Consider the following 115,071-nt stretch of genomic DNA (forward strand, 5'->3'; position numbering starts at 1 on the left):
TGGTGTTTTGACCCTAACAAAACCGCTAACCGCTGCGTTTTTCGCCCAACCCCCAAACCACCCGCACATTTTTGGCGCGCCCCCGGCGCGCCACCGTGTTTTGGTGGGCGCGGGCCGCGCGCGGGCCGCGCTCCTACCAAAAGCCGAATCCGGCGCACGGGGAAAAGCCGACTCGGGCGTCGGGCTAAAGCCGTATCGGGCAAGCGGGGAGACGCCGGAACGGTGCAAACGCCGGGCAAAAAAAATCGCCCCTCTTTCGAGGGGCGATCGTCGTGTCGCTGAGAAGGGAGGGCGGTATCGCCCTCCCCCGGCTTTCGTCAGAAGAACGAAGCGCCGACCGTGACCATGAACGTGCGGTCCTGCAGCACCGAGTAGTACGGAGCCGAGGTGAACAGCGTGGTGCCGTTCGCGTCCTTGATCTTGTTGGGGTTGCTGGCGAGGAAGGCGCCGGCGTTGCTGGCATACGTGAGCGCCTGACGGTTGGTCAGGTTGTACACGTTGATCTTGATGAAGGGCTTGCGGAACGTGGTCGAGAAATCCGGGAAATCCCAGCCCGCGTTGAGGTTGAGCGTGGTGTAACCGCCGACTTTCTCGGTGTTCGACCAGTCACCCCAGATCGCGCCCTGGTACTTCGCGTTCAGCGCAGCCCAGAACGGGCCATTCTTGTAGTTCAGCGCGACGTAGGCCGCGTTGCGCGGAGCATTCAGCAGGGTCTTGCCCTTGGTGTAATAGATGCCGTCGCCCAGCGAGTCGAGGTTGTCTTCCATGCGCGACTGCAGGTAGGTGTAGTTGGCGTACACCGACCAGTTTTCGTCGAACTTGAAGCTACCCTCGAGGCTCATGCCGCGGTTGTGCACCTTGCCCAGCTGCGTGTAAACGCTGAGGCCGGTGACCTCGTCGTAGCCCGACACCTGCTTGTTGTTGAAGTTGGCCGCGAACGCGTCGACGCTGAGCGACGCGCGCTCGCCGTAGTAGCGCCAGCCGAGGTCGGCGCTGGTCGACGACTCCGGCTTGTTCGGCAACGCGCCGGCGTTGGCCGTGCCATAGCCGTACAGCGAGTTGCTCAGTACCGCGCCGTTGATCGGCGCACGGAAAGTCTTGCCGATGCCGAAATACAGCTGGTTCTCGTCGTTGAGCTGGTACTTGGCGCCCGCTGTCGGCGTCCACTTGTGGAACGTGTCCACCGGTGACGAACCGTAACCGACGTTGGTCGGGGTGACGGTGACCTTGCCGGCGGCATTGATCGCACCGGCCGAGCCGGGGAATTCCGCCACTTCGCCATCACGCTTGGACCAGATGTACGCCACGCTGCCGGTCAGGGTCAGCTTGTCGGTCGGGTTCCAGTTGTCGGTCACGAACGCCTTGGCGTTGGTGGTCGTCGTGTACTGGCTGTACGCCTTCTGCGTGCTTCCGTCCGGGTACTTGATGCGCGAGCCCTTCTCGGCCCACGTATCGATCGGCACGCCGGTGGCGTAGTCGACCGGGATGAAGACCTGACCCTGGCTCTGACGCGGACGCTCGGCCCACACGCCGTATTCCAGGCTGTTGCTGTCCGAGAGATCCTGATTGAACTTGGCGATGATGCCCGGACGGTAGGTCGTCGAGTAGCTGTACGAGTTGACCAGCTGCGTGCCGCTGATCTTGCCGTCGCCGTTGAGGTCGTACGGCACCGACTTGTAGTAGTTACCGGTGGCGAGCGGGTTCTCGGTGAACGTGGAGCCGGAACCGCCGCCGCCCAGGCCGTACTGGAAGTACGGGACCACGGACAGGCGCAGGTTGTCGGACAGGGTGAACTCACCGTCCAGGCTGGCCAGGTAGTTACGGAACGGGTTCTGGTGAAGCGCGTAGTAGTTGCTGCTGGTGCTGCCCGGCGTGTAGGTGCCGAGGTAGCTCTGCTTATAGTCAGCAGCGGCCTGTGCCTTGGTCAGCGACTCGTAGTTGGTCTTCACTTCGCGGTTGTACTGCACCGAGAAGGTCACCGAGTTCTTGTCGTCGATGCGCCAGACCGACTTCTCGTCGACCTTGGTCACCTTCGACTTACCGCGGCCGCGCCACAGGTTGGTCTCGTTGTCCGAGTACGACAACCAAGAACGCACCGGACCGATGTCACCGGTGTTCAGACGAATGAAGGTGCGGTGGTAGCTGTTGCTGCCGCCCGACTGTGCGACGTCCAGACCCGCCGTGTGCGACGGATCGACCGTCACCCACGCGATCGAGCCACCGGCCGCGCCCGAGATAGGGGTGCTGTTATCCGGAAAACCCTGCTGCACGGTCACGTCGCCCATGTTCTCGGCGTCGCCGTACTCCGAGGCGTAGATCTTGTAGTTGCCGCTGTCGTTGATCGGCGCACCGTTGACGGTGACGCCCACTTCGTCGAGGCCGAAGCCGCGGACCGAGGCGTTACCGTCGTTCAGACCGGTGTAGTCATCGGTGGACGACACGACGCCCGGGATCGAGTCGATGGCCTGGGTGAAGTTGACGCCGGGCGCCGCCTGAATGATGGCATCGCGGGAAACCGTGGACACGGCCTTCGGCGCGTCCTGGATCGACATCAGACCACCGCCGAGCGACAGCGAGTCGGCCTTCACCTGCACGGCTTCCATCGCCTGTGATGCGCGACGCGTAGCGTTGTCATTGGAGGTGTTGGACGTGCTGGTCGCCGTGGCGCGCTGGCTCTGCGTGCTGCTGGCCTGGGTGCTCTGGGCGTCCTGGGCCGAAGCGGCGCCGGTGGCCACAAGAAGGGTCAAGGCGATCGCGGCCGAGAGTGAGTTACGGGTCATCGCAGTTTCCTGAAAGAACGTGGTTTTGAGGGTGAAATCGTGAGTTCGCGCCGCACACCCCTCGTGCGCGTCGCGGCAGTCAAGCCAAAAGCTTTCCCTGACGAGCCTCTTACGAGGCCGTTATTTAATTTCCGCGTTTATGCAGTTAATACCCTGATCGTAAATAAGTTCGATTATTTCTCTTCGATATTTATTACGATCGCCGCAAGAAAAAACGTTTTGACCGGCCACAGCGAATTGCCCACTTCAATGAGCGGGACGAAAGGAAACGACCGGATTGGGGAGCCTTCAGAGCCGTTGCGCACCAAGCGCCACGACCGGAGCGCTAAGCCTCACCTTAGCCTCACATAATGACAGTTTAGCGATTATCTGACCTTTTTTTACAGATCGGGAATAGGCATTTTTCCAACGCGGCAAATCAGCGCGGCCATCACCCCGTAACCCCGGCTAACTATTACCCCGCGCCACCTTGTAGGAGCCAGCCCTGCTGGCGACAGCCAACGAAGCAAAGAAGCAGCCACAAAAAAACCGCCCAGTCTCCCAAGCGGTTCTCCAGGCGACGGTCGCAAGAGGACCCAGTCAGCCCTTCCCCAGATACCTCGACCGCTTCGCCGGCTTCAGCGACGCCAGATCCAGCATCACGAGTCCATCCACGCAACCGGCGAAGTCCGGGTCCTCACCGAAGGCGAGGAACTGCACGCCCGTCGGCTCCACCAGATCGACGTACTGACGGTAGAGCACCGGCAAGGTGACACCCAGGGCATCGAGGCGATGCTTGAGGCGGCCCAGGCCGCTCGCCGGATCCAGTCCCTCGAGCTCCGCGCGCACCGACTCGATAGTGGACTGCGGAATCACGAACGGCTGGCGGGCCGCCGCGAGCCCCTGCACACCGAAGAAATGCTGGTGGGCGGCAGCGATCCACTCACGCGCCTCGCGCGGCATGCTGACCGACATGCTCACCGGACCGAACAGGTAACGCACGTCGGCATGGCGCTGCAGGTACAGGCCGATGCCCTGCCACAGCTGATCCAGCGCACGTGAGCGCCAGTAAGCGGGAGCGATGAAGCTGCGGCCAAGCTCGAGGCCCTGCGCCAGACGCGACTCCAGCGCCGGGGAGTAATCGAACAGGCTCGACGTATAGAGCGAGGTCATGCCGCGCTCGGCGATCAGGCGACCGCCGTGACCGAAGCGATACGCACCGACGATGCGCAACGCCCTGGCGTCCCACAACACCAGGTGCTCGTAGTACGGATCGTAGGCATCGAGGTCACGGCGCTTGCCGGTGCCCTCGCCCACGCGACGGAAGGTGAGCTCACGCAGGCGCCCGATCTCGCGCAGCGCGTAACTGTCGGGCGAACCTTGCAGCAGCAGGATGCGTTTGCCATCCGCCAGCTCGGCCAGCAGTTCGGCCTTGTCCAGCTCCGCCGCGACGCGCTCGACGGGTTCGGGATGCGCCAGCGGGGTCTGCCCGCCGAAGACCAGATCGCGGCCGCGGCCGACACGGTAAACGTGGCGGCGCATGAGTTTGGCGGCCTGCTCGGCCGACCCACCACTGACCTGCTTGAGTTCATCGGCATCGACCAGCTTGCCGATGCGGAAGGTCACGCGCTGGTGGCCCGACGTGGCTTCGCGCGGAAGCATGGCGGTGCTCAGCGGCTTGGCCAGCATCGACAGGCCATAGAAAGCGACGGAGTTGCGCGCGGCGATGTGCACCGGCAGGACAGGCACGCCGGACTTCATCGCGATGCGCGCGAAGCCGTCGGACCACTTGCCATCACGGACGCCGGACGGACCGACACGCGACACTTCGCCGGCCGGGAACATGACCAGCACCTCACCCGCCTGGATGGCGCGGAAGACGTTGCGCATGCGTGACGCCGAGCCCTTGCCGAACACGTCGACCGGCAGCAGCAGCGGGCCCAGCTGCGGTACGGCAGCCAGGACGTCGTTGCCGAGAATACGAACGTCTCGGCGCACCGAGCCGATCATCTGCAGCAGCGCGATCGCGTCGACCATGCCCAGCGGGTGGTTGGCGACGACGATCAGCGGGCCTTCGACGGGAATGTTCTCGCGCTCTCGCTCGGTGATGCGACAGCTGACCCCGAGGTAGTCGAGGGTGCGTTCGCAGAAGTCGAAGCCCAGGGCGGCGCCGGCGTGATCCAGCGTCTTGTTGAAGCGGGTCTCGTGCGCCAGCTTTTCCAGCATGCCGACGAGCGGCTTGCGGATAAGCGGGTGCTGGGCCAGCCAGGGCAGACGTTCCTGGAGGGTCTGATCGATGCTCAGCATGACTTAGGCTCCCTTGACGTCGAACGGATGAAACCGAACGGGGCCGGTGCGCAGTCGTGGTTTCTCATAAGCCTTCGAACGTCCTCAGCTGCCCTCGTCAGGGCCATCGACGCATGCCCCGGACGGACCGCGCCCGTCCCGTGCATGCTCGCGGGCAATTATGACAGCAACCCTACCGCCGCGTACGTTCCTGCGACAATCGGCGGAAGGTCACACGGCAATGTGCAGGTAGGCGGACAGCCCGGTCAGGAACATCTGCACCGACAAGGCGATCAGCAGCATGCCCATCAGCCGCTCCAGCGCGGTCAGGACGCTCTCGCCCAGCCACTTGAACAGGAAGGTGGAGCTGAGCAGGATCACCGAGGTGGCGAGCCAGGCCAGGAACAGGGCGATGCCCCACTCCGCTGTACGGCCCGGCTGGGAATTGGTCAGCAACAACAGCGCCGCCATGGCCGACGGACCCGCGACACCGGGGATCGCCATCGGCACGATGAAGGGCTCACCTTCGCCCGGCTTGCCGAATACGCCACCTTCCACGGGCGGGAAGACCATGCGGATGCCGATCAGGAACAGCACGATACCGCCACCGATGCTCACCGACTCCTGGCGCAGCTGCAGCACTTTGAGGATGTACTGACCGCCCAACAGGAAGCCGATCAGCACGCCGAGGGCAATGAGCAGTTCGCGCACCATCACCTTGCGGCGGCGCTGGGGGGGCACATCCTTGAGCAGGGCCAGGAACAACGGGATGTTGCCCAGGGGGTCCATGATCAGGAAAAGCAGGATGCCCGCGGACAACGTCGTCATCTGCGCTTCCATGGGGTAACTCCTATAACGCGGTCAGTGGGTCGGGCGAAGATCGAGTACGGTGCCGCGGGTTTCCGCCCCGGCACCGGAAAGAAGGTAGACGATGGCCTCCGCCGACGCGGTCGGCATGGGCTTGTCGAGGGTGTTTTCGCCGAAGTACGCGGCGCGGCGCAGGGCCGTGCGCATCGGCGGCGGCAGCACCGCATGCACGCGCAGTGCGCCGCGCGCATTCTCCGCATGGAGCACCGACGCCATACGCTCGACCGCCGCCTTGGACACGCCGTAGCCGCCCCAATGGGCGCGGGAAAGCAGGTCCGGGTCGTCGAGCACGAAGACCACCGCACTGTCCCCGGCCTTGCCCAGCAGGGGCATGCAGGCCTGGGTCAGCGCGAACGGCGCCGAGACATTGACCTGCATCGCGCGCAGCCAGTCGTCCGGCTTGTGCATGGCGATCGGCGTCAGTTCGTTGAAGTGCGCGGCGGCATGCACGATGCCGTCCAGGCGACCGAATTCCTTCTCGACGCCGTCGGCCAGCGACGCGTAGTCAGCCGGCGTGGCGCTTTCGAGATCCAGCGGATGGATCACCGGCTCGGTACCGCCGAGCGCGACCAGCTCGTCATAAAGCTTCTCGAGCGCACGCACCTTGCGGCCCGTGATCACGACGGAGGCGCCAGCGCGGATCGCCGCCTTCGCCGTCTCGCCGCCAAGGCCGCCCGTGGCACCGGTGATCACCAGCACACGACCCGCGAGCAGGCCCGGCGCGGGAGACCAGTCGTCAGGAAGACGCGTTGACGGCAACGGACTCACGAATCGGCTCCGGCGACGTCGGCCGCCATGCGCTTGAGTTCACCGGCCGAATGCAGGTCTTCCACGATGTCGCAGCCGCCGATGAATTCGCCCAGCAGGAACAGCTGCGGGAAGGTCGGCCAGTTCGAGTAATGCGGCAGCCCCGCACGGATGCGCGGATCGGCCAGGACGTTGACCGGAAAGAAGACCGCGCCCGCGGCGTCGAGCGCTTTTACGGCGCGATCGGAGAAGCCGCAGGTAGGGAATTCCGGCGTGCCTTTCATGAAAAGCACGATCGGATGGGCCGCCACGATGGCCTTGATCTCGTCTACGACGTCCATAGGTCGGGTTTCATCATTAGAATGCGATTAGTTGCGTAGTGTAGCAGTGTGGGCCCCGCGCCCCTCGCCACGCCCTTTCCCCCCAGCCACCGCTAAGGAGTCCCGCTATGGCGTTCGAACTTCCCCCGCTCCCTTATGAAAAGAATGCCCTGGAGCCGCACATCTCCGCTGAAACGCTGGAGTTCCATTACGGCAAGCACCACCAGACCTATGTCACGAACCTCAACAACCTGACCAAGGGCACCGAGTTCGAAGGCAAGAGCCTGGAAGAGATCGTCAAGTCGTCCTCGGGCGGCATCTTCAACAACGCCGCCCAGGTGTGGAACCACACCTTCTACTGGAACTCGATGCGCGCCCCCGGCGGCGCCGAGCCGCCGGCCAAGCTCGCCGACGCGCTGACCAAGGCCTTCGGTGGCGTCGACAAGTTCAAGGAAGAGTTCGCCAAGCAGGCCGCCGGCAACTTCGGCTCGGGCTGGACCTGGCTGGTGCAGCGTCCGGATGGCTCGCTGGCCATCGTCAACACGTCCAACGCCGCCACCCCGATCACCGGCAGCGACAAGCCGCTGTTCACGGCGGACGTGTGGGAGCACGCCTATTACATCGATTATCGAAACGCGCGTCCGAAGTACCTGGAAGCGTTCTGGAATCTGGTGAACTGGGACTTCGCGGCCAAGAACCTCGCCTGAGGTTTATCTTGCTGCGATGAAAAGGCCAGGTCGTTCAGACCTGGCCTTTTTGTTTACCGGGTACGGCGCTCCGATGGTTCGGCTTTTGGGGCTCGGCTTGCGCCATTGCGCAACCGGTTAGCCGAGCAGCTCGACCGCCGGGGCCACCTGGCTCTCCCGTCCAAGGCCGACACCGACCTCGGCCAGCTTCGCCCGCAAGCTGCCGGCATCCGAAGCGCACAGCGTCGCATGGCCCACCTTGCGGCCCGGGCGAGCCTCTTTACCGTAGTCATGCCAATGGCCATCGGCCACGGAAAGCACCGGCGCCGGATCCGGCATGTCGCCGATCCAGTTCAGCATCGCACTCGCGCCGCGTACACCGGTGTCACCCAGCGGGAGGCCGAGCACCGCACGGATGTGGTTTTCGAACTGGCTCGTGTGCGCGCCTTCGATCGTCCAGTGGCCGGAGTTGTGCACGCGGGGCGCCATCTCGTTGCCAAGCAGGTCGCCGCCGCGGACGAACAGCTCCAGCGCGAAGACTCCCACGTAATCGAGCTTCTCGGCGATGGCGCGGGCATGCGCCGTGGCCGCCTGCTCCAGCTCGTCGGACGTACCCGGCGCGGGAGCGAGGCTCAGCGAGAGCACGCCGTCGACATGCCAGTTGCGCGTCAGCGGCCAGGCGCGGAACGAGCCATCGCGGCCACGCACCGCCACCACCGACAGCTCGCGATCGAACGGAACGAAGGCTTCCAGAATCAGCCCGTGCTTACCCGCCGCTTCACCCAGGGCGGCCCAGGCCGCGTCGATGTCGTCGGCCGTCTTCAGACGGAACTGGCCCTTGCCGTCGTAACCGAGCCGACGGGTCTTGAGAATGGCCGGGGCGCCGATACGGGCCACCGCGCGGACCAGGTCCTCTCGGGTGTCGACCGTTTCGAACTCGGGCGTGTCCAGGCCGGTCTCACGGAACAGCGTCTTCTCGCTGAGACGATCCTGCGCCACGGCGAGCGCACGCGGATTGGGGAAGACGTCGACCAGCCCGGCCAGACGCTCGGCGGCGGCGGCGGGAACGTTCTCGAAATCGAAGGTGACGACGTCGACCCGCCGGGCGAAATCAGCCAGCGCGGCGTCGTCGGACCAGTCGGCGACGATCAGTTCGGCCACCTGGCCGGCGCAGGCGTCGGACGTACCGTCGACCACCAGCGTGCGGATGCCGAGGGGTGCCGCGGCAAGGGTCAGCATGCGCGCCAGCTGCCCGCCGCCGAGGATGCCCACCGTGGGAAGCTTGCGGCTCACGAGCGCGGATCCGGGTTATCGAGGACGGTGCGGGTCTGATCGCTGCGGAACGTGTCGAGTGCCGTGGCGACGGACGGGTCGTGCAGCGCCAGGACCGAGGCGGCCAGCAGGGCGGCATTGGTCGCGCCGGCACGGCCGATCGCCAGGGTACCGACCGGGATACCGGCCGGCATCTGCGCGATCGAAAGCAGGGAATCCATACCGTTCAGCGCCTTGGACTGTACCGGCACCCCGAACACCGGCAGCGCGGTCTTGGCGGCGATCATGCCCGGCAGATGGGCGGCGCCACCGGCACCGGCGATGATCACCTGGATGCCACGGCCACGGGCCGCTTCGGCGTAGCTGAAAAGCAGGTCGGGGGTGCGGTGGGCGGAGACCACCTGGACCTCGTGGACGATGCCCAGACGGGACAGCGTGGCGGAGGCATGCTCCATCGTTTCCCAGTCCGATCGCGAGCCCATCACCACGCCCACGCGCGGCGCGCTCGCTTCGTTACCTTCGTTGGAAATCATGGCCCGGGCACCCAAAAGTCGCTATTGTAAGTGCATTCCCGATCTACAGGTTGGCCTCCGCGGCCGCTCTCATGGACAAGCGTCTCCTCGATATCCTCTGCTGCCCGGTCAGCAAGCGCCCCCTGCGTCCGCTGACGGCCGCCGAGCGCGACAACCTCAACGGCGCCATCCGCGCCGGCTCGGTCGACACCGTCGCCGGGGAAAAAGTGGCCGAGCCGCTGACCGAAGGCCTGATCACCACCGACGGCCAGCTCGTCTACCGGGTCGAGGACGGCATCCCCGTCATGCTCCCCGAAGCGGGTATCGGCACCCTCCAGTTGACGGGCTTTACTCCGGAATCCGGTCTCGCGCAGAATCCGTGACGTCCGTCACAATTTAAAGCATTCGTTCCCGCACAATGGCCCCTCAGGCGGGGGCCGTTGAATCCAGAGATGCGCGATGAGTAACGCGAGCGAGCCGTCCAATGTGATCGATCTCAGCCAGCGCCTGGATCCGCGCAGCGAGAGTGTGGGCGCGCTTCTGGTCACGGTGCGTGGCCTGGCGACCAAGCGGCTGCACGCGCTGGCCACCAACATGTTCGAGAACATCGACGACGCTCTGTTCGATCTGGCCGAAAAGGCCGAGAACAACGCCGCGCAGACCCAGTTCTTCGACGGCATGCGTGAAGTGCGCAAGAAGCGCGCCATCGTCGAGCGCACCTTCCTGGGTCAGGTCGCGCGGGATCTGGCCGATTTTTCCGCCGGGCGCACGCGCGCACCCGATGCCGACGCCCACGCCCGCCCCCTCGCCAATATCGAGCTCAGCCTCGTCGGCGAAAACGAACTCGAGGAATCCCTCGCGATCACCAGCATGATCGGCAAGAACGAGCAGCGCCTTGCGCGCGCCCTCTTTGCCGTCAATCAGCGCCTGTCGGTGATCTGCGGCGGCGCCCGGATGGACGACGCGTCCAACCCGGTAGGCCCCGCCTCGCTGGCCGCCGCGTTCCGCCAGGCCATGCGCGAGCTGATGGTCGAGGTCCGGGTCAAGCTGATCATCTATAAGCTGTTCGATCGGTACGTGCTCGCCGGCATCGACGAGCTCTACGACGACATCAATAACGAGCTCGCCGCCGCGGGCGTCCTGCCGCAGCTGCGCCACGAGATCGTCACCCGTCGCAGCGATGCGCCCGCCCCGACGGGCCCGGCCTCGTCGGTGGTGGCCGCTCCGCAGGCGGCCGCACCGGTGACGGATGCCGCCGCGGCGGAGTTCATGCAGTCGCTGCACGCCATGTTCTCGGCGCGTCGCGGTACCACGGCGGGCACCGAGGGCTTCGCCGGAGGCGCTTCGATGCCTACCGGTCCCCTGCCCAGCGCAGCCGAGCTGCTCGGTGCGCTGACCCTGCTGCAGAGCCAGATCGCCGGCATGCCCGGGACCGCCGTGCCGATGGCGAGCCAGGCCGACGTCACGCGTGACGTCGCCCAGCTGAAGGAACAGCTGCTCGCGCAGATCGGCCAGCTGCGCGGTCAGCAGACCGCACACGTGTCGGGCGTGGACGAAGACACCATCGACCTCGTCGGCATGCTTTTCGAGTTCATCCTCGAAGATCACAACCTGCCGGCCGAGATGCAGGTCATGCTCGCGCGTCTGCAGATCCCCTACCTCAAGGTCGCGCTGCTCGACCGCCGGATGTTCGCGCACAAGTCGCACCCGGCGCGTCAGTTGCTCGACGCCCTGGCCGATGCGGCCAAGGGCTGGTCCGCCGAAGCCGATCGCGACGGCCGCCTGTTCGACAAGATCAAATCCATCGTCGAGCGGCTGCTGCACGACTTCGACGACGACGTCGCCGTCTTCAACCGTCTCGCGGCCGAGCTACAGGACTTCCTCGACATCAGCCGCAAGCGCGCGGAACTCGCCGAGCAGCGTGTCGCCGAATCCACCCGCGGTCGCGAGAAGCTCGAGCACGCGCGCCGCCGCGCCGCCCAGGAAATCGTCGGCCGCGTCGACGGTGCCGCGCTGCCGCCCCTGATCTACGGCGTGCTGACGCGGGCGTGGGCCAACTACATCGTGCTCACCCTCCTGCGTCAGGGCGAAGAAGCCCAGGAATTCCGCGACTCGCTGCGCTTCATCGACGATTTCATCGCCAGCGCGCGTCCGGTCTACGACCTCAACGGCCGACGCGACCTTCGGGCCATTCTGCCGTCGATCGAACGCTCGCTGCGTCGCGGTCTCGCCGCCGTCGCCTTTCAGGAGGCCGACACCGAGCAACTGCTCGCCCAGCTGCACGCGTTCTATCGCCAGCAGCTCGGCGAGTCCGTGCCGGAGACGGAATCGGGCACGCTCGTCACCAGCGTGATGCCCTTGCCCGAGGCCATCCAGGCGATCGAAGAACCAACGGTCGAACCGGAGCCCGAGGACGAATCGCTCCCTGACGAAGCCTTCGACGAGCGCAATCTCGCTCAGGCCCGTGAACTGAAAGTCGGCCAGTGGCTCGAGTTCACCGCCGAAGACGGCAGCACCGATCGCGCGAAGCTTTCGTGGGTCAGCCCGATCAGCGGCCGCTATCTCTTCGTCAACCGTCGCGGTCTGAAGGTCGCCGATCACAGCCTGGGCGGTCTCGCGCAGGCCTTCGCCAACGGCCACGCGCGCGTACTGGATTCGTCGATGCTGTTCGACCGTGCGATGGACGCGATCGTCGAGCGGCTGCGTACGCCCGAGGCCTAAGCCAGGGCCTGATCCGACCCGCGCGGGTTACACCGCGCGCGGGTCAGTCTTGATAAGGTAGCGCCCTCTTCCACGGACGCATCCTTCCGATGACCTCCACCGCTTCGCCATCGCTGACCGACGCACTGCCGCCGGCGGCCGAGATCCTTGCCGATATCGATCGCGCCTTCGCCGAAGACATCGGCCCCGGCGACGCCACGGCCGACCTGCTCGATCCCAAGGCCACCGCCACGGCCGTCCTGACCTGTCGCGAGAATGCCGTGATCTGCGGCACCGCCTGGTTCGACGCCGCGTTCCGCAAGCTCGACCCGGATGTGCGCATCGAGTGGCTGGCCCACGACGGCGATCGCGTGACCGCCGGCTCGCCCATCTGCCGTCTCGCCGGGCAGGCACGTGCCCTGGTCACCGCCGAGCGGACGGCGCTCAACTTCCTGCAGCTGCTCTCGTCGACGGCGACGGTGACCTCGCGCTATGTCGACGCGCTGGCCGGCACGCCAACTCGTATCCTCGACACCCGCAAGACGCTGCCGGGCCTGCGTCGCGCGCAGAAGTACGCCGTTCGCTGTGGCGGCGGTACCAATCACCGCATCGGCCTGTTCGACGCGATGATGCTCAAGGAAAACCACATCATCGCGGCGGGCGGCATCCGGCCGGCGGTCAACGCGGCGCGCCTCATTCACCCCACGCTGCCGCTGATCGTCGAGGTGGAGACCATGGACGAGTTGGCGGAGGTGATCGCGGCAGGAGCCGATCGTGCGCTGCTCGACAACTTCACCCCGGCAATGCTGACCGAGGCTGTGGCGTATACCGCCGGACGGATTCCACTCGAGGTGTCGGGTAACGTGGAGCTGGACACGATTCACGCGATCGCGCGGACCGGCGTGGATTTCATCTCCAGCGGCGCGTTGACCAAGCATGTGCGGGCGATCGATCTGTCGCTGCGGCTGGATGTGAAGCATCCGGGGGACTGAGTTGGCGGAGCGCCCTGTCGTGCGCTCCTGCGGCAAGCTTCCCGCCCAGGGACTTGTAGACACGCGGAATCGGCCACACACTGACGCCATGGCATCTTTCAGCGACCTTTTCTGGCTTCTCGTCCTCGCAGGCGGTATCGCGAGCTGGTACCGACTGACGCGAGCCAGGGAAGTCGCCGTACGCGCCGCGACGGGGCTATGCAAACGCTACGGCCTGCAGCTGCTCGATCAGTCGGTCGGGCTGCGCGGCGTGCGGCTCCAGGGGGTCGATGGCGTCCGCCGCCTCGAGCGCTGCTACGGCTTTGAAGTAAGCATCGACGGCCAGTCGCGGCAGATGGCGCGTCTCTGGATGGCGGGGAGCGAGATCGCCAGCTATTCGCTGCCGGGAACCGATTCGCCCGAGCTGGAGACCGTGGTGGCTACCGATTCGATCGTGCATGGGGCGAACGTGATTTCGCTGGCGGATCGGCGGCGGTTGCACTGAGGGATACGGAATCGCCAGCAGGGCTGGCTCCTACCGGAGCTGGCCTGTCGCCCGGCACAAAAAACCCGCCTCCCGGCGGGTTTCTTTTATTTGACGACCCGAAGGTGCGGCGCGCCGCGCTTGGGCCGGTCATCGTCGCCACCGGTGGGCGGTGGGGCGTCGGTGTCGTCGACCGCGTCGATCGCCGTGGCCGGCGCGGTGTCGTTCTCGTCGACCGGGAACATCATGCCCTGGCCGTTCTCCTGCGCGTAAAGCGCCAATACGGCCTGCACGGGGATGACGATCTGCTGGCTGACGCCTGAGAAACGGGCCTGGAAGCCGATCCGGTCGTTGCCCAGATCCAGATTGGCCACCGCGCGCATGGCGAGGTTCAGCACCACCTGGCCGTTCTTCACGACGTGGGCGGGCACTTTGACGCCCGGCTGCCCGGCGTCGACGAGGACGTACGGGGTCAGACCGTTGTCGCTGATCCAGTCGTAGATGGCACGCAGCAGGTAAGGCCGATTGGAGGTCATGCCTGCGGTTTCATTGGTATCCATGACGACAGTTTAAGGGATACGCGGCGAAAGACGCTAACCGGGCAGGAAATTGAAGTCCGGGCGCATGTCGCGCTCTTCCGGGGTGAGACTGCGGGCGAATCCCTGGCTGTGGAATAGACGCTCGCCGTAGTCCACGATGGCCTTGCCTTCCTTGCCCAGGTCCACACCCAGGTGCGGCAGACGCCAGACCACGGGGGCGACGAGGCAGTCGATCAGGCTCATTTCCGGATTGAGGAAGAACCGCGAGGCACGGAACAGCGGTTCCGACAGCAACAGATGCTCGCGCAATCGCTTGCGCGCGCCCTCCGCCGCCTTGCCGCCCTCCCCGATCGTCTCGATCTCGGGCAGCCAGTCGTTCTCGATCCGCCACGTGGCCAGGCGCAGACGCGCCCGGGACAAGGGGTCGATCGGCATCAGCGGCGGATGCGGATAGCGTTCGTCGAGGTATTCGACCACGACCAGCGTGTCGTAAAGGGTCAGGTCCCGGTCGACGAGGGTCGGCAGCGTGCCATAGGGGTTGAGATCGAGCAGGTCGGGCGTGGGCTCGTCCGCCTTGAGGATGATCCGGTCATAGGCCACCCCCTTCGCGGCCAGGACCAGGCGCGTCCGGTGACAATGGATGTCGTCGGCGCTGGTGTACAGAGTCAGCGCCGCACGCGAACGAGCATTCTGGACCATGCATCGACCTCCCTAACTTAATGTTCTTCGTGAACGTCTTTCCAGTACTCGTGCTTCACCAGGTACAGGAGAAACGTGAGGCCAGCCAGGAAGAGGATCACCCAGACACCGACCGACTGGCGCTCAAGTGCGGCAGGCTCGGCCGTGTACTCGAGGAAGGTAGCGAGATCGCGCGTGGCGCCCCTGAATTCGTCCGGCGTCATGCGACCCGGACGTTGCAGCTCGAGCTTCTCGACCGTGGCTTCCTGTCCGGGCTTCGCCTCACCGTGCACCGCGACCTGCAGGCCCTGCAATTCCCACAGGGGATTGGGCATGGAGGCATTCGGGAACACCGTGTTGTTCCAGCCCACCGGGCGGCTTGGATCGAGGTAGAACGCGTTGAGGTAGTTGAAGATGAAGTCCACGCCCTTGGCGCGCGCCTCGAGCGAGAGATCCGGCGGCTCCTTGCCGAACCAGGCCTTGGCGCCGTCGGCAGGCATGTGCGAGAGCACCGGTTCGCCGAACTTCGCACCGGTGAAGTTGAGGTTGGACATCACCTCGTCTTCGGACAGGCCGAGGTCGGTCGCCAGGCGAGAATAGCGCACGTACTTCAGCGAGTGGCAGCCCACGCAGTAGTTGAAGAAGAGCCTGGCACCGCGCTGTAGCGCGGCCCTGTCGTTGACGTTGGTGCCGACGGACGGCAGGTCCTCGCCACCTTCGGCGGCAAGGACGGGCAGCGTGGCGACAAACAGACCCAGAGCAAGAGCGACTGAGAAAACATAGCGCTTAATCATGCATCGTCACCCGTTCCGGAACCGGCTTGGTCTTCTCGAAACCGAAGCGCGTGTAGACCCATACGAAGAGGAAGAAGCCGAAGTAACCCAGCGCCATCAGGCGACCGAAGGCGTTCTCCCACGTGGTGACGTCGGCATGCGGGAACCAGGCGGGAATCAGCTCCGCCGTGACGCCCGCACCCACCGCGCCCAGCGACAGGAAGGACACCACGAGCACGCCCAGGGCGATGCGGAAACCGAGGCCGCGGTAGCGCACGGAGCGCACCGCTCCCTTATCGATCCACGGCAGCAGCGCCAGCAGCAGGATCGAGCCGAACATGCCGATGACGCCCCAGATCGCCGTGCCGAAGAACGACGGAATCATGCGGAGGATCGCGTAGAACGGCGTGAAGTACCACGACGGTTTGATGTGGCTCGGCGTCACCAGGTTGTTGGCTGGCGTGAAGTTGTCATGCTCCAGGAACCAGCCACCGAAGGTCGGCGCGAAGAAGATGATGAACGCCGCGATGGTGAGGAAGAAGCCGACGCCGAAGAGGTCTTTCACCGTGTAATACGGATGGAACGGCACGGCATCCTTCGGCTTGTCGGCGTCCCAGCGATTGCCCTTCGGGCCATGCTTGACGTCGACGCCGTCCGGGTTGTTCGAACCCACCTCGTGCAGCGCGGCGAGGTGCAGCACCACCAGCAGCAGGAGCACCAGCGGCAGCGCGATGACGTGCAGCGCGAAGAAGCGATTCAACGTGGCGTCGGCGGGCAGGAAATCGCCCATGATCCATTCCACCAGCGACGAGCCGATATAAGGAATGGTGCCGAACAGCGAGATGATGACCTTCGCGCCCCAGAACGACATGTTGCCCCACGGCAGCACGTAGCCCATGAAGGCCTCGGCCATCAGCACGAGGAAGATCAGCATGCCCAGGATCCACACCAGCTCGCGCGGTCGCTTGAACGAGCCGTACATGATCCCGCGGAACATATGCAGGAACACCACCACGAAGAACAGCGACGCACCGGTGGAGTGCATGTAGCGGATGAGCCAGCCCCACTCCACGTCACGCATGATGTACTCGACCGAGTTGAACGCTTCGAGCGCACTCGTCTTGTAGTTCATGGTGAGGAAGATGCCGGTCACGATCTGGTTGACCAGGACCAGCATGGCGAGCGAACCGAAGTAGTACCAGAGATTGAAGTTCTTCGGCGCGTAGTACTCGGTCATGTGCTTGCGGAACGTCGGCGCCAGGTTCGGCGCGCGTTCGTTGACCCAATCGAAAAGGCTGGCCATCAGCTTTTGCCCTCCGGGTCGACACCGATCTGGATGTGCGAGTCATCCACGAAGTGATAAGGGGGCACCGGGAGGTTCTTCGGGGCGGGGACGCCGGCGAAGACGCGGCCCGACAAGTCATAGCGTGACTTATGGCAGGGGCAGTAGAAGCCGCCCTTCCAGTTCGCGTCGAACGGCTCGGGCTTGATGTCGGGCACGAAGTCCGGCACGCAGCCCAGGTGGGTGCACAGGCCGATGACGACCAGCCACTCGGGCTTGATGGAACGGTTCTCGTTGGTCGCGTACTTCGGCTGTTGGGCCGAATCGGACGACTGCGGGTCCAGCAGACGGGGCTCGAGGCCCTTCAGCTGGGCCAGCTGGTCCTTGCTGCGATTGACGACGAAGACCGGAAGGCTGCGCCAGGCGAAGGTGACCTTCTGGCCCGCCTCGATGGCACTGATGTCGACCGTAACAGGCGCTCCTGCTGCCTTTGCCCTTGCGCTTGGTTCCCACGACTTAATGAAGGGCACGATCGCCGCGACTACCCCGACTCCGCCAACGACCGCGGTCGTTGTGGTGAGGAAGCGACGGCGGCCGTGATCGACGAATTCGTTCGCCATCAGGCTCTCCGGAACTTATGCCATTGAGAATGCGGACCCCTATCGCCGGCTCGTATCGGAAATCGGCTTCCGCTAAATCGAGTCAGTGTAACGGCAGCACCAGCCACGTACAATAAACTGAACCTTCCCCCGTCCCCCATGACGGATGGGGCTGCCAAGTGCCCGCCAGGATGCGGAAAATTCGGCAAAACCGGACGACAGGACCCCTCGCTACTCCATGAACCACGCCGCTCGTACGCTTGCCTTCGTCGCCCGTTTCGTCGTGCTCGGCCTTGCCGTCGCCTTCGTCATCGGCCTGTTCTGGCCAGGCAGCGGCGCTTTTCTTCGTGAGCGTTTCACGCCGCCGGTCACCGAACACGAGCCTGCCGCGGTCGAGCCGGCCGCTCCCGGGGCGGGCACGGGTCCCGTGTCGTATGCCGATGCCGTGGCCAAGGCCGCGCCGTCGGTCGTCAACATCTATGCGAACAAGCTGGTGACCGAGCAGCCGCGCGAGCTCTACTCCGATCCCGTGTTGCAGCGCATCTTCAGCGTGCCCACCGGCCCGGCGCGTACGCGGCGTCAGCAGAACCTCGGCTCGGGCGTCATCGTCAGGGAAGATGGCTACGTCCTGACCAACAACCACGTGATCGCCAACGCCGACGACATCCAGCTGCTGCTCTACGACGGCCGGGTGGCCAAGGCCCGGGTCGTGGGCTCGGACGATGAGACGGACCTCGCGGTACTCAAGGTGGACGCGGGCAACCTGCCGGCGATCCACATGACCGACGCCGAGAGCCGTCCCCGGGTCGGCGACGTGGTGCTGGCCATCGGCAACCCCTTCGGCATCGGCCAGACGGTGACCATGGGCATCGTCAGTGCCATCGGTCGCCAGCTCAATCTGTCCAGCCTGGAAAACTTCATCCAGACCGACGCCGCGATCAACTTCGGCAACTCGGGCGGCGCGCTCGTCAATGCGCACGGCGAGCTCGTCGGCATCAATACGTCGCTGATCGGTCAGGCGGTCGGCGCCGAAGGCATCGGTTTCGCCATCCCCGTGCAGAGCGCACGCGAGGTATTGGACCAGATCATACAGACCGGCCACGTCGTGCGTGGCTGGATCGGTGCCGACTACGGCGCCGTCCCGGTTTCCGCCGACAGCGGCCTGCCTTCGGCGGCGCGCGGTGTCGTGGTCAACGACGTGTCCCCGGGCGGCCCCGCCGCCCTCGCGGGCATCCAGCAACGCGACGTGCTGCTGCGCATCGGCGATGAGGACATCCTCGACCCGTCGGATCTGCGCCGGCACGAGGCCTCGCTGAAGCCGGGCGATCCGGTGCAGGTCTCCGGGCTGCGCAACGGTGCGGCGTTCAACACGACCGTAACGCCGGCGCAGCGGCCGCCCACGGCACCGATGCAGGCGCTCCAGGGCGCGGCCCGGTAGGAGCGCGCCTTGCGCGCGATGTCTTTTCGCGGCGGGATGGGGGGGGGTAGCGGCTTCTGGGCTTCGTTGGCTTTTCGCGCGCGGGGCGCGCTCCTACCACGCGCCGGGCGCGCTCCTACAACGCGCCGGGCGCTTCTACAACGCGCGGGGCGCGCTGCTACATTCTGCTGTCGGCCAGGGGGACGCCGGTGCTGGGGCGGCTCTTCAACATGTCGCCGTAGCGCTTGCGCAGCACGCCGACGCGCTCGACATAGACCTGCGTTTCGTCATAAGGCGGCACGCCGTTGTACTTCTGCACCGCACCGGGTCCGGCGTTGTACGCCGCCGCGGCGAGGCGCTCGTTGCCATTGAAGGTCTTCAGCAACAGCGCGAGATAACGCGCCCCGCCGCGAATATTCTGATTGGCGTCGAAGGCATCCAGCACGCCCATGTCGCGCGCGGTACCCGGAATCAGCTGCATCAGCCCCTGCGCGCCGGCCACGGACAGCGCGCGCGGGTTGAACGCGCTCTCGGCGTGAATGACCGCGCGCAGCAGTGCCTCGTCCACGCTGAACTCGCTGCTCGCCGAGCGGATCGCGTCGCCGTACGCGACCAGATTCAGACCGACGTTGTTCCAGTCGACCTTCGAATGCACGTCGCAGGCGGCGCAGGTGGCGATATAGGTAAAGAGCATCTTGATGCTCGATCCCTGACCGCCGCCGCCCGGCGGAATATTGGTGTACTCGACGCCGCCGTCCGCCCGGGTGATCCGGTAGACCGCGCCACGCAAGACCCGCGAGCCCTGAGGTGCGGCAGGCGCAGCCGCCGCCGTTAAATCGGTGCTCGCCGACTCCTTATAGTCCCACTGCCCTTTTGGCGCGGTCACGGGAGGCAGGGCCAGCGGTTCGCGCTCGGTACCATCCGCTCCGCCGACCACGCCACCGGTCACGCCGGCCAGCGAAGGCACGGCGGCGGCGGGCGCCAGTACCACGGAGCCGATCACGCCTTTAAGCGACGGGGGGCCGGCGACCGGTTCGAAGACGGCCTTCTGCGGCGCGTTGGGCAAAGCGATGGGCCGCGCCGGACGCGAGGAGCCCGTGCTGCCGATGCGCTTGCAGTCCTTGTAGCCCGTGGTGCCGCCGGAGAAAACCGTCTCTCCCGTACTACCGATGCAACGGTAGAGCGCACCCGCCGACGCCGGCCCGGCCAGCAGTCCCAGCAGCAGGACGCAGGCGCCCGCGACCCTTCGCAGGGCCGTCCGGGAGGTCAGGAAACGGCGGGCGTGATGGCCGGCGCTTTCCCCTGGCGTCGCGTCGTCAACCATGGGCGCGAGTTTGCCCGAGCACCCCAGCGCTGCCAAGGGCCGCAAACGTGACGTTCTTCACGCAAGTCATTGATCCACGGCGGCCAACTGGCAACGGACCCGGGGGCAGAGTAAACTGCGCGGTTCGGAAACTCCCCACGAAACACGGTAACCCGGCCCATGAGCGGCAAGCTTTTCATCAAGACCCACGGCTGCCAGATGAACGAGTACGACTCGGCCAAGATGGCCGACGTGCTGGCGGCGTCCCATGGCCTGGAACTCACGCAGAACGAGGATGAGGCCGACGTCATCCTCGTCAACACGTGTTCCATCCGCGAAAAGGCGCAGGAGAAGGTCTTCAGCCAGCTCGGTCGCTGGAAGGCGCACAAGGCCAACGGCAAGCCCGTACTGATCGGAGTCGGCGGCTGCGTCGCCTCGCAGGAAGGCGACGCCATCCTCAAGCGCGCGCCGCACGTCGACCTCGTCTTCGGCCCGCAGACCCTGCACCGCCTGCCGCAGATGATCGAAGCCCAGCGCGCCACCGGCAAGTCGCAGGTCGACATCAGCTTCCCGGAAATCGAGAAGTTCGACCGCATGCCGGAACCCCGCGCCGAGGGCCCGACGGCCTTCGTCTCGATCATGGAAGGCTGCTCGAAGTACTGCTCGTATTGCGTGGTGCCTTACACGCGCGGCGAAGAGATCAGCCGGCCGTTCGACGATGTGATCGTCGAGGTGGCCCAGCTCGCCGAACAGGGCGTACGCGAGGTCAACCTGCTCGGCCAGAACGTCAACGCGTATCGTGGCCCGATGCACGACGGCGACGTCGCCGACCTGTCGGTGCTGATCCACGCCATCGCGCAGATCGACGGTATCGGCCGCATTCGTTTCACCACATCGCATCCGCTGGAGTTCTCGGACTCGCTGATCGAGGCCTACGCCAACGTGCCGCAGCTGGCCAACTATCTGCACCTCCCGGTGCAGGCGGGCTCGGACCGCATCCTCGCGGCCATGAAGCGCGGCTACACGGCGCTGGAATTCAAGCAGCGCATCCGCAAGCTGCGCGCGGTGCGACCGGATATCTGCGTGTCGTCGGACTTCATCGTCGGCTTCCCCGGCGAGACGGACGACGACTTCGAGAAGACGATGAAGCTGATCGACGATATCGGCTTCGACCAGAGCTTCTCGTTCGTGTTTTCGTCGCGACCCGGTACGCCGGCGGCAAACCTCGCCGACGAGACTCCGGCCGAGGTGAAGCACGCGCGTCTGAGCCGGCTGCAGGCGGCGATCAACGAGAACGCGCGCAAGATCAACGAGGCCATGGTAGGCACCGTGCAGCGGGTACTGGTCGAGAAGCCCAGCCGCCGCGATCCCAACGAACTCAGCGGACGGACGGAAAACATGCGCTATGTGAACTTCCCGGGACATCCGCGGATGATCGGCCAGTTCGTGGACGTCACGATCACCGAGGCGATGAGCAACTCGCTGCGTGGTCGGGTGCTGCTGGCGGACGAGGTTGCGGTCGCATGAATCCTGGTCTTTCGCAACGCGATTTTACCCTCGATCCCGAAGACAACACCCGCCTGGCGAACCTGTGTGGCCCGCTGGATGAACACGTGCGCCAGATCGAACTGCGCCTGGGCGTCGAGGTGGATCATCGCGGCGCTATCTTCCGTGTCATCGGTGACGAAGGCTCGGCCCGCGCGGGCGAGAAAGTCATCCGCGCGCTGTACGCCGCGACGGAAACCGAAGTGCTCAACGGTGCCGCGATCAATCTGCATCTGGCCGAATCGGGCATCGACGCGATCAACGACGAGTCGGCGGAGTCTTCGCAGGAAGTCGTCATCAAGGTCAAGCGCGGCGTCATCAAAGGCCGTGGCGCCAACCAGGCGCGCTACCTGCACGCCATCACCACGCACGACATCAACTTCGGCGTAGGTCCGGCCGGTACCGGCAAGACCTATCTGGCCGTGGCCAGCGCCATCGAGGCACTGGAAGCCAACCGCGTACAGCGCGTGCTGCTGGTGCGCCCCGCGGTCGAGGCCGGCGAAAAGCTCGGCTTTCTGCCCGGCGACCTCAGCCAGAAGATCGATCCCTACCTGCGCCCTCTGTATGACGCGCTGTACGAGATGGTCGGCTTCGAGAAGGTCGGCAAGCTGATCGAGCGCAACGTGATCGAGATCGCGCCGCTGGCGTATATGCGTGGCCGCACGCTCAACGATTCCTACGTCATCCTCGACGAAGCGCAGAACACCACCGTCGAACAGATGAAGATGTTCCTGACCCGTATCGGCTTCGGCTCGGTCGCGGTGATCACGGGCGACGTCTCCCAGGTCGACCTGCCCCGCCACATCCGCTCGGGTCTTCGTCACGCGGTCGAAGTGCTGCGCGGCGTGGACGGCATCAGCTTTACGTTCTTCACCTCGCGCGACGTGGTCCGCCATCCGCTGGTGGCCAAGATCGTCCGTGCTTACGAGGCGTTTGAAGACAAGCAGGACGCCGCGAAGTGAGCCAGCTGGACGTGGCCGTCGGCTATGCCACCGCGCGCAAGGGTGTGCCGGCGCCGGCCAGCTTCCGGCGCTGGGTCGAGGCGGCGTTGAAGGGCGCGCGCCGTCGCAAGGGCACCGAGCTATCGATCCGCATCGTCGATGCGGAGGAAGGCCAGTCACTGAACCTGCAGTACCGCGGCAAGGACTACGCCACCAACGTGCTGTCGTTCCCGGTCGAACTGCCGCCCGGCGTCGACCTGCCGCTGATCGGCGATCTGGTCATCTGCGCGCCCGTGGTGACGCGCGAGGCGGCCGAGCAGGGAAAGAAGGCGACGGATCACTGGGCGCACCTGACGGTGCACGGGACACTGCATCTGCTGGGGTACGACCACATCGACGAGGCCGAGGCCGAGACGATGGAAGCGCTGGAGACCCGCGTGCTGGCGGGTCTGGGAATTGCGGACCCCTACGAGACCGTGTAGAGACACGCCCTGAATCGTCACAGGAATTCCGTTAGACTGACCGTTCCGCTCATTTCGGGCAGAAACGCAAAGAGTGATGAACGAGGAACCTGGTAGTACCCATGGCCCGACTCACCGATCCTGGTGGGACCGTCTGGGCCATATGTTTTCCGGCGAGCCACGCAACCGCGACGAACTGATCGAGGAACTGCGTACCGCCCAGGCCAACGGCCTGCTTTCCAACGACACCCTGACCATGGTCGAGGGTGCCATCAAGGTGACCGAGCTCAGCGTCGACGATGTCATGGTGCCCCGCGCCCAGATCGTCAGCCTCGCCGCCGATGCCTCCCTCCCCGAGATCCTTTCCGCCGTCGTCGAGTCCGGGCACTCCCGCTTCCCCGTCCACGGTGAAGACAAGGACGAAGTGCTGGGCATCCTGCTGGCGAAAGACCTGCTGAAATACTACGGGCAGAGCGAAGGCGGCGATGTGCGCGCGCTGCTCCGTCCGGCCGTGCTCATTCCCGAATCGATGCGCCTGAACGTGCTCCTGGCGGAATTTCGCCTGACGCGCAATCACATGGCGCTGGTGGTGGACGAATACGGCGGCGTCGCCGGCCTGATCACGATCGAGGACGTTCTCGAGCAGATCGTCGGCGAGATCGACGACGAGCACGACGACGAGGAAGATCCGGTCCTGGTCCAGGCACTGGAAGAAGGCGGCTTCGCGGTGAGCGCCCTCACCCCCATCGCCGACTTCAACGAGATAGCGGGTGCACGGTTCTCCGATGAGGAGTTCGATACCATCGGCGGCATGATCACCTCGGAGTTCGGCCACCTCCCGGCGGCCGGCGAAGAAATCGCCATGGGCGACTTCCTCTTCCGGGTTACCGAAGCCGACGACCGTCGCGTCCAGCAGTTCCACGTCGCGCACGCCAACGGCGGCGCATGACGTCACCGCCGGCCGTATGGCCGGCGGCCCCTGACAGCCATGCCTGCGGGCAAGGATCCAAGCCCGACCATGCGCCACGCCCTGCTCTTCCTGCTCGCCCTCTGTGTCGTTCCCATGGCCCGCGCCGGCATCGTCGATGCACCGGCCTCGGATCTCGATATCTCCCTGATGACCTACGGGCCGGGCGACATCTACTGGGAACGGTTCGGGCACGACGCACTGGAGATCCGTGACCGCGTCAGCGGCGAAGCGATCGCATTCAACTACGGCGTATTCGACTTCGATCAGAAGGGCTTCATCCTCAACTTCGCGCGCGGCATCATGGCCTATCGCATGGATGCCGAGACCACGCAGTCCGATGTGGAGTTCTACGCAGGCGAAGGGCGCTATGTGCACCGCCAGCACCTGAGCCTGGATATCGCACAGAAAGACGCACTGCGCCGTTTCATGCTGTGGAACATCCGCCCGGAGAACGCGGGCTATCACTACGACTACTACACGGACAACTGCACGACACGCGTGCGCGACGCACTCGACACGGCGCTCGGCGGCGCGCTTGGCCGCCAGCTGGGCTCCTGGGGCGGCGCCATGACCTACCGCGAGCACACCGCCCGACTGATGAGCAACCAGACCTGGCTGATGCTCGGCATGGATCTTGGCCTCGGGCCTTACGCCGACCAGCCGATGACAGCATGGAAGGAAGCCTTCCTGCCCATGGTGCTCGAAGCCGAGCTGCGTCGCGTACGTATCGGTGATGGCGCAAAGGAACGCCCCCTTGTCGACGGCGAGGAAATCCTCGCGACGGGCCGACTGCTGCCGCCGCCATTCGAAGCCCCGGACCTCCGCTGGCCCCTGCTGATCGCAGGGCTGCTCCTCGCGATTCCACTGGCGCTACCCGCATTCACGCGGCATCGCGAGGCCCGGTTTACGTTCGTGATTGCCGGCACTTTGTTCAGCGTCTTCGCTGGCCTGGCCGGTCTGTTCATGATCGGACTGTGGGCCTTCACATTGCATCGCTCGGCCTGGGGCAATTTCAATCTGCTTGCCTACCAGCCGCTGGCGTTTCTGCTGATTCCCGGCATCTGGCGTCTGCGTCGCGCCGGTCGCCCGATGGGGCGTTTCAGCACACGCATCGCAGCAATCTCGTTTGCCGCCTGCATCATCGGCCTGCTGCTGCATCTGTGGCCTGATTTCCCGCAGCGCAACATGCCGTGGCTGCTTTTCGCACTGCCCTGCTGGGCCGCATTGTTCGCCACATTCGGCCGTCGCCACGACTGACCCTCCCTCTTTCGGGTAATTGACGCCACCGCGTCAAAGCACGCAAATAGACGGCTAATTCCAGACGAAGCCCAGGGCATGAACGCACCCTGACGAGGCTTCGCCGCACGCGGTTGTGCGACGCAGGTCACGGACATCCCCCTCCCTGACTCTGACGGCCGTCGGTCACCGATTTCGTGCATGGCGAAAACGCGAAGTCCATCGCAAGAACGCATTCCATTCGACACGGACGGCTGCGTATGGTCGGTCATGACTGTCAGGATGTCACACTTGCCCGTCACGCTCGGGCCAGGTTTACGCAACTGCGGGTGGACGATGTCATGACCTATGTATCCACGTATAAACCCCGGCACGGAAGGAATTTGCGTTAGCGATGACGTGACCCACTTCACGCATCGAATTGACTGACAAATAGCCGCAGCGCAACCCGAGGGTGCGTTTGCTTTCCCGCCACCTGCGCGCTTCCCCGACGCGTTTGACCAGCGGTATTCATGAATCTCAAACCGAGCGACCTGCCCCTACTCGTCTCTCTCGACATGCTGCTGGAGGAACGTAACGTCACCCGCGCGGCGTCGAAGCTTCACGTGAGCCAGCCTGCGCTTTCCGCGCAACTGGCGAGGCTTCGCCGCCTGTTCAACGATCCACTGCTCGTTCCGTCCGAAACGGGTCGCGGCATGGTGCCCACGCCCAAAGCCGAAGAAATGGCGGCGCCGCTGCGCGACGCGCTTTCACAACTCGGCACGCTGGCCGACCCCGGCGGCGCCTTCGATCCCGTGCGGGATGCGGCCACGTTTCGTATCGCCGGCTCGACCAGCGCCGTGGGGACCTTCGCGCTTCCCCTCATTCAGTCCTTTCAGGAAAAAGGCAACCGTGCCCTCAAGGTGGCGTTCCGCGCGGGATACGAAGACCAGGACGTGCTCGGCCTGTTCGAAAGCGGCGAGATCGACATCCTGCTCGTTCCGAACGAGGACGTACCCAGCTCGCTGAAAATGCGCCAGCTGATGGCCGACGAGTTCGTCATGGTGCAGCGTGCGGGGCACCCGCGTGGCACGCACCGTCTCTCCGTCGAGGAATACTGCTCGCTCAGCCACATGGTGGTTTCCTCCTCGGGCCGCCTCGAAGGTCTGCTGGACCAGCACCTGAAGCAACGGGGCCTGACGCGCGACGTCCTGGTCTCCGCATCCAACGGCGAAAGCATCGGGCCAATGCTCAATGCGACGGATCTCGTCTGCACGGTGCCGCAGAGCATGTTCGACTCGCTCGGCGCGGGTATCGAAGCATACGCATTGCCTTTCGACATCCCCGACACCGCGCTGGCGATGGCCTGGCACAGCCGGCTCGACAAGCAACCGGCCCACCGATGGCTACGCGAGGAACTCACGCGCATCAGCCGTGGACTGCATCCCACGCGGCATACGGGCGGCCAGATCTATCCCTTCCCTCCACTGGAGCATCTCCGTGACGGATACCACTGATCACCTGCTGGAACCGCTGGACGCCGAAGCGCCATGCGGCCCCAATCTCGAATACGACGCGGCCTTCCTCACGCTGGAAAGCCTGGCGGCACCCCGGCCGGAGCGCGCGATCGGCGACACCGTGAAGCAGGCCGAGGAACCCGACTGGCGCGACGTCGCGCGACAGGCCGAACAGGTTGCCGGGCGTACGCACGATCTGCGGGTCGCCGTTCACCTGGGCAACGCACGGCTGAAGACCGCCGGTGTCGTGGCCTGGGCGGCGAGCATCGGCCTCATCGCCGGGTTGCTTCAGCGCTACTGGGACGACGTGCACCCGCGCCTCGACGGCGACGATCCGACCGAGCGGATCAATGCGCTCGCGTCGCTCTCGGCGGTGGATGGCACCGCTGGCTATCTGCGCGGTACCCCACTCCTGCGCGCCGAACGCATCGGAGCATTCTCCCTGCGCGACCTGCGTCTGCTCAACGGAACGCTGAAGCCGGGCGACGCACCGACGGCGGACGACGGGGCGGTCTCGCAGGAGATCGTCGACGCCGTCGTGCAGCACGTCGACATCGCGGAACTGCTGGCGACGGACGCTGCGATTGCTGAGGCCGTCTCACAGGTACAGGCGATCGGACACGTGTTCGAGACGCGCACGCCAGGTGCCGGCCCCGACCTCGACACGCTCGAACGCGACCTGCGTGAGTTGCATCTGTTCCTGCGTGCACAGGTCGCGTCGCGTGCACCGGAAGCCCTTGCCAGCCAGGACGCGGAGGCCGCGGGAGAAGGCGACGCCATCCGTCCGGAGACGGAGCATGTCGCCGCACGCGGTCCCGTGCGCAACACCGACGACGTACTACGCATGCTCGAAGAGATCTGCGCGTGGTATGCGCGGCACGAGCCTTCGAGTCCCGTACCGCCTTTACTCCGCCGCGCCAGTCGCCTGGTGGGACTGAGTTTCGCGGAATTGCTGCGGACGCTCGCGCCGGGTGGCCTGTCCGAATTTCAGTCGCTGGCGGGGGACGACGAAAACCCGTGACGTGCGTGGACCCGGCGTCAGAACGGCGGAAACAGGAGCAGCCAGACGACCGCTCCAGCACCCACGACCGCCGCGCCCACCCACCAGGCCATGCCGCGCAGACTTCGCCGCGAACGCACCATCGCGCGGCGCGTCGGCATGTCGCGAGCCGCGCGGATGCTCAGGGACATCGCCGCGGCGGGACGGCGCAACGTGTGCGATGCCGTGCCCTCCTGCCGCAACGTCGCATTGAGCAGCGCACGGCGCCGACGACGATACTCAGGCGTATCGATACGCGCCGCACTGTGGGCGTCGTTGAGGTCGCTCAGCTCGCGATTGACGCTCCGCTCCCATGCCGTCATTTGATGTCCCTCACCAGCCGGAAGCCGACATCCCGTTCCGGCGAGCCGTTGCTCGGGCGCACGCTGGCGACGGAACAGACCGCCGGACCGCTTCGGAAACTGCCACCATGCACCACCAGCGCGTCGCCGCGGGTCACCCATTCCCAGACACTACCGGTCATATCGATCAGTCCCCATGGATTGACGATGCCCTTGCTGGTCAGTTCGTCGCTGCGCATCAGCCGTCCCAGGCCCGATGACGAAGCGCCGCAGTTGGATTCCTTCGCATCCCAGTTCTCGCCCGCCCGCGCGGCCAGCAGCCACTCGTCTTCGCTAGGAAGGCGATACACGTGCCCGCTGACCTGGGACAGCCACGCCGCATAGCGGCGGGCGAAGGCCGCGTCGATCGAGCGCGCGGGATCGGTCAGCGGGTTGTCCTTCTTGATCGCGCACGTCCGCGTGGCACGGCAGAACTGGTCGAGATCGGCGATGTGTACCTCGGTACGCATCATCGCGAACGGCTTGCGGCCACGAGGTACGACGACCATGGCCGGGCCGTGGGCGCCGGCGGAAAACGTGTCGAAACATTCGCGCCCGCTGCCTGCCAGCCCGCGCAGGGCGCACGGATCGGCGACCGGCGCCACCGTCCGCAGTTTCTTCACTACGTTGGCCAGCGAGCCGTCCGGAAGCGCTTTCGACGCGGCCATGGCCGCTTCCAGATCCTTAAGGCCTTCCGGATCCTCCTTGCCCACCGCTTCGACCCGCTTACGCAATCCGTCCTGATCCGCCGCCGTGACGGTCGGCGCTCTGGCAGCCGTCATCACCGCGAGCGCCAGCTGGTAGCGATTGTTCGCGGCGACCAGGTCGGCGCGCCCCGGAAGCTGGGTAACGCCCGCGGCGATACGATCGGCGGCTTCTTTCCAATGCCCGGCGGCGCAGGCGGCACGGGCCGCCCCCAGATAGGCGTGCGCCAGCAGATCGGCGGCTTCGTCGTTCACGCTTCCCGGGCCGTCCTGCGTCGCGCGGAGCTGGCGAAAGCTGTCGCTGGCCTTGTCGAGATCCCCTGCCGCGGAAGCGCGTCGCAGCGACTCCAGCCTCGACGCCTGCTCGGCGGCGCGGATATCAGGCGACGTGGGCGGTGGCGCAGCGGTCGACGCCGGTGCGACCGCGGCGAGTTTCAGTTTCAGCTCCGGGCTGGAAAGCAAGGGGCTCGCGGGATCGATGGCGCGGATCCTGGTCAGGATGGCCGGTACCGCGTCGTCACCGCTGCCGGTAAGCCGATTGGCCAGCATGGCCTGGCTCAGTGATGTATCCAGTCGATTGAGCGCGTCGTCGCGTTCGTGCGCCACCTCTTCGCGGCGACGGTCCAGACGCGGTGCGAAGGTCTTCAGTTCACCGCGCAGACGGAACGCTTCCTGGGCCCCCGCGTAGTCGTAGCGGCCATGCGCGGGATCCCAGTCGTTCGCCACCAGCCGGACGAGGAAACCGTCGATGGCGTCCGCACCGTCGACCACGACACGCCGACGCTCGTCGCCATCGAGCGCCGCCAGTGCGACGCGCGCATCGTCTTCGTTGTGGAAACCGTCCGCCTGACCGGGACCGAAACGTCGCAATGTGTCGACGACATGCTGCTGGTGGATCCGCATCGCGCCATACCAAGCGAAGCCCACCGCGACCACCGTGAGCAACAGCGCCCCGGCGAGCCACGGCGTCGCGCGTTCGCGCCAGCGGCGCTTGCGCAGGCCGGCCAGAAGGTCGCCGATGCCGCGCGTGCGCTTATCCGCCGTAAACGCCAGTCCATCGCAGAGCGCCTTGTACTGGCGCTTGTCCAGTCCCGGTACCGCGGGCGGACGACGCCCCGCGTTCATGGCTTCTTCCGCGCTTTCCTTGTCGAAAGGGTGGCGCCCGGTGAGCAGTTCGACCACGACACAGGCGAACGCATACACATCGTCGCCGGGCGTCGGCGACCTGCCCTGAAGCATCTCCAGGCTGGCGTATGCGGGGGTCATCGCACCCAGCGTGCCGGCATCGAAAACGGTGCGGTCGTCGGCCGCTTCGAGGCCGATCTGACCCGCGCGCGCGATGCCGAAGTCGAACACCTTGGCAACGCCGGATGGCGTGATCATCACGTTACCCGGCTTGAAATCCGAATGCACGATACCCGCCGCGTGCGCGCGGGACAGCGCTTCGCCCATACCGTCGATCAGGGGCCACGCCTGATCGAACGGCATACCATCACGCGCGCGCGAACGGATGACCGTGCGCAGGTCGTCGCCCTCGACGTACTCCATCGTCATGAAGACGTTACTGCCGTCCTTGTCGAAGTCGTACACACGGACGATGTGATCGTTGCCCAGATGCTGCGCACGGCGCGACTCGCGTTGCAAGGCGATCAGTGCGTCCGGATGCTTGCGGAATTCGTCGTTGAGCACCTTGATCGCGACATACGGATCGCGGTCGCGTGCTTCGACCTTGCGCTCGTCGCGCGCCAGATACACCACACCCATCCCGCCACGCCCGAGTTCGCGCTCCATGAGGAAGCGACCCTTGAGCAGGCTGCCGACGGCGATGCGCTCGCCTTCGGCCATGCCGGACATGCGGCGCCAGGTATCGCCGGTGCCCTGCGATGCGGATGCCGTCGTGGCCGCGGACGATGCCGCGCCGTCACCGGCCTGGGTATGCAGCGGCTTGAACACCGTCGCATCATCGTCATCGTCCGCACGGGGCGGTGTCGACGGCGACAGCGGCAGCACGCGGGTTTCGTCGTCGCCAGGAGGCTGCGTCATGGGTGCGACTCCTCGTAATCGTCCAGTCGTATCGCCACGGCGGACACATTGTCCCTGCCCGCGCGATTCAATGCCGTACCGACCAGCGCATCGATCAGACCGGCCGGGTCGGAATGACGCCGACAGTGCACCTCGATCTCCGCATCGGTCAGCTCCTTGTTGATGCCGTCCGAACAGAGCACGAAACACGTGCCCGGACGGCGCGGATGGACCACCCAGTCCACAAACAGGTGATCTTCCGCACCGACCGCGCGCGTCAGTGCACCGGCGTTTTTCTGCGCCGTCTGCGCGCCGAACCGTGTCTCGTCGGCGCGGTCGCCGTGCACGTGGTCGTGGGTTACCTGCCACAGACGTCCATCTTCAAACGCGTACGCGCGGCTGTCGCCGACCCAGCCGACCACCACCAGATCGCGCGTATGTACGAGCACCACCACCGTCGAGGCGACGGCGTCGACGCGCCTGTCGCTGGCCAGGGCGCGCAGACGCTGATTGATGCGCAGCAGTTCGTCTTCGACCGCGTCCATCGTGTCGGTCACGTCGTGCGCGGGAGGCAACGCGCGCAGCCGCTCGGTGATCAGCGAACTGGCGACGTCGCCGGCGCTGTGGCCGCCCAGTCCATCGGCGACGGCCCAGAGGCCACGTTCTTCGGCGACGAGGATCGCGTCCTCGTTGTGACGACGCACATGGCCGGTCTCCGTCCGGCCGGCGGATACATAGGGCATGCTCACGCGAAAGGCTCCAGGCGGTCGACGCCGAGCAGGCGCAGGTAATCGGGAACACCGGGAAGACCCGACATGGCGATGCCGTCACCGGGAACATCGTCCCGCCACCAGAGACTTCGCGCGTGGTCGGGCATGCGGGGCAGATCGTGCTGGCCCGCGACCGGCTCGGGAAGCATGGCGACCACCGCGTCGAAGATCGACACGCTGACCGCATCACGCGAGCGCTCCATCGCGGCGTCGAGCGCGTGGAACCAGGCGGGACGAGGCGGCCGCGGCCATCCGTTCTGTCCGCGCGGCACGGGGGCGCCGAGCATCAGCGGGAACGGCCGGTCGACGCGGTCGTGCGAAGACGCGATAACACCGGCCCACGCCAGCGGCCCGCATACGTGTGCGGCCAGAACGAATCGCCAGGATGGCGCCGCGCCGAAGCGGTCCTTCCAGCCCTCGCCCAGCGCCTCGGCGATACCGGCCAGTGCCGCCTGCATGGCGGTATCCCAGCGATCCACGAAGCCGACCGGCAGACGGCGCTGCACGAAATCTCCGGCGCAGGGCAGCTTGCCGTGGAAACCTACAAGTACCCGCGTCATGTCGGACACCGGAAGCGGCGCACGCTGGTGTCGCCGAACGGGTTGCGCAAGCTGGACGCCTCGATGTCGACGTTGGCCCGCACGCTGCCGAAGCCGAAGCTGGCACCGAAGCGGGTCTCCGTACGCCGCTGGAGCGACGCGGCATCGAGTGCGTGGAACCAGCCCCACTCGCCGGGGTACTCGAGGACCGGCAGCGGATTGCCGGCGGTGTCCCACGCGCTGACGCGCGTGCTCCCCGGCGTCGGTCCCGGCCAGCGCATCGCGACCGGCGCGCTGTCCTCGCCCGCCTTGTACTCGAATTTCTGGCCGTCGATCTCCACCAGCAGGCGACCGATACCGGCCGGCGGCGTTGTGATCGACAGCGTGAAGCCGACCTGTGGCGCGGGGCCGTCGCGGAAATACGCCTGCCGGATCGCGTCGGCGAGCTGCGCCTGCGCCAGCACGGCACCGCCGGAGCGGGCACCATCCGCGTCGCGGAACGTCCATGTGCCGCCACTGCTGTCGACCGCGCGCGAGAGCGTCTGCTTGAAGAAGGTGTCGAAGCGCCCCCCGTTACCGAACAGCTCGGCGAAGTTCTGCACCGGGATGTCGGATCGGCTCTCTGCCGTGAACGGATAGCGCCCTTGCACGAAGCGGGAGCAATCCCCGCCCGCCGCCTGACGGAACCCATCGGCGAGCGCGCCGTCGGCGCCTTTGCTCACCAGGTTCTGGCTCGAACCGACGAGACTGCCCAGCCACGTCGAGAGCGGCGGAGGCAACTGACCGGCCTCCTGCCGCGCCACCGCCAGAGCGGGGTCGGGTTGTCCGAAGGTGTCCACGCCCGGCCGCAGCGTCAGCAACGTCTTGCTCATCTGGTCCAGCACACCGAGCACGCGATCCACCGGCATGCTGCCCGGCGTGCCATCGGTCAGCTGATTGAGCGTGGCGAAATGATCGGCGATGGTCGCGTCGGGACGTTGAACGGTCGCGCGCTCGGCCGGTGCGCTGCCTTCGGCGATCACGCGCGCAATCTCGCTGCGACTCTTCACCCGGTCGACCACCCGGCGTTCGGCCACCGTCGCCACCTTGCCGCCGCCGTCCGGTGCGGCCTGGCGCAGCAGATCGCTGGTATTGTCGCGGACCAGCATCAGCAAGGCCTTCAGCGGCGACCCCGGCCCGGCCAGACGTGCCGCCACACCACTGGCTTCCTGTACGTTGGCCACCGGCTGCAACTGCAGGTCGCCGATGAGTTCGTCCCACGCACGGATGTAGTCGGCGACGTAAAGCGTCTGCACCTGAGCGACGAGCGAGGCACGACGCAGGGGATCCGCCGTCGTCGCACCGAACACCCAGTCATCCTTCACGAAACGATCCACCGCTTTCGCGATCCCGCCCTGCGTGCCCAGCGCGGCACTGCCGCCCTCCTGCACGAGGTTGGCGAACACGGGGCGCGTGTAGAGCGCCGGCAGCGGCCTTGCCAGGGGCGCACCGCTACGGCGACGAAATACATTGCCAAGCAGCCCGAGTGTGCGATCCAGGCGTACCGGCATGTCCTGACGCGTCTCACTGTCGAGCTTCAGACCGCCGTAGATCAGCGTCGCCAGGTCCGCCGCGCGCAACGAGGCACGCGCCGCTTCCACCAGCGCGGCGTCGACAGGCAAGCTGCGCAGCCCGTCGTGCCCGTCGAACAGCAGACGGAAGTGTCCTTCGAGCGCATCCGCCAGCCCGTCCTCATCCGGGAATACCTCACGCCAGCGCTCGCGTGCCAGCAACGACAGCGCTTCGCCATCGCGGTGCTCCGGCTGGCCCAGCATGAGGTAGCCCTTCAGCACGTAATAAAGCCGCTGGGGATCGCCCGCCGCATCGCGCAGGCCGTCACGGAACTGCAGCGCCAGCCCCGGTACGACGCTCGCATTGATCTCGCGCACGTGCGCGGCACGCACTTCGTCGAACAACGCGTCGCCCTGGAACAGGCCGAAGCGCATCGACCACGGCCGTTCCGTGCGTACCTGCGCCGCCACCTGTTCGGTGCGGCCAAGTGGATCGAGCCGCTGCAGCGCCTGCGCATCGTACTGACGCAACGACGACGGCACCGGCACGCGCGAGTCGTCCGGATAATCACGCAAGGCCTCGTCGACACGGGCGACAAAATCCGCGTTGCGCGCGGCGCTCGTGAACATGCCGATCAGCAAGCCGGCCGTCAGCACGGCAATCGCCGCGATGGCCCCCGCTTCGGCCAGGCGGCGACGGCGCAGCCGCTGCGGGTCCGACCCCGCGAAACCCGCCTCGGGAAGAATCACGTCGTTGAGCAGTCGTTCGACGAAGAAGGTACGCCGTGGCGAACGCGTGGTGCCCTGGACCGACGAACGGATACCGAACGAATGACCGACCACCGAAAGCACACGATCGATCGGCGTGCCCTCCTGGGTGCCGGACGTCAGGTACATGCCACGCAGCACGGGTGCACGCCCGTAGGCATGACTGCCGAAGATGGCGGCGGCCAGCGGCACGGCCAGTTCACGCAGGTGACGCAACTGTTGCGGGAAGGGAAGGATCCTCGCGCGACGGCGCACGTCACGTTCGGCGTGCATGCGTTCGATGGTCCCCGCATCGATGCGCTCCAGCAGCGCATCGAACTCGCCGCCGAGCAGCGACGAGGCACCGCCGTCGAGGCTGCGCTCCGGCGTGAACGTCACACCCCAGACCTGCGCGCGTCCCGCGGCGTCGAGCGTGTCGACCGCTTCGAGGAAACCGGCGACCAGATCGACCTTGGTGAAGACCAGATAGACCGGCAAGGTCACGCCCAGCCAGGTGCCCAGTTCGTCCAGACGCTCGCGCAGCGTGTCGGCGAGACGTTGCCGCCCCGCCACGTCCATCGTCAGGAGTTCGGTGACACTGACCGTGAGCAGTACGCCGTTGACCGGGCGACGACGACGGTACCGGCTTAGCAGACGCAGGAAATCGTGCCACGCCGGTGCATCCACGCCGGGATCGGAATCCTGTGTGGTGTAGCGGCCGGCGGTGTCGAGGAACACCGCCTGATCGGTGAACCACCAGTCGCACTGGCGTGTACCGCCGACGCCGGCCAGGGACTGCTTGCCCGCCGTGCTGGCCAGAGGAAAGTCGAGCCCGGAATGCTCGAGCAAGGTGCTCTTGCCGGAGCCCGGCGCACCGATCACGACGTACCACGGCAGGTCTTCCAGCTTGCCGCCACCCTCCCGACGCTTGCGCAGCACGGCAAGTGCGTCGAGAAAGCGCGCACGCAGACCGTCCCGCTCCGCCTGGATGCGGGCGTCGACGTCCTTGCGTCGCGCGTCGTCTTCGCCGGCCAGCGCATCGCCCATGCGCCGGTCGCGACGCCGCGCCAGCCATTGGCGCAGCAACACCACGCCGATCCAGACCGCCGCCACCGCGACGATCGCGATGACGCGTGCGGCCACGCTGGCGAGCGGCTGGCGATCGCCGATTCCCAGATAGGGTCCGCCGAAGGCGATCAACAGCGCGCAGAGGAGGATGCCGATCGCCGTGCGAAGCCACACGTGACGGAACATGTCGTTGAAACGTTTCATCCAGCCTCCGGAACGAACAGGATCTCGACCCGGCGATTGCGCGCGCGGTTGGCCGGCAGGTTCGCCGGCGTGGCGATCGGTTGCGAGGCGCCCGCCCCACTGGCCTCCACGCGTCGCGGATCGTCCAGCTGCTTCGTCAGCAGCGCACTGACGTTGCGTGCGCGTGCCGCGGAGAGTTCGAAGTTGTCCTTGAACCGCAGCGAGCGGATGGGCTGGTCGTCGGTATGCCCCACGACGATGACCCGGCCATGCACCTGGTTCAGCGCCCTGGCGACGCGCTCCAGCATCGCCGCGTGCGTGGGCGCCACATCGGCGCCTCCCGAGGGGAACATTTCCGAAGCGGCCAGGCGGATCGTCGCCTGGCCGTCCGGTTTCTCGTCGACGGAAAGCGCACCACTGCGCGCGTCATCGGCCAGCAACTGACGCAGGCTCACCGCCTGCGGCTTCGGTGGCGCGGCCGCCACGGGCAACGGCACACCACGCAGGCCGATCGCGGCGAGCTTCGCGCTGACCGGCTCGGTACGTCCGTTGAGCCGCGCATGCAGGTAGATCCACATCCCGCAAAGCAGACACACCGCCACCAGCGCGGCCATCCAGATGGGGATGCCACGCCGTGGCTTCAGTGGACGATCGACACCTTCCCAGCGCGGCGACAGCGCGACGGGCGTCGCCGCGCGATAAGCCATGATCCGCCGGTATACGTCTTCGCGGCGATCGGCGAGGCGCGCCACACCGCCGGGCTCGACGAGGTACTTGCCGCCGAAACCCAGGGCCAGGCACAGATACATCAGTTCCACCAGATCGGCATGCCGGACCATGTCCTGGCACAGCCGGTCGAGGATGGCGAAGAACTTCTCGCCGCCGTAGGTCTCACCGTGAAAGGTCACGAGCAAGGTCTGCCGGCTCCAGCCGGTCTGCTCCCCCCAGGGCGAATCGAGCACCGCCTCGTCGATCATCGTGCACAGCACATAGCGCGCGGCGACCGAGGTCTGCGCGTCGGCACCGGCGCGTGTGGCGATCTCTTCGAAACGCCGGATATAGGCGATGGCGCGATCCCTCAGCAGGCCGGGATCGGGCGCTTCCGCGCTGTTGCGCAGCTGCGCGGCCAGCAGCAGTAACGGATTGGCTGCACGAACGAGCGGATTTCCGCCCGCCGACGGCAGGTCCTGCACGCTGCGCGCAAGGTCACGCTCCGGCTCGCGCTCGCGTACCGGTGGGTGGGCTGGTACGTCCTGGCGCGCGGCACTGGCCCGTACCACGGTGGCGTCCGCGTCGCGTTTCGCGTTGCTCTCGTCGTAGTTCATCGGCTCACGTCCTCACGGCCCACAACTCGAGCTCCAGCCCCTCGAAACCGTTGCCGAAATGCAGGGCCACGCCGCCGGAGGTGCGCAGCGTCTTCCACATCGGCGAGGCCGTATCCAGTTCGAAATACTGGTAGCCCGCGTGATACGGAATCTGCCGCGGTGCCACGGCGAGCGACGCCACCGATACGCCGGGCAACTGCAGGTTGACCAGGTCGCGAATCTTTTCGACCGGCCCGATCTTCGACTGCGTGGGCAGACGCCGGCGCATGTCCGCAGCGGCGATATCGGCCTTCGCCGCCAGCACGAACGAGGCGCCATCGAGCAGTGTCGTGTCCGCCACCGTGCCCACCCACACGCCGTATTTGCGCTGTTGCAGCGGGACGGGCACGGCAGTCTGCTCGAGCACCGCGCTGAGGCTCAGTCGCAACGCGGCGATCACGGGCTCGAAGCTCTCGCGCAGGCGGTCGTGACGGTACGGAGGAAACGTCACGCTGCGTTTGCCCGGCGTGGTGAACGTAGCGAGTTCACCCGCCATGCCGAGCAGGAGGCGATACAGATCCTCCGGGTGCAGAAGCGGCGCCTCGGCGAGATGCGCGAGCTGCGGCTGGTAGCGGTTGACCACCTGCAGCATGAGGAAGTCCGTGAGTTCCGCCGTGCTCGCACGGTCCGCACCGCCGACACGCCCGGCAAGCGCTTCGCCACGCTGATGAAGCAGACCGAGCAATTCGGTCAGGAACAGGGTCAGACGCTCCGAGGCGCGACACGCGAGCGCGCTGGGCATGAAGCCGTCGTCGAGCACCACGCGCCGGTCGGCGCGACATTCGACCAGATGCGCCAGCGGCAGCTCGACCAGGCCTTCGCGCGCCTGCGCCGTGGCGACCACCCGCGTACTGAGGCCACCGACTTCGAGTACCACCGTCCCCGTCGTGCTGCCCGAGGCATCGACCACCTCGGCCTCACGCACGGCGAAACGGGCAAGCTGGCCCGGCGCCTGCGTATCGGGCCACAGGCTTTCGGCCTGTGCGGGCGAACGCAGCGGCAAGGTCAGGTAGATCACCTGGTCACGCCAGTTGGCGTCGATCTCCAGCGGCGGTGGCAACGGATCGCGGTCGGGCATCGAGAACGGCGTGCCGTCCGGAAACACGCCGCGTGCCCGACGGATGCCGAGCTTGCCGATCGCGAGCAGGTCGCGCTCGAGTTCCAGTTCGTCGAACCCCCACGGGTACGACCGCAGGGTGGCGGCCCGCAACTCCACGTAGCGTTCGGTGTAGCGATCCTGCTGTTGCATGTGCTGCGGGCGAAGGAACAGACCTTCGCTCCACACCACCTTGTTGAATGCGGTCATCGTCGGTTCCGGTCAGCGGTTGTCGCGCTTGGCGCGCACGAGCTGGTCTTCATAGGCGCGGGCGAATTCGTCACCGAACAGGCGACGGAAACGTTCTTCGGGGTCGGTGGCCAGCTTCTGGAAATGCGCGCGGTAGCGTTCCCACGGGCCGCTGGCCGGCGCAAAACCGAACCGGGAGCGGCGCGTGTCGCCCTCTTCGAAACGCGCCGGGTCGAACTGCGCGATCAGATCGTCGAAGGCGGCCCTCACGCCCGCGAGCAAGGCCACCTGGTGTTCGCGGATGTCGTCCATGGCGTCGACGATCGCCGCCTCTCCGGAGAGAAAGGCCTCGTTGGGCGCGGCGAGCACACGTGCCAGCGCTTCGGTGCCGGTGGGGGCGAACTTCAGCGGATTGTTCTCGCGTCGCTGAATCAGGGTCGCGGGGAGGCGGAACCCGTTCTTCAGTTCGGCGCGTGCGCGCAGAACGTCCATGACGCCGTCGAGGACGAGGGCGAAAAGGGGTTCGATGCCGGTGGTGGGGCTGGGTGGTGGCGGTGTTGGAGCGGGGGTGGATGTGACCGGATCGGCGGTGGGGTCGCGCGCGGGGCGCGCTCCTACAGGGGGGGCTGGGGGTTGGGCGGGTGCTGCTGCCATGGGCGCTTCGGGCGTCGCGACGTCGGGGGGCATCTGGAACAGGCTTCGGGTGCGGTCCCAGTGCTCGGGCAGCACGGGTGCCACGCGCGGTGGGTCCGCATCGACCGTGGGTGCATCGAAGCGGTCCGTCATCGGCGATGCATGGTTCCAGTGCCCGGAAGCCTCGACGGCGGCCGACGCATGATCCACCACGGGCATGACGGCCTGGAACCACGCCATCGGGTCCAGCGGTGCCGCGGCGGTCCCGGGAATCAGCGACGACCCGCCGTGGGCATCACCGGTGATCAGCGATGGCGCCGTGCCCAGCGGCAACGGCGAGTCGTGATATGCCGGCGACGTGTGCGGCACACGAAGCGTCTGCAGGCTGCGGTCGTGCTCGCGTCGCGCCGTCGCCTGCTCGTCGACGGTTGACTCCAGCGCCACGAGAATCTCGAAGGTGTCCAGTTGGAGGCGGTCGCCGTCGCCGAGCGAGACCGGCTCGCCACCGCGCAACGGCGCGCCGTTCAACAGCATGCCGTTGGTGCTGCGGTCCTCAATGAAATACAGCCCGTTGAGATGGCGGACGAAGGCGTGCTGACGGGAGACACCCTGCGCCTGCAAGACCCAATCGCAATGTTCGGCGCGGCCGATGCTCAGATCGTGAGCCTCGGCACGTACGGAGGTGCGCTCGGCGATGTCGCCCGCGTGGTCGCCCAGGATGGAGAGCACGAGGCTCGGTCCGGTGGAACGGTTCATGCGAAATCCTCCGGTGGTAGCAGCTCCATTGCCGAGCCGACGAACGCGCGGCAATGGACATCGAAATCGGGAGACGACGAAGCCAGGGTCAGCAGCGCGGCCGCCGCGACCACGGCCATCAGGGGTACGGCGACAGGCGCCACGTCCCTGCCCTCGCCATCGAGCAGGAAGCCCTCCGACCAGCCCGCAGTGGCCGCGATCAGCGCACCGGTCCCGACGTAGTGGCGGGCCGCCGCATAGGCCAGTGCGGCGCGGCGACGTGTCTCGCTGCGCTCATCGAGCCATGCCTGGGCCAGCGTTAGACCCTCACGCGCGGCGTCATCGGGCGCGCTGTCGCGCACGCACTGGCACAGCCATGGCACGACGTAGCCGCGGGGCATGAGGCGCATCGCGAGGCGGAGCGCGGCGGGAACGTCGCCATGCGCAAGCAGCGTCCGGACCGCGGCGCGCTCACTCATGTCGTCGCGCAGCAACGGGAGCAACGAGGGATCGAGACCCATCTCCCGCGCGGCGGTTCCGATCGTGAGCGACGGGCCGTTCATAGCAGCAGCGGCGGCATGCCTTTCAGCACGGCCGGTCCCAGCGTGGAAGAAAGCATCAGCGCGGCACCCGAGGTGACCGCGATCGCCGCGGTCGCATTGATCGTCACCGTGGCGCCGGCCGTCACCGAGACCGCCGCGCCGGACGTGAGGGACGTCGCGCCGCCGGACATCAGATTGATCGCCGCCATGGCGTTGACTCGCAGTGTGCTGCCGACGATCTGGATCTCGCCGGTCCGCTTCATCACGATGCGCGCCAGGCCGGTGACCAGTTCAATCTCTTCGCCCGCCTCGATACGCAGACGGCGACCGACCTTCAGCGTGTCGTCGCGACCGACCTCGTGCGAACGGTCGCGTTTCACTTCTTCGGTCTCGTCGCGATCGATCGTCGAGAAGTGGTCGTTCTCGGCCTCATGCCGCAGGTCGCGCTGCGCGTGAAACAGCAGTTCCTCGGCGCCCTTGCGATCCTCGAAGCGAATCTCGTTGGCCTCCCCCGCCGCCCCACGCAGACTCCGGCTGACCACGCCGCTGCGCGTCTTGTCCCCGGGCAGCGCGTAAGGCGGCATATGCTCCTGGTTGTACACGCTGCCCAGAAGCAACGGCCGGTCGGGGTCGCCTTCATGGAAGCCCACCACCACCTCCTGGCCGACACGCGGGATGAACTGCGCACCCCAGCGCTTGCCGGCCCAGCCCGACGCGACGCGGACCGGACACGACTGATCCGCCTTCGGCTTGGACGGCGCGTTCCAGAAGAAGGTGACCTGCACGCGCCCCTGGCTGTCGACCTCGATGTCCTCATCGGTCTGGCCATACACCACGGCGGTCTGTACGCCGGCAATGGAAGGGCGCGGCGTGACCTGCGCGGAACGAAACGGCTGGCGGCTGCGGATCACACGGAAATGGCAGGCGAACGGCGACTCATCCTTGTCCGGTTCGACACCGCCGCCCTGGTAATCGACCTCCACCAGACGCGTCGTGGCGCCGATCACGAGGTATTCCTGATTGGCCTGGGCCAGCGGAAAGTCCTTCAGGCGGAACAAGGCGCCCGTGGCCAGACCCACCGCATCCGTGAATCCCGACGAGGTCGCCTGCGGCACGCTCAGCGCATCGGCGCGCACCTGGGCGAATCGCTGGCCGTCGGCATTCTTCTGCGCGTAGCCCACGGAACCGTAGGGATAGTCGTAGATCTCCAGCCCCGAAACATTGTGAGTGTCGGCACTGTCGCTGACCTGCTCATTGGCCAGCAGCGAGAGTCGCGGTCGCTGGTAATCGTAGTCGTCCAGACGGACACGGGTGGGATTGACCGAACGGGCGGATGTCCAGTCGCTGATCGACGACTTCATCCGGTGGCCGCGCTCGGTAGGCGGTGCGTAAGGAATGGTTTCGAAGCCCGGCACCGTGGTATGCGCACCGAGCGCATCGGCGAGCACCATGGTGTGCGCGCCACTGGTGTGGGTGAAGAAATAATAGATGCCCTCCTGCTCCATCAGCCGGCTGATGAAGTCGAAGTAGCTCTCCCGGTACTGCACGCAGTACTCGCGGGCCGGGTAATTCGCACTGAGGCTCAGCCGCACGTCGCCATAGCCGAACTCCGAGAGCACGTCGCGGACGATCTGCGGTACCGTCTTGTTCTTGTAGATACGGCAGTCGGACGTGTTGCGCAGCAACCACGGCCTGGGCACCAGGGTGAACGTATATACCGCGTAGCGCACGTTATCGATGTTGATGAAGGCACCCTGCGCCGCTTCTGATACGATGCCGTTGAAGTAGCGCACGTAGCCCTGGGGCGTCGTCACCGTGACCGTCATCGACGTCCCCAGAAGCGCGCGCAGGTCCACGCCGGGATCCTTGCTGATCGCTTCCAGCTCCCAAGAAAACAGGCGGCCGAGCTCTTCCCCGGCCGTCATGTTGGCGAAGAGCAACGTCTTGCCCAGGCTGGACTTCAGCGTGATCGCGTGCGCCATGAATTCAGCCGCCTCCCTCGAAGAAGCCGAGGATCGGATTCAGCAAGTGGCGACGCACCGAGGTTTCGGCCTCGCGCTGGCTCGGCTTGATCCATTCCATGATCAGGCCGTCGGTGCTGTGCAGGTGATAGCCGGATTCCTCGATGTAACTCGAGCTCCAGTTCTTCAGGCCGGCGATGTGCACGGCACCCGCGTCGTACTGTGCCTGGTTGATCGGTGCCTTGCCGTCGGGGAACATCTGCAGAAAGTGCATCTTGTTGCAGATGCCGCTGTTCAGCGCGAGGGCGGCGATCATCGGCGTACCGAGCGCGTACCCGCGGAACCAGCGATTGAAGGCGATGGGATGCGTATGCAGCTGCTCGGTATCGCGGCTTTCCCACTTCTGCTGCGCTTCGGCGAAGAACTTGCGCAGGCGGTGGATCTCGAACAAGCGCCATGCGGTCTTGATCAGGATCTCGATGATGGAGCTGACCAGGTTGACCAGGGTGGACGCGCCGACCGAGGCAATCTGCATGCCCAGCTGCGCGCCGCTCTTGAGGGTCGCATAGAGGTCGCTGGCCACGGCCAGGTCGATCGCACGCTTGATGCCATCCACGATCGCGGTAGGCGTGCCCAGCAAGACCTGCGTTTTCTTACCCGTGGCCCAGACGCGATAACGCTCGAAGCTGGATTCGATGAGCTTGATCAGATTGGACGCCACCCCGAACGACCCGCCGATGGTGCCGGCGATCGCCTCCGACAGATAGCGCCCGGTGAGAAAGTCGCAAAGCTGCCGCAGGGCGGATCCCGCGTGCTCATCCCACACGCCAACCGTGAACTCCCACGCACGACGGAACTGCTCGTACAAGGCGTCGCTGGTCCGCTTGTCGTTGGGATTCAGCGACGGCTTGGGCGCACCCAGCAGGCGGCGCGCATCGACCGTGCGCATCTGCTCCATATCCATGATGCCCACATCGCGACTGCCGCTTGGCAACGTCCTGCGCGTCGCGCTTCCTTTCCGGGCGTCGTCGAGGCGTTCGGCGGCGCTGTCGAATCCGGGACGGACCACACCCATGCCGGTCTTCACGTTGCCGATGACTTCCTTGGCACCGTCGCTACCGACGTCGTTGCCGTAGTCAAGGCCTGCGCCAGCCATGTCCAGTACGCCGGTGGTGACGATCTTGAAATAATCCCTGTCGCATTCGAGCCGGCCGAACATGTACAGCAGGCCCAGACGCGTACTCACCAGGTCCGCCTGCATGAACGACGGCACGTTGAGCGCGGCATCGGTATCGCCGTCCTTGTTGAGCGCTGCGTTGAGTGACACGTACGGCAGACTGGCGGGGTCGTTGCGCTTCGCCTTCATCCACGCGTCGCCGGCGCCCTGCGCTTCACACCAGTTCCTGAAACCGCTTTTCAGGTAACGCAGGTTGTTTCCGCTGGGCGTGCGGATATAGGCGTCGACCAGAATATCCAGCGCGACCTGTCGCGGACTGCGGGGACGCAGCGTCTTCGAGGTCTGCTGCAACCATTGCTGATACGTGAAGGGCAGCTTGGGAAGACTGGGGTAGAGATCCGGCATGTCGGTTTCCTTGAAGTCAAGCGGCCGTGGCGGAGGTGTGCGTCGCTATCGTGTCGCGCGGGATGGGTGTGAGGAACATGACCTCGCGGGTGTCACCTCCCTTGACGTTCCACACGGCGATCGTCGTCGCGTCGTCGAGCGAACGGGCGTCCCGGTCGAGCAGGAGCTGAGGCCAGAACGACGTCTGCCGCTGCGCCATGCCGGGCACCGCTTCGCTCCAGGGCACCACGCGCAGATGGCTCGTGTCGATGCGGTAGATCTGCCGCCCGCCGGCGTAACCGCCACAGGCGACGTCGGGGTCGGTCGAAACGGCCGGACCCGGAATCCGGCTCGCAATGATCAGCCTGACCAGATCGACTGGCGTATGCACGGCAGTGGGACTGTCATTCTCGAGAGTGATCCGGCGCCTGCTGACGTCCTCGGCGAATGCGCAGTCTTTCAGCTGCTTCACACCCGTATAGAGCCGTATGAAATCGCGCGCCGCTTCCAGTTCCAGCGGCACCCGTGCCTCGAAGCCACGCGGCAGGTCCGTCAGTTGACGCGAGTCGCCGCGATAGACCACCCGTGGCGCGTCGCTCCCCCCTGCCGGGGCCACACTGGCCGGGGGCATGACGGGCGCGGGCCCCCCGGTCGCACCAGGGCCACCGACCGGTGCGGGGGTGCCTGCGCGCGGGGGCGGCGCAGCGGGTGTGACGGCCGCAGGCACAGCGGCCGGGGTGATCGCGGGGCGGATGGTCGCGTTCGTTACGGACGCCGGACCACCGACGGGCCGCGGCGCAAGCGCCGCCTTCTGGCAGTCGAGGCACCGGTGCCCGGTGCTCGCTGGACCCTGACAGAACCCGCGACCCGAAAGACAGGCTGTCATGCGGCCACCACCGTCGTTGCCAACGATGCGTCGGCGGCTGCGTCGGCCGTGGCTGCGTCGAATCTATAGACAAAACCGTCGTGCCCGGCGTCCACGACGACACGGCCCACAGGCTCGCCACCGATCGTGCGCATCAGCAGTTCGCGGCTGATTTCAGGCAGCATCGTGTTGGTCAGGATGGCGTCGATCATGCGGCCACCGCTCTCGCTTTCCGTGCAGCGACCGACGACCAGCGCGGTCGCCGCTTCCGTGCACTCGAAAGGCACGCGATAACGCTCCTCGACACGGCGTTTGATCCGCGCGACCTGCAACCGCACGATTTCCCCAAGCATGCGCCGACTCAGCGGGTAGTACGGCACGGCGACGAGGCGCCCCAGTAACGCGGGCGGGAACACGTCGAGCAACGGCGCGCGCAGGGCCGTGGCCATCGCCTCGACCTCCGGCACGCGCGAGGCGTCCGCGCAAAGGCGCTCGATCGTCTCCGTACCGGCATTGGTCGTAAGAAGAATCAGCGTATTGCGGAAGTCGATGCGGCGGCCTTCGCCGTCTTCCATCACGCCTTTATCGAACACCTGGAAGAACAGCTCGTGCACGTCCGGATGCGCCTTCTCGACTTCGTCGAGCAACACCACCGAATAGGGCCGGCGCCGTACCGCTTCCGTGAGCACGCCGCCTTCGCCGTAACCGACGTAGCCGGGAGGCGCGCCCTTGAGCGTGGAAACCGTGTGTGCCTCCTGAAACTCGCTCATGTTGATGGTGATCAGGTTGTGCTCGCCGCCGTAAAGGGTTTCAGCCAGCGCCAGCGCGGTTTCGGTCTTGCCGACACCGGAGGTTCCCGCCAGGAGGAACACGCCGATCGGCTTACCGGGATTGTCCAGGCCCGCGCGCGAGGTCTGCACGCGCCGGGCGATCATCTCCATGGCATGGTCCTGACCGATGACGCGCTGCCCCATCAGCGACGCGAGGTTCATCACGGTCTCGAGTTCGCTGCGGACCATGCGACCCACGGGGATGCCGGTCCAGTCGGCGACGACCGCCGCGACGGCCTGCTGGTCGACCGCCGGCAGGATCATGGGGTTCTCGCCTTGCCGTTCCGCCAGCGTCGCCTGCAGGGCGCGCAACTCGGCGAGGACCGCGTCACGTCCGTCGTCATCGACAACGATCGCTGCGGCTTCTTCCCGCGCCGCCCGTTCCAGCGGCGTACCGGTGCCTTCCACGGGTTCGCCCGTCCCACGCAGCCGGGCGCGCAGTGCCAGGATTTCCTCGACCAGCCGGCGTTCCTCGTGCCACGCCGCCTCGAGTCCCGTCTGCCGGGACGTCTCGGTCGACAGCGCGGCATCGACGGCCGCCTGCCGCTCCGTCACATCGATGCCCACCGCTCGCTCACGTCGGACGATCTCGCGCTCCACTTCCAGCGCCTCGATACGGCGGCGGCTATCGGCCACCCGCGCAGGAACCGCATGGTGACTCACGGCGACGCGGGCGCATACCGTGTCGAGCAGACTCACCGCCTTGTCGGGCAACTGGCGTGCGGGAATGTAACGGTGGGACAACCGGACCGCCGCCTCGATCGCCTCGTCCAGCACCTGCACACCGTGGTGCGTCTCCATCACGCCCGCCACCGTGCGCAGCATCAGCACCGCTTTCGCTTCATCCGGCTCACCGACCTGCACCGTCTGGAAGCGCCGGGTCAGTGCGGGATCCTTCTCGATGTGTTTCTTGTATTCCGCCCAGGTGGTGGCACCGATCGTGCGCAGGCTGCCACGCGCTAGCGCTGGCTTGAGCAGGTTGGCGGCATCGCCGGTACCCGCGGCGCCACCGGCACCGACCAGCGTATGCGCTTCGTCGATGAACAGAATCACCGGGGTCGCGGAAGCCTGCACCTCGTCGATGACCTGACGCAGTCGGCTTTCGAACTCGCCTTTCATGCTTGCACCGGCCTGCAGCAGGCCGACGTCGAGCACGCGCAGTTCCACCTCGCGCAATGACGGTGGCACGTCGCCCGCGACGATGCGCTGTGCGAAGCCTTCGACGACGGCCGTCTTGCCGACGCCAGCCTCGCCCACCAGCATCGGATTGTTCTGCCGGCGGCGCATGAGGATATCGACGACCTGGCGAATCTCGTCGTCACGACCGACGACCGGATCGATCCTGCCCTCGCGGGCCTGTGCCGTGAGATCGACGGTATAGCGCTTCAGCGCGTCGCGCTTTCCCATCGCCGCCGGCGCGGGTGTGTCGCCTGAATCGGCGGCGCCTTCGCCCATGCGAGACCCGTCGGTCGCGCCGAGACGCTCTTCCGGCGAGGCGGCGATCATCGCGGGAAGATCCTCGACCAGTCCCTCCACGCGGATCTTGGCGAACTCTTTGGAGATATCCATCAGCACGTGCCGCAGGCGCCGCGTACGCACGATGCCCGCCATGAGGTAGCCGGTGCGCACCTGGGCTTCGCCGAAGCTGAGCGTCGCGTAGACCCAGCCGCGTTCCACCGCTTCCTCGATGTCCGCCGACAGGTCGCTGACAGACGACGCGCCGCCCGGCAGCCGGTCCAGCGCTTCGGTGACATCACGCGCGAGACGCGACGGATCGATGCCGGCATGACGAATGAGACGATGAAGATCCGAATCCCCCAGTCCCAGGATCTGCTGCAGCCAGTGGACCAGCTCGACGTCGCGATGGCCGCGCAACCGGCAGGCCACGGTCGCGCTTTCGATGGTCTTGTAGGCCACGCTGTTGAGCTTTCCGAACAGGGCGGTACGACGAATGTCGGTCACGATGGTTTCCTCGATCGATTCGGCAGAGTCATGGGTTGCACGACGAGATCCCCGGCATCGCCGGGGCCGGCGAAGCGACCCATCCACGACGACATGCCGAGGCGACCCGCCCGCCCCATGTGAGTGAGCGGTACTTCTTCACGGCGCAGGACCAGTTGCGCGTCCCAGTCGACGGCGTCACCCGCGTAGAAGCGCAGCGCGGCGATCAGCTCGTCCAGCGCGTCGCCGCCCGGGAGGAAACGGCGGTAATCGGCGAAACGCATCGGCCCCAGGCGCAGGCGAATCCGGTGCTGCGCGTCACGCACCCGTTCGCCCAGCACGGCCGTGGTGCCCATACCGGCCATCGCGACGCCCATGCGCAGGCGACCCTCGTCCGGCAGCGTGAGCCACGCCACGGCGAACTCCTCCACGTGGACCGGCACCTCGAAGAACGCGCCGAGAAAGGCCGTAAGCCCTTCGGCATTGCGGGCCTGGCTGAGCACGCGGCCGGCCATATAGCGCTTGAAGCGATCCGGCAGAGCATCGCGTCCGGCCAGCGCCGGGCTGTCGATACCCACGAGCGCGCCGAGGAAATGCGCAAAGGCGTCCTCATCGGGACGATCCATCTGCACGGTCGGTTGCGCGTCCGCCCAGGCCCGATAGAACAGGCTCAGCATGCGGTGATGGAAGACGTCCGCGAAGGCGGTAAACGTACCGTCGCGTGCCACACGCTCGCGTTCCAGCGTGTATTCAGTCAGATGCAATGGCAGCGCGCCGTTGGGGCCCCACAGCCCCAGCATCAGGCTGTGAATACGCGGCGGGCGTCCGGCCGCGATTTCCACGCGGTCGATCGAACGGGGTGTGAAGTCGAGCGACGGGGTATGCGCCAGACGCACCCGATCGTCCGCCGGTCGCACGGAGCGACCCAGCCGCGGGCGGTCGGCGTGCACACACTCCACGCGGCGCAGCGCTTCGAACCAGTCGAACGACGACGGGTCACCGCGCAACGCTTCGAAGAGCGTCAGAGGATCGGGCGCGTGCCGGAGCGAGCCGTCCACCGGGCCACCTCGTTGCGTTCGTGGGTGTGCAGCACGGTCTCGGTGAACGAGTTCAGCGAGACGTACCGGGCGAAGAAGTGCTGCATGACCGACCCGAACAGGTAGGTACCCGTACCTTCGAAGGCGCGGTCCTCGCAGGTGAGCGTGATCTGGAGTCCGCGGCCATACGTCACCGGGCCGGGAATCGGCAGGCGACGCACGATCGGTGCCGAGCGTACGTCGCGCACGCCTTCGATCAAACGTCGTGAGGCGGCGTCGTACTCGTCGCTGTAGAGCAACAGCATCTCGCGCAGGGCGGCGGCGCCGTCACTGTGCTCAAGCAACGACAGATAGTTGAGCTGCAGATGACTGATGACCTTCCAGGCCGCCTGTCCTTCGGCCATCGCGGCGCGCGGACGCGTCGGCCCCGCGACACAACGGATCGACCGGACCGGCGCATCCGTATCGAGCAGAAAATCGGTCGCGCCCTTCCCCACCGGCATGTGCAGCGGCAGGTCGCGATTACTGCACAGCAGCCGCATGCCCAGCTGACGCAGGCTGCTCGCGTACGGCGCCTCGCGCCCATCCACCAGCGAAAGGAACACTTCGCCACCGACGTAGCTCGAACGCGGTCCGTCGCGGCGTTGCCGCTGCGAGGAAACGCGTGGTTCGCGCCTCAGCGTGTAGAACGCGGACGCCGGCTGGTGCCACGTGCGCGCGTTGCCGCCGTAAAACGGGAAAAACGTCTGCTCGGGATCCTGGCTGTCACCGAAGCCCTGTACATCCTCGACATCCACCACCTCGAAATCCATGGGGCGCGTTCGGTCGGCCAGCACGTGGTACTCCGCCGCCCCGTCACGCAGATGGATGCGATCCGAGCGGCGCGGAAAAAGGTTGATGGCCGGCGTGCAGTGCAGGCGCACGTAGGAGGCGTCCACCGCGTTGTCCAGTCTTGTGACCGCGCGATCCAGCCAGACGACGATGTCGAAGGTATGGCCCGTGGAGCGAGGCAGCGCCCGGCGCAGCCCCATGAACGCCGCGAACTGAAAGCGCTGCGGACAGGCGAAATATTCCTGCAGCAAGCGGTAACCGCTGAACGAACGGTCGCTCAGCGGCAGCAGGGCTTCGGCATCGCTGAAGCCGCGCGCTTCGATCTGCGACGGCTCGAGATGCCGGATGTGCTCGCCCGCCACAACGGAAAAACCGATGCCGTTGCCCAGGACCTGCTCGTGAAGCAGGCTCGCCAGATCGCCGGACCCCGCAAAGAACACGGGCAGTTCGTCGCATGACAAGGCATCCAGAGTCACCCCCGGGCTCAATGAGAAGCGCAGGCGCAGGGCCGCGCGGGGCTGTTTGCCCGCCGGAACGGCGAGGCCCGCCGCGGCGATGGCCGCGGGCGTCGAGAAGTAACGGGCGTCACTCAGCGAAAGCGGCAGCAGCGTGACCGGATGAGCCGTGCGGTATTCGCAGGCGGTGCGCTCGCCAAAGCCGATCTGGCTGCGCAGCGCGGTGCCACGTGGCACCCGATGCCCTTCGCCCGGCACGCTCTCGGTATGGTCCGGCGTCATCTCGACCACCGCCATCGAGGGCACCGGTGCCAGGTATTGCGGGTACAGCATGCGCAGCAAGTGCTGGGTAAACACCGGGTGCTGCGCGTCGAGTTTCATCTGCACGCGCGCGGAGAGAAACGCGAAGCCTTCGAGCAGACGTTCCACATAAGGGTCCGCACACTCCATCCCCTCCATGCCAAGGCGGCCGGCGATCTTGGGATAGGCGCTGGCAAACTCCGCACCCGTCTCGCGGACGTGCTGGAGTTCCTGGCTGTAGTAGCGGAGAAGTCGGGGGTCCATGATCTCAGCCGAGGCCGTCGAAAACACTGAAACGCGCAGTTTCCAGATCGACCTCGGTCTTCAGGTAAAGGTTGAGGGGCAACGGTTGCGCCCACATCGTCGACTCGATGCTGAAGGACAGCGTCAGGCGGTCCATCCGCGCGGTGTCGGCATGCACATCGACATGCAGCGTGGCCGGATCAAGCCGGGGCTCGAACGTGGCGATCGCGGCGCGGATGCGCTGGCGAAGTACCTCGATATCCATGCCCGCGATGGCCGCGCCGGTGAGATCCGGGATGCCGTAGTCGAGAACGGAAGCCTCGACGTACGGCAGTCCCGCCAGTTCCTCGGATGACCAATGCCGCGTGCAGTTGAACAGCCAGGCCAGGTCGCGCACCACGTACTCGCGAAGGCGTGCCGCGGTCATGACACGCTTCTCCCGGCTCTCCTGCGCGACGTGTGGCTCGTCGTCGCGCAGGCGATCCAGCAACGACGGCTGGAGACGCTCCTGGTTGGTCAGCTCGGCCATGCGGCGATCAGGCCTGACCCTTCACCTGCTGCATGTCGTACGTGAAGTCCTTGGTGCCGCCCGTCGCCTTGCCCTTGTCGTCCTGCGGCTGGAACGAGTATTTGAACTTGCCGAAGTGCAGCGTGACGTTCTCGGTCAGACGCTCGTCGCCGCCGCTACCACCGGTGGATACCGAAGTGATCATCACGCCTTCGGTGAGCTCGATGGTGACGAAGTCGGTCTGCTCACCCGTGGCGTTGGTGACGTACAGCGTGGCGCTGTCGACGCGCGCACCGGTGCACACCGCGTTGAGCAGCGCGTTGGAGCACGAGTCGACGTACTTGGTGATCACGATGTCCTGCACGTTGGCCTTACCGCCGGAGGCGTATCCCGCACCGGTGTGCAGGTTGCCGGCGTTGCTGGCGCCCCACGACCAGGCGATGATCGGCACCTGATCCTTATGCTTGGCGTGGTTGGACGCGCCCTCGATCTTGACCTGACCGGGGCCGAACTTGATGTGCATGTCGAATGCCATGAACGCTTTTCCTTGTGTGTCGCGTGAAGAGGGAGAGACTCAGGGTCAGCCGGTCTTGCCGGACGGCAGGCGTGCCACCAGACGCAGGGAGACGGTGAGGCCTTCCAGCTGGTAGTGCGGCTTGAGGTAGAACTTGGAGGTGTAGTAACCGGGGTTACCTTCCACTTCCTCGACCACTACCTGTGCCGCGGCGAGCGGCTTGCGCGCCTTGGTCTCTTCGTTGGAGTTGATCGGGTCGCCATCGACGTAGTTGAGGACCCAGCGGGTGAGCCAGTCCTGCATCTGCTCACGCGTGCTGAACGAACCGATCTTGTCCCGCACGATGCACTTCAGGTAATGCGCGAAGCGCGAGCAGGCGAACATGTACGGCAGGCGTGCGCTGAGCGCCGCGTTGGCCGTGGCATCCGGATCGTCGTACTCCTCCGGACGGGCCAGCGACTGCGCACCGATGAAGGCGGCCATGTCGGAGTTCTTGCGGTGCACGACGGGCATGAGGCCCATCTTGTCCAGCTCCGCCGAGCGACGATCGGTGATCGCGATCTCGGTCGGGCACTTCATGTCCACGCCGCCGTCGTCGGTCGGGAAGACGTGCGCCGGGAGGTTGTCCACCGTACCGCCCGATTCCACACCACGGATACGCGTGCACCAGCCGTACTGCTTGAACGAGCGGTTGATGTTCACACCCATCGCGTACGCGGCGTTCTGCCAAGTGTACTTCGACGAGTCGGCACCGCTGGTGTCTTCTTCGAAATCGAACTCTTCCACCGGGTCGGTCTTGGCGCCGTAGGGCAGACGCGACAGCGTGCGCGGCATGGTCAGCGCGACGTATTTCGCATCCTCACCGTCACGCAGCGAGCGCCAGGCGGCGTAGTCGGGCGTCGAGTAGATCTTGGCCAGATCGCGCGGGTTCGCGAGTTCGCCCCAGCTGTCCATACCGAGCAGGCCCGGCGCGGCGGCGGCGATGAACGGCGCATGCGACGCGGCGGCCACCTGGGCCATGCCGCGCAGCAGTTCGACGTCCTGCGGACCGTGGTCGAAGTAGTAATCGCCGATGAGGCAGCCATACGGCTCACCGCCCAGCTGACCGTATTCTTCTTCGTACACCTTCTTGAAGATCGGGCTCTGGTCCCACGCCGTGCCCTTGTACCGCTTGAGCGTACGACCGAGGTCGTTCTTTGAGAGGTTCATCACGCGGATCTTCAGTTGCGGATCCGTCTCGGTGTTGGTCACCAGGTGATGCAGGCCACGCCATGCCCCTTCCAGTTTCTGGAAGTCCGGGTGGTGAAGAATATGGTTGATCTGCTCGCTGAGCTTGCGGTCGATCTCGGCGATATACGCGTTGATCGTCTGCGTGACGTCGTCGGACACGATATCCGCGCGATCGAGCACCTGCTCGGCCAGCGTGCGCACGGCGGACTCCACCTCGGTACGAGCGCGCTCGCTCTTCGGGCGGAATTCCTTGGTAAGCAGTGCGGAGAAGTCGCTGCCTTCGGTCGTATCGACGAGGGCCTCGGCGGCCTGGGTCTGCGTGGTCGCCATCGGTCAGTCCTCCTTGGCGTCGTTAGTGGCCGGACGGTTCGCGGCAAGGGCCGCGAGCAACGCCGGATCCTGGATCGCCTGGGCGATCAGCCGCTCGGCTCCGAGCTTGCCGTCGAGGTAGGTGCCCAGGTTGGCCAGCTGCATCCGCGCCTCGAGCAGCTTCGCCAGCGGTTCGACGTTGCGCGCGATGGCGGCCGGCGAGAAGTCGTCGAGATGGCTGAAGCGCATCTCGATGGCCAGGTTGCCTTCGCCGGTCAGCGTGTTGGGCACATCGAAGGAAACGGTTGGACGCGTCGACTCGAGGCGGTCATTGAAGTTGTCGACGTCGATCTCGAGCGCCTTGCGCTCTTCCACCGGAGGCAGGTCGCCCGCGCTGGCACCCGACAGGTCGGTCATCACCCCCATGACGAAGGGAATGCTCACCTTCTTCTGGGCGCCATAAAGCTCGACGTCGTATTCGATCTGCACGCGCGGGGCGCGATTGCGCGCGATGAACTTCTGGCTGCTCGATTTGGCCATCGTGGTTTCCTACGGCTTCAATAGACGCAATGAATGAACATGACGGCTGTGTTTCATGCCATCAATCGAAGGGTCATTGTCGGCCAGCCCTGGATTTCGCTGAAATCGTTGCTCGTTATGGGTGGCATAAGCACAGGTGATGGCGCCGGACGGAACTTTTTGCACGCCTCACGGGGCGTTGAGCCGCAAGTCCCTGCGCTTTTTCGGCGGATCGCCGGGTCGCGATTGCCGCGTCACATCCGGCCCGGCATCATGCCCGCCATGGCTTCCGTCTCGATCCTTCCCGAATCCGCGCCCACCTATGTCCCCTCGGGCGGCATGGTGGTCAACTGCGTCGCTTACCGCACCGATGGCCGCCGTATCGGCGACATCAGCATCGAAGCCATCAGCGATGTCCTCAAGGAACCGGACACCTTCGTCTGGGTCGGACTGCACGAACCCGATGAAACCCTGCTGCTGAAGTTGCAGGAGGAATTCAACCTGCACGACCTCGCCATCGAGGACGCGCAGCTGGCTCACCAGCGCACCAAGATCGAGACGTACGGCGACTCGCTCTTTATCGTCGCGCAGACCGCGCAGCTGGTCGGTGGCAACATCGCCTTCGGTGAAACACAGATCTTCGTCGGGCAGAGGTACTTCGTGACGGTGCGCCATGGGGCGTCGCTGTCGTACGCACCGGCACGCCGCACGTGCGAGCAGTCGCCCGAGCTGCTGCGCATGGGCCCGAGCTACGCGCTGTATTCGGTGCTCGACTTCATCGTCGACAACTTCCTGCCGATCGTGCGCGACTTCCGGGAAGAGCTGCACGAGCTGGAAAACGACATCTTCGCCGAGACGTACAACCGGCAGACCATCAAGCGCCTGTACGACATGCAGCGCGAGCTGATGACGCTGAGGCTGGCGGTCGTACCTTTGCAGGACATCGTGGCGCAGCTGGTGCGTCTGCATCCGCACCTGATCCACGACGACCTGCGGGCGTACTTCCGCGATATCTACGATCACGTGTTCCGCGTGAACGAGTCGATTTCGGCCATGCGGGAAATGCTTGGGGCCGCCATCAGCGTCAACCTGGCGCTGGTGACCTTCGGTCAGAACGAGGTGATGAAAAAGCTCGCCGGCTGGGCGGCCATGCTCGCCGCGCCGACGCTGATCACCAGCTGGTACGGGATGAACTTCACGCACATGCCGGAGCTCGATAAGCCCTGGGCGTACCCCGCCATCACCTGTCTGGTCGCGTGCATCGTCGGCGGCATCTTCATCGCGCTGAAACGGAACAAGTGGTTCTGACCACACGCTTCACCCCCCTTCACCGACAGACCGTCCAGGGCATATCCGATCCAATGTCGCCCGTCCCAATGAAGGGACGCCCCCGACACGGATGCCATGCACCTCAAACCCAAACTCCTGGCCCTGGCCCTGCTCCCCTTGCCGGCCATGGCCGCCGACCTTCCTCCGGTCGATTTCCTCAAGGCCTATCTCGCGGAGCGCCACACGCCCGCTGAGGCCTACGATGCCGGCTTCAACGACGCTTACTGGAAAGAGCGCCTGCTCCGCCCGAGCCACCTGCCCTCACACGCTTATACCGAGCCGGCGGCCTTTGACGCCGCCCAGATCGATCCCGCGTTCTCCGCGGCCGCGGCACGGCTCGATCGCCCGGGCCGACCTCTGTACTGGCAGCAGGCGTGGGAGATCCTGCAATGGGACCTCGGCTTCACGAAGGCGCACCCCGAGCACGTGGGCCTGCCCCACGCCTTCCCCGGCTACGGGTCCGAACATTCGGCCCTGAGCGCGATCAAGGCGGGCGTCGAGTCGGACATTTTCAACCAGTCGCTCACGATCTTTGGCAACGCACACAGCACCTTTGCCGCCAAGTACGCCGTGGCGGCGCAGATCCTGCGCGAACGGATCGCCGCGACACCGGTCGACCAGCAGGAGGTCCGCAACATCGAGCCCGACGTGCTCGAACGCTTCATGGCCACCCCGGCTGGCGGCTCACTCGATACCTATGACGCGCAGTATCTCCGCGACGTCCTCGAGAGCGAAGTGAACCGACACACCGTCGCCCGGCCATCGTTTCGCGGCCTGCGCGAGATCGGTACGCCGTTCCGCATCGCGCGCGTCGCCGCCGCGTATCGCGACAATCAGTCGTACGTCGCCCCGCCCTGCACGGAGTCCTTCCGCTATCGCGAAGGCGTCGCGAGCCTCGATCCCACGCAGGGCCCGGTGTGCTTCGTCGACGCGAGCGACCGCGCGGTCTACGCCTGGTACAACGAGGAATTTCGCCGGCAGGCCGGCCTGGTCCGCGAACGCCAGCCGGAGAAGTCGCCGCTGGCGAACGTGCTCGCCCTCCTCGTCCCGTTCGGTATCGTGCTGGACGTCCTTGCCGCCGCGGAATTCGTCGAGACCCTGGCCGCGGAAGATCTCGCCGCCTCCGGTGAGATCGAAGAGGAGGAAGCCCTCGCGCTCGAGGAGCGCTCGTCCGGACTTCTCTGCCGCCGCTTCTGAACCTTCCATCATGGATGACTTACGTATGACATCGTTTCGCTCATTTCGCGCGGCTGCCGCCGTCGCCTTACTTCTTACCTCGTCCATCACCGTCGCGGGAACGGTGAAGTACATCGAAGTGACATCCCCCGAGGCGATGCTCGCCGCGAAGGAAAATCTGGTCAGCACGTTCAAGTACCACCTTCGCGGTGCGCAGCGCTACGCGGCGGCACACGGGCCGGCGACGACCACGGAGCGCGCCTACACCGGGTTCCGCATGGAATGGGCCAAGGCCACCGCGGCGCAGGTGAAGTACAGGTGGACCGACAGCACGGGGCGCCCACGCACGACGCTTTATCACGGACTGTCCGGGCGCGTGGCCGCGGCGGCCCTGCCGCGCGAGACGGGCGTACCGGTACCGAGCTTCGATATGCCGGACTGGGCCCAGTACTACTCCGATGTGAATCCGAACGTGTATGCGCGGATTCCCGACGGCGAGCACTCCATTCTCGAGGAGTCGATGGCAGGTGACTCGACAGCCCGTCTCGGACGTGGGTATGACGCGGAGATGCGCGCGTTGCGCACGATCGAGCGCGATATTCTGGCGGGAAACATTCCACGGGGCGGGGTTATCGCGGCGTGGGTGTCACAGCCGCCATGTCAGGCTTGCCGGAAGGCGTTTCAGATTTTCTCGGATGCTTATCACGTGAATATCCATGTGATTCATCTGCCGGCGTATGAGCCTGGAGCAACTGGGGATGTGCGGTTGTTTCAGATGACGAAGAACCGGATGTTGCGGGACTTTCATCTCCGGGTGGAGAACGAGCGGGCGGGGAAGATTGCGGATAATTTTTGTCCGCGGAGTTGACCCAGATTGCGCTCACTGAGGCCCGACTGTCAGTGAAGCGACGGAATTCCTGCGCTCGCCGACCTTGTGAAACATCGGAATCCCACGGGAGGCGAGCGTGCGATTCACCAGAAGAAGTAACGACTCCACGTCATCTATGGTGTCGAGAAACGATACGGCGGGAATCACTGCGTCCGGGCGGGTCCTGAAATGATAGGTGCGCACAATCCGCCCGTATCCCGAGTGGAAAAAATCAATCTCGGTCGCGTCGACCACACTGTCCCAAGCGACCCGCTTCCATGAAAATCGGCCAAAGCAACGGTCTATCGATTTACCGCTTATTCCAACATCGAGAACGGCGCGAAGTGTAACTAATGGGATCGAATCGATCACCAAAAGCGTAAGTGCAGCTGTAATACTTTCAGGCAGTCCAAAGCGCGACACTGAGTACGTCAGCATCCAGGCAGAAACGAGCAACACAATCGTAGTCGCTGCCAAGGCGTAGAACTTAGACCGCCCTCTTCCGTATCGATAAAGGGTTTCGTTAGTCATCAAAAGGCCATTGTGGGCCACGGGTACGTGTAGTTGGGCTGCGGAGTGGGAGACTAAGGATCCACAGCGAAGCTGAGATCTGAATTCTGCGGGAAAAGTCCGTGCTCGGAATTTGGATCCAAGAGACTAGCAACAATCCCCAACAACGCTGTCAAGCCTCCAAAAACGTTCTCACCAACCGCTGTAAGGCCAAGCGCTTCACCGCCCCCAGCGCCGACAAGAAACGCCTCCCCGCTAGCGAGTGGTGGCAGGGCTCCTAAAGCGGCTGCAAGGCCGTTGCCTTTCGTTAGCTGCTTACCGGAAAGCGCGTTTACAAGCATATTACCCGCCACACCGCCCGCTGCGCCAGCTGCAGAGCTGCCAGCCGCGCCAGCGCCGAATGCCGCACCACCCACAGAAATTGACTCAACGAGTGCACCGAGAGCATACGGAGCAAAAGCCCCCGTCAGAGCCCCAACCGCACCGCCAGCTATCGCCCCGCAGCGAGACCAAAAGTATCCTCACTGATGAACCGCCCTTCCGATGGTCGATAGTACCGTGACCGGTAGAATAAAAGATTCTCATCGTCCGCTTCACGACCAGTGAAGCCATAACGGTTTTCCAAAGGTGCCCCGAGGTCCGAGCTTTTACCGTACGCGTCGTACGCATAGCGTTTGACGACATTCGACTGGGTGTCCGTAAGCGAGATCGAGCCACCTAGCCCATCCACCAACAAAAACTGTGTATTCCCTGCTCAACCGCGGGAGAAGCGCTCGTCATCGCCAAACCCCGGAAGTATCGGGAACCTGACGCCTTCGATCGTCTCTTCAACCACATTTGTCCCGTCGTACATGTACGCCTCAGTTTATGAGCCGGGAGCGACCGGGGATGTGCGGTTGTTTCAGATGACGAAGAACCGGATGTTGCGGGACTTTCATCTGCGGGTGGAGAACGAACGGGCGGGGAAGATTGCGGATAATTTTTGTCCGCGGATGTGATTTTTGCGGGCCGGCCAGCGAAAGGCGTGGCCGGCCCGCATCGGTGTCTGAATCCTCTTGAAGCCGCCTCCAACCAGGCAGCTGACCGATGCTATCCCGTGCCGAGAGACACGGCCCATCAGCCGGACTACCTCGGGCTCAGTTCTCTGACAGGTCGCTCCGTCACTCGAGCAGCTGCGAACGAGAGTGTCATATGACCTGCCGGCCAGAACGTCACCCTGAATTCGCCGAGGGAGGCCGCCTCACCGGACAACCTCGCCGACGCCTCGAATACCCTCAGCTCATCGGCTGGCGCGACCATTTCCTTCACGCAAACGCCCTCCAGCTCCAGGATCAAACGACTGGCACCTGGGTACTCGGGCAGACCGTGAGTCGCCGCATTGACATCGGACACCTCGACGGATATCCGACCCTCGCCCAGGTCGCGCCACGATAAGAGACAGTCGTGAAGCAGCCCCTTCTTCTCCAAGTAATGCCCAAGCTCGTCAGCGTGCATGCGTTGTTATCCAATGAATATTCTCAATTCTTCCCGTCAGGGGAAAGAAGCGCGGAGATACCCCTTGCATAGTCATCCGACGAGGGATCGAGCCACAACTCACTCCCCTCGAACGGCGCGTATACGAATGCGCTTATGACTATCTTCCCGCCAATCAGCACAAACTCCCGGCGAGAGCCATGCTTCACGGCCTCCGATGTTAGTCGCGTCAACGCCGACCCATCGGACGAGGTCATCTCAACGACCACCACATCTGACTCAGAAAACTTGTCCCTTTCAACGCGAACCTTCTTCGGCACGATTGTGATAAGGGCGGATTTGTCTACACATTCTTTCGCCGAAGGACCGGCAAAGTAACGCGCATCCCAGGCATATAGCGCCTTCGCGGATAACGAGGTCTCTTCATCGCAGGCTAGTGCCACTTCAACTCGGTGTGTGTCAGAACTATCGTGTGACGTCGAAGCCGATTTCGCATGGATACAGTTTCCAGTGAGGGCGAGGGCAAAAAATGCAAGCGAAGCGATGATTTTAAGGTTTGAGTTCACGCTGCAAGGCCTTTCGCGTATGACCAGCTTATCGCTGAGCATGCGGTGCAGATAATGATGCGAGAAAAGAGATGGGTCGGCACAAGTTCCCCCCCGCCTTCAGCAACGGTGCAATCTTGGGTCCGAAATACTTTGACCCAAAGAACCAGAGTGACCAGCATCGCCGCGACCGCCAAATCGACTGACAGCGACATGGCGCCCTCAGTCCGGGCTACCTCTCGCTCGGCAAGATATACGGAAAATGCCTTGAACGGAACGGCGACCACGCGCACCGGATCCGGGCTCCGACCCGAGTTATCGCCCCCCGAGCCGAAGATGATCACTCGTATGACGAATGCGAAGACGGCTACATAAAGACATGTGTCTCGGAGCTTCAAAAGCATCGCGTTCTCGCTGCCGCTCAACGGAAAGGAAGAAAAGGATTGCACTGCCTGCGATTAGGTGACCTGAGAATCGGAATGACTCAGCGACGAGATCATCCAGTCGCGTGCAATGCAAAAGAAAAAAAGTCGAGCACGAGGCGAAACCCGAGAGCACCGCCTAAAGCGGGCATAGTCCCGTGCCCCGACATGTCATCGCCCTCCTGCGATTGCCGTGCTCGGGCTGATCTTTTCTCATTTCCCGTAGCGTGCTGAAATACTCGCTTCGTCTCTTACGACGTGCATATCAGTACTTCTGCAGTTCATCTTCGAGGAAACCGCGAAGCTCGCTGGCAGTAAGGATGGCTCCTGCATCATGTGGCGTATAGAAGATGCCGATCAGCATCCCGCTCTCTTCAAAGTCGGCCAGAAAGGATTCCATGAAGTCATCGAGATCGATCGCTTTGGGCGCACAGGATGCCCACTCACCCACGCAACACAACGCCGCGTAGTCTGCAAACGGCCAAAGCTGAAACACAGGCCGACCGTCGTTGAGCGCAGATAGCACCCAGCCTGCTTCGTCGATACCCCAAACCTGCTCGAAATCTGCCGCTCGCTTGATAAAATATCCAAGACGCTCATCCCGCGACAACGCGGAGACAGCGGAAACCTCCCTTTCGTTAAGAATCATATTCGAGTGCTACCTCCACGCGTCGCCGCCTGTGACGGGTAATGGCATCCGGTCCATTTCGTCCATTCCCGTGCCCAACACATTGCGCTTTAGAATCGGAATCTTCCGTTGCCTTATCTCCACTTCCATCAGAGCAACCAGCCGTTCGATGTCGTCGATGGCGCTCCATACGGTGACACCCCCGAAACGGCGCCGGTCACCGCATTTCAGGAAATAGAATTTTGCCTTACCGCTCGGCCATGAGAGCGGGGAGCAGTCGACCGAACTGATAGCTTCCCAAGAGACAAAGCGCCCTCGTATCCCTAGACAGGACCGCCCGATACCTTCTTTCGAAATCACCACGTCACGTAGTGGCAAGAACGTAAAAATGTTTGAAAAGGCAAAAAGCGGTAGTAAGACCTGGACGACGAACCAATGCTCCGAAAGGTCCTTCGGGGTCGAGTCGACGATCAGGAAGACCGTGAAAACGATCATACCCACACTCAGGACCGGGATGAGCCAGCGATGCACCACGAACTTGAAGACCTCAACGTCATTCATGAACGAAGGTCCGAGGGCTGCATCATGATCAAAGGCCTCGCACGACTCTAGTGCGCCCATCAACGGCGGAGGTGGATATGATCCAGTGCATCCCGGGACCAATGTACTCGTCTAAGGCTTCCACGATTACATACGTCTCCTTTGAACAAGCCATCGGTGGCCCGAAACTGAGTTTAGCCAGCGGAATATCTCGCTCTTTCTCAAATGCAAGACGCATGGGTTGAACTGCGGCTTCCGCCTCCTGACCTCGCAGCTGCCCGCAGCCGTCGCTATCGAATGGATGATCGGCGTGGATGGTTCCTACGGTGAGCACCTGCGATCGCGACTTAAGGTCGACGGGATGGGACGTGTATACCCGGTACCCATCACAGACCAAATCAACCAGATACGCACCGCCCGTCCCTTCCGCACTGAAGCGGACGTTGAAATTTCCTGATACAGGCCGTTCTGCGATGATCGCTCCCGGCCTGACAAGCTGCGCTACGCATTCGCTGCCCACGGAACCACTTTCAATACGACCGGAAACGCTCAGGTCGCTTGCAGATGCCTGCGCCGTCAGGGCCAGGCACGGCAAAGCGGCGAGCACCCGACACATACCTCCCTTCATCACCATGGCTATCCCCTACTCCATGCGCGCCCATGATGCATCAGATCCTGTCCCGCTCCCAGCACATCCGGACGTGTGCCTGAGCGGCGCACTGGATCCCCATGTGCAGCGATCAGGTGCTGCTATCAAGCCACGCTACCTGTAAGCAATAGCCAGATTATATGAGCCCTCCGGTAGCCCAGAACTCCAGGCACGCTTGTACCAGTAGCGAGCGCGCGCAATGCACAGAAAAAACATCAAGCAGGACGCGAAACCCGAGAGCACCGCGTAAAGCGCCCATCGTCCCGTGTCCCAATGTGTTATCCGCCTCATCCACATTCAATGGTACCTGTATATCTCACGACTGGAAGGCCGGATATTTATTGGGGGGCGGGTGGATTGAGGACAGGATCACTGGCCATCCTGGGAGCCTTCCCCCTCCGGGATATGTCAGCGGCATCAGCGAAATGCGCGAGAGAACGGAGCGCGAGGGCGTCCCATGCATTCCTTGCCGTGCCGGGACTGATCTTTTCAAGTTTTCCGTAGATTGCTGAAGCCCTCGCTTCGTCGCCTGAGCGTGAGGCAGCGTAGGCTGCGATCTCCAGGTCGTCCGTCTGGTAGGACAAGCCAGGCCCCTGTGTATAGTCCAGATGGGTCCACCCGATCAACGGAAAGTACCAGGGCCAGTTATCAGCCTCTGTGCCCTTCACTTTCAGCACCGCGCTGAAGGACCGGTCGACGCTCCGCCAATCCTGCTTATCGGCGGCCTCGCCGCCGTCGAGGCGGAGTTCGTATGCTTTGTAGACGTATTCCAGAGATGCCCAGTGACCGCTCGACAGACATGCGAGCGCAAGCATCGAAAATGCGCCAGAGCCGAAGGAGACAATGGCAGTCACTGCGAACCATACAGTTCTACGTTTCATTACCCGACCTCCGTCGGTCGATGCACCAATCGACGAGCCAAAGCACCACCGCTACGCCACCTGCGCACAGGCCGGCAATTAGAGCGTAGGTGATCATGTCCTGCTGCTGGCTCGTCACATAAATCATGCCCCCCCTTGCACGCTACCGGCACCCCATGGGACGCGTCGGGCACACGGGGAGCCCCGGGATAATAGACCGACGTGAGGTGGAGGTCGACAAATAGCAGAAGCAGGCAGATCGCTACGAACGCTCTTGCTAGCGCATCGAGTGTAGACCTCACCATATGCATTACTCACTCAGATCCATGCTCTGTAATCTGTGACCGGTGACGGCATCCGTTCCATCTCAACCATCCCGGTGTCCAGCGCATTGCGCTTGAGAATGGGAATCTTCCGCTGCTTGATCTCGACCTCGATCAGAGAGACAAGCCGCTCGACGTCATCGATCGCGCTCCACAGGGTAACGCCGCCGCGGCGTCGCTGACCCCCACACCTTAGGTGGTAGTACTTCACCTTTCCATCTGACGAAGGGAGCGGACAGCAGTCAACGGAACTGATGGCGTCCCACGGTAGAAAGCGCCCTCGCAATCCAAGAAAGGACCGTCCAATGCCTTCGGTCGAGATCACCACATCGCGACATATCATCGCCAGACACACATGGAAAATGACGGCGAAGGGGAAAAGCACCTGCACCAGAAACCAGTGTTCCGAGCGGTCTTTCGGGGTCAAGTCGACGATCGCGGCGACAAAAAAAACGATCACTCCCAGAGAAACTATCGGGAGTAGCCAACGCATGACCCCAAACTTGAACACTTCAACATTTTTCATGATCGTCTAGCTCTGACCCCAAATGCCGTTCCATGTGATGCGCACGTTCTCTGAATCTCACTCGCACCCATCGGTGCCATCGAACGATGCGACATGGACGACGGCCCTATTGGAATACGAAAGTCTGGGCGGTCCACAGTGAGGCATGCAACGATCACTACAGTTTTGGTGAGATGGCGAATCTTCACCGCCATGCTTCAGGCCCCTTGAGCGGCGGTGGCAATCTTTCGAGTTTTGTAAGTACTCCGGATTTCAAAGCCATAATCGGTATACCTCTCTGCGCGATTTCAGCATCCACAAAAGCAACCCAACGATCAATATCAGCGATGACGGTTCTTACTGTCACGGCCCCGAAGTCGCTCCCGCGCCTGGTTTGCAACTGGTAGGACTTTGCCCTTCCCTCCGGGCCCGTAAGAAAAAAACAGCGAACAGATACGATTTCTCCCCAAGGGACCAAACGGCCTGGCAGCCCAGGGAAGGCGCGTCCGATACCCTCTGTCGACACAACTACATCACGGTATGCAAGCGGTGGCCAAATGAACAGCAAAGCGCACATTGACAGGAACCACAAATGAATGCATCCATCGCCCTCGCGACACTGCTCGAACACACGCGTAGTTAGAAACCCAATAACGGCGAGCATGGACAGACTCATCAGCGGGACAAGCCAGCGTGCCGAACCGTACTTAAAGACGTCTACATTTCTCATATGCATCAAAAATACATGCTGCCGTAGGGAAAGTGATAACCACCGGGCGGGGGTTGAGTCCAGCAATCACCGAGTGGATCTGCGGCGCTAGCCACAGGACCGATAATTCGCGACGCTCTTCCGAGGGCACCGCCAGTGACTAACGAAGACTCCGCGACCTGCGTGGCGACTAACGCTTCACCGGAACGGCAAGGTGCGGCAAAACCGAACGCAGCGTCGCACCCGGCGCGCTTGTTAGCTGGTTTACCGGCGGTTACGTTCCCGGCCATAGTACTGACTTAGCCCGATGCTGCGACATACACGCCCGTAGCTAGCCCGCGAACCGAAGTCCCCACCATCGCTGCAACGGCCTCACCAACGACACCGGTCATGGCATCGCCACGAGCCGCACCCGCTGCCGGGCCAGCCAACGCACCGCAACCGCCGGTCACCGCACCGATAATGCTGCCTGCAAGCGCGCCTCGCCCACCACCAGAAAGGCCCCCTGCGACACCGCCGATGACGGCTCCAACGATGCACTGCGGGCAATGACCCGTGGGATCCATATAGTTAGTCGGAGATCCATCAACGTATTGGTATAGGTTTCGCTGGCCAGATGCGAAACCAATAGATTTCTCGCTTATGAATCGACCTTGTGACGGCCGATAATAGCGTGAGCGAAAATAGTATAAGTCGTCATCGTCCAACTCTCGACCGACAAAAGGAAAACGATTGTATTTCATAACCGACGTTCGCGTTGACCGGGCTGGTGGTGGCGCCGACGATCTTCAGAGCAAGCGTGTCGCCGCCCTGCGCCGAGAACGTGCCACGCACGCTCTGCGATGCCCCTTGAACCGAGAGTGTGGTGACCGCGTCCGTCACTTTCGTTGCGCTCTGGACACCGGCCGTGAAACTGGCGCTTCCCTGACCGACCGAGAACAGCACCAGGTACGTACCGGTGCCCGACAGGCTGGGTAAATGGATCGATGACTGGCCGCTGGAGTAGAACAGCCCCTGAAACAGCAACGCGTTTCCTGGTGCGTAAACGAATTATTTCAGCCCCGATGTCGGAATCGAGACATTCGAAGACTGCAACGTGACCCAGGGCTGGTGACCTGCCCCCAGCCGCCGTACCAGTGATCACAGTGAAAGTCCGGGGTTGAAGATTACTGTTGTTGTCGGATTGTGCGCGGTGATGGGCAGCGAATTACGATAGTGGGATGCGGCAACAGCTGCCATGGGGCCGAACCTCGTTGTAATCCCGACGCCAGCTTCCAATGACGTCACGCGCTTGGGTCAGCGACGTGAACCAGTGCTCATTTAGACACTCGTCGCGGAACTTGCCGTTGAAGCTTTCGATGTAGCCGTTCTGCGTAGGGCAGCCCGGTTCGATGAGGATGTGCTCGATGCCATGCTGCTGCGTCCTGGCGATGAAAGCGCGACTGGTGAATTCCGGCCCGTTGTCCGTTCGTACGGCGCGTGGATAGCCACGGAAGCAGGCAGCCTGATCGAGAAGCCGTACGACGTAGGCACCGCTGATACCATGATCCACGGCGATATCCACGCTCTCACGAGTGAAGTCATCGACTACAGTCAGACACTTGATCCGGCGCCCGTGGGCTAGTGCATCGAAGACAAAGCCCATGCTCCAGGTCTCGTTCAGCCGGCGTGATACGCGCAGCTTCTGGCGCTCGCCGACTGGACGCTTCGCCTTACGGCGACGGCGCACCGACAGCTTGGCCTCCTGTTACAGGCGATACACTTTCTTTTGGTTCACCGTCGGGAATTCCGGCTTCAAGAGGTCGTGCAGGCGGCGGTAACCGAAGCGGCGGCGTGCTTGCGCCAACTCGACCAGTCGCAGCGACAACGCCTGCGTGGCGGGCGTGGGTATCGGCTCATGACGGAAAGCATCGCGGGACAGCCCCGGAAGGCGGCAAGCCCGGCGCTCGCTGATCGGCGTCAACTCGCACATGCGCCGGATTGCCTCGCGCTTGCGTTGCGACGCTAGCGTTTTACCCCGAACCCGACCTTCAGAGCCTCGATGTCCAGATGGGCCTTTGCGAGCAGACGCTTAAGCCGACCGTTCTCGGACTCCAATTCCTTCAGTCGCTTGGCGTCCTCGGCCTCCATGCCGCCGTACTTGGCCCGCCAGGCGTAGAAGCTCGCGGGGCTGAAGCCATGCTGCCGGGCCAGCTCCGAGACCACCATTCCCACGTCGGCCTGCTTGATGAAGCCAATGATCTGCTCGGTGGTGAAACGACTCTTCTTCATGTTCGTCCTCGTGGTCGACGAACTTTACAGCTTCACGTGGTATGGCCCAGTGGGGGCAGGTCACAACTGCCATGACAACGCCGTTGCTGAGACGTTCTTTAGCCTGCTGAGGGAGGACCAAATTAAGGGCCGGATCTATCCCCGTCGCGCGGCCGCATCGTCGGATATATTTGACTACATCGAGATCTTCTGCAATCCAGTACGCCGACATGATTTGGCCGCCGATCTATCACCGGTAGAACGCGACCGGCATTCCGTGCAAACCGGCTACTGAGTGTCTATGAAAGTAGGGCGATCCAACGGCCATCATGACGCTTGTCATGGGTTCTTGCTAACGACGTGACGTGACGAGATTGTCCGGAACCCTCTCTAAAACTCATTCCCACGCCGCCGGTCCCTTTATCGGGGGTGGCAACCGCTCCAAGGTAACCAATTTATTAGCATGCCAAGCTGTCACGGGAATCGCGCGTCGCTCGACTTCCGCACTGACTTTCGCTATCAGTTCGTCGACGTCGTCAATCATCGTCATCAAACGTACCCCTCCGAAGATGGCGCGGTTGCCGACACGGAGATGGTATGTATTGACCGACTGGTCATTCCCAGACAGGACGCCGCAACGAACGCTGGTAACGCGTTCCCAGGGAATGAGACCCGTGCAAACTCCAAAAAAGGATCTTCCGATCCCTTTGGAAGAAATTACTACGTCTCGATAGGCGAGAAGAGGGCTGACCACACATACGGTGACTAAGGGGATACCCACGATGAAGAAAGGCAAGTCACCCGGTCGAAATTGCTGAGCTGCGCGGATGAATGCATAGGTCGCCATGCTGACTATGGCCAGCGAAACAAGCAGCACCAGCCACGCAAGCCTCCCATATTTGAATGTAGCACTGTCATCCATAGCTTAAAACCCGGTAGCTATTGAAAGCCCGCGCCGGAGAAATCCATCCCGGCCCAAGGGAAGTGGTTGTCGGGAGGCGGTGGGGCCTGAGGCTCAGGCGACGTCCCCCCGCCTTTAGTAGCGGTCCGATTTGAGTCCGGGGTTAATGTAACTGTTTCGCGTAAGCCGCGGGAGTCAACCCGCCGAGCGCCTTCTTCGGTCGTTCTTCGTTGTATTCCCGTCGCCAGCTTTCGATTTCGGCCCGGGCATGCAGCAGGCTGGGGAACCAGTGTTCGTTGAGGCATTCATCGCGAAGCCTTCCGTTGAACGATTCGATGTAGGCGTTCTGGTTCGGCTTGCCAGGCTCGATCAGGCGCAGCTGCACGCCGCGTTCGTGTGCCCACGCGACCATGGCCTTGCCGCAAAACTCCTTTCCGTTATCGCTGCGAATGATCTTCGGCAGGCCCCGTGTGACGGCCAGGCGGTCCATGACGCGCGTTACGCCGATACCTGAGATCGCCCGCTCGATCTCGATGGCGACTGCCTCATGCGTGGCGTCATCGACGATCGTCAGGCACTTCAGGACGCGCCCTTCGGCGGTGCGGTCGAAGACGAAATCGATGGACCAAACCTCGTTCGCCGCTGCGGGCCGGAGCAGTGGCTGCCTTTCGGCCGGGGGCACCTTTTTCCTTTTGCGTCGGCGCACCTGCAGGTTCGCCTCCTTGTACAGGCGCTCAACTCGCTTGTAGTTGACCATCTGACCGGCCTGGCGGAGTTTGAGGTAGATCATGCCGACGCCGTAGCGCTTTTGGCGATTCGCCAGCGCGCAGATCATCTCGCGCAGCTCGACGTTAGCGTCGCGCCGCGGTTGGTATCGGTAAGCGCTTGCGCTTATGCCGGCGATCGCTAGTGACCGACGCTCACTCAGTTCTCGGCCGATCAGATAGCGCACCAGCTCGCGCCGGTCCGGTGCGCTCACCATTTTTTTCGCAGCGCTTCCTTGATGACCTCGTTTTCCAGGAGCTGCTCGGCCAGCAGCTTCTTAAGTCGGCCGTTCTCCGACTCCAGATCCTTCAGCCGCTTGGCTTCGGGCACGCTCATGCCGCCGAACTTGCTTCGCCAAAGGTAGTACGACGCCTCGCTGAAGCCGTGCTTGCGGCACAGGTCCTTGACCGGCATGCCCGCCTCGGCTTCACGCAGGAAGCCAATGATCTGCTCTTCGGTAAAACGCTTCTTCACGTCCAATCTCCTTCTCGTGGGGGATTGAACTCGAAACCGGGGCGCTACTCAAATTTGGGGGGACGTCGCATCGACGACGACCCACCCCGTCCGCCCCGACGTCAGCCGGACCTCGGCCCACCAGGCATACACGGGCCGCGAGATCACCTTCAGCTGCTTGCTGAAAGGTGGATCGCCGAAGGCGTCCTCCGGCAGGTCGATCTGATCCGAATAGACTTCACCGCGATACCAGAAGCGATCGCAGGCTTCCCCCACGGGGTACAGCGTCACCGCCAGGCACCAGATCAAGCAGAGGTGCGTCTCCGCCCTTCTTGTAGCCCAGCTTCACCGGGGCCACGACGCGGGTCACACCGGGCACCGTCGTTACCACTGTCCCACGCATCGCCTGCACAACCTCCCCTCGCCGCACCATACCCGATGACGCGGCTGTGTCAGAGGGGGCTTTGCGCGTGACAGTGTCGGTTCGGGCAATCCATCGGCCGTACGTGCAGCATTCCGCGGTACACGCACCAGCCTCTTCGTAAGGCACGTGCTCCTTATCTGCATGTTGGGCCCGAAGACAACATTTAGCGCCCCTACGGACGCCTCGCGCCCCTCCGTGTCGATCGGCGGGTGTCGCCGGTAGTTTGGCGACCAGTTCGAGAGCTCACAGGGAACACTCGTAACCGCCCGTACGCAGTCTTGCAAACGAAAATTCCAGTCACGGATTTTGGCGTATACGTAGAATTTACTGCTTGCCCAGTTCACGTCATCCCCGCCACGAAGCACGGCACGTGCTTTTCTTTGCTGTACCCACCAAAGCGATGAATGACGTAGCAGTGCATATATCCGTATCAACGATCGCGGGACCAGATGATCACAGTCAGTACACATGCCACTGCGGCAAAGCTTACCGCGACCATCGTAGGTCCATCATTCCATCTTTCTTGAGACTCGCTCAGGTACACAGTGTAACTTTTAAAAGGGACCGCAATACTGTGAACAGCATCTTGAGTGCGAGGTGCGGTCTGCAAGATGCTCCCATATATCAGCTTTCCGACAACGAAGGACGATGCCGCGATTCCACCGGCAACATCCCTCCATCTTGCAAGGCTCACCATAAGTGCCCCACATCGCCTAGGGTGGTATCGGTCTGACCTACAGATCCCGAGGCTCCTATACCGGCACCGATGGTTACCCCTGCGCCCACCACGGGCTGCCCATGCTCGCCCGGCCCCCAGAAAGCGTCGCCGGTTGCATCAGGCCCCCATCCACCTCCAAGACTAGCGTTATTGAACTTGCCCCCTAGAGCGCAAATCGTATCGCCGTCGGATACCGCCGTCTGCACGCCAGCCGACGCGCCCGGCGTACCCAGCGCTCCACCAAGCCCATCGTATGAGAACGCGGCAACGTTTCCATGCCCGTCGATGGCTGCGCCCATACCAAGCGTGCCAGAAACTCCGACCCCAAAGAAAGTTACCGAGTAACTGACCTGAAATCCGATCTGAAGAGTCCAGAGGCCCAAGGGATCGATGTTATTGATCGGATCCTGAAGGACATATCCGTACAAGTTAGGTCCTGCAGCTAATCGTGTGTGGTCTTCGCTGATGAACCTACCAAGCGACGGCTCATAGTATCTGAAGCGATAGTAGTAGAAATCGTCGTCATCCATCTCGCGACCTGTGTAAAGGAACCGCTCCTGGACCGAAGCCTGGCCGGTCGTACTGCCATACTCACCGTAGTTAAGCCTTCCAATCAAGGCTCCGCCCGGATCGGCAAGCCCTACGGTGCTGTTCAGACCATCGGCGAGAAAGAAGTCACTGGTCGCACCTCTGGCCCAGAGATGCTCGTCGACGAAAGGGCCGTTGACGTAGGATCTCGACCCGTTGCCACCCGATGTCCTGGCAACATCGATGCCGTCGCATTGATAGCGGGTGGGAACAGCTCCGCTCGTACTCTTTGTCGCCCTTCGCCCCAACGGGTCGTAACTGAATGAGAGGACAGTAGTTTCACCCTCCTTGACTTCAACTAGCTGATTTCGCGCATTCCCCACATATCGCCTGGAAATCCCTAACGGGGACAGGGCTTATTCTATTCCCTGAGCACCCGACACATGCACCCCCTTCGTCTCCATGGCTATCCCCTGCACAATGGACAGCCATGATGCATCAGATCCTGTCCCGCTCCCAGCACTTCCGGGCGTGTGCCCGGGCGGTGCACTGGATCCCCATGCGCATCAGCCTGCCGGGAGGCGACAAATCAACAGCCCGCACACTAAAAAGCTGACATTCACACGCCTCGTTCTCGGCGTCACCACGCAGAAGGCATGGGCTAGGCTGCCGGCCGTTCCGCGGAGGCAGCCTTCCATCTAACCCGCATTCCGTTCATTACACGTTAGAACCCAAACGGAACTCCCCTATACCCACGGAGCAAAGCTTTTATCGCTGTCGATTTGATCGCTGGTCAGACAAAATAATCCCCTCGATTATGGCATCGCGAAGCTCGATGCTGACCGCATACGAGATGTCGCCTGTTGAATAATCTACTATCTGAAGCGCGAAGCTCGGGACATCTTGAGGTACACCGACACCAAAGATCTCACCAACTTCAGCCAAAAAAACCATGCTTCCGTGATCCATTGCTGTCGGTCCGAGTTCTGCCGCTCCGTTCACCCTGACCCGACCGGACGAGAATCCATCAGATATCTCAAGGACGTCGAGGTAATCTCGCGGCAGGGCGGTCCGCAAATTTGACAGCTTGACAGAACGATCGGCCGCGCCAATCGCCTCCCGCCAAGAGTCTATCGCCCCATCCAAACACCATTGAGCGAGGCCCGAAGGAGCCGTTCCCTGCGGCCTTTGCGAAGCGCCAACCGGACTCAAGACGTCGTGCGAGATCAGACACGACTCGACAGCGAAGTTCTCCCTAAAATTAGCCTGTCAAGGTACCGACTTGCTCAAGGCTACAGAAACCTGGATTAGATCGTCAGTGCTTAATAGTCTAACTTTAACTTGTGCCACTACGGCCTCGAGGTGCTCCGTCGGAATGCGGGCTGCCCCGTCAAAACTGGGCCGCCCCATTTTCATTCGATAGAAGTTGACTTCTCGACCCTTGGTCAACCGCTGAACTTTGTTTATTTCACCCAACTGCGCCCTCAGTCGCGGCAGTAGCGCAGGAGAAAAAGACAGCTCGAGTGCCGCAAGAACCTCAGCTTCGAAAGGAAGCACTCGCTCTCGCGAAAAACTGAACAGGCTTCTTAAACGCATAGTTTCCTCAATTACCGGAGTCAGCCGCGCGGCGGGCACCGAAAATCGCACTTCCGGCGCCACGCTTGAATACATTAGGAATGCGCGTCCACTGTTGTGCAAACCGATTAGTCATTGAATTAGCGTCTTTCGACGCTCGCGGCACAAAGCGATACCCATATGGATCGGACGATGCATGCTCAGCCGTTGAGACGTAGATCCCGCCCCAAAACGGTCGAGGCCCTCCCGACGTACCTGAGCGATGCTAAATGCCCCCTCTAGATGCAGGCGAGCGTACGCATCAAGAATGCGCCGGCGCCAGATGAACGGATCTCTATAAGCGATCGCTCCACTGCACAGCGGTCAATACTTTTTTTGATTCGAAAAGGCAGCCGAACTTCCCGTAGTTCTCTGAGCTCACTCTTTCACCTGTTCCTCTTGGAACGCTGATGCAGAACGCAGGAACGCGGAAGCCGAAACGTCTAACTGCTCGGTTGTTCGGCCGCGTTGTTTCTGCAAGCGCTCGTAATACGGACCAGCACGATCATGCTGGCCAGACATGCGAAAGAGATAGGCGGTCTCTGCCGCGCGATATTCCTTCGAAACGTGAATGCCGGAAAAGACCCCCGTTACACGCAGAACCGCCGCGTGCCAGGGAAACAGAAATGGCCAAGACTGATCCGGCCGCGACGCGACCTCGTTGGCTTGCTGCATCAGTACCGCCGCTTCGGCGACCCGCCCACCCCGAAACTGCAACACCGAAGCATCCACGAGATCCTCGCGAGAGCGAATCGCTTCGTTGTACGACCATACAGGACTGGCATACCAGCAGAGAAGCATACCGAACGATGCGCCTAGGACAAAAAACAACAGATACAAAGAAAGCCTTTTCATAAGATTCTCTTGCTCTTTTCCGGTCATGAATCGGCATGCCTGCCTTGGGCTCACGCAGGAAGCCAATGATCTGTTCTTAAAAAACGCTTCTTCATGTCCAATCTCATTCCCGCAGTGGATTGACTCGAAACCGGGGTGCTACTCAATCTGTTTTTGGGCATCGATCCGATCGATACCCTTGCCTTCGACTCGTTCTCGAACCCCGCAATGGGAATTAACAGATCGAACGCGAACGCGCCCGCTCTTGATCTGCTCAACCATGCCGTCAATGGACTCTTTCCATCCGCCTTCTGCAACTTCCGACACGCTTTTCTCTATTGCAGCCATGAGCGTCTCATCGTCACGAACGCTGTAGGTGCCCATAGCTTGCATCGTCTCAAGGAGCAAAGCGATATCGCGCATCTCTAGAGTCGTAAGATGTCCGGAGAGCCTCCGCCGAATCACCCTCACGCCAGATGGCCCGTTCATCGCGAAACATGAGGCAAGGTAAGTCGCCGGGGGATGAATCACTTGGTTCCCGTAGAAGAACAGCTCTAACTGAGTGTCAACCCGATAGTTTCGAAACTCTGACATACGCTGGACATAGGTGCGCCCGCGAAAGAAAGCAGCCTCCAAACTTCCTTGATCGCTAGCTACACAATCACTAGCAAAAAGCGCGGCAAGAAACATTAACAAAAAAAAGCGGCGCATCAGCTGTCACCGACCAGTTCGGTTTGACCGTATGCATCGTGCCCGTATGCCCTCACAAGACTTCCACACTGGTCAGCGCCCAACCGCAATGCGCCGTCGGCTGTCCGCACGAGATCCCGGGTCATAAGCGTCGGCAAAATGCCGAAGGCCGCCACGAACCCGACGGCGATCGACAAGGTGCCAAGGATATGAATCCAGTCGTCAGCCGGCCGGATCTGCGATACAGCCACCGCGAGCGCCCCGACGAGCAGCACTATCCCACATGCCTGGAAAACACGCTTATCCCGCGTCGAAAAAATACGCTCATTGCCCCGGCCCCTCATACACCACCTCCTCGTCGATGAAAGAACGGCGACCCTAAGGCCGCCGCTCAATGACTACGCTTACTTCGCGCCAGCCCCGGGAGCCGTCCACTCCTTCAACCACGCATTCACCGTCTCATGCCACTGAACACTGTTCTGCGGCTTCACCACCCAGTGATTCTCATCCGGGAAGTGCAACAGCTTGCTCGGAATGCCACGACGCTGCAACGCCGTAAACGCACCCAGTCCCTGCGTTTCCGGTATGCGGAAGTCCTTACCGCCGTGGATCACCAGCATCGGCACGCGCCAGTCCTTCACGTGATTGATCGGGTTGAAACGCTCGTAGTTCTCCGGATGATCGAACTGCGTACCGCCGTTCTCTTTCTCTTCGAACCAGAGTTCTTCGGTGTCGTAGTACATGGCACGCGCATCGAAGACGCCGTCGTGATCGACGAGACACTTCCAGGGCTGGTTCCACACACCGGCGATCCAATACACCATGTATCCGCCGTAGCTCGCGCCCAGAGCGCAGGCACGATCGCCATCGAGGAAGCTGTACTTCGACAGCGCGGCACTCCAGCCGAGCTTCAGGTCTTCCAGCGGCTTGCCGCCCCAGTCGCCCGAGATCGCATCGGTGAAGGCCTGACCGTATCCGGTTGAACCGTGGAAGTTCACCGTCACCACCGCGAAGCCCTGCCCCGCATAGGTCTGGGCGTTCCAGCGATAGCTCCAGCTGTTGGTCATCGCGCCCTGCGGGCCGCCATGAATGATGAAGGCGACCGGATAGGTGTTACCTTTCTTGTAGCCGACCGGCTTGACCACGTAGCCCTGCACGCTGTCGTTGTTCGCACCCTTGAAGGTGAAGAACTCGAAGTCACCGGTCTGCGCGCCCTTGATGCGCTTGGCGTTGAAGTGCGATACCTGCTTGAGGCCCTTCCCCTTAAGGTCGGCGGTATACAGATCCGCCGGACGCTTGAGGTCGTCGCGCGTCAACAGGATCTTCTTCGTGCCCGCAGAGAAGCCACCCACCGCACCGTCGGTCACCAGGATGGTCGCCTTACCGGTCGCGACGTCCACAGCAAACAGCGGATGCTGGCCTTTGTCGTCGGTCGTGGTGTAAAGCGTCTTGCCGTCCGCCGAAATCTGCAGGCTGCTTGCCGAAGCGTCCCACGACGGATCGATCTCGCGCTTCGCGCCCGTGGCGATATCCAGCGCCCAGATACCGAAACGGTCGGCTTCCGAGCCCGGATCCTTCATGGCTGTATAGAAAAGCGTCTTTCCGTCCGGCGACACCAGCGGGTTAGCGTCCCACGCGAGGTTGTCCGTCGTCAGGTTGGTCGGCGCAGCCGAGCCATCAGCCGGAACGCTGTAGACGTCGAAGTTGGTCGACCATGGCTCGGTCGTGCCGGCGATGCGGGCATCGAAGTAGACGGTCTTGCCGTCGGGCGAGAAGGCGAACTCGTCCTCGCCACCGAACGGCTTGCTCGGCACGTCGCCGTCAATACCGCGGCTGAGCAACAAAGGCGGCGAGGGGGCCGACGCATCAGCGATATAAAGCTGATTGCGGCGACCATCGGCCCAGGTATCCCAGTGACGGACGAACAGCTTGTCGTAGACCGTGCCAGTGGACTTGTCCTTTTCCCGGCCATCCAGGCGCTCCTTGGTACAGGCCAGGTCGGCGCAGTCGGTGAAGACCTCGTAGCTCAACAGCAGCTTCGTGCCATCGGGCGATAGCTTGAACGAGCCGACGTCCAGCGGACCGTCGGTCACGGCGTCACCGGCGCGGACGGTCAGCGCCAGACTCTTGGTGTTGTCCGCCTCAAAGCTACGGTGGAAAACCTGGGCCACGCCGTCCTTTGGCGTCGTGTAATAGATGGACTGCCCATCCGGCGCCCAACGGGGCGAGGAGCCCTTCTCCACCACCTTGACCGGCTGCGGCGGCTTATTGAGGTCCATCAGATAGATTGAGGTGACCCCCTTGTTCGCGGCGTAATCCGTCGCCCGCACGGTGAACAGCGCATAGCGGCCGTCGGGGGAAAGCTGCGGGTCGCCCACCCGATCCATCATGACCAGATCGCGGATGGAGAACGGGTGCGTGGCGGCGCTGTCGGCGTCGGCGGCCAGAACGGGGCCGGACGCGAGGGCGAGGGCCAGCGCGGCGAGGAGTGGTTTCATACGCAGGGTCTCGTGGAAAGGCAGTTCGCACGTTAAGTGGTGCAGGGAGGACACGCAAGACGCCGGATTTCTGCCATCAGGGCGCAGTCCTGTACGATCTGCCGTTCGAGGGGATCCACGCAGTGAACAGGGGATACAGCATGGCGAGTACAACCCGACGCGGTACGGGATGGATTATTGCGATCGCGACGCTCGCTGCGTTTGCGTTGCGTTATTGGTTCTTCAGGACCGCTTACGTCGTGCGACCCGTGCGCGGCGACGCGCTCGACTACGTGTCTTATGCCGTCAATCTCGTGCAGCACCACGTCTTTTCCTTGGCATCGGGCAGCGCGCCACGCGTCCCTGACAGTTATCGTGACCCCGGCTACCCCCTGTTCCTGGTGCCTTGGATCGCAGCCATACAAGACGCTGGCCTCCGTTATTGGGCTCTCCAATGTGCTCAGGCAGCTCTGGGCGCTCTCACAGTCACCCTTTATCTGCTGCTCGCGCGGCACTGGTTTCGAAAGGGGACGTTGATCGCCCTGGCTAGTCTGCTCGCCATATGGCCGCATTCGATCACGATATCGGCCTATCTCGTGAGCGAGACGCTACTAGGATTTCTCGTTGCCGCTGGCCTGGCATGGACCGCTGAAGGCTGGGCGCGTCAACGAACCCGCGACCTCGTGGGTGGTGCCCTGTTATTTGGATGCGCAGGCCTTACCAATTCAGTCGTAGCCCCCTTCCTCCCCCTCGTGGCGGCAATCGGCTGGCTGACTCTGCGCCAATACCGGAAGCAGTTTGGGATTATTTTCATAGCAGCTGCGCTCCTCCCTGCATGCTGGACCATCCGGAATCTCACAACGGTCGAAGGGCCATCTTCGAACTCACGAGCCATGATCAATCTAGTGCAGGGCTCATGGCCTGACTACCACAGTGCGTGGCTGGCGTCCTCGGCCGGCGACGCCGGCGGCGTGCGTACGATCAAGTCGATTGACGCCGAGATCGCTGTGGCGGTGCATGACCACAAAGCGGGCCTGCAAGAGATAGAGACCAGGATACGAGAGCACCCGCTTCACTATCTCGCTTGGTATGCCTCCAAGCCAGCACTATTGTGGGATTGGAGCCTTCGCATCGCGGCCGGGCATATTTATGTGTTCCCCACCATAAACTCCCCCCTTCAGAACAACGGCCTAGCTTGGCACGTCACGCAGGTGCTCGCCACGCTGAATCCCTGGCTGGGTTTGGCCATGCTCGTCGGCTGCCTCCTTGCGCTTATAGAGAAGGAGACCCACGGCGCGAAACTGACGGCATCTCTGCTGATGTACATCACTGTTATCTACGGCATTTTTCAATCGGAGCCCCGTTACGCCGTGCCTTTCAGAGGGGCGGAGATTGCCATGGCTGTTTTCGCTTGCACCAGATTGATAGATGCCTGTAAGCACATCTATTCCACCCGAAGAGCTGTTCGGGTCGAGTTTGGTGATTCACGTCACAACGCGGAGGCACCCAAGGCCCGAGGGCTTTGGCTGGTACGAAATGTGCTGCGCTTGCGCGACATCCAGCCAAGAATTCAACCATGCGCGCCTCGAATATCGGAAAAGGCTTCACCCTCATCGAGTTGATGATTGTCGTAGCAATCATCGCGATACTTGCAGCCCTTGCGATCCCGGCGTACCAGGACTATGCGATTCGCGCTCAGGTATCGGAAGGCATCAACTTATCGACGGGCGCGAAGACGGCCGTCTGGGATTTCTTCGCGGACAAGGGTCGCCTTCCGCACTCGAACGAATCCGCGGGCCTTGCCGCCGAGACATCGATCGGCGGTAAGTACGTTTCCGCCGTACGTGTTACGGATGGAGCTGTCACCGTCTTCTACGACTCAAGAGGGGCCAACTCGCACGTGCAGTCGAGCGCGATCATGCTTTCCCCGATCACCGGTGCGGGTGCCATCGCGTGGGTGTGCAAGGGGTCTCCGATGGATAGCCGTTACCTGCCGACAGCTTGCCGATGAATCGATGCAGGTGACGCTCAATGTCACCATGTGACGCATATCGTCATGCCGCAGGACATTGAATGCTCAGGAAATTTTCCTGTTGCTCAAGAGACGTGACAACCGGCACAATTCCGGCAGGCGTAATATGAGGGAATACGCGCCGTCACCCGTGGCACGCAACATGCAGGTGACATCACGAGCTTCCTGGTCGTACCTGACCACGTGAGTGCGAAAGGGGGCCGACCCTTCCTAGGGGGATTCGGAACCGGGGCTCAGGGGGCATCACAATCGGTTAGCTAACCACCACAAAGATAGGAAACGCCATGAAGAACGTGCAGAAAGGTTTTACCCTGATCGAATTGATGATCGTCGTCGCGATCATCGCCATCCTGGCCGCCATCGCTATCCCGGCTTACCAGGACTACACCATCCGTTCGCAGGTTTCGGAAGGCCCTGTCCTTGCTGACGGCGCTAAGACGGCCGTGGCCGAATTCTTCCAGAACACCGGTCGCTTCCCGCCGAATAATCAGTCCGCAGGTCTCGCGTCGGCAGGAAGCATCAACGGCCAGTACGTCAAGAGCATCACGGTTGGCAACGCGACGGGCCTGATCACGGCTGCGTACGGCGGCAAGAAGGCCAGCACGAAGATTCCCGAGGCGTCGACTCTGCAGCTGTCGCCGATCACCAATACCGGTTCCATCTCGTGGACCTGCAAGAGCAGCACCATCAAGAGCAACTACCTGCCGTCGAACTGCCGTTCGTAAGTCAAATCGCATGGCAAGAAGGAGAGGAGCCGCATTTGCGGCTCCTTTTTTTTGGTTCGGCTTAGAAGGCACCGAATCTATCGCCACAGTGGGACCACCGTTAGACTAGTTGGGCAACCGCGACGGTCACAATGGCGCGTCGCCTCCACTCGACAGCCATGACCACGTGGCGAGCCATCTCGTCAGGCCAATGATCCCACGAAGCTTTTTACACCTCGCACTCCCCTTCGTCCTTGTACTCGTGGTGTGGCTAGCCTACCGACCCGGACTGACGGGCACATTCGTTTTCGACGATTTTGCGAACCTGCCGGCACTCGGCGACGGCGGCCCGGTTGATAACGCACCGGCGCTCGCCCGCTACGTTACGTCAGGCACAGCTGATCCGATCGGCCGACCACTCGCCGTCCTGAGCTTCCTGATCGATGCGCATGACTGGCCGGCGGATCCCCGCCCCTTCAAGCGAACTAATGTCCTCCTTCACATCCTGAACGGAGTACTGCTCTATTTCCTCCTTAATGCCATAGGGCGAGAGTGGGCACACCGCAAGCCGGGCGCATCCACGGAACATCGATTCAGAAATGCGGCACTGATATCCGCCTTCTTGTGGGTTCTCCACCCGCTTCTGGTTTCAACGACGCTATACATCGTCCAGCGAGAAGCCATCTTACCGGCCACCTTCAGTCTCCTGGGCATACTTGCATGGGTAAGGGCTCGTCGCTTACTCGCACAAGCGCGCCGAGGAGCCGGCGCAGCCATGGCAATCACGGCAATCGTCGGCTGCACGCTTCTGGCTGGCTTGTCCAAAGCAAACGGACTGCTTCTGCCAACCCTGATTCTGGTCGTCGACAAGATCCTGCTGCCTCCGTTTTCTGCAAGTGGCAGACACGCAGGCCGTATACACAGCTTATCTCTGACAATCTGCTGGATATCCACAGCTGTTATCTTTTTCGCGCTGGCATACCTCGCCTGGGCAGGCATATTCCACGGCATTCCACACCGGCCATGGACGGAAGGCCAGCGTTTGCTTACGGAACCGCGCATTCTCTGGGAGTACCTCGGGCAGCTGTGGCTGCCGCATCCCTACACAGCTGGCGTGTTCAACGACACAACCGTCGTCTCGGTGGATCTCCGGACCCCATGGACGACCTCAATCGCCCTCGTCGGCCTGATCTTTCTGGTTACTTTCGCCGCATTGACCCGAACGTGGTGGCGCGCCGCAGCCGGCGCGGTCATGTTCTTCCTGACCGGCCATCTGCTTGAATCAACAAGTGTGCCGTTGGAACTGTACTTCGAGCACCGAAACTACCTCCCGTCCCTGATGTTGTTCTGGCCGGCGGGGCTGTGGTTGGCGGGTCTGCCCATCGATCTGACCAAGACAACAGCTGGACCGCTCTTTCCTGCTTCGATAGTGCGCCACGTGCTCGCAGTCATTGCCATCACACTGCTCTTCACGATGACTTATGCAAACGCATCGGTGTGGGGCGATACCGAGCACCAGGCCACGCTCTGGGCGCGACTTAATCCAACATCGGCCCGGGCCCAGGTCACCGCTGCGCAGGAAGAGCTCCGACAAGGCCAGCCCTCTCGCGCTGTAACACGACTAGCGCCGTTACTTGAAAAATCGCCCGGCGAAGTTCAGGTTGCCTTCAATTTGGTGGCAGCCCATTGCCAACTCGGCGACCTTAGCGCGAAGGATGTCGATTCCGCTCGCCGATCGCTCGGCCTGACACGAGACCCGGGCGCGCTGATATCGAGTTGGTATGCCCGAACCATTCAGGCCGTCGCAGCGCACCAATGCCCCGGCCTCACTTTCGAAGATCTTGAACACCTGGCCGAGGCCGGGCTTGCCAACCCGAGGCTTTCAGCCGGCAGAAAGCAAGACCTCGAGCACGCACTCGGGGCGCTGGCTCTGGCGAGATGCGATGCGGATACCGCACTCGTTCACTTCAATCGAGGGCTGCTGCTCGAGCCAAGAGAACCTGTCGCACTCCGCCAGGCCGCCGAGCTAGGCTCCGCCGGGCATGCAAGACTCGGTCTGGAGCACCTGTCCGTCTACGACCGCCTCGCCGTCGCCGATCCCGCAGATGGCTGGGGCATGGCAGCCGTGCATTCCTGGGTATTGCGCAGGCAAGACTACTGGCCACGTGAACGGGCGCATCTTGTCGCTACGCTGGAAGCCGACGCAGGAGTCACCCCATGAAATGGAACACACTGCTGCATCACCTGTCGCGCCCCTGGGTTCTTCTCGGTATTGGCCTGATGATGACGGCCATGGCCTACTGGCCAGGGCTTACCGGCACGTGGCTATTCGACGACTATCCCAACATCGTCGACAACCCAGGCGTGCACATCACGGACGCCAGTGTCGCTGAGCTCACCAAGGCGGCGCTTTCATCACCGGCGAGCGATTTCAAACGCCCGCTAGCTTCGCTCAGCTTCGCGATCAACTACCTCGCGACAGGCACCAATGCGCCTGCAATGAAGATCACCAATCTCTTCATTCACCTCCTTAACGGAATTGCCGCGTTCCTGCTCCTGAGGTCCCTCCTCCGCGCAGCACGCAGCGAAGGTTCGGATGGTCCGGGTACGCGCATGGGGGATCGTTACGCTGCCCTGATGGCTGCCGCGTGGCTCGTACTTCCCATCAACATCAGTTCAGTGCTCTATATCGTGCAACGCATGGAGAGCATGGCGAATTTCGCCGTGCTGCTGGGGCTGTGGGGCTATATCGCAGGCCGACAGCGCATGCTCAACGGAAAGACGCTCGGCCTGCCCCTTGCCACGATAAGCGTAGTAGCAGCCACCGCCGCCGGCGCCCTGGCCAAGGAAACCGCCGTCCTGCTACCGCTCTATGCCGCCCTGGTTGAGATATTCATATTTCGGGGCCGCACTGCTTCCGAGCTGGGGAAACGCACTGACAAGCGGATTGTCACCTTCTTCATCATCATCCTTTTTCTTCCACTGGTAGCGGGCGCCGTCTGGCTCACGCCAGGGCTGCTGAACTCATCAACCTGGGTCACTCGTGACTTCACACTGGATACGAGACTACTGAGCGAAGCCCGTATCGTCATGGATTACATCGCGTGGACGATTCTGCCGACGCCTCGCGCGCTCTCTTTCTATCACGACGACTTCGTCATTTCGCAAGGCATCCTCTCTCCACCATCCACAGCCTTGTCGATTGCTGGAATCGCAGCCCTCCTTGCCCTCGCATGGTGGCTCCGCAACCGCATACCGCTGGCAGGACTGGGCATCGCTTTGTATTTCGGTTGCCACTTGCTCACCGGTACCGTATTGCCACTGGAGTTGGTCTACGAGCATCGAAATTATTTCTCCAGCATGGCCCTGATTCTGGCGCTTGGAGCGGCGGTTGCAGCCATCCCCTCACCCAACTCGTTTTTCAGAGGCCTCGCCGGCGCATGCCTCGGCATGCTGATGTTCCACTGGATATTCATAACGTGGATGACCTCCACCGCCTGGGGCAATCCGCTCGCACTGGCGCGAGAACTGGCTTATCGAGCTCCCGAGTCACCGCGCGCCCAATATGAATTGGGACGGACATACATCATCTATTCGAATTACGATTCCAAATCGCCATTCATTCCACTGGTCTATGAGCCTCTCGAGCACGCCGCGAGAATTCCCGGGTCGTCTGTACTTCCTGAGCAGGCATTGATATTCATGACGTCCCGGATGAATCTTCCGGTGAAGGACGCCTGGTGGCAGAGCATCGAATCAAAACTCAAGGCGCACCCCGCAACGATTCAGGACGAAAGCTCTCTCGACGCCCTCGCACAGTGCCTTCGAGACAACGCTTGTCACTTCCCGGCTCAGAACTTACTTGATGCTTTCGGTGCAGCCCTTTCGCATGACCGGAGGAGCCCGCGCCTACTAGCGATGTACGCGAATTTTGCATTTGAAGTCATCAAAGACCATGACCTGGCCTACCGCGTCCAGACCGAAGCCGTCGAAAAGGCCCCCAATGAACCGGCCTACCGCATTACCCTTGCTCGGATCGCCATGGATAGAGGTAACGTCGCGGTGGCCAAGGAACAGCTCAGCGCACTGTCTTCCATGAATATCGGTGGTCGCCTCAGTCACGACATCGATTCGCTCAGAGCGTCGATCGGCGACCTGAAGGATGCACGTTGCGCTCAGGGAGCGGATTGTCAATGACGGGCCGCCCGCTTGCGCTCAGCAGTCTCCGGACCATCGCCATCATGGCGACGCGCATCGCTGTGCAGGGGTTGACACTCATCCTCGTTACTCGCCTTCTCGGGCCGACGCTCTATGGAGGCTACATTGCCGCCGCGTCTCTTGCCGTTGTGATGGGGCTCATTCCCAACCTGGGATCGGGCTATATCCTTATGAAGAGGGCTGCAAGCAATCCCGAAGCCGCGGGTGACGTCTGGAGCTATGGGTGGCCGCTAACTATCGGCTTAGGCTTTCTGCTGAGCATCGCCTTTCCGTTGATCGCTCGCCCGATCGCAGGAGGCGTATTGTCAATCACCGCACTCGCTATCATTGGCGCGGTCGAGTTGCTTATCTCCCCGCTGACGCTGCTGCTTTCCTTCGTGCTTCAGGCAGTGGGCCGAGTCCCGACAGGGCAACTGCTGCTCACACTTCCGCTGTTTCTTCGCATGTGTGCGGCGACTGCCTGCCTGCTTTTTTCTGGAATTACCGCCACCGGCTTTGTGATCACCCAGGCTGTCGCCGCTGCCGCCGGATTGATGGCTGCTCTCGGGATCACATCGAGCTTCGTCGCATTGTCCTGGAAAGCCCGTCGCCCAAGCCGCGAGGAGTTGACCAGTGGATCTGGCTACGCGGCAATGCACGTTGTTGCTGCGAATCCAACCGAGTTCGACAAGATTGTTTCGCCCGTACTTCTCGACGAGCACTCCGCGGGCATTTACAGCGCCACCTCCCGAATCATGAATGCCGTCGTCATGCCAATGGTCGGCGTTCTCCTGGCAGCACAACCGAGACTGTTCCGCCATGCTGCAGATCCAACAGAGGGAGGGCGAAAGCTGATTGCTACGCTAGGTGGACTGGCGGCGATCTGGGGATTGATTGGTGGCGTGGCGATGTACGGCCTGTCACCCGTTATCCCGCTGATGCTCGGCAACCAGTACTCACAGGCTGCGAAGCTCATGCCCTTCGTCGCCCTGGCTGCCCCATTTGTCTCACTACGCCTCGCTGCGGGAACCATCCTCGTCGCCCTCGGCCATCCATTACAGAGACTACAATTCGAACTGGCAGGTGTCGTGGCACTCGGTAGCCTCCTGACTATTGGCTCCCGAATGGCTGGCCCCAAAGGGATGGCTGTGGGCTTGTCTCTCGCCGAATTTGCAATGGCGTGTTACGGCTGGCTGCTGGTCCGACGCGCACTGCGCAACCTATGAACCTAAACGCTCCGCTGGAGGGGTCAGGGTACGAAGCTTCCCGCGTGCCAGGTCGGATATCGCCATTGCGAGGCCGCGCCAAGGCCTCAACGAGCCGAAACGCACGCTGCGTACGGCGGCTCGCAGGACCAGGAACAGCATCCGGCTTACGGCCAGCAAAACGCACCCTGCCACGCCATATCCCAACTTAACCGTGAGTACGAGGTGCGCCCGGGACATGTGGTACTCATAAAAAAGTGAGCCGTTTTGACTACTTCCGGACCCCTGATGCACCACGACACCGGCCGGCACATCCACGAGCGGTACACCTCGACGGGTCATGCGATAGCCGAACTCAATATCGTCGCCATAGAAAAAAAACGACTCGTCGAACAAGGGTGCGACAACCAGCTCCCGATGGATCATCAGGCACGCGCCACCCAGCAGGGCATGCCCCCGCCATCCGGGGCCCACAGGCGAAATGGTCGCCGTAAGGTGTCTGTAGAACGTTCGCGCCGGGACCAGTCCTGTGGGCCCATCGATGCTCGGGGCCGCGACCACCGGCGACGTCCCGGACACCGCTTGTAGAAGATGCTCCACCGTGCAAGGAATCAATGTCGCGTCACTGTTGATCAATAGCACGTCGACGTCTCGCTCGCGACGTGAAATCAGCCGGACGGCCTCATTGACACCTCGCGAAAAGCCCAGGTTCCGACCCGGCTCGATATAGTCGACCTTTATTGAAGCGCCCTCCAACTCTTGCTTGAGCTCTCGCACAGAGACGCCGCCATCCTCGGAGTTGTCGACAATGACGAGGGCATCCACCCCTTCACTCACCAGCGATCCGACGCAGCGCACGGACATGGCGACGTTACGAAAATGCAGCATCACCGCGATGCATTTAGCCACGGGTTACGTTCTCTTCTGGCGCAAAAGCGACCATGACCAATTCCTCGCCGCCGCGAGCATGAAATGTTGCCGCGACGTCCGCCAGATGACCCACGATCCCGGCGATGGCCCGACGGATCCGGTTCGCGGCGCCCGGCCGATACGAAGCGATGAGGCCGCTACCGCGAGCAAAACTTCGAGCGTGGTGCCCCCGGCGAATCGTACGTATGGAGACGTAGCCAGCGTCCTCCAGCATGTGACGCATCGCCGCTTCGCTTGGTATGCAAAGGTGTCGCGGCATCTCCAACCCCCGCCAGGCGGGACCGAAGACTGTTGCACCGGGGCCACGGGGATTAGGCCATGCAAGCCAAAGCATCCCCCCTGGCCGTAACTTCGTCAGGCACTGAAGGAGGTCGGCCTGCGGAGAGGGCACGTGCTCAATGCTATGACGCAACGTGATGGCGTCGAAGGCTGCCGGAAAATCGCGATCATCGACGTCTTCTATAGAACCGAACCTTGCGTCGAGCCCCTGCTTTTGGCATGCCATTACGGCGGCCGCATCGGGATCGAGCCCAGTCGCGAACCAACCCATCGACCCCGCACGCTTGAGAAACTCGCCGTTCCCAGCGCCAACATCAAGCACACGACGTCCGTTGTCACCGACGAGGAACAAGTGACGGCCATGATAATCAAGCTTCAGGCGTAACGGTTCTAGGGCACTGAATACGATAAAGCCCAGGAAGCCAAGAACCGACCGTGACTTGCTTGCGTAACCGAATCGCCGGCTCATATACCCGGCCACCATGCTCATTCCGAGGTGTCTCAGGGACATTGCACGGCGAGGCTGTATTTCGGCGTGGTGAGTGTAGTAATGCGAATACGCCCTGCCTATCGAGTCATCAGACGGACGCGGATCGGGATAGATGCTGCGGCAAGTCGCGCACCGCCATACCGTCCAGAGGTCTGAACCTATCGGATCCAGATGATCGAATACACGTGCGGCGTGCAACGTGCGGATCGTTGACGAGCACGCGGGGCACGACGGAACATGTTCGACGTTCCCACCACTCCATGCAGCTTCAACAGGCTCCCGAACAGTAGGTGTCATGGCAACGTGGCCCGGGGTTTGCGCGCGAGGATCACCATCTCATCCGCGTAACGCGTAGTGAACGTCGCAAGCAAATCACTGATCAACGACAGCAACGTGCCAGCTAACGGCGAATAGCGGAACCCCCGTTTCCCCCGGCCTCGGGCAATCTCGGCACTACGCCGATACAGGCGCGCTGTATGGGCGCCGCGCCGTCGAGCCGTGACGACATCGAAACCTGTATCGCGGCAGGCGCGAATCAAAGCTTTCTTACTCGGCAGAACAAGGTGCCTGGGCGCGTCGATACTTTCCCAATCCATCCCATAGGCGCGTGCGCCGACGGCCGCGGGATTAGGAAGCGCAATCCAGAGATGTCCTCCTGGCACCAACATGGTGAACGCCTCTGATAGCAGCGCGCTGGGATCGGCGACGTGCTCGAGACAATGGCTCATCGTCACGACATCCCAGTACGACGATTTCTTTATGGAAGGCAGATCGTGAACAAAACCATGCGTAACGGGGATTCCCCTGAGCTCGCAGGCGGCAATCGCTTCGGCGTCCGGATCCACTCCCTCGGCCGACCAACCCATTGCCGAAGCAATGGAGACGAACGCGCCATTGCCACAACCCACGTCAAGCAGTTTCCCACCAGGGATGGGACGAACATGCCTGCCGTAGTAATCGAGCTTAAGCCGCAACGGAGGCAGTGCAAAAAAGAACGGTACGCCCCATGCCGACGGGGCGGGGCCACTCAGATTGAAACGATATTTCAGGTATCCATTGATGAGCGAGGTAAGCCACCCCGCCCGCGCTTGCGTCGCGGGGGCATCATGAGTGATGTAGTCGAAGTCGTAGGCGGCTGGCAATGAGACGTTGTCGGGACGAGGGTCAAGCCACCTGCTATCGCAAGCGGCGCAACGCCACACCGACCAATGATCGTCCTGAGGCACCATATTGTCCTGCGCATCGCCCACCTGGTAGCGCGAACCGGCATGGCACATCGGGCACGAAGACGCATTCTCCAGACGTCCTTGCGACCAGCGTAAAACGGGAGCTTCCTCATTCATGCAACGGACTCGCTCATCGCCTCTCGAACCCCTTTGGACATCATTCGTACCTGCTCGAGTCGGCGCGAGTCGATGCAGATCGTGACGCACATCGTGACCATCATCTTCATTGCAGCCCACGCCTTCCACACTCGGGGAACGTAGTTCCGTCGCATCAATCTGACGGTATTGCGGTAGAGAAAGTAGTGGCGCAGGGGGCTTCGCTCCGGCCATACACGCCAGCCAAGCAGCCATATCCTGCGACCGGCCTCCCCCATCCTATGCTGGAACTGGACCCACGGCACACCGTATAGAGAGTAGCCGCGCGAGAGGACCCGAAATGACCACTCGGTATCCACGTGATCGATGAAAAGCGTTGCGTCCAGAGGGCCAACTACCTCGACGATGCGTGTCGGCATTAACGTGCCGCTTCCATTGAGATTGGCAACAGGAAAGAGTTCGCGTGACGACGAAGGGGGGTACGCCCGAGCCCACCGCCATCCATGCGCCACATAGTGAAATCCGTGTGCCATCCCGGCAGCGGGGTCGGCCATGACGGGGCCGACGCAGCACATTGTCCCTGAGATGCTTTGCGCGCTATTGAGCGCTTCGACAAGTTCCAACGGGGCCGTCGCGGCGAACTCGGAATCCTGATCGAGAAGCAGGATCGCGTGGATCTCGACATCGGCCCCGCCTATTGCGTCGATCCCGGCGTTCAATCCCGCAGCAAGGCCAAGGTTGTCAACCAGCTCCAGTAACGAAGTACCTGGCGTGCGAGAAACCAATGCACGTAGCGCCAGACGATATTCGTCAGGCGACCCGTTGTCTACGACGATACGGTGACCGCATGATCCGAGGGCCTGGAGTTGGCGCTCTACAACGGCGATGTCGGGGTGATAAGTCACCGTAATCGACGCGACGGAAGCGATGTCGATCAAGAGCGGCTCACTCACGACCACGCATCCCCACTGCCTCACGCAGTTTGGCGCCGAACGTATCCCACACAAAGCCTGTCGCGAATTCGGTTGCCCCGTCAAAGAACGCATGGCGTCCCGCACTGAGCACATCAAGAATGGCTTCAGCGAATCCGGCCTTATCATCCGGAGGAACCAGCCGTCCGGATACGCCGTCCGCTACCGCATCGGGGACTCCTCCCGCAGCGTACGCCACCGTCGGAAGGCCATGGGCCGCTGACTCCAGGGCGACCATGCCGAACCCCTCCACATCACCGGGCAAAGTGAGAACAGGAAAGATACTGACATCGGCAGCCCCGTACGCGAGCAGGAGCTCCTCCTCCGTAACTTCGCCCATGAAGCGGACGTGGTCGGCGATCCCGAGCATCCGGGCGCGTTCGACGATTCGCTCCCGCACACCACCCTTCCCGGCGAGGAGAGCGTCGGGCGCATCGTTTCCGACAACCGCTAGCAAGATGTCCGGATGCGCGGAAATAAGGGTCGGCAGCACGTGCTCGATAAACTCGATGAGCCCCTTGCGCTCGGTCAACCGCCCCACGGAAAGGAGAACAGGCCGCCCTCCCCAACCATGACGAACGCGAAAAGCATGAACATCCGCAAACACCGAAGGGGCGGCCGGAAGCACGACGCCAGGGTGCACGATCTTCACGCGGTCACTTGGCACGCCTGCGGCAATGGCAAGAGCGGACGTGTTCCTGCTGTTAACGAGGCATATGTCCGTGCGGCGAATGAATGGGAGCCACGCGTGCCTGTAAATGGCGTGCGGCGCGATTATGTCGAGCCCGTGCAGGTAGACAGCCGACCTCGCCCCGGAAAGCTTAGCTGACATCCACGCAAACGGCGCACAGAGCCCACTGCCTGCGATAACCACCGCCGGCCGATGACGAAGGGCGTACTTCAGAGCGGCCCAGCCTGCTCCCGCCAAAAAGCGCCAAAGTGGACGCAACGGCACCTCATCTGTATGAATCGTTGCAGGCAGGAGATCACGGCAGCCTTCAGGCCCGACCACCGACACATCGAAGTCCGCTGCAAGCTCCGTCGCCATGTGCAGGTTGAGGCGCTCCATCCCCCCACGCAGGGGTGGCAAATTGCGCGTCACCAACAAAACTCTCTTTCGCATCGCTAGCCCTGGGTCCTGGGGCGCGCAGTACAGAAGTGATACACCTGATATTGCCAGGCGATCGGCCACACAGTGAGCGCCAGTGCCTGCAAGGCACGCAGCGGCCATGTCGCTGGGCGACCCACCTTGATCCACTGCAGGCTCATCGGATGTAGATCGCGGAGCCTCGCGTCTATACGAAGTCCCGCCTCTTCGAACATTGCCCGCCATTCATCGAGGGACTGGACGTCCTCGCGCACTTTGATCTGATGCGTGCCGCCGTACAACCCCAGCTTTCTGGTCAGGAACCCCGCGTTGGGAACGAGCAGGAGAAAACGCGCGCCTGGCCTAGCCACGCGCAGCATTTCACGCAGCGCTGCGGGCTTATCGACGAAGTGCTCAAGGGATCCCATGCATGTGACGACGTCAAAACTCGCATCGCCGAATGGGAGCACCTCAGCTGGTCCACTATACAAGTGCGCGTCAGGAAGCTGCTTCTGGCACACCTCGATGGCCCGCGGGGACAAGTCGATGCCACTCACGCTTCGGGCACCTTTTTCGCTGAAGTAGCTCAACCAGACGCCGACGCCGCACGCTACGTCGAGAACGTCTTTCTGACGAACCTCCCCAAGCAGTGCCGCCGCGCGTCGACAGTGCCAGGGCAGCGCGGTGCGAGACGGTGAGGCGCCATAGTACTCATCATCGTAAAACTCCCGAATGCGGTCATGTTCGCCGTCGGAGCCGGACCGGTCAACGTTCATGATGCCTCTCAGATTCATCCTGACGGTAGGTCAGGGAAGTGATCTGTTCGGATACCAGTCCGATCAGAAAAACAATGACTGCCGCGCTCCACATGAGCGTACTCATGTTGGTCAGTCGACCCTCACGCATGAATGTCCATGCGTAGTTAAGGCAGCCGAGTCCAAAGAACAGCACGCTCACCGGAACAAACAATTTCAACGGCGAATACAGGGTAGCGATCTTGAAAATAATCAGGAGAAAGCGAATGCCGTCCTTGAGCGGACGAATGTGGCTCTTTCCTACCCGCTGCCCCGCCTTGATCGGCTCATACGCTACACCGTATGCGCTCCGGAAAAATGCCATGGTGCTCGTCGTCGGGTAGGAGAATCCGTTCGGTAGCAAATGAATGAATTCGCGAAAACGACTCGCTCGTGCCACCCGAAAGCCCGATGTCAGATCCGCAACGGCATGCCCAGTCATCTTGCTGGCAAGCCAATTGTAAACCGTATTCGCGACACCCCTCCCCACCCCCGCCTGGCTCTCCCAGTCACGCGCACCGACAACCATGTCGTAACCCTGATCGAGCCGGGCCAGCAACCGGGCAATATCCGCAGGGTCGTGCTGCCCGTCGCCATCCATGAAGACGAGAATGTCACCGATTGCCCCACGGGCACCGCGTTTGATCGCCGCACCGTTGCCCATCGAATAAGGTGATGAAAGACAGGTGACACCTGCGGCCGCGCATACCGCCGGCGTGTCGTCGGTCGACCCATCGTCCACCACAACGATCTCGGCACCCGGCTGGGCGGCGACTAGACGCGGCAACAGGTCTTTCAAGGCAGCCGCCTCATTCTTGGCGGGCAGGATGATGCTTATACGGCTCAAGAGAACTCCCCTTTGGTCGTTGAATGATAAGGGATATCCCTGCGGCGAAACGAGACATTCTCCGCGGCCTTCCGCCAGGAGGATCCGCGACAGGCTTCACAGGTCCACGCGTGACCAAATGAACAATCTGGAGTAGATTCAGGCGCGTATCTCGGGGAAACGGGACCCAACATGGCTTCACAAATGCATTCGCCCATGCTGGCGGGTCTTACCGGCATGGCCCGGCGCCTAGTCACCGAGGGCGTCATGGCCGAGGCCGACGTTCGCAAGGCCGTCCAGGACGCCGCCGAAAAGCGCTCGTCCCTGTCCGCATGGCTGGTGGACCACAACCTGGTGGACAGCGCCAAGCTGTCCCAGGTGGCGTCGTCCGAGTTCGGTATGCCGCTGATGGACATCAGCGCGATGGTCCCGGGCAATATGCCCCTGGACCTCGTGACGGAAGCGCTCATCTCCAAGCACCAGGCGCTTCCGCTGTTCAAGCGCGGCAAGCGCCTGTTCGTCGGCATCGCCGATCCCATGCAGTCGCATGCGCTGGATGAGATCAAATTCCACTCGAACCACATGGTCGAGCCGGTACTGGTCGACCGGTCGCAGCTGCGCCGGGTGATCGACAGCGCCCTGTCGGCGATGAACAACTCGGTGCCGGCCTTCGGTGAGGGCGACCTCGACGAACTGGCGCTCGAGGGTGCCGACGAGGACGGCGATGTCGCCACCGGCATCGATGCCAACGCCAACGACGATGCCCCGATCGTCAAGTTCGTCAACAAGGTCCTGGTCGATGCGATCAAGCGCGGCGCCTCGGATATCCACTTCGAACCGTTCGAAACGGTCTACCGCGTACGCCTGCGCATGGACGGCATCCTGCGCGTCGTCGCCACGGCGCCGATCAAGCTGGGCAACCGCATCGCCTCGCGCCTCAAGGTCATGAGCGGTCTGGACATCGCCGAGCGCCGCGTCCCGCAGGACGGTCGTATCAAGCTCAACCTGACCAAGACCCGCGCCATCGACTTCCGCGTCAGCACCCTGCCGACCCTGTTCGGCGAGAAGATCGTGCTGCGTATCCTCGATGGTTCGTCCGCCAAGCTGGGCATCGACAAACTCGGCTACGAGGAGGTCCAGAAGAATCTCTACCTCGATGCCATCGAAAAGCCCTACGGCATGGTCCTGGTGACCGGCCCGACCGGTTCCGGTAAAACGGTGTCGCTGTATACGGCCCTTAACATCCTCAACACCGAGGGGCGCAACATCTCCACGGTGGAAGACCCGGTCGAAATCCGCGTCGAGGGCATCAATCAGGTCCAGCAGAACGTCAAGCGCGGCATGACCTTCGCGGCCGCTCTGCGCTCCTTCCTGCGCCAGGATCCGGACGTGATCATGGTCGGCGAAATCCGCGATCTGGAAACCGCAGAAATCGCGGTCAAGGCCGCGCAGACCGGTCACATGGTCCTGTCCACCCTGCATACCAACGACGCGCCGCAGACCATCGCGCGCCTGATGAACATGGGCATCGCCCCGTACAACATCATCTCGTCGGTCACCCTGATCATCGCCCAGCGCCTTGCCCGCCGGCTGCACGACTGCAAAAGGGAAATCAGCCTGCCACCGGCCGCACTGCTCGCCGAGGGTTTTACCCAGGAAGAAATCGACGCTGGCATCACCGTGTATGAGGCCGTCGGCTGCGACAGCTGTAACGAGGGGTACAAGGGCCGCGTAGGTATCTATCAGGTCATGCCGATGGTCGAGGACATCCAGAAGATCGTTCTGGAGGGCGGCAACGCCATGCAGATCGCTGAGGTGGCCAAAAAAGCCGGCATCAACGATCTGCGGGCATCAGCCTTGTTGAAGGTCCGCAACGGCGTCACCAGTCTGGCCGAGATCAACCGCGTCACCAAGGACTGACATCTCGTCAGGGGACGAGACGTGTGAAGATGTGCGCTGGATGGCAGAAAGCCACCTCGCGTTGCGTTCACACTAGAATAAGAACAGGGGCCGACCGCCAGCCGGCGGCCACCTGAGGCATCCACCCGGGGGAACACCGCGTCATGGCCATTGCCACCGCCACCAAGAACGCGCGCGCCATCGGCGCTGCGCGCGCATCAGTAAGTCAATTGATCGTCTACGACTGGACCGCGCTGGACAAGCGCGGCAAGCGCATGAAGGGCGAGATGCAGGCCAAGAATGCCTCGCTCGTCAAAGCGGAGCTCCGTCGGCAGGGTATGAACCCTCAGACGGTGCGCGAGCGCTCGAAACCGCTGTTTGGCGCCTCTGGCAAGAAAGTGCAGGCGCGCGATGTCGCCATCTTCAGCCGCCAGATTGCCACCATGATGGCCTCCGGCGTGCCCATGGTGCAGGCGCTGGAGATCATCACCGGCGGCCAGAAGAACCCTCGTTTCAAGAACATGCTGATCGAGGTCAAGCAGTCGATCGAGGGCGGCTCGTCGCTGCATGAGGCGTTGGCCCTGTATCCCGTGGAGTTCGACGAGCTCTACCGTAACCTGGTTCATGCTGGCGAAGCGGCCGGTGTACTCGATACGGTGCTGGACACCGTGGCGACCTACAAAGAACGCATGGAGAGCATTAAGAAGAAGATCAAGAAGGCGCTCTTCTACCCAATCATGGTTCTCGTGGTCGCGCTTTTGGTGTCCATGATCCTGCTGCTCTTCGTGGTACCGGTGTTCCAGCAGACGTTCAAGGATGCCGGGGCGGAACTCCCCGCTCCGACCCAGTTCGTGGTCAGCGCGTCCGAGTTCATGCAGTCGTACTGGTGGATGGTGATCGGTGGCATCGTGGGCGGCGTCTCTGCTTTGATCTACTTCAAGAAACGCTCGCCGAAGTTCGCCCATTTCCTGGAGCGCGTGATGCTGCGCCTGCCGGTGATGGGCAACATCATGCACCAGTCGGCCATCGCCCGATTCGCGCGTACGCTTGGCGTCACCTTCCACGCGGGTGTACCGCTGGTCGAGGCTCTCGAAGCCGTGGCCGGCGCCACTGGCAGCGTGATCTACGGCGAGGCGGTCATGCAGATGCGTGACGATATCGCCGTCGGTCACCAGTTGCAGCTGTCCATGCGTCAGGCTGGGCTGTTTCCCAACATGGTGGTCCAGATGACCGCCATCGGTGAGGAATCCGGTTCGCTCGACGCGATGCTCTTCAAGGTCGCGGAGTTCTACGAGGAGGAAGTCAGCAACGCCGTGGACAATCTGGCGACGCTGCTGGAACCCATGATCATGGTGATCCTTGGCGTGCTCGTCGGCGGCATGGTGGTCTCCCTCTACCTGCCCATCTTCAAGCTCGCCGGCACGGTCTGACCGAACACCCGCCGAGCCATGCACAATAGGAACCCTTCGCCCTCGCGGGCGGAGGGTTTTTTCTTGACCACGGATCTTCCATGCCCGACTTGCCCCTCGCTCTCTGGATCGGCCTCGCCGGTGTCTTCGGCCTGCTGTTCGGCAGCTTCCTCAACGTCGTGATCCTCCGCGTCCCTGCGCGCATGCAGGCGGAATGGCGCAAGCAGGCGCGTGAAGTCCTCGAACTGGACGCCGTGGACGAGGCGCTGCCGCCCGGCGTGGTGAAAGAGTCGTCGCACTGCCCGAAGTGCAAGCACCCGCTGGCCGCCCGGGACAACATCCCGCTGTTCGGCTGGCTCATGCTGCGCGGCCGCTGCCGCTATTGCCACGAGCCAATCTCGATCCAGTACCCGCTGGTGGAACTGCTGGCGGGCTTGGCCAGCGCCGCGGTGGTCTGGCGTTTCGGGCCGACGCCGGGCGCCCTGGCCGGCCTGGTGCTGACGTATTTCCTGATCGCGCTGTCCGGCATCGATGCGCGCACGCAGCTGTTGCCGGACGAGCTCAACTACCCACTGCTGTGGATCGGTCTCGGCCTGTGTCTGATCCCCTCCTGGCAGCCCCTGCCGATCGCCCCGACCTCCGCCATCCTCGCCGCCCTGCTCGGCTACCTCAGCCTCTGGAGCGTCTACTGGCTGTTCAAGCTGCTGACCGGGAAGGAAGGCATGGGCCACGGCGACTTCAAGCTGCTCGCTGCGCTGGGCGCCTGGATGGGCCCGGTCGCGCTGCTGCCGATCGTCATGCTCTCGTCGCTGATCGGCGCCATCGTCGGCGGCGCGCTGATTCTGTTTCGTCGCCACGGACGCGAGGTGCCGATTCCTTTCGGGCCCTATCTCGCCGCGGCGGGCTGGGTCTGGTTTCTGGTGGGCGATCGCCTGCTCGCCCTCTACATGCAGGTCAGCGGCATCCGATGAGCGGCTTCCGATGAGCGGCTTCGTCGTCGCGCTTACCGGCGGGATCGCATCGGGCAAGAGCGCGGTGGAGCGCCGCTTCGAAGCGCGTGGCGTGCATGCCTACGACGCGGATGCGGCGTCGCGCGCCGTGGTTGAGCCGGGGTCCGAGGCGCTTGCCGAGGTAGCGCGTGTGTTCGGGCCCGGGGCGCTGGACGACGAGGGCCGCCTGGACCGCGCGGCCATGCGCCGGCGCGTGTTCGACGATCCGTCGGCCCGGACGACACTGGAGGGCATCCTCCATCCGCGTATTCGTGACTGGTTGCGGGAGGCTGTCGCAGCCGATACGGGCGCCTACTGCATCCTGTCGATTCCGCTGCTCGTGGAGAACCACCGCCATTACGCGTGGGTCGACCGGGTGCTTGTAGTGGATGCGCCGGAGGCGGTGCGGATCGACCGGCTGGTACGCCGGGATGGCATCGACGAGGCGCTGGCCCGGAAGATGATCGCCGCGCAGGCGAGCCGGGAAGACCGGCTGGCGATCGCGGATGATGTGCTGGTCAACGATGGCGACGAAGCAACCCTGGATGCGCAGGTTGAGGTGCTCGACCGCCGCTACCGCACCCTGTCGTTGTAGGAGCGCGCCCCGCGCGCGAAACGACTTCGCGAAAGCTTGTCGCGCGCAGGCGCGCTCCTACACCATTGATGCGGCGGTCAGCCTCTCGCTGACGAACGACTCCGCCGGGGTGGGCCGGCCGATGTGATAGCCCTGCACCAGATCGCAGTCCATCTCGACGAGGCGACGCAGCGTGGCCTCGTCCTCGACGCCCTCGGCGATCGCTTCCAGCCCCAGGCGGTGGGCGACGTCGATCATCGCCTGTACCAGCAGTTCGGTGCGGCTGTCGCCGGTCATGGCATCGACGAAGCTGCGGTCGATCTTCAGCTCGGTCGCCGGGAAGTGACGCAGGTAGGCGAACGACGCGTACCCCGTGCCAAAGTCATCGATGGCGACGCGTACACCGCAGTCGCGCAGGCGACGCAGGACCCGCACGCTCATGTCCAGATCGGTGAGCAGCGCCGTCTCGGTAATTTCCACGATCACGGACTGGGGCGGCACGCCCCAGATATCGATGGCGCCCAGCACCTGTTCGGCGAAGCCCTGCTCGACGAACACACGCGGCGACAGGTTGATCGCCACGTCGAGCGCACAGCCGCCCCGATGCAGGGCCGCCGCATGACGCAGCGAGGCGTTGATGCTCCAGCGGGTCAGCGGCACGATGAGGTCGCTGCGCTCGGCAAAGGGGATGAAGTCGCTGGGCGGGACGATGATGTTGGCGGCGGTGGTCCAGCGCGCCAGCGACTCCACGCGGTTCATTTCACCCGAGCGCAGATCGTGCAGCGGCTGGAAGGCGACCTGCAGGCGGTTGGCTTCGATGTCCTCGCGTAACTCGCCGTAGAGGATTTCTACCGGTGTCACGTCGGGTTTGTAGATGGCGAAGGCCTCGCCGATACGCAGGGCTTCGTCGTGCGCCAGCTCCGCGCGGCGATACAACCAATCGGCGGTCACACCATGCTCGGGATGGATGGCCACACCGACGACGGCGCGACCGTGCCAGGGACGCTCACCCTGCATCAGCGGGCCATCGAACGCGCCGACGATGCGGGTCGCCGCGAGCAACGCGTGCGTGCGGTTACGCACCATCGGAAGAACCACCACGAACGTGTCGTCTCCCGCCACGAAGACGGTGTCGACATGGCGCAAGGCATCGACGATGCGTTCGCGCGAGGCGAGCATGATGTCGCTGCCGAAGTCATAGCCAAAACGTAGTTGCGCCTCGCGCATACCTTGCAGACGCACGATCAGGACGGCGCACGGGCCGGCATCCGGTGACGACCGGTCGAGAATCGACTGGACCGCCGGCAGGATGTAAGCCCGCTCGCTCATGCGACAAAGTACTCGCGCGGATCGATGCCGTGCGAACCGGCTGGCAAGGTGCGGAGAATCTCCCGGCGCACCAGATCCACCTGGCGCATGAGATCGACGATCAGGAAATCGTCGAGCGCGCTCTTGTCGGGCCGGGAGAGAATCGCGACGCGGGGCTGCAGGCGGCGCGACTGGTTCTGCACCATCACGATGGCCACCTCACCGGTGTTGAGTTCGACCAGCGTGCCCGTGGGATAGACCCCCAGGCAGGCCTGGAACTGTTCGACCAGCTCGCCCTGGAATTCGCGGTCGCGGCCGGCGTACAGCTCGCGTAAGGCGACGTGCTGTGACACGGCCGAACGGTACGGACGCGGCGTCGACATCGCGTGGTAGGTGTCGATGATCGCGGCCATACGCCCGGCGAGCGGAATGGCGGTGCCGGCCAGTCCCGAGGGATAGCCGGTACCGTCGTAACGTTCGTGGTGGGTGAGCACCATGTCGCGCACTTCGTTGTCGACGACACCGGAGTGATCGAGGATGGCGACGCCTTCATTGACGTGCTGACGTGCGAGGCCCCATTCATCGTCGTTCAGCGGTCCGTCGCGACTAAGCAGTTCCTCAGGCAGCTGCGACTTGCCGACATCCATCAGCAGGCCGCCGGCGGCGAGACTGACAATGGCGTCGCTTTCGAAGCCCATGTGCCGCCCGAACGCCGCGGCGAGCGTGCTGCAGCCGATCGCGTGCTGATAGGTATAGCCATCGCGCCGCCGCAGGCTTTCGATCCAGAAGAACGCGTCACCGCTGCGCAGCACACTCTCGACCATGGGGCGCACCGCGTTCTCGACAGCCTGCGGCTCGACCGGCCGACCATGCCGCAAGTCGTCGACCATGCGCGTGGCGAACTCGGCGACGGTGTCGAACGCCTCTCTGGCGCGCGGCATCTCATCGTCGAACGAGGCCGTGTCGGTATACGCGTGTCGACTGACCAGACGCAGGCTCGCCGCAGCACGCGGTGCGGGGGTGGCAACGGCCTTCGGCGCGATGCGCTGCGGGGTGAACCGGCTGTCGGGGACGACCTGACGGTGCATGTCCACGAAGACGTATTTGCAGAAACGACTGAGCGACTCGATGTCCTCACGGGACTCGATGGGCAGGCCCTGCAACGGAAAGGGCGTGTCGGACCAGTCACAGTCCAGGCGACTGACATACATGCCGACCTCCAGGTCGGACACGAAGACACGTCGCTCCACTAAATCGTACGCCACGTTTCCCCTCGCTCCTTTAGCCACGCTGGCCGAATACGCGCACGACTCTAGCGTGTTGCGCGTGTCGATGGCTTATCGGCCCTGCATCCCGATTCTGTAGGTACAGAGTTGTGAAGGTGGCCTTCACGCCGTGTCAGGTTTTCCCGGGTACACCGGTCTGGTCTATCAGGTCATGTCGACCGGGAGAAACTCATGCCGCGCCTTTCCCTGATCCCCGCTCTGCTCCTCGCCCTCACCGCGTGCTCGGCCGCTTCGGCGCGCGACGAGGGTGTCCGCCTGCCCGCCCCCACCGTCGATGCCGCACCGGCCGCTGGCGACGCCACCGCCGTGTTCGCCGGCGGGTGCTTCTGGGGCGTTGAGGGCGTGTTCCAGCACGTCCGCGGCGTGAAAAGCGTCCGCACCGGCTACTCGGGTGGTGACGCCGCTCATGCCAATTACGACGATGTCAGCGACGGTGATACCGGACACGCCGAATCGGTGAAGGTCGTTTACGATCCGGCACAAGTGTCGTACGGGCAGCTGCTGCAGGTGTTCTTCTCGGTGGCGCAGGATCCGACGCTGCTGAACCGGCAGGGGCCCGACTCGGGCACGCAGTACCGGTCGGCGATTTTCTATGCGACGCCGGAGCAGAAGAAGGTGGCGGAGGCATATATCGCCCAGCTGACCGCGGCGCACGCGTTTTCGTCGAAGATCGTGACGGAGGTAACGCCGTTTAAGGGTTTCTATCTCGCGGAGGACGAGCACCAGGACTATATGCGTCTGAATCCGGATGCGATGTACATCGCGATCAACGACCGGCCGAAAGTACTGGCCCTGCAGCGCATTTATCCGGAGCGGTACGTGGCCGGCTGGGCCAACGGCCGCTGAGAACCCCCAACCTCCTGTAGGAGCGCGCCTTGCGCGCGATATCCGGGTCGCGCGCGTGGCCATATCCGGGTCGCGCAGGGCGATACCTGGGTCGCGCGCAGGCGCGCTCCTACATGGGTCAGATCATGGGCAGGTTCAGGCCCTGCTCCCTTGCGCAGGCCACCGCATCCTCGTAGCCCGCATCCGCGTGCCGCATCACGCCGGTGCCGGGATCGTTCCACAGCACGCGGGCCAGCCGCTTGTCCGCCGCCTCGCTGCCGTCGGCCACGATCACCACGCCGCTGTGCTGGCTGTAACCCATGCCGACACCGCCGCCGTGGTGCAGGCTGACCCAGGTCGCCCCGCCCGCCACGTTGAGCATCGCGTTGAGCAACGGCCAGTCGCTGACCGCGTCGCTGCCGTCGCGCATGGCTTCGGTTTCCCGGTTCGGGCTGGCGACCGAGCCGGAATCCAGGTGGTCGCGGCCGATCACGATGGGCGCCTTCAGTTCGCCGTTGCGCACCATCTCGTTGAAGGCGAGCGCCAGCCGGTGCCGCTGCCCCAGACCCACCCAGCAGATACGCGCCGGCAGGCCCTGGAAGCTGATCCGCTCGCGCGCCATGTCCAGCCAGCGGTGCAGATGCGGATCGTCGGGAATCAGCTCCTTCACTTTAGCGTCGGTCTTGTAGATATCTTCCGGGTCGCCTGACAGGGCGACCCAGCGGAACGGCCCGACACCCCGACAGAACAGCGGCCGGACGAACGCCGGCACGAAGCCCGGGAACGCGAACGCCTCGCTCAGCCCCTCGTCCTTGGCCATCTGGCGGATGTTGTTGCCGTAGTCGAAGGTGGGCACGCCCTGCCGATGGAAGGCGAGCATGGCCTCGACATGACGGCGCATGGAGGCCTTGGCGGCATGGGCGGTGCCGGTCGGATCGGCCTTGCGGCGCTCGAACCATTCCTCGACGGTCCAGCCGGACGGCAGGTAGCCGTTGACGGGGTCGTGGGCGCTGGTCTGGTCGGTGACGGCATCGGGACGGACGCCCCGGCGTACAAGCTCCGGCAACACGTCGGCCGCGTTGCCCAGCAACGCCACGGACACGGCGCGGCCTTCCTTCGCGTAGCGATCCAGCCGCGCTAGCGCGTCGTCCAGGTCGCTGGCCTGCTCGTCCACGTAGCGCGTCTTCAGGCGGAAATCGATGCGGCTCTGCTGGCATTCGATAGTCAGCGACGAGGCGCCTGCCAGCGAGGCGGCGAGCGGCTGCGCGCCGCCCATGCCACCAAGGCCCGCCGTCAGAATCCAGCGACCGGCCAGCGATCCGCCGTAATGCTGACGCCCCATCTCGACGAACGTCTCGTAGGTACCCTGCACGATGCCCTGCGAGCCGATGTAGATCCATGAGCCGGCGGTCATCTGGCCGTACATCATGAGGCCCTTGCGGTCGAGCTCGTTGAAGTGCTCCCAGTCGGCCCACGCCGGCACCAGGTTGGAATTGGCAAGGAGCACGCGCGGCGCGTCGGGGTGCGACGGGAACACCCCGACCGGCTTCCCTGACTGGATCAGCAGCGTTTCGTCGTCGCGGAGTTCGCGCAAGCTGCGCAGGATGGCGTCGAAGCATTCCCAGTTACGCGCGGCACGACCGATACCGCCGTAGACCACCAGTTCCGCCGGGTTTTCCGCCACCTCGGGATCGAGATTGTTCTGCAGCATGCGGAACGGCGCTTCCGTCAGCCAGCTGCGGCAGGTCAGTTCGGTACCGCGCGGAGCGCGGACGGTACGGGTGGTGTCGATGCGCGTGACAGCCGTCATCGGGATGCTCCGGAGCTCGGGAATTCCGGATTATGGCCGCGCCGCGCCGCCACCCGCCAGCGGCGGCGCAGCAAAGGCGGCGATTACTGGCCGCTGGTGGACGGTCGCGACGGGGCGACGGCGCCGCGGTTGGAGGGCGTGGTCTCGTATTGGCGCGCGGCCGAATCCTGCTGCGCGCGGTTCAGTTGCTGCTGGCTGCGCTGTGCGTTGTCCAGCTGGTTGCGCATGGCCGGGTCGGTCGTATTGGTCCGCTGGATCGCCGTGTTGTTCTGCTGCAGCTGCTGGCGCACATTGCTCTGGTTCTGCGCGTTCTGCAGCTGCTGACGATCGACCTGACGCTGAAACTGCGCCGTCTGCGACGGCGTGGAGACTACCGCGCGGGGACGCGGTGTCGCAGCCGGAGCGGCCGCGGCGGGCCGGGCGGGCTTGGCGGGCGGGGTTTGCGCGGCCGCAAGCGCCGGCACGGCGACGAACAGCACCGACAGCAAGATGTTGCGTGATGAATTGGTCATGAGAGTCCGCCATGATGGTGGGTATTGATTAGCTCAGAGCCTACGTTTTCCGTCATGAACGTCACGTTTTCCCGCCTCGCCGCGATCTTCACACTGATCGCCACGCTGGCCGTCACCGCTTGCGCCACGCGTCCGGTTACCGCTCCCGCCCATCCCCCCGTTCTGCTGGTCTCGATCGACGCCTTCCGCCCCGACTATCTGGACCGGGGACTGACCCCGAACCTAATCGCCATGGCGAAAGACGGCGCCCGTGCGCCTTACATGCTGCCGTCGTTTCCGTCCCTGACCTTCCCCAACCACTACACGCTGGTGACGGGACGCGTGCCGGACCACAACGGCATCGTCAACAACACGATGAGCGATCCGGCGCTGGGCAGCTTCAGCCTGGCCAACCGCGCGGCGACGAGCGACGGCCGCTGGTGGGCCGATGCCGAACCGATCTGGGTGACGGCGCAGAAACAGGGTCTGCATACGGCGACGATGTTCTGGCCAGGTACCGAGGCCGCGATTCACGGCGTGCGCCCGGACCATTGGATTCCCTTCGACGATTCGCTCACCTCACGCGCCCGTGTCGACAAGCTGCTCTCATGGATCGACGAGGCGGGTCCGAAGCCGGTGTTCGACACGCTGTACTTCGACGCGGTGGATCACGCGGGGCACGAGTTCGGCCCCGATTCGCCGGAGGTGAACGCCGCACTGCGCGAGGTGGACGACGCGATGGGCTACCTGATTGCGCAGCTGCGCCAGCGCGGGCTCTACGACCGGATGAACCTGATCGTGCTGTCCGACCACGGCATGGCCGACGTGCCGAGGGGCAACATCGTCTTCGCCGACCAGGAGACCGACCTCGACGCGCTCGACGCGGTGTCGTTCGGTGTCATGGCCACCTTCAACCCGAAGCCGGATCGTGACTCGTCCGCCGCCGTGGCGCGGCTGCTCGGTCCGCACGAGCACATGCATTGCTATCGGAAGGAAGACCTGCCGGCGCGCCTGAACTACGGCACCCACCGCCGCGTACCGGCGCTGCTGTGCCTCGCCGACACCGGCTGGGCGATCACCAGCCACGAGCAGCTGGCGAAGCGGAACGGGCCGATGTCGCGCGGCGAGCACGGTTACGACAACCTCGATCCGACCATGCGCGCGCTGTTCGTCGCCCACGGTCCGTCGATCGGCCATGGCGTGACCATCGCGCCGTTCCCCAACGTCGACGTCTACCCGCTGCTCGCCCACCTGATCGGCATCGAACCGCTGCCGAACGACGGGCACCTGAAGGATGTCGAGGGCGTGCTGGCGACACCGGCTCACTGAACGGCGGACGGGGCGGCAATCCCGTAGAATCGGGCCATGCGCCAGATCTATACCTCCCCCCGCCCCGAAAACATCGACCGGATCGTCGCGTTGCTCGCCGAGCACGCGATCGAGACGACCGTCACCAACCGTTCGACCTGGAATCGCCCGACCTACCAGCGCTTCAGCTATTCGCAGCGCCAGTCCGACCGCGATACCTGGCCGCAGGTGTGGGTAAAGAGCGCCGACGATTTTCCGCAGGCCCGCGCCTTGCTGAAGGACATCGGCATCGAACCGGTCGTGCGTTTCCAGGAGGAACTCCAGCTGCACCGCACGCCGGACCGCCGTCCGGTCGCGCAGCGCACCGCGTCCCGCGTGCGCCTGATGGTGCTGACCATCGTCGCCGGGGTGATGCTGGTGGTGTTCCTCAAGGCCACCCAGGTCCTCTGAGTGGACGACATCGTGGCGCCGCGCCCCGCCCATCTCCTGCTGCGCGAGGAAACCCGCGAAGCGCACGAGGACACCGAAGCCTCGGGCGGCATGCGCCGGCTGATGGACGGTGAGCTGGACGTGGCGGGGTATGAGGCGCTGCTGCGTGCGCAGCTGGGGTTGTTTGATGAGTGGGAGGCGGAGCGCGCCGGGTGGCTGGCTGACGTCGTGCCTCAGGCGGGTTGGAGCTATGTGTCGCGGGCGTCGTTGCTGCGGGGCGATCTGGCTGTCGCGAACAGGGCTCGCTCCTACACGAGCCGCCCCGTCGAAGGCCACGCCCCCCCTGTAGGAGCGAGCCCCGCTCGCGATGCCCCTGCCCCTGCCCCTGCCCCTGCCCCCGTAGGAGCGAGCCCCGCTCGCGACGCTCCTGTCCCCGCAGGAGCCAGCCCCGCTGGCGATTCAATCCACGACTCCGCGACCTGCTGGGGCGAACTCTACGTCATCGAAGGCTCCGCCCTCGGCGGCCGCCTGATCGTCCGCCGCCTGCGCGAGCTCTACCCGGACCGCGACCACCGCTTCTACGCCATCGGCGAGGAAGCCCCCTCGGCCTGGCGCCGTTTCCAGCACATCCTCGACACCCAGCTGCATGACGACGCCTCGCATCGCGCCGCCGTTGACGGTGCGCGACGCATGTTCGCCCGCTTTCGACAGACCCTGATGGAGCCTGCCGCGCATGTCTGACCTGCCCGACCTCAACGCCTGCGACCGCGAGCCGATCCACATCCCCGGCTCGATCCAGCCCCATGGGGTATTGATCGTGGCCGACGCGGCGACGCGGACGATCCTGCAGATCAGCGAAAACGCGGCCGACGTGCTGGGTGTCGACCTCGACGCCGTGCTGGACGCGCCGCTACACGAAGTGATCGGCCTCCCCGACGACCTGTTCATCGACGATGAGCGGCCGGCGCACAGCTCCTGGGTCCCCGTGGTGTTCCCGCACGACGTGGACAAGTCGGGCTGGTATGCCACCGTGCATGCCTATGACACGCGCTGGATGATCGAGATCGAGCCGCGCGAAGACTATTTCGACGACGATCCGCTCCGCGTCGCCTACGACCTCACGCACAAGCTGGAAATCGACGGCAACGTCCAGCGCGCGGCGACGCGTGTCGCGCGCACCATCCGTGGCCTGCTCGGCTACGACCGCGTCATGGTCTACCGCTTCGATCACGACTGGCACGGCGAAGTCGTCGCGGAGTCGCGCAAGGACGAGCTGGAGCCCTATCTGGGCCTGCACTATCCCGCCACCGACATTCCGGTGCAGGCGCGCGCGCTGTACCTGCGCAACCGGGTCCGCCAGATCAGCGACTGCAAGTACATCCCGTCGCGCATTCTCCCTCCGTACGATCCGCAGACGTCCGAAGCGACCGACCTCAGCGATGTCTCACTGCGCAGCGTGTCGCCGGTGCATCTGGAGTACCTCGGCAACATGGGGGTCACCGCCACACTGGTTGCCTCGATCATCGCGAACGGCCGCCTCTGGGGCCTGATCGCCTGCCATCACTACAGTCCGTTCTTCTGCGACCACCGCATGCGTCAGGTGGCCGATTCCGTCGCGCGTGCGTTCGCCACGCGCGTCGCCGCGATTGAGGAGATGGACAAGATCGAGGTCGAGAGCACCCTGCTCACGGTCCGCGAAAAGCTGATCACCGCGTTCAACGAAAGCGATCGCATCGATCCCGAACTGCTGGCCACGCTCGCACCGGAATTGCTCGAGGTGGTCGACGCCGATGGCGTGGCGATCTTCGCCGGCAACCGCGTCATCCGCCATGGCCATCTGCCCGACGAAGCCGCGCTACTGCGAATCCGCGATGTCGTCGGCACGTCGGATACGCCGATGATGGCCGACAGCATCACCGGCGTGCTCAATACCGACGAGGTCGGCAGGCACTATCCCGAGCTGGCCGGACCCGAATTCGCCGGTCTCGCGGCGGGCGTGATCTTCATGCCGCTGCAGGCCGACTCGCATAACGCGGTGGTCTGGACGCGCGCGGAGCAGGTGCGCAACGTACGCTGGGCAGGCAACCCCTCACTGGCCAAGCTCGAGGTCATCCCCGGCGCGCGCCTGTCGCCCCGGCAGAGTTTTTCGTCGTGGCAGGAAACGGTGCGCGGTCGCTCGCGGCCATGGTCGCGCCAGCACCTCGACTCCGCCCGCGGCCTGCGCGTGCTGATCGAGATGATGGAGCGCAAGCATTACCAGCAGAGCTTCGCGCTGATGCGCGCGTCGCTCTCCCGCCTGCCCGACGCCATCGTCATCACCGACGCCAGCCATGCCGACTGGCGCCAGTGCCAGATCGTCTTCGTCAACGACGCCTTCGTCCGCGCCACCGGGCATCGCGTCGAGAGCCTGGCGGGCCTGCATATCGGCAGCATTCTGGTGGGCGATGACGCCATGTTCGCCCGTCGCGCGGGTACGCTGGACGCCGCCGAAGCCGCGCGCATCGATGTCGCCCTGCGCAAGGCCGACGGCGGCGTGCTGCAGGGCCGCCTGGAACTCGAACCGGTCACCGATGCCACCGGCACTATCACGCACTGGATGTCCGTCCACCACCGGGCGTAATAAGATCGGTCCATGACCGATCGAGTCCGCCTGTTTCAGACATTGCCGCATTCCTGCGGTTATTTCGCCGAGCGGACGGCACAGAACCTGGTGGTCGATCCCGGCGCGCCGCATCTGGACAAGCTCTACGGGCCCGCGCTGGCCAAGGGCTTTCGCCGTGCCGGCGGGCACCTTTACCTGCCGCAGTGCGCCGCCTGCCAGGCCTGCGTGCCCTGCCGCATCGACGCCGATCGGTTCACGCCGGACCGCACCCAGCGCCGCTGCGCCTCGCGTAACGCCGATATCAGCGTGACCGAGACGCTGCCGGGCTTCACCAGCGAACGCCACGAACTCTACGAGCGCTATCTTCGCGCGCGACACCCTGGCGGCGGCATGGACGCGGCGGATGCGGAGGATTTCCAGCGCTTTCTCGCCGCGCCCTGGAGCCCGACCGTGTTTCTGGAAATGCGCCAGGGCGAACGTCTGCTCGGCGTCGCGGTGACCGACATCGCGCTGGCCGGTGTCTCGGCCGTCTATACGTTTTTCGATCCGGACGAATCGGCGCGAAGCCTGGGCACCTTCGGCATCCTGCAGCAGGTGGCGCTCGCAAAGCGCCGCGGCATTCCGTACGTGTACCTCGGGTTCTGGATCGCGGGGCATCCCAAGATGGATTACAAGCGGCGCTTCCATCCGCTGGAAATCCGCAAGCATGGGCGCTGGATCGAGACGCCCTGAGCGGCGATCATGCGTGCATGACATCCCTGCCCCTGATCCGCGCGGCGTGGTTCGCCCTCGCCTTCGCCTTAGCCGACGCAGCCACGGCATCGCCTCCTTCTCCCACCGACGTCGCGCCCTCGTTCGAGCTGGTCGCGCTCGGCGTCGAAGGCGGCATCCGCACCGACAACCTCTCGGCGTACCTGCTCGAGGCCACCGGTGACGACAGGTATCTCGGTCTCGACGCCGGAACGCTGGTCTCGGGTATCCAGGTCGCCCTGGCGCACGGCGCGCTGCCGGAGGCCCATGGCAGCGATCTCGCGGCGGCCGGGAACGTGTTGCGCAACGGCATCGCGGGCTATTTCGTCAGCCACGCGCATCTGGACCATATCGCCGGCCTCGTCATCGCATCGCCCGACGATCGCGGCAGCAAGCCGCTGTACGGGCTCGCCTCGACCACCGAACGCCTCAGCGCCGATTACTTCAACTGGGACGCCTGGCCCAACCTGGCCAACACCGGCAAGGCCCCCGCCCTCGGCCGGTATACGCTCACCGCCGAACCGCCCGGTCGCTGGTTCGAGGTCGCCGGTACCTCGATGCAGGCGGCCATCTATCCGCTGTGGCACGACAGCGCCGTGTCGTCGATGATCCTGCTGCGCCACGGGGACTCGTATTACGCGTATTTCGGCGATACCGGCCCGGACGCGCTTTCGAAAGGGCAGCATCGGCTTGCCGACATCTGGCAGGTGCTGGCGCCACTGGTGCGCGCCCATCGGCTGAAGGGCCTGCAGATCGAGGTATCGTCGCCCGGCGATGTACCCGACGCACAGCTGTTCGGACACATGACGCCCGCATGGCTTCACCGTGAGCTGGCGGCCCTGGCCACGCAGGCGGGTGACCCCCTTGCCCTGCACGGGCTTCCCGTCATCGTCGACCACATCAAGCCCAGCCTGGAACCGGGGCGCGACCCGCGCGCCCTGATCGCCCGCGAGCTGTCCGAAGGCGACACCACCGGTGTCCGTTATGTCGTTATCGGCCAGGGCGACCGGGTAAAGCTTTGACGCAGGCTGCCGATCTGTGAAAAGCCCCGCGTTGGCTCCCGGCTCCACGAGCGACGACAATCGGGGTCTGTCCCGCACCGGAACCGCCATGGGCCCGCGCCGCATCGTCTGCCTCACCGAGGAACCCACCGAAACGCTTTACCGTCTCGGTGAGCAGGACCGTATTGTCGGGATCAGCGGTTTTACCGTGCGCCCGCCGGAAGCGCGCCGCGACAAACCGAAGGTCAGCGCCTTCACCAGCGCGAAGGTCGACCGGATCCTGGCGCTGAAACCCGACCTCGCCATCGGCTTTTCCGATATTCAGGCGGACATCGCCCAGGCGCTGATCAAGGCCGGCGTCGAGGTCTGGATTTCCAACCACCGCAGCGTGGAAGGCATCGTCGATTACATCCGCCGCCTCGGCGCGCTCGTCGGTGCGGCCACCCGCGCGAACGCGCTCGCCGATGAGCTCGAGCGCGGCCTCGACGCCACGCGGGAAGCCTCCGCGCGTCTGGCGCGACGGCCACGGGTGTATTTCGAGGAGTGGGACGAGCCTTACATTTCGGGCATTCGCTGGGTCTCCGAACTGGTGACGCTGGCCGGTGGGGACGACGTGCTTCCGCATCGCGCCACGCAGCCGCTGGCGAAGGACCGGATCATCGGCGACGCGCAGGAGATCGTCTCGACGGCGCCCGAGATCATCATCGGCTCGTGGTGCGGCAAGCGCTTCCGCCCCGAGCACGTCGCCGCACGCGCGGGGTGGGAGGACGTCCCGGCAATCCGCGACGGCGAACTCCACGAGGTGAAATCGCCGCTGATCCTGCAGCCGGGTCCGGCGGCACTGACCGACGGCCTGGCCGAGCTGCGCCGGATCATTCACGGCTGGAGCGCCCGGCATGTCTGACACGCGCACGCCAGACTGGTATGACCGCGGCGCGCCGGGTCCGGCCCCGCGGACGTGTCGGGAGGGCCTGTGCCGCAGCGCATGAAACGCGCGACGGGCAGCACCGCCCAGTGGTGCGGCGGCGTCCTCGTCGGCACGGCGGCCGCGCAGCTGCTGTCGGCCGCGCTGTGGAGTCAGCAGGGCGGCACGCACATCGTCTGGTTCCCGGGCGCCGTGCTGCTCGGCGCCCTGCTCGTCTCGCCGCCGTGTCGCTGGCCGTGGCTGACGGCATCCGCGCTGGCCGGTCTGATCGGCGCCTGCGTCGGCCTGTTCCGCCTGCCCGTGCTCGATACCTGCATGGTCCTGGTCGCGGCCATGGCCCTCGTCCCTCCCGCGGCGTGGCTGCTGCTGCAGGTGCGGGGCGACGCGCCGCTGCTGCAGGACTTCGGCAAGCTGACGGCCTTCGGCGCGATCGCCATCGTGGCCCTGCCGGCCGGGTCGGCGACGCTGATCGGACTGGTCGCCCCGTACACCGTCTTCCCCGGCGTCATCCTCAGCGACTGGCTCAACGTCGCGCTGGCCCATTCGCTGGGCTACGTGTTGTACGTGCCGGCCTGGATCAGCGTGCGCAGTTCCGACGCCGCCGTCCGTCACTCGGGCCCGCTGTCAGTGGTCTTCCTGCTGGGAATGGCCGCGTCCATCGCCCTGCTTGGCGCAGTCTGGTACGCGTTCGGCGACCGGCCCGGTCTGCTGCCGCTCTTGTGCCTTGCCCCGGCACCGATCCTCACGGCCGCCTGCCTGCGTGCCCAGATGGCCGGCAGCGCGGCGGCGATGTTCGTCATCGTCGTGATGGCCGCCCATCTGAGCGTCGACCGGCACGGCCCCTTCGTCTCGGACAGCCTGCAGAGCACGACCCTCGGCGTGCAGCTGTGGACGCTCGGCGCCACGTTCTGCGCCCTGGTCGTCAGCGCCATCGTGGAACAACGCCACGCCAGCCAGCGTGCCCTGGACCTCGCGCGGATCGACATGCGCGAGCTGGCCGGCCACCTGATCGCCACCCAGGAGCAGGAGCGCGCGCGCCTGGCGCGCGACATTCATGACGATATCAATCAACGACTTGCTGCGACATCCATCGGTCTGAGCGCCTTGCGGCGCCGCCTTCCACCACCCGCCTCGACCGACGTGGACACCCTGCAGAACCAGGTCATCGAGCTGTCGGAGGACCTCCGGCTGATGTCGCACCAGCTTCATCCGGGCTGGCTGAGCCATGCCGGACTGCGCGAAGCGCTGCAGGCGTTGTGCGCCTCGCCGCGGCACGCCAGCGAACCCGATGTAAGCTTGTCGGTACCGCCTGAGGTTGCCGCGTTACCCGGCGAGGTCGCTCTGTGTTTCTATCGGGTCGCCCAGGAAGCCTTACGAAACGCGCTGCGTCATGCCGAGGCCTCCCGCGTCGACATCGCGGTGGCGGTTTCGGACAGACAGGCGGTATTGAGGATCGCGGACGACGGCCAGGGATTCGACCCGGACGAACTTCGGTTTCACCGCTCCGGCATCGGTCTCATCAGCATGAGTGAAAGGGCGAAGCTGCTGGGAGGCAGCTTCGACCTCCGCAGTGCACCAGGTAAAGGAGTCGAACTATGCATACGCATACCGTTGCATCACCCTTGAATCACGATGGACCACCGCGCATCGTCTTCGCGGACGACCATCGCATGGTCGCCCAGGGTATCGAGCGCCTGCTGGAGGACACCTACGACCTGGTCGCCCTGGTCGAGGACGGTGGCACGCTGATGGAAGCGATCGCCCGCGAGGCGCCCGACCTCGTGCTGTCCGACGTGAACATGCCACGCGGCAACGGGCTTGAAGTGCTCAAGGCGCTGCGCGCACGCGGCGACAATACGCCGTTCGTCTTCCTCACCATGCATGCCGAACCGGCGCTCGCCGCGATGGCGATGAAGGCCGGCGCCAACGGCTATGTGCTGAAGATGGCCGCGGGCGAAGAACTGCTGCTGGCACTGCGCGAAGTGCTCGCGGGAAGCACGTATGTCACGCCGTCGCTCGGCGTTCATTCCACCAGCCGGCCACCGAACGAGTTGCGCGAGCTCACGCCCAAACAGCGCGAGGTGCTGCGTCTGGTCGGAACCGGCCTGCGCTCGCGGCAGATCGCCGAACAGCTGGGCTTGTCGGCACGAACGGTCGAGGCGCACAAATACATGATCATGCAGATCCTCGGCGTACACAGCACGGTGGAACTCGTGCGTCGCGCCGAAGACCTGGGTTTGCTGCTGTAACTCAGGGGTACAACATGCGCGTGGACCAGCGCGAATCGTCTTGGTCGTGCACGATTCGCTCGTGCAGACGGAAGGTGGCGCCGTACCAGAATTCCACGCGGTCGGGCTTCATCAGGTAGCCACCCCAGTGCGGCGGGCGCGGAACGTCACGCCCGGCAAACTCCTGCTCGAAATGCGCGACGCGCTCCTCGAAGGTCTGGCGGTCCGGAAGCGTCTGGCTCTGCTTCGACGCCCATGCACCTATCTGGCTGCCACGCGGACGGCTGGCAAAATAAGCGTCCGATTCCGCGTCGTCGAGCCGTTGCACGCGGCCTTCGAAACGCACCTGCACACCCTCGCGGATCTGTTTCCAGTGAAAGCACAGCGCGACCTGCGGATGCTCGGCGATCTCCCGGCCCTTCGCGCTTTCGCGGTTGGTGTGAAAACGCAGGCCGTGCTCATCGATGCCCTTGAGCAGCACGATGCGCGAGTGTACCCGGCCACTGGCGTCGGACGTGGCGAGATTCATCGCCGTCGGCTCGCGGTCGCCGCTGGCTTTCGCCTCGTCGAGCAGGCCGCGGAAGGTATCGAGAATGTCGGGAGTCAGCATAGTGACCGGATGCTAGCACGCCCGGTCGAGGCGTCCCCGGACGTTTCGTCGCGCCCACCCGACCCGCGGGAGCGCGCCCGCGCGGGAGCCAGCGCCGTCGGCGATACGCCTCTCAGATCAACGCCGCATATCCATCCCGCGCATCCCTCCAGCGACACCGGAACCCCGCGTCCCGCAACAACGCATTCGACAAGCGCTTGTTCCCCACGCCCGCCGGCCCCGGCCCCTCGCCCGGCAACGCCACGCCGAGCAATCCCGCCAGATGGTCATACAACACATCGATCGGCAGCGGCGTGTCATCCACCCCCACGTACACCGGCGCGGGATCTTCCAGCAAAAGCACCAGCGCCAGCGCCGCCGCGGCATCATCGACATGGATACGATTCGCGTAGATCCCGAGCCCTCTCGGCACCACGACCTTCCCCTCACGTAGCCGGTCGAGCAACTGCGTCCTCCCCGGTCCGTATAAGCCCGCCAGACGCACGCTGACACCACCGATATCGCGCGACGCGAGCCACCGCTCCGCCTCGAGCAATACGCGCCCATTGAATCCCGGCGGCGCGGGCACGGTCGTTTCATCGACCCAGTCGCCGCCCTGCCCACCGTAAACCGCCGTCGACGAGACGAAGACGGTTCGACGCGGCGGCACAGGCAACGCATCGACCAGATGACGCAGACCGTCGGGGAAGATGGCGCGGTAAGCCTCTTCGTCTCGCGCGCCGGGCGTGGGCGCGTAGACCACGGCATCGGCGTGAGGAAGGGCCTTCAGGGTGTCGGGGCGCGTGAGATCGCCACGCAGCCAGCGGATGCCGTCGCCGTCCCGCCGTTCGCTCCGGCGCAGGGCGAAGACGCGATGCCCCGCCTCGACGAGACGCCGGGCGACGCGCGTGCCGACGTCACCCGCGCCCGCGACGAGCACGGTTTCGTACCTCTGGGGATGGCTTGTTGCTAGCATGGATGCGATGAATCCCTCGCCCAACCTGTTTCTGGTCGGCCCCACGGGCGCCGGCAAGACCACGATCGGACAACGCCTCGCGGCGCATTATGGCCTGCCGTTCGTCGATCTCGACGTGGAGATCGAAGCCCGCCTCGGCGTGACGATTGCCAGCCTCTTCGAGAGCGAAGGTGAGGCGGCGTTTCGCGCGCTGGAATCCGCGCATCTGGACGAGTTTAGTCGCGCCGACGGCATCGTGCTCGCGACGGGCGCGGGCGCCGTGCTCGACGAAGGCAATCGCGTGACGCTGGCGGAGCGCGGCACCGTGCTGCTGTTGTCAGTCAACGTCGACGAACAGTTCGACCGTCTGCGGCACGACCGGGCACGGCCGATGATCGCGGGCACCGACCGGCGGGGCAAACTCGAAGCGCTGGCCGGACATCGCAACCACCTCTACGAAGAGATCGCCGACCTGATCTTCCACGGTCGCCACGAACACGTGGACGCCGCGGTGCCCCGCGCCGTCGCCCTCCTCGATCGCCACTGGAAACGCCCCTGATGGACATCGCAACCGTCGACGTCGACCTTGCCGGTCGCAGCTACCCCGTCTGGATCGGTCCCGGCCTGCTGGCCGACAACGCACGCTGGCGCACGGCGATCCGCGGCCGCCACGTGCTGGTGGTCAGCAATACGACCGTCGCGCCGCTCTATCTCGACGCGCTGGCCCAGGGGCTGGATGGTCTGCGCTGGTCGTCGTACCTGCTCGAGGACGGCGAGACGCACAAGACCTTCGCCAACGTCGGCAAGGTGCTCGAAGCGCTCGGTGAACTCGGCGCCACACGCGACGCCTGCGTGATCGCGCTGGGTGGCGGCGTCGTCGGCGATCTTGCCGGTTTCGCCGCCGCCTGCTGGATGCGCGGCATCGACTTCGTGCAGATCCCGACCACCCTGCTGGCGATGGTCGACTCGTCGGTCGGTGGCAAGACGGGCGTGAACCTGCCCGCGGGCAAGAACCTGGCCGGGGCCTTCCACCAGCCGCGCGCCGTGGTGGCCGATACCTATGTGCTCGATACGCTACCGCAGCGCGAGTTTCGCGCAGGGCTGGCCGAGATCGTCAAAGGCGCGGCCATCGGCGATCCGGACTTCTTTGCCTGGCTGGAAGATCACGCCGATGCGCTGAGCGGGCGCGAAACCGGCCCCCTTATCGAGGCGATCGCCCGCAAGTGCCGCTACAAGGCGGGTGTGGTGGCGCGGGACGAAACCGAGCAAGGCGAGCGCGCGTTGCTCAATCTCGGCCACACCTTCGGGCACGCGCTGGAAACCGCGGGCAATTACAGCGAGATCCTGCACGGCGAAGGCGTCGCCATCGGCATGGTGCTGGCGGCGAAACTCTCCGAACGGCTGGGCATGGCCCCGGCGACGGATACGCAGCGTCTGGTCACCCTGCTGCGGCGACTGGACCTGCCCACGGAACCCTCGGGCAAGCATGCCGCCAGCCGGCTACTGGAACTGATGCGGCTGGACAAGAAGAACACGGCCGGAACGCTGCGACTGATCCTCTGGCGAGGTATCGGCCGGGCGGAGATCGTCGCCGGGGTGGCCGAGGACGACGTTCTCGGCGTGCTCATTTGACGCACAGGGTGCGCCCTTCCGGGGGAGCGCCTACAATGATCGGCCCTGCGCCAGCCCGGATCGCTCGATGCGGATCTACATGCAAACCATGCCCGAAGCGGGGACCGAAGCACCCCGCTACGTTCAGATCACGCTCGAACAGGACCTGTTCGGCGGCTGGACCCTGTACCGCGAAAGCGGCGTGCAGGGCGGCAAGGCCTCGCTCAAGCGCGAGGTACACATCGAACGCGACAGCGCGCTGGCGGCATTCGAAAAAGCGCGCGACGCGCAACTGAAGAAAGGCTTCAAAGTGATGTTCAGCCAAGGTCAGGAGTCGGCGCATGGCCGCTGACGTCCTGCGTAACGACCGTTTTCTCCGCGCGCTTCGTCGCGAACCCGTCGACACCACCCCCATCTGGGTCATGCGCCAGGCCGGCCGTTACCTGCCGGAATACCGCGCCACCCGTGCGCGGGCCGGCAGCTTCATGGGCCTGGCGACGAATCCTGAATTCGCCTGCGAAGTCACGTTGCAGCCGCTCGAGCGTTTCGAGCTGGATGCCGCGATCCTGTTTTCGGACATCCTGACCATTCCCGATGCGATGGGCCTCGGCCTGTCCTTCGAAGCGGGCGAGGGCCCGCGCTTCGCGCGCCCCGTCCGCGACGCCGCCGCGATCGACAAGCTGGTCGTGCCCGATATGGATGGCGAGCTGCGCTACGTCATGGACGCGGTGCGCCTCATCCGCAAGGAGCTCGACGGACGGGTGCCGCTGATCGGCTTCTCCGGCAGTCCGTGGACGCTCGCCTGCTACATGGTCGAGGGTCAGGGCTCGAAGGACTTCGCGCAGGTCAAGGCGCTGGCCTGGAACGATCCCGCGCTGGCCCACCGCTTGCTCGACACCATCGCGCGTTCGGTCGCGGCCTACCTGGTCGCTCAGGCCCACGCCGGTGCGCAGGCCCTCATGATTTTCGATACCTGGGGCGGGCTGCTCGGTCCCGCGCCGTTCCGCGAGTTCTCGCTGCGCTACATGGCCCGGGTCGTGGACGCGCTCAAGGCCGACCCGGTCAGCCGCGACCTGCCGGTCATCCTGTTTTCGAAAGGCGCGCACGGTCAGCTCGAAGCGCTGGCCGATACCGGCTGCGATGGCCTGGGTGTGGACTGGACCATCGACATCGGCGAGGCGCGCCGTCGTGTGGGCGACCGGGTCGCCCTGCAGGGCAACCTCGACCCCGCCGTCCTGCGCGCGTCACCCGAGATCGTGGCGCGTGAGGCCCGCGCGGTGCTGGATTCGTTCGGCAACCATCCAGGCCACGTGTTCAACCTCGGCCACGGCATCACCCCGGAAGTGAATCCGGAGAACGTAAAGGTTCTCGTCGATACCGTGCACGCCCACGGCCGGGCGATCCGGGGGCCCTGAGGCCCCCTACACCCCTGTAGGAGCGCGCCCCGCGCGCGATGCTTCTGACCGCGAACCTGTTCGCGCCAGAGGATATCGCGCGCAGGGCTGTAGTGGCCGGGTATTTGAGGACCACGCATAGGAGCGTTAAGCCGCCATCCTCTCAAACTCGGCTGGCGGGCGGTAGTCG

At 64.0% G+C, this 115,071-nt stretch carries 100 protein-coding genes and 3 pseudogenes; 41 read left to right on the forward strand and 62 right to left on the reverse strand.

Annotated elements, in window-relative coordinates; genetic code table 11:
• Positions 1 to 317: 317 nt before the first annotated feature.
• The 5 genes from J2X57_RS18310 to grxD all read right to left on the reverse strand — a co-directional run bounded on the left by J2X57_RS18310 (position 318) and on the right by grxD (position 7,000).
• Positions 318 to 2,780: a TonB-dependent receptor gene (locus J2X57_RS18310; protein ID WP_309869228.1), complete on the reverse strand. Its 2,463-nt coding sequence runs from the start codon at positions 2,778 to 2,780 to the stop codon at positions 318 to 320.
• 579 nt (positions 2,781 to 3,359) lie between these two features.
• Positions 3,360 to 5,066, reverse strand: coding sequence for a lysophospholipid acyltransferase family protein (locus J2X57_RS18315; RefSeq protein ID WP_309869230.1), 1,707 nt, complete (start codon positions 5,064 to 5,066; stop codon positions 3,360 to 3,362).
• A gap of 210 nt (positions 5,067 to 5,276) precedes the next feature.
• Positions 5,277 to 5,873, reverse strand: coding sequence for a YhgN family NAAT transporter (locus J2X57_RS18320; RefSeq protein WP_036118129.1), 597 nt, complete (start codon positions 5,871 to 5,873; stop codon positions 5,277 to 5,279).
• Between the two features lie 33 nt (positions 5,874 to 5,906).
• On the reverse strand, positions 5,907 to 6,680 hold the full coding sequence (locus J2X57_RS18325; protein WP_036114971.1) for an SDR family NAD(P)-dependent oxidoreductase: 774 nt from the start codon (positions 6,678 to 6,680) through the stop codon (positions 5,907 to 5,909).
• Positions 6,677 to 7,000: a Grx4 family monothiol glutaredoxin gene (gene grxD / locus J2X57_RS18330; protein WP_036114973.1), complete on the reverse strand. Its 324-nt coding sequence runs from the start codon at positions 6,998 to 7,000 to the stop codon at positions 6,677 to 6,679. Before grxD ends, J2X57_RS18325 begins: the two co-directional genes overlap by 4 nt.
• 107 nt (positions 7,001 to 7,107) lie before the next feature.
• Between grxD and J2X57_RS18335 the strand changes: the two genes are divergently transcribed.
• Positions 7,108 to 7,686 carry a Fe-Mn family superoxide dismutase gene (locus J2X57_RS18335; protein WP_308847827.1) on the forward strand — a complete coding sequence of 193 codons (579 nt, stop codon included), beginning with the start codon at positions 7,108 to 7,110 and terminating at the stop codon, positions 7,684 to 7,686.
• Between the two features lie 117 nt (positions 7,687 to 7,803).
• On the opposite strand, the gene J2X57_RS18340 is transcribed toward J2X57_RS18335, so the two are convergent.
• Together J2X57_RS18340 and purE are read right to left on the reverse strand one after the other, a co-directional pair.
• A complete protein-coding gene (locus J2X57_RS18340) occupies positions 7,804 to 8,958 on the reverse strand; it encodes a 5-(carboxyamino)imidazole ribonucleotide synthase (RefSeq protein ID WP_309869233.1) in 1,155 nt (384 codons plus the stop codon).
• The gene (gene purE, locus J2X57_RS18345; RefSeq protein WP_036114980.1) at positions 8,955 to 9,470 is read right to left on the reverse strand and encodes a 5-(carboxyamino)imidazole ribonucleotide mutase; all 516 of its coding nucleotides are present in this window, start codon (positions 9,468 to 9,470) and stop codon (positions 8,955 to 8,957) included. Before purE ends, J2X57_RS18340 begins: the two co-directional genes overlap by 4 nt.
• A 71-nt stretch (positions 9,471 to 9,541) precedes the next feature.
• Between purE and J2X57_RS18350 the strand changes: the two genes are divergently transcribed.
• The 4 genes from J2X57_RS18350 (at position 9,542) to J2X57_RS18365 (ending at position 13,625) form a co-directional block, all read left to right on the forward strand.
• The gene (locus J2X57_RS18350; RefSeq protein ID WP_036114983.1) at positions 9,542 to 9,832 is read left to right on the forward strand and encodes a Trm112 family protein; all 291 of its coding nucleotides are present in this window, start codon (positions 9,542 to 9,544) and stop codon (positions 9,830 to 9,832) included.
• 76 nt (positions 9,833 to 9,908) lie between these two features.
• The gene (locus tag J2X57_RS18355; protein WP_036114986.1) at positions 9,909 to 12,170 is read left to right on the forward strand and encodes a DUF1631 domain-containing protein; all 2,262 of its coding nucleotides are present in this window, start codon (positions 9,909 to 9,911) and stop codon (positions 12,168 to 12,170) included.
• 89 nt (positions 12,171 to 12,259) lie between these two features.
• The gene (gene nadC, locus J2X57_RS18360; protein WP_309869238.1) at positions 12,260 to 13,141 is read left to right on the forward strand and encodes a carboxylating nicotinate-nucleotide diphosphorylase; all 882 of its coding nucleotides are present in this window, start codon (positions 12,260 to 12,262) and stop codon (positions 13,139 to 13,141) included.
• An 88-nt stretch (positions 13,142 to 13,229) separates the two neighbouring features.
• The gene (locus J2X57_RS18365; protein ID WP_079520841.1) at positions 13,230 to 13,625 is read left to right on the forward strand and encodes a DUF3301 domain-containing protein; all 396 of its coding nucleotides are present in this window, start codon (positions 13,230 to 13,232) and stop codon (positions 13,623 to 13,625) included.
• Positions 13,626 to 13,711: 86 nt separating this feature from the next.
• Here the strand turns inward: J2X57_RS18365 and J2X57_RS18370 are convergent, their stop codons facing one another.
• Genes J2X57_RS18370 through petA form a run of 5 tightly spaced genes read right to left on the reverse strand, consistent with a single transcriptional unit; the run spans position 13,712 to position 17,496 of the window.
• Positions 13,712 to 14,140 carry a ClpXP protease specificity-enhancing factor gene (locus J2X57_RS18370; protein ID WP_309869241.1) on the reverse strand — a complete coding sequence of 143 codons (429 nt, stop codon included), beginning with the start codon at positions 14,138 to 14,140 and terminating at the stop codon, positions 13,712 to 13,714.
• A gap of 57 nt (positions 14,141 to 14,197) precedes the next feature.
• Positions 14,198 to 14,842 (reverse strand): glutathione S-transferase N-terminal domain-containing protein, encoded by a 645-nt coding sequence (locus tag J2X57_RS18375; protein ID WP_079520839.1) that lies wholly within the window; start codon positions 14,840 to 14,842, stop codon positions 14,198 to 14,200.
• A 17-nt stretch (positions 14,843 to 14,859) separates the two neighbouring features.
• Positions 14,860 to 15,615, reverse strand: coding sequence for a cytochrome c1 (locus J2X57_RS18380; protein WP_309869244.1), 756 nt, complete (start codon positions 15,613 to 15,615; stop codon positions 14,860 to 14,862).
• On the reverse strand, positions 15,608 to 16,897 hold the full coding sequence (locus J2X57_RS18385) for a cytochrome bc complex cytochrome b subunit (RefSeq protein WP_036115002.1): 1,290 nt from the start codon (positions 16,895 to 16,897) through the stop codon (positions 15,608 to 15,610). Before J2X57_RS18385 ends, J2X57_RS18380 begins: the two co-directional genes overlap by 8 nt.
• Complete coding sequence (petA, locus tag J2X57_RS18390) at positions 16,897 to 17,496, reverse strand: ubiquinol-cytochrome c reductase iron-sulfur subunit (RefSeq protein WP_036115004.1); 600 nt, start codon at positions 17,494 to 17,496, stop codon at positions 16,897 to 16,899. The genes J2X57_RS18385 and petA overlap by 1 nt, the downstream gene beginning before the upstream one ends.
• A gap of 217 nt (positions 17,497 to 17,713) precedes the next feature.
• On the opposite strand from petA, the gene J2X57_RS18395 reads away from it, so the two are divergent.
• Positions 17,714 to 18,913: a trypsin-like peptidase domain-containing protein gene (locus J2X57_RS18395; protein ID WP_043692910.1), complete on the forward strand. Its 1,200-nt coding sequence runs from the start codon at positions 17,714 to 17,716 to the stop codon at positions 18,911 to 18,913.
• A 157-nt stretch (positions 18,914 to 19,070) separates the two neighbouring features.
• Here the strand turns inward: J2X57_RS18395 and J2X57_RS18400 are convergent, their stop codons facing one another.
• Complete coding sequence (locus tag J2X57_RS18400; protein WP_309869249.1) at positions 19,071 to 20,216, reverse strand: lytic transglycosylase domain-containing protein; 1,146 nt, start codon at positions 20,214 to 20,216, stop codon at positions 19,071 to 19,073.
• Between the two features lie 159 nt (positions 20,217 to 20,375).
• Between J2X57_RS18400 and miaB the strand changes: the two genes are divergently transcribed.
• The 7 genes from miaB to tssA all read left to right on the forward strand — a co-directional run bounded on the left by miaB (position 20,376) and on the right by tssA (position 27,865).
• Entirely contained in the window at positions 20,376 to 21,722 is a 1,347-nt protein-coding gene (gene miaB, locus J2X57_RS18405) for a tRNA (N6-isopentenyl adenosine(37)-C2)-methylthiotransferase MiaB (protein WP_036115011.1), read from the forward strand.
• Positions 21,719 to 22,702 (forward strand): PhoH family protein, encoded by a 984-nt coding sequence (locus J2X57_RS18410; RefSeq protein ID WP_036115013.1) that lies wholly within the window; start codon positions 21,719 to 21,721, stop codon positions 22,700 to 22,702. The genes miaB and J2X57_RS18410 overlap by 4 nt, the downstream gene beginning before the upstream one ends.
• A complete protein-coding gene (ybeY, locus tag J2X57_RS18415) occupies positions 22,699 to 23,163 on the forward strand; it encodes an rRNA maturation RNase YbeY (protein WP_090355094.1) in 465 nt (154 codons plus the stop codon). The genes J2X57_RS18410 and ybeY overlap by 4 nt, the downstream gene beginning before the upstream one ends.
• A 76-nt stretch (positions 23,164 to 23,239) precedes the next feature.
• Entirely contained in the window at positions 23,240 to 24,091 is an 852-nt protein-coding gene (locus tag J2X57_RS18420; RefSeq protein ID WP_036115017.1) for a transporter associated domain-containing protein, read from the forward strand.
• A gap of 69 nt (positions 24,092 to 24,160) precedes the next feature.
• Positions 24,161 to 25,369: a DUF4105 domain-containing protein gene (locus J2X57_RS18425; RefSeq protein WP_309869252.1), complete on the forward strand. Its 1,209-nt coding sequence runs from the start codon at positions 24,161 to 24,163 to the stop codon at positions 25,367 to 25,369.
• A gap of 491 nt (positions 25,370 to 25,860) precedes the next feature.
• Positions 25,861 to 26,844, forward strand: a complete 984-nt coding sequence (locus J2X57_RS18430; protein WP_309869254.1) for a LysR family transcriptional regulator — start codon at positions 25,861 to 25,863, stop codon at positions 26,842 to 26,844.
• On the forward strand, positions 26,828 to 27,865 hold the full coding sequence (tssA, locus tag J2X57_RS18435; RefSeq protein ID WP_309869255.1) for a type VI secretion system protein TssA: 1,038 nt from the start codon (positions 26,828 to 26,830) through the stop codon (positions 27,863 to 27,865). Before J2X57_RS18430 ends, tssA begins: the two co-directional genes overlap by 17 nt.
• A 17-nt stretch (positions 27,866 to 27,882) precedes the next feature.
• Here tssA and J2X57_RS18440 read toward each other — a convergent pair whose 3' ends face one another.
• The 19 genes from J2X57_RS18440 to tssB form a co-directional block, all read right to left on the reverse strand.
• Positions 27,883 to 28,206: a hypothetical protein gene (locus J2X57_RS18440; RefSeq protein ID WP_308847042.1), complete on the reverse strand. Its 324-nt coding sequence runs from the start codon at positions 28,204 to 28,206 to the stop codon at positions 27,883 to 27,885.
• Positions 28,203 to 30,971: a bifunctional serine/threonine-protein kinase/formylglycine-generating enzyme family protein gene (locus tag J2X57_RS18445; protein ID WP_309869258.1), complete on the reverse strand. Its 2,769-nt coding sequence runs from the start codon at positions 30,969 to 30,971 to the stop codon at positions 28,203 to 28,205. The genes J2X57_RS18440 and J2X57_RS18445 overlap by 4 nt, the downstream gene beginning before the upstream one ends.
• Positions 30,968 to 31,699, reverse strand: coding sequence for a serine/threonine-protein phosphatase (locus J2X57_RS18450; protein WP_309869259.1), 732 nt, complete (start codon positions 31,697 to 31,699; stop codon positions 30,968 to 30,970). The genes J2X57_RS18445 and J2X57_RS18450 overlap by 4 nt, the downstream gene beginning before the upstream one ends.
• Positions 31,696 to 32,280 carry a type VI secretion system-associated protein TagF gene (tagF, locus tag J2X57_RS18455; RefSeq protein WP_051943880.1) on the reverse strand — a complete coding sequence of 195 codons (585 nt, stop codon included), beginning with the start codon at positions 32,278 to 32,280 and terminating at the stop codon, positions 31,696 to 31,698. Before tagF ends, J2X57_RS18450 begins: the two co-directional genes overlap by 4 nt.
• Positions 32,277 to 35,828 carry a type VI secretion system membrane subunit TssM gene (gene tssM, locus J2X57_RS18460; RefSeq protein WP_309869261.1) on the reverse strand — a complete coding sequence of 1,184 codons (3,552 nt, stop codon included), beginning with the start codon at positions 35,826 to 35,828 and terminating at the stop codon, positions 32,277 to 32,279. The genes tagF and tssM overlap by 4 nt, the downstream gene beginning before the upstream one ends.
• A complete protein-coding gene (gene icmH, locus J2X57_RS18465) occupies positions 35,825 to 37,132 on the reverse strand; it encodes a type IVB secretion system protein IcmH/DotU (protein WP_309869263.1) in 1,308 nt (435 codons plus the stop codon). Before icmH ends, tssM begins: the two co-directional genes overlap by 4 nt.
• A gap of 4 nt (positions 37,133 to 37,136) precedes the next feature.
• Complete coding sequence (tssK, locus tag J2X57_RS18470) at positions 37,137 to 38,477, reverse strand: type VI secretion system baseplate subunit TssK (protein WP_309869266.1); 1,341 nt, start codon at positions 38,475 to 38,477, stop codon at positions 37,137 to 37,139.
• A 12-nt stretch (positions 38,478 to 38,489) separates the two neighbouring features.
• On the reverse strand, positions 38,490 to 39,845 hold the full coding sequence (gene tagH, locus J2X57_RS18475) for a type VI secretion system-associated FHA domain protein TagH (protein ID WP_309869268.1): 1,356 nt from the start codon (positions 39,843 to 39,845) through the stop codon (positions 38,490 to 38,492).
• Positions 39,842 to 40,387 (reverse strand): hypothetical protein, encoded by a 546-nt coding sequence (locus J2X57_RS18480; RefSeq protein ID WP_079520827.1) that lies wholly within the window; start codon positions 40,385 to 40,387, stop codon positions 39,842 to 39,844. The genes tagH and J2X57_RS18480 overlap by 4 nt, the downstream gene beginning before the upstream one ends.
• Entirely contained in the window at positions 40,384 to 42,348 is a 1,965-nt protein-coding gene (tssI, locus tag J2X57_RS18485; protein ID WP_036115038.1) for a type VI secretion system tip protein TssI/VgrG, read from the reverse strand. The genes J2X57_RS18480 and tssI overlap by 4 nt, the downstream gene beginning before the upstream one ends.
• A gap of 4 nt (positions 42,349 to 42,352) precedes the next feature.
• Positions 42,353 to 43,909: a hypothetical protein gene (locus tag J2X57_RS18490; protein WP_309869271.1), complete on the reverse strand. Its 1,557-nt coding sequence runs from the start codon at positions 43,907 to 43,909 to the stop codon at positions 42,353 to 42,355.
• 16 nt (positions 43,910 to 43,925) lie between these two features.
• Positions 43,926 to 44,519, reverse strand: coding sequence for a hypothetical protein (locus J2X57_RS18495; RefSeq protein ID WP_309869274.1), 594 nt, complete (start codon positions 44,517 to 44,519; stop codon positions 43,926 to 43,928).
• Positions 44,520 to 44,770: 251 nt separating this feature from the next.
• Positions 44,771 to 47,545: a type VI secretion system ATPase TssH gene (gene tssH, locus J2X57_RS18500; protein WP_309869275.1), complete on the reverse strand. Its 2,775-nt coding sequence runs from the start codon at positions 47,543 to 47,545 to the stop codon at positions 44,771 to 44,773.
• The gene (gene tssG / locus J2X57_RS18505; protein WP_309869277.1) at positions 47,542 to 48,582 is read right to left on the reverse strand and encodes a type VI secretion system baseplate subunit TssG; all 1,041 of its coding nucleotides are present in this window, start codon (positions 48,580 to 48,582) and stop codon (positions 47,542 to 47,544) included. Before tssG ends, tssH begins: the two co-directional genes overlap by 4 nt.
• Entirely contained in the window at positions 48,546 to 50,411 is a 1,866-nt protein-coding gene (gene tssF, locus J2X57_RS18510; RefSeq protein WP_309869279.1) for a type VI secretion system baseplate subunit TssF, read from the reverse strand. Before tssF ends, tssG begins: the two co-directional genes overlap by 37 nt.
• Positions 50,412 to 50,415: 4 nt before the next feature.
• Positions 50,416 to 50,919, reverse strand: coding sequence for a type VI secretion system baseplate subunit TssE (gene tssE, locus J2X57_RS18515; protein ID WP_036115049.1), 504 nt, complete (start codon positions 50,917 to 50,919; stop codon positions 50,416 to 50,418).
• Positions 50,920 to 50,926: 7 nt separating this feature from the next.
• Positions 50,927 to 51,433, reverse strand: a complete 507-nt coding sequence (locus J2X57_RS18520; RefSeq protein WP_036115052.1) for a type VI secretion system tube protein Hcp — start codon at positions 51,431 to 51,433, stop codon at positions 50,927 to 50,929.
• A gap of 45 nt (positions 51,434 to 51,478) precedes the next feature.
• Positions 51,479 to 52,972 (reverse strand): type VI secretion system contractile sheath large subunit, encoded by a 1,494-nt coding sequence (gene tssC, locus J2X57_RS18525; RefSeq protein WP_036115055.1) that lies wholly within the window; start codon positions 52,970 to 52,972, stop codon positions 51,479 to 51,481.
• Positions 52,973 to 52,975: 3 nt separating this feature from the next.
• On the reverse strand, positions 52,976 to 53,491 hold the full coding sequence (gene tssB, locus J2X57_RS18530) for a type VI secretion system contractile sheath small subunit (RefSeq protein WP_036115058.1): 516 nt from the start codon (positions 53,489 to 53,491) through the stop codon (positions 52,976 to 52,978).
• Between the two features lie 261 nt (positions 53,492 to 53,752).
• On the opposite strand from tssB, the gene J2X57_RS18535 reads away from it, so the two are divergent.
• The 3 genes from J2X57_RS18535 to J2X57_RS18545 all read left to right on the forward strand — a co-directional run bounded on the left by J2X57_RS18535 (position 53,753) and on the right by J2X57_RS18545 (position 56,843).
• Positions 53,753 to 54,778 carry a magnesium and cobalt transport protein CorA gene (locus J2X57_RS18535; RefSeq protein ID WP_036115060.1) on the forward strand — a complete coding sequence of 342 codons (1,026 nt, stop codon included), beginning with the start codon at positions 53,753 to 53,755 and terminating at the stop codon, positions 54,776 to 54,778.
• A gap of 96 nt (positions 54,779 to 54,874) precedes the next feature.
• Entirely contained in the window at positions 54,875 to 55,996 is a 1,122-nt protein-coding gene (locus J2X57_RS18540) for a hypothetical protein (protein WP_309869283.1), read from the forward strand.
• A gap of 25 nt (positions 55,997 to 56,021) precedes the next feature.
• Positions 56,022 to 56,843, forward strand: coding sequence for a hypothetical protein (locus J2X57_RS18545; protein WP_309869285.1), 822 nt, complete (start codon positions 56,022 to 56,024; stop codon positions 56,841 to 56,843).
• A gap of 12 nt (positions 56,844 to 56,855) precedes the next feature.
• Here J2X57_RS18545 and J2X57_RS18550 read toward each other — a convergent pair whose 3' ends face one another.
• The 9 genes and pseudogenes from J2X57_RS18550 to J2X57_RS18590 all read right to left on the reverse strand — a co-directional run bounded on the left by J2X57_RS18550 (position 56,856) and on the right by J2X57_RS18590 (position 66,278).
• Entirely contained in the window at positions 56,856 to 57,374 is a 519-nt protein-coding gene (locus J2X57_RS18550; protein ID WP_309869287.1) for a hypothetical protein, read from the reverse strand.
• A 1,496-nt stretch (positions 57,375 to 58,870) separates the two neighbouring features.
• Entirely contained in the window at positions 58,871 to 59,392 is a 522-nt protein-coding gene (locus tag J2X57_RS18555) for a hypothetical protein (RefSeq protein ID WP_309869289.1), read from the reverse strand.
• 666 nt (positions 59,393 to 60,058) lie between these two features.
• Entirely contained in the window at positions 60,059 to 60,442 is a 384-nt protein-coding gene (locus J2X57_RS18560; protein ID WP_309869292.1) for a DUF2750 domain-containing protein, read from the reverse strand.
• A gap of 9 nt (positions 60,443 to 60,451) precedes the next feature.
• The gene (locus tag J2X57_RS18565; RefSeq protein WP_309869294.1) at positions 60,452 to 60,982 is read right to left on the reverse strand and encodes a hypothetical protein; all 531 of its coding nucleotides are present in this window, start codon (positions 60,980 to 60,982) and stop codon (positions 60,452 to 60,454) included.
• A 28-nt stretch (positions 60,983 to 61,010) separates the two neighbouring features.
• Positions 61,011 to 61,595 (reverse strand): hypothetical protein, encoded by a 585-nt coding sequence (locus tag J2X57_RS18570; protein WP_309869295.1) that lies wholly within the window; start codon positions 61,593 to 61,595, stop codon positions 61,011 to 61,013.
• A gap of 353 nt (positions 61,596 to 61,948) precedes the next feature.
• Positions 61,949 to 62,491: a hypothetical protein gene (locus J2X57_RS18575; RefSeq protein ID WP_309869297.1), complete on the reverse strand. Its 543-nt coding sequence runs from the start codon at positions 62,489 to 62,491 to the stop codon at positions 61,949 to 61,951.
• Positions 62,492 to 62,788: 297 nt separating this feature from the next.
• Positions 62,789 to 63,319, reverse strand: a complete 531-nt coding sequence (locus tag J2X57_RS18580; protein ID WP_309869299.1) for a hypothetical protein — start codon at positions 63,317 to 63,319, stop codon at positions 62,789 to 62,791.
• A 1,384-nt stretch (positions 63,320 to 64,703) separates the two neighbouring features.
• Complete coding sequence (locus J2X57_RS18585; protein WP_043692872.1) at positions 64,704 to 65,033, reverse strand: hypothetical protein; 330 nt, start codon at positions 65,031 to 65,033, stop codon at positions 64,704 to 64,706.
• A 114-nt stretch (positions 65,034 to 65,147) separates the two neighbouring features.
• Positions 65,148 to 66,278: pseudogene (locus J2X57_RS18590) on the reverse strand (IS3 family transposase).
• A gap of 64 nt (positions 66,279 to 66,342) precedes the next feature.
• On the opposite strand from J2X57_RS18590, the pseudogene J2X57_RS18595 reads away from it, so the two are divergent.
• A pseudogene (locus tag J2X57_RS18595) lies at positions 66,343 to 66,552 on the forward strand (IS3 family transposase); the annotation flags it as partial.
• Positions 66,553 to 66,654: 102 nt separating this feature from the next.
• On the opposite strand, the gene J2X57_RS18600 reads toward J2X57_RS18595, so the two are convergent.
• The 8 genes and pseudogenes from J2X57_RS18600 to J2X57_RS18635 form a co-directional block, all read right to left on the reverse strand.
• Positions 66,655 to 67,179, reverse strand: coding sequence for a hypothetical protein (locus J2X57_RS18600; protein WP_156128497.1), 525 nt, complete (start codon positions 67,177 to 67,179; stop codon positions 66,655 to 66,657).
• Positions 67,180 to 67,293: 114 nt separating this feature from the next.
• Positions 67,294 to 68,337: pseudogene (locus J2X57_RS18605) on the reverse strand (IS3 family transposase).
• Between the two features lie 108 nt (positions 68,338 to 68,445).
• On the reverse strand, positions 68,446 to 68,685 hold the full coding sequence (locus tag J2X57_RS18610) for a hypothetical protein (RefSeq protein ID WP_043692862.1): 240 nt from the start codon (positions 68,683 to 68,685) through the stop codon (positions 68,446 to 68,448).
• Positions 68,686 to 69,490: 805 nt separating this feature from the next.
• Entirely contained in the window at positions 69,491 to 70,429 is a 939-nt protein-coding gene (locus J2X57_RS18615) for an RHS repeat-associated core domain-containing protein (protein ID WP_309869302.1), read from the reverse strand.
• A 1,609-nt stretch (positions 70,430 to 72,038) separates the two neighbouring features.
• Positions 72,039 to 72,542: a hypothetical protein gene (locus J2X57_RS18620; protein WP_043692854.1), complete on the reverse strand. Its 504-nt coding sequence runs from the start codon at positions 72,540 to 72,542 to the stop codon at positions 72,039 to 72,041.
• 111 nt (positions 72,543 to 72,653) lie between these two features.
• Positions 72,654 to 73,205 (reverse strand): hypothetical protein, encoded by a 552-nt coding sequence (locus tag J2X57_RS18625; RefSeq protein WP_309869305.1) that lies wholly within the window; start codon positions 73,203 to 73,205, stop codon positions 72,654 to 72,656.
• Positions 73,205 to 73,459, reverse strand: coding sequence for a hypothetical protein (locus tag J2X57_RS18630; RefSeq protein ID WP_309869306.1), 255 nt, complete (start codon positions 73,457 to 73,459; stop codon positions 73,205 to 73,207). Before J2X57_RS18630 ends, J2X57_RS18625 begins: the two co-directional genes overlap by 1 nt.
• Before the next feature lie 129 nt (positions 73,460 to 73,588).
• Positions 73,589 to 75,682: a S9 family peptidase gene (locus J2X57_RS18635; protein ID WP_309869308.1), complete on the reverse strand. Its 2,094-nt coding sequence runs from the start codon at positions 75,680 to 75,682 to the stop codon at positions 73,589 to 73,591.
• Positions 75,683 to 75,822: 140 nt separating this feature from the next.
• Here J2X57_RS18635 and J2X57_RS18640 point away from each other — a divergent pair, with 140 nt between their 5' ends.
• The 6 genes from J2X57_RS18640 (at position 75,823) to J2X57_RS18665 (ending at position 83,820) form a co-directional block, all read left to right on the forward strand.
• Positions 75,823 to 77,283, forward strand: coding sequence for a hypothetical protein (locus J2X57_RS18640; protein ID WP_309869309.1), 1,461 nt, complete (start codon positions 75,823 to 75,825; stop codon positions 77,281 to 77,283).
• On the forward strand, positions 77,238 to 77,672 hold the full coding sequence (locus J2X57_RS18645; protein ID WP_309869311.1) for a pilin: 435 nt from the start codon (positions 77,238 to 77,240) through the stop codon (positions 77,670 to 77,672). Before J2X57_RS18640 ends, J2X57_RS18645 begins: the two co-directional genes overlap by 46 nt.
• A 305-nt stretch (positions 77,673 to 77,977) precedes the next feature.
• Entirely contained in the window at positions 77,978 to 78,418 is a 441-nt protein-coding gene (locus J2X57_RS18650; RefSeq protein ID WP_309869313.1) for a pilin, read from the forward strand.
• Positions 78,419 to 78,527: 109 nt separating this feature from the next.
• A complete protein-coding gene (locus J2X57_RS18655) occupies positions 78,528 to 80,618 on the forward strand; it encodes a tetratricopeptide repeat protein (protein WP_309869316.1) in 2,091 nt (696 codons plus the stop codon).
• Entirely contained in the window at positions 80,615 to 82,594 is a 1,980-nt protein-coding gene (locus J2X57_RS18660; protein WP_309869318.1) for a hypothetical protein, read from the forward strand. The genes J2X57_RS18655 and J2X57_RS18660 overlap by 4 nt, the downstream gene beginning before the upstream one ends.
• 44 nt (positions 82,595 to 82,638) lie before the next feature.
• Positions 82,639 to 83,820: an oligosaccharide flippase family protein gene (locus J2X57_RS18665; RefSeq protein WP_309869321.1), complete on the forward strand. Its 1,182-nt coding sequence runs from the start codon at positions 82,639 to 82,641 to the stop codon at positions 83,818 to 83,820.
• Here J2X57_RS18665 and J2X57_RS18670 read toward each other — a convergent pair.
• The 7 genes from J2X57_RS18670 to J2X57_RS18700 form a co-directional block, all read right to left on the reverse strand.
• The gene (locus tag J2X57_RS18670) at positions 83,815 to 84,708 is read right to left on the reverse strand and encodes a glycosyltransferase family 2 protein (RefSeq protein ID WP_309869322.1); all 894 of its coding nucleotides are present in this window, start codon (positions 84,706 to 84,708) and stop codon (positions 83,815 to 83,817) included. The genes J2X57_RS18665 and J2X57_RS18670 overlap by 6 nt on opposite strands.
• Positions 84,701 to 85,498 carry a class I SAM-dependent methyltransferase gene (locus J2X57_RS18675; protein ID WP_309869324.1) on the reverse strand — a complete coding sequence of 266 codons (798 nt, stop codon included), beginning with the start codon at positions 85,496 to 85,498 and terminating at the stop codon, positions 84,701 to 84,703. Before J2X57_RS18675 ends, J2X57_RS18670 begins: the two co-directional genes overlap by 8 nt.
• Before the next feature lie 293 nt (positions 85,499 to 85,791).
• A complete protein-coding gene (locus J2X57_RS18680; RefSeq protein WP_309869327.1) occupies positions 85,792 to 86,841 on the reverse strand; it encodes a class I SAM-dependent methyltransferase in 1,050 nt (349 codons plus the stop codon).
• A complete protein-coding gene (locus J2X57_RS18685; RefSeq protein WP_309869329.1) occupies positions 86,838 to 87,758 on the reverse strand; it encodes a glycosyltransferase in 921 nt (306 codons plus the stop codon). The genes J2X57_RS18680 and J2X57_RS18685 overlap by 4 nt, the downstream gene beginning before the upstream one ends.
• Positions 87,759 to 87,765: 7 nt before the next feature.
• Complete coding sequence (locus J2X57_RS18690) at positions 87,766 to 88,914, reverse strand: glycosyltransferase family 4 protein (protein WP_309869331.1); 1,149 nt, start codon at positions 88,912 to 88,914, stop codon at positions 87,766 to 87,768.
• A 2-nt stretch (positions 88,915 to 88,916) separates the two neighbouring features.
• Positions 88,917 to 89,654, reverse strand: coding sequence for a class I SAM-dependent methyltransferase (locus J2X57_RS18695; protein WP_309869334.1), 738 nt, complete (start codon positions 89,652 to 89,654; stop codon positions 88,917 to 88,919).
• A complete protein-coding gene (locus J2X57_RS18700; protein ID WP_309869336.1) occupies positions 89,644 to 90,519 on the reverse strand; it encodes a glycosyltransferase family 2 protein in 876 nt (291 codons plus the stop codon). The genes J2X57_RS18695 and J2X57_RS18700 overlap by 11 nt, the downstream gene beginning before the upstream one ends.
• Before the next feature lie 171 nt (positions 90,520 to 90,690).
• Between J2X57_RS18700 and pilB the strand changes: the two genes are divergently transcribed.
• From pilB to coaE, 4 genes are all read left to right on the forward strand, one after another.
• Positions 90,691 to 92,418: a type IV-A pilus assembly ATPase PilB gene (pilB, locus tag J2X57_RS18705; protein WP_309869338.1), complete on the forward strand. Its 1,728-nt coding sequence runs from the start codon at positions 90,691 to 90,693 to the stop codon at positions 92,416 to 92,418.
• Positions 92,419 to 92,561: 143 nt separating this feature from the next.
• Positions 92,562 to 93,827: a type II secretion system F family protein gene (locus J2X57_RS18710; protein WP_043692798.1), complete on the forward strand. Its 1,266-nt coding sequence runs from the start codon at positions 92,562 to 92,564 to the stop codon at positions 93,825 to 93,827.
• An 80-nt stretch (positions 93,828 to 93,907) separates the two neighbouring features.
• Positions 93,908 to 94,777, forward strand: coding sequence for an A24 family peptidase (locus J2X57_RS18715; protein WP_036115119.1), 870 nt, complete (start codon positions 93,908 to 93,910; stop codon positions 94,775 to 94,777).
• A 10-nt stretch (positions 94,778 to 94,787) separates the two neighbouring features.
• Positions 94,788 to 95,390, forward strand: coding sequence for a dephospho-CoA kinase (gene coaE, locus J2X57_RS18720; RefSeq protein WP_309869341.1), 603 nt, complete (start codon positions 94,788 to 94,790; stop codon positions 95,388 to 95,390).
• A gap of 57 nt (positions 95,391 to 95,447) precedes the next feature.
• Here coaE and J2X57_RS18725 read toward each other — a convergent pair whose 3' ends face one another.
• Entirely contained in the window at positions 95,448 to 96,698 is a 1,251-nt protein-coding gene (locus J2X57_RS18725; RefSeq protein ID WP_036115125.1) for a GGDEF domain-containing phosphodiesterase, read from the reverse strand.
• The gene (locus J2X57_RS18730) at positions 96,695 to 97,942 is read right to left on the reverse strand and encodes an HD-GYP domain-containing protein (RefSeq protein ID WP_036115129.1); all 1,248 of its coding nucleotides are present in this window, start codon (positions 97,940 to 97,942) and stop codon (positions 96,695 to 96,697) included. The genes J2X57_RS18725 and J2X57_RS18730 overlap by 4 nt, the downstream gene beginning before the upstream one ends.
• A 192-nt stretch (positions 97,943 to 98,134) precedes the next feature.
• Here J2X57_RS18730 and msrA point away from each other — a divergent pair, with 192 nt between their 5' ends.
• Positions 98,135 to 98,809 carry a peptide-methionine (S)-S-oxide reductase MsrA gene (gene msrA, locus J2X57_RS18735; protein ID WP_051943891.1) on the forward strand — a complete coding sequence of 225 codons (675 nt, stop codon included), beginning with the start codon at positions 98,135 to 98,137 and terminating at the stop codon, positions 98,807 to 98,809.
• A 118-nt stretch (positions 98,810 to 98,927) separates the two neighbouring features.
• On the opposite strand, the gene hutU is transcribed toward msrA, so the two are convergent.
• Positions 98,928 to 100,598: a urocanate hydratase gene (gene hutU, locus J2X57_RS18740; RefSeq protein WP_036115132.1), complete on the reverse strand. Its 1,671-nt coding sequence runs from the start codon at positions 100,596 to 100,598 to the stop codon at positions 98,928 to 98,930.
• 83 nt (positions 100,599 to 100,681) lie between these two features.
• Positions 100,682 to 101,110, reverse strand: a complete 429-nt coding sequence (locus J2X57_RS18745) for a hypothetical protein (protein ID WP_309869346.1) — start codon at positions 101,108 to 101,110, stop codon at positions 100,682 to 100,684.
• Between the two features lie 54 nt (positions 101,111 to 101,164).
• Between J2X57_RS18745 and J2X57_RS18750 the strand changes: the two genes are divergently transcribed.
• The 9 genes from J2X57_RS18750 (at position 101,165) to J2X57_RS18790 (ending at position 110,353) form a co-directional block, all read left to right on the forward strand.
• Positions 101,165 to 102,418 carry an ectonucleotide pyrophosphatase/phosphodiesterase gene (locus tag J2X57_RS18750; RefSeq protein WP_309869348.1) on the forward strand — a complete coding sequence of 418 codons (1,254 nt, stop codon included), beginning with the start codon at positions 101,165 to 101,167 and terminating at the stop codon, positions 102,416 to 102,418.
• Between the two features lie 36 nt (positions 102,419 to 102,454).
• A complete protein-coding gene (locus J2X57_RS18755; protein WP_036115141.1) occupies positions 102,455 to 102,847 on the forward strand; it encodes a hypothetical protein in 393 nt (130 codons plus the stop codon).
• On the forward strand, positions 102,848 to 103,567 hold the full coding sequence (locus J2X57_RS18760) for a biliverdin-producing heme oxygenase (protein WP_309869351.1): 720 nt from the start codon (positions 102,848 to 102,850) through the stop codon (positions 103,565 to 103,567).
• Positions 103,560 to 105,446 (forward strand): PAS domain-containing sensor histidine kinase, encoded by a 1,887-nt coding sequence (locus tag J2X57_RS18765; RefSeq protein WP_036115144.1) that lies wholly within the window; start codon positions 103,560 to 103,562, stop codon positions 105,444 to 105,446. Before J2X57_RS18760 ends, J2X57_RS18765 begins: the two co-directional genes overlap by 8 nt.
• A gap of 12 nt (positions 105,447 to 105,458) precedes the next feature.
• On the forward strand, positions 105,459 to 106,160 hold the full coding sequence (locus tag J2X57_RS18770) for an arginyltransferase (protein ID WP_176167726.1): 702 nt from the start codon (positions 105,459 to 105,461) through the stop codon (positions 106,158 to 106,160).
• Between the two features lie 17 nt (positions 106,161 to 106,177).
• Entirely contained in the window at positions 106,178 to 107,200 is a 1,023-nt protein-coding gene (locus tag J2X57_RS18775; RefSeq protein WP_309869354.1) for a 3',5'-cyclic-nucleotide phosphodiesterase, read from the forward strand.
• An 88-nt stretch (positions 107,201 to 107,288) separates the two neighbouring features.
• Positions 107,289 to 108,083 (forward strand): ABC transporter substrate-binding protein, encoded by a 795-nt coding sequence (locus J2X57_RS18780; RefSeq protein ID WP_309869357.1) that lies wholly within the window; start codon positions 107,289 to 107,291, stop codon positions 108,081 to 108,083.
• Positions 108,084 to 108,164: 81 nt separating this feature from the next.
• On the forward strand, positions 108,165 to 109,730 hold the full coding sequence (locus tag J2X57_RS18785; protein WP_156128494.1) for a sensor histidine kinase: 1,566 nt from the start codon (positions 108,165 to 108,167) through the stop codon (positions 109,728 to 109,730).
• A complete protein-coding gene (locus J2X57_RS18790) occupies positions 109,700 to 110,353 on the forward strand; it encodes a response regulator transcription factor (protein WP_081907558.1) in 654 nt (217 codons plus the stop codon). Before J2X57_RS18785 ends, J2X57_RS18790 begins: the two co-directional genes overlap by 31 nt.
• 1 nt (position 110,354) lies before the next feature.
• Here the strand turns inward: J2X57_RS18790 and pdxH are convergent, their stop codons facing one another.
• The gene (pdxH, locus tag J2X57_RS18795) at positions 110,355 to 110,942 is read right to left on the reverse strand and encodes a pyridoxamine 5'-phosphate oxidase (protein ID WP_309869362.1); all 588 of its coding nucleotides are present in this window, start codon (positions 110,940 to 110,942) and stop codon (positions 110,355 to 110,357) included.
• A gap of 112 nt (positions 110,943 to 111,054) precedes the next feature.
• The gene (locus J2X57_RS18800; RefSeq protein WP_309869364.1) at positions 111,055 to 111,897 is read right to left on the reverse strand and encodes an NAD-dependent epimerase/dehydratase family protein; all 843 of its coding nucleotides are present in this window, start codon (positions 111,895 to 111,897) and stop codon (positions 111,055 to 111,057) included.
• Positions 111,898 to 111,904: 7 nt separating this feature from the next.
• Here J2X57_RS18800 and J2X57_RS18805 point away from each other — a divergent pair, with 7 nt between their 5' ends.
• From J2X57_RS18805 to hemE, 4 genes are all read left to right on the forward strand, one after another.
• Positions 111,905 to 112,435 carry a shikimate kinase gene (locus J2X57_RS18805; RefSeq protein ID WP_309869366.1) on the forward strand — a complete coding sequence of 177 codons (531 nt, stop codon included), beginning with the start codon at positions 111,905 to 111,907 and terminating at the stop codon, positions 112,433 to 112,435.
• The gene (aroB, locus tag J2X57_RS18810) at positions 112,435 to 113,508 is read left to right on the forward strand and encodes a 3-dehydroquinate synthase (protein WP_308847152.1); all 1,074 of its coding nucleotides are present in this window, start codon (positions 112,435 to 112,437) and stop codon (positions 113,506 to 113,508) included. The genes J2X57_RS18805 and aroB overlap by 1 nt, the downstream gene beginning before the upstream one ends.
• 67 nt (positions 113,509 to 113,575) lie before the next feature.
• A complete protein-coding gene (locus tag J2X57_RS18815) occupies positions 113,576 to 113,839 on the forward strand; it encodes a WGR domain-containing protein (RefSeq protein WP_036115167.1) in 264 nt (87 codons plus the stop codon).
• Positions 113,829 to 114,902 (forward strand): uroporphyrinogen decarboxylase, encoded by a 1,074-nt coding sequence (gene hemE, locus J2X57_RS18820; protein ID WP_036115170.1) that lies wholly within the window; start codon positions 113,829 to 113,831, stop codon positions 114,900 to 114,902. The genes J2X57_RS18815 and hemE overlap by 11 nt, the downstream gene beginning before the upstream one ends.
• Positions 114,903 to 115,071: the final 169 nt, after the last annotated feature.

The sequence above is a fragment of the Luteibacter sp. 1214 genome, from assembly GCF_031455395.1.
In the GTDB taxonomy this organism is placed as follows: domain Bacteria; phylum Pseudomonadota; class Gammaproteobacteria; order Xanthomonadales; family Rhodanobacteraceae; genus Luteibacter; species Luteibacter mycovicinus.

Coding starts and splice junctions, on each gene's coding strand:
- J2X57_RS18675 (WP_309869324.1), bottom strand. CDS start 85,498: ATGAGCATGGTGGCCGGGTATATGAGCCGGCGATTCGGTTACGCAAGC.
- J2X57_RS18380 (WP_309869244.1), bottom strand. CDS start 15,615: ATGATTAAGCGCTATGTTTTCTCAGTCGCTCTTGCTCTGGGTCTGTTT.
- coaE (WP_309869341.1), top strand. CDS start 94,788: ATGAGCGGCTTCGTCGTCGCGCTTACCGGCGGGATCGCATCGGGCAAG.
- J2X57_RS18620 (WP_043692854.1), bottom strand. CDS start 72,542: ATGACCGGAAAAGAGCAAGAGAATCTTATGAAAAGGCTTTCTTTGTAT.
- J2X57_RS18645 (WP_309869311.1), top strand. CDS start 77,238: ATGCGCGCCTCGAATATCGGAAAAGGCTTCACCCTCATCGAGTTGATG.
- tssM (WP_309869261.1), bottom strand. CDS start 35,828: ATGAAACGTTTCAACGACATGTTCCGTCACGTGTGGCTTCGCACGGCG.
- J2X57_RS18535 (WP_036115060.1), top strand. CDS start 53,753: ATGGCTTCCGTCTCGATCCTTCCCGAATCCGCGCCCACCTATGTCCCC.
- J2X57_RS18350 (WP_036114983.1), top strand. CDS start 9,542: ATGGACAAGCGTCTCCTCGATATCCTCTGCTGCCCGGTCAGCAAGCGC.
- J2X57_RS18430 (WP_309869254.1), top strand. CDS start 25,861: ATGAATCTCAAACCGAGCGACCTGCCCCTACTCGTCTCTCTCGACATG.
- J2X57_RS18770 (WP_176167726.1), top strand. CDS start 105,459: ATGACCGATCGAGTCCGCCTGTTTCAGACATTGCCGCATTCCTGCGGT.
- msrA (WP_051943891.1), top strand. CDS start 98,135: ATGCCGCGCCTTTCCCTGATCCCCGCTCTGCTCCTCGCCCTCACCGCG.
- miaB (WP_036115011.1), top strand. CDS start 20,376: ATGAGCGGCAAGCTTTTCATCAAGACCCACGGCTGCCAGATGAACGAG.
- J2X57_RS18745 (WP_309869346.1), bottom strand. CDS start 101,110: ATGACCAATTCATCACGCAACATCTTGCTGTCGGTGCTGTTCGTCGCC.
- J2X57_RS18755 (WP_036115141.1), top strand. CDS start 102,455: ATGCGCCAGATCTATACCTCCCCCCGCCCCGAAAACATCGACCGGATC.
- J2X57_RS18680 (WP_309869327.1), bottom strand. CDS start 86,841: ATGAATGAGGAAGCTCCCGTTTTACGCTGGTCGCAAGGACGTCTGGAG.
- J2X57_RS18440 (WP_308847042.1), bottom strand. CDS start 28,206: ATGACGGCATGGGAGCGGAGCGTCAATCGCGAGCTGAGCGACCTCAAC.
- nadC (WP_309869238.1), top strand. CDS start 12,260: ATGACCTCCACCGCTTCGCCATCGCTGACCGACGCACTGCCGCCGGCG.
- tssB (WP_036115058.1), bottom strand. CDS start 53,491: ATGGCCAAATCGAGCAGCCAGAAGTTCATCGCGCGCAATCGCGCCCCG.
- J2X57_RS18565 (WP_309869294.1), bottom strand. CDS start 60,982: ATGAATGACGTTGAGGTCTTCAAGTTCGTGGTGCATCGCTGGCTCATC.
- J2X57_RS18640 (WP_309869309.1), top strand. CDS start 75,823: ATGGCGAGTACAACCCGACGCGGTACGGGATGGATTATTGCGATCGCG.
- J2X57_RS18690 (WP_309869331.1), bottom strand. CDS start 88,914: ATGCGAAAGAGAGTTTTGTTGGTGACGCGCAATTTGCCACCCCTGCGT.
- J2X57_RS18580 (WP_309869299.1), bottom strand. CDS start 63,319: ATGAAAAATGTTGAAGTGTTCAAGTTTGGGGTCATGCGTTGGCTACTC.
- tssE (WP_036115049.1), bottom strand. CDS start 50,919: ATGGCCGAGCTGACCAACCAGGAGCGTCTCCAGCCGTCGTTGCTGGAT.
- J2X57_RS18545 (WP_309869285.1), top strand. CDS start 56,022: ATGACATCGTTTCGCTCATTTCGCGCGGCTGCCGCCGTCGCCTTACTT.
- J2X57_RS18665 (WP_309869321.1), top strand. CDS start 82,639: ATGGCGACGCGCATCGCTGTGCAGGGGTTGACACTCATCCTCGTTACT.
- purE (WP_036114980.1), bottom strand. CDS start 9,470: ATGATTTCCAACGAAGGTAACGAAGCGAGCGCGCCGCGCGTGGGCGTG.
- J2X57_RS18805 (WP_309869366.1), top strand. CDS start 111,905: ATGAATCCCTCGCCCAACCTGTTTCTGGTCGGCCCCACGGGCGCCGGC.
- tagH (WP_309869268.1), bottom strand. CDS start 39,845: ATGAACCGTTCCACCGGACCGAGCCTCGTGCTCTCCATCCTGGGCGAC.
- J2X57_RS18775 (WP_309869354.1), top strand. CDS start 106,178: ATGACATCCCTGCCCCTGATCCGCGCGGCGTGGTTCGCCCTCGCCTTC.
- J2X57_RS18540 (WP_309869283.1), top strand. CDS start 54,875: ATGCACCTCAAACCCAAACTCCTGGCCCTGGCCCTGCTCCCCTTGCCG.
- icmH (WP_309869263.1), bottom strand. CDS start 37,132: ATGAACTACGACGAGAGCAACGCGAAACGCGACGCGGACGCCACCGTG.
- tssF (WP_309869279.1), bottom strand. CDS start 50,411: ATGGACCCCCGACTTCTCCGCTACTACAGCCAGGAACTCCAGCACGTC.
- J2X57_RS18410 (WP_036115013.1), top strand. CDS start 21,719: ATGAATCCTGGTCTTTCGCAACGCGATTTTACCCTCGATCCCGAAGAC.
- tagF (WP_051943880.1), bottom strand. CDS start 32,280: ATGACGCGGGTACTTGTAGGTTTCCACGGCAAGCTGCCCTGCGCCGGA.
- J2X57_RS18725 (WP_036115125.1), bottom strand. CDS start 96,698: ATGAGCGAGCGGGCTTACATCCTGCCGGCGGTCCAGTCGATTCTCGAC.
- J2X57_RS18635 (WP_309869308.1), bottom strand. CDS start 75,682: ATGAAACCACTCCTCGCCGCGCTGGCCCTCGCCCTCGCGTCCGGCCCC.
- J2X57_RS18480 (WP_079520827.1), bottom strand. CDS start 40,387: ATGAACGGCCCGTCGCTCACGATCGGAACCGCCGCGCGGGAGATGGGT.
- J2X57_RS18600 (WP_156128497.1), bottom strand. CDS start 67,179: ATGGATGACAGTGCTACATTCAAATATGGGAGGCTTGCGTGGCTGGTG.
- grxD (WP_036114973.1), bottom strand. CDS start 7,000: ATGGACGTCGTAGACGAGATCAAGGCCATCGTGGCGGCCCATCCGATC.
- hutU (WP_036115132.1), bottom strand. CDS start 100,598: ATGACGGCTGTCACGCGCATCGACACCACCCGTACCGTCCGCGCTCCG.
- J2X57_RS18695 (WP_309869334.1), bottom strand. CDS start 89,654: ATGAACGTTGACCGGTCCGGCTCCGACGGCGAACATGACCGCATTCGG.
- J2X57_RS18550 (WP_309869287.1), bottom strand. CDS start 57,374: ATGACTAACGAAACCCTTTATCGATACGGAAGAGGGCGGTCTAAGTTC.
- J2X57_RS18715 (WP_036115119.1), top strand. CDS start 93,908: ATGCCCGACTTGCCCCTCGCTCTCTGGATCGGCCTCGCCGGTGTCTTC.
- petA (WP_036115004.1), bottom strand. CDS start 17,496: ATGGCGAACGAATTCGTCGATCACGGCCGCCGTCGCTTCCTCACCACA.
- J2X57_RS18310 (WP_309869228.1), bottom strand. CDS start 2,780: ATGACCCGTAACTCACTCTCGGCCGCGATCGCCTTGACCCTTCTTGTG.
- J2X57_RS18800 (WP_309869364.1), bottom strand. CDS start 111,897: ATGCTAGCAACAAGCCATCCCCAGAGGTACGAAACCGTGCTCGTCGCG.
- J2X57_RS18320 (WP_036118129.1), bottom strand. CDS start 5,873: ATGACGACGTTGTCCGCGGGCATCCTGCTTTTCCTGATCATGGACCCC.
- J2X57_RS18445 (WP_309869258.1), bottom strand. CDS start 30,971: ATGACGCAGCCTCCTGGCGACGACGAAACCCGCGTGCTGCCGCTGTCG.
- tssC (WP_036115055.1), bottom strand. CDS start 52,972: ATGGCGACCACGCAGACCCAGGCCGCCGAGGCCCTCGTCGATACGACC.
- pilB (WP_309869338.1), top strand. CDS start 90,691: ATGGCTTCACAAATGCATTCGCCCATGCTGGCGGGTCTTACCGGCATG.
- J2X57_RS18785 (WP_156128494.1), top strand. CDS start 108,165: ATGAAACGCGCGACGGGCAGCACCGCCCAGTGGTGCGGCGGCGTCCTC.
- J2X57_RS18790 (WP_081907558.1), top strand. CDS start 109,700: ATGCATACGCATACCGTTGCATCACCCTTGAATCACGATGGACCACCG.
- hemE (WP_036115170.1), top strand. CDS start 113,829: ATGGCCGCTGACGTCCTGCGTAACGACCGTTTTCTCCGCGCGCTTCGT.
- J2X57_RS18365 (WP_079520841.1), top strand. CDS start 13,230: ATGGCATCTTTCAGCGACCTTTTCTGGCTTCTCGTCCTCGCAGGCGGT.
- J2X57_RS18425 (WP_309869252.1), top strand. CDS start 24,161: ATGCGCCACGCCCTGCTCTTCCTGCTCGCCCTCTGTGTCGTTCCCATG.
- J2X57_RS18355 (WP_036114986.1), top strand. CDS start 9,909: ATGAGTAACGCGAGCGAGCCGTCCAATGTGATCGATCTCAGCCAGCGC.
- J2X57_RS18765 (WP_036115144.1), top strand. CDS start 103,560: ATGTCTGACCTGCCCGACCTCAACGCCTGCGACCGCGAGCCGATCCAC.
- J2X57_RS18560 (WP_309869292.1), bottom strand. CDS start 60,442: ATGATTCTTAACGAAAGGGAGGTTTCCGCTGTCTCCGCGTTGTCGCGG.
- J2X57_RS18335 (WP_308847827.1), top strand. CDS start 7,108: ATGGCGTTCGAACTTCCCCCGCTCCCTTATGAAAAGAATGCCCTGGAG.
- J2X57_RS18490 (WP_309869271.1), bottom strand. CDS start 43,909: ATGCCGGATCTCTACCCCAGTCTTCCCAAGCTGCCCTTCACGTATCAG.
- J2X57_RS18815 (WP_036115167.1), top strand. CDS start 113,576: ATGCGGATCTACATGCAAACCATGCCCGAAGCGGGGACCGAAGCACCC.
- J2X57_RS18520 (WP_036115052.1), bottom strand. CDS start 51,433: ATGGCATTCGACATGCACATCAAGTTCGGCCCCGGTCAGGTCAAGATC.
- J2X57_RS18370 (WP_309869241.1), bottom strand. CDS start 14,140: ATGACCTCCAATCGGCCTTACCTGCTGCGTGCCATCTACGACTGGATC.
- tssK (WP_309869266.1), bottom strand. CDS start 38,477: ATGACCGCATTCAACAAGGTGGTGTGGAGCGAAGGTCTGTTCCTTCGC.
- J2X57_RS18750 (WP_309869348.1), top strand. CDS start 101,165: ATGAACGTCACGTTTTCCCGCCTCGCCGCGATCTTCACACTGATCGCC.
- pdxH (WP_309869362.1), bottom strand. CDS start 110,942: ATGCTGACTCCCGACATTCTCGATACCTTCCGCGGCCTGCTCGACGAG.
- J2X57_RS18575 (WP_309869297.1), bottom strand. CDS start 62,491: ATGAAACGTAGAACTGTATGGTTCGCAGTGACTGCCATTGTCTCCTTC.
- J2X57_RS18400 (WP_309869249.1), bottom strand. CDS start 20,216: ATGGTTGACGACGCGACGCCAGGGGAAAGCGCCGGCCATCACGCCCGC.
- tssI (WP_036115038.1), bottom strand. CDS start 42,348: ATGGCGCACGCGATCACGCTGAAGTCCAGCCTGGGCAAGACGTTGCTC.
- J2X57_RS18395 (WP_043692910.1), top strand. CDS start 17,714: ATGAACCACGCCGCTCGTACGCTTGCCTTCGTCGCCCGTTTCGTCGTG.
- J2X57_RS18315 (WP_309869230.1), bottom strand. CDS start 5,066: ATGCTGAGCATCGATCAGACCCTCCAGGAACGTCTGCCCTGGCTGGCC.
- J2X57_RS18495 (WP_309869274.1), bottom strand. CDS start 44,519: ATGCCCCCGGCCAGTGTGGCCCCGGCAGGGGGGAGCGACGCGCCACGG.
- J2X57_RS18650 (WP_309869313.1), top strand. CDS start 77,978: ATGAAGAACGTGCAGAAAGGTTTTACCCTGATCGAATTGATGATCGTC.
- J2X57_RS18660 (WP_309869318.1), top strand. CDS start 80,615: ATGAAATGGAACACACTGCTGCATCACCTGTCGCGCCCCTGGGTTCTT.
- J2X57_RS18780 (WP_309869357.1), top strand. CDS start 107,289: ATGGGCCCGCGCCGCATCGTCTGCCTCACCGAGGAACCCACCGAAACG.
- J2X57_RS18625 (WP_309869305.1), bottom strand. CDS start 73,205: ATGCGCCGCTTTTTTTTGTTAATGTTTCTTGCCGCGCTTTTTGCTAGT.
- aroB (WP_308847152.1), top strand. CDS start 112,435: ATGGACATCGCAACCGTCGACGTCGACCTTGCCGGTCGCAGCTACCCC.
- J2X57_RS18710 (WP_043692798.1), top strand. CDS start 92,562: ATGGCCATTGCCACCGCCACCAAGAACGCGCGCGCCATCGGCGCTGCG.
- J2X57_RS18375 (WP_079520839.1), bottom strand. CDS start 14,842: ATGGTCCAGAATGCTCGTTCGCGTGCGGCGCTGACTCTGTACACCAGC.
- J2X57_RS18385 (WP_036115002.1), bottom strand. CDS start 16,897: ATGGCCAGCCTTTTCGATTGGGTCAACGAACGCGCGCCGAACCTGGCG.
- J2X57_RS18570 (WP_309869295.1), bottom strand. CDS start 61,595: ATGGTGATGAAGGGAGGTATGTGTCGGGTGCTCGCCGCTTTGCCGTGC.
- J2X57_RS18420 (WP_036115017.1), top strand. CDS start 23,240: ATGAACGAGGAACCTGGTAGTACCCATGGCCCGACTCACCGATCCTGG.